Origin of the sequence: Micromonospora sp. CPCC 206171, from assembly GCF_036906755.1 — a bacterium.
GTDB lineage: Bacteria > Actinomycetota > Actinomycetes > Mycobacteriales > Micromonosporaceae > Micromonospora > Micromonospora purpureochromogenes.
The window spans coordinates 57,672-166,918 of record NZ_JBAKHT010000010.1; the positions used below are offsets into that span (position 1 = coordinate 57,672).

Annotated in this window: 120 protein-coding genes, 1 tRNA gene and 3 pseudogenes (1 of these 124 only partly in view); 72 read left to right on the forward strand and 52 right to left on the reverse strand. The window is 72.8% G+C overall.

The genetic code is table 11. The features are described 5' to 3' along the window. Window position 1: 1 nt before the first annotated feature. The 3 genes from V6U89_RS14195 to V6U89_RS14205 all read right to left on the reverse strand — a co-directional run bounded on the left by V6U89_RS14195 (window position 2) and on the right by V6U89_RS14205 (window position 3,420). Window positions 2–964, reverse strand: a complete 963-nt coding sequence (locus V6U89_RS14195; protein WP_154942333.1) for a carbohydrate ABC transporter permease — start codon at window positions 962–964, stop codon at window positions 2–4. A gap of 1 nt (window position 965) precedes the next feature. Next, on the reverse strand, window positions 966–2,009 hold the full coding sequence (locus V6U89_RS14200; protein ID WP_334571467.1) for a carbohydrate ABC transporter permease: 1,044 nt from the start codon (window positions 2,007–2,009) through the stop codon (window positions 966–968). Between the two features lie 70 nt (window positions 2,010–2,079). Next, the gene (locus tag V6U89_RS14205) at window positions 2,080–3,420 is read right to left on the reverse strand and encodes an ABC transporter substrate-binding protein (protein WP_334571469.1); all 1,341 of its coding nucleotides are present in this window, start codon (window positions 3,418–3,420) and stop codon (window positions 2,080–2,082) included. 261 nt (window positions 3,421–3,681) lie between these two features. Between V6U89_RS14205 and V6U89_RS14210 the strand changes: the two genes are divergently transcribed. Then, window positions 3,682–4,458, forward strand: coding sequence for a peptidoglycan DD-metalloendopeptidase family protein (locus tag V6U89_RS14210; protein ID WP_334571470.1), 777 nt, complete (start codon window positions 3,682–3,684; stop codon window positions 4,456–4,458). 176 nt (window positions 4,459–4,634) lie between these two features. Here the strand turns inward: V6U89_RS14210 and V6U89_RS14215 are convergent, their stop codons facing one another. The 4 genes and pseudogenes from V6U89_RS14215 to V6U89_RS14230 all read right to left on the reverse strand — a co-directional run bounded on the left by V6U89_RS14215 (window position 4,635) and on the right by V6U89_RS14230 (window position 6,501). Then, window positions 4,635–4,778, reverse strand: coding sequence for a GPGG-motif small membrane protein (locus V6U89_RS14215; RefSeq protein WP_165947907.1), 144 nt, complete (start codon window positions 4,776–4,778; stop codon window positions 4,635–4,637). Next, window positions 4,769–5,544, reverse strand: a pseudogene (locus V6U89_RS14220) (metallophosphoesterase family protein). The gene V6U89_RS14215 and the pseudogene V6U89_RS14220 overlap by 10 nt, the downstream one beginning before the upstream one ends. A gap of 13 nt (window positions 5,545–5,557) precedes the next feature. Then, window positions 5,558–5,824: a hypothetical protein gene (locus V6U89_RS14225; RefSeq protein ID WP_088960633.1), complete on the reverse strand. Its 267-nt coding sequence runs from the start codon at window positions 5,822–5,824 to the stop codon at window positions 5,558–5,560. After that, window positions 5,821–6,501, reverse strand: a complete 681-nt coding sequence (locus V6U89_RS14230) for a nucleotidyltransferase (RefSeq protein WP_334571471.1) — start codon at window positions 6,499–6,501, stop codon at window positions 5,821–5,823. The genes V6U89_RS14225 and V6U89_RS14230 overlap by 4 nt, the downstream gene beginning before the upstream one ends. An 87-nt stretch (window positions 6,502–6,588) precedes the next feature. Here V6U89_RS14230 and V6U89_RS14235 point away from each other — a divergent pair, with 87 nt between their 5' ends. Further along, window positions 6,589–7,314, forward strand: a complete 726-nt coding sequence (locus tag V6U89_RS14235; protein WP_334571472.1) for a dTMP kinase — start codon at window positions 6,589–6,591, stop codon at window positions 7,312–7,314. Here V6U89_RS14235 and V6U89_RS14240 read toward each other — a convergent pair. Then, window positions 7,299–7,991, reverse strand: coding sequence for an SDR family NAD(P)-dependent oxidoreductase (locus V6U89_RS14240; protein WP_334571473.1), 693 nt, complete (start codon window positions 7,989–7,991; stop codon window positions 7,299–7,301). The two genes, V6U89_RS14235 and V6U89_RS14240, sit on opposite strands and share 16 nt — an antisense overlap. Before the next feature lie 160 nt (window positions 7,992–8,151). Between V6U89_RS14240 and V6U89_RS14245 the strand changes: the two genes are divergently transcribed. From V6U89_RS14245 to V6U89_RS14255, 3 genes are all read left to right on the forward strand, one after another. Continuing rightward, window positions 8,152–9,066 (forward strand): MurR/RpiR family transcriptional regulator, encoded by a 915-nt coding sequence (locus V6U89_RS14245; RefSeq protein WP_334571474.1) that lies wholly within the window; start codon window positions 8,152–8,154, stop codon window positions 9,064–9,066. Further along, window positions 9,063–10,016: an N-acetylmuramic acid 6-phosphate etherase gene (gene murQ, locus V6U89_RS14250; RefSeq protein ID WP_334571475.1), complete on the forward strand. Its 954-nt coding sequence runs from the start codon at window positions 9,063–9,065 to the stop codon at window positions 10,014–10,016. Before V6U89_RS14245 ends, murQ begins: the two co-directional genes overlap by 4 nt. Before the next feature lie 464 nt (window positions 10,017–10,480). Continuing rightward, complete coding sequence (locus V6U89_RS14255; protein WP_334571477.1) at window positions 10,481–11,470, forward strand: sigma-70 family RNA polymerase sigma factor; 990 nt, start codon at window positions 10,481–10,483, stop codon at window positions 11,468–11,470. A 72-nt stretch (window positions 11,471–11,542) separates the two neighbouring features. On the opposite strand, the gene V6U89_RS14260 is transcribed toward V6U89_RS14255, so the two are convergent. Continuing rightward, window positions 11,543–12,520, reverse strand: coding sequence for a C40 family peptidase (locus V6U89_RS14260; RefSeq protein ID WP_334571478.1), 978 nt, complete (start codon window positions 12,518–12,520; stop codon window positions 11,543–11,545). 493 nt (window positions 12,521–13,013) lie between these two features. Here V6U89_RS14260 and V6U89_RS14265 point away from each other — a divergent pair, with 493 nt between their 5' ends. Continuing rightward, on the forward strand, window positions 13,014–13,541 hold the full coding sequence (locus V6U89_RS14265) for a DUF6232 family protein (RefSeq protein WP_334571479.1): 528 nt from the start codon (window positions 13,014–13,016) through the stop codon (window positions 13,539–13,541). 21 nt (window positions 13,542–13,562) lie between these two features. On the opposite strand, the gene V6U89_RS14270 is transcribed toward V6U89_RS14265, so the two are convergent. Both V6U89_RS14270 and V6U89_RS14275 read right to left on the reverse strand, forming a co-directional pair. Beyond that, a complete protein-coding gene (locus V6U89_RS14270; protein ID WP_088960642.1) occupies window positions 13,563–13,892 on the reverse strand; it encodes a DUF3817 domain-containing protein in 330 nt (109 codons plus the stop codon). 25 nt (window positions 13,893–13,917) lie between these two features. Beyond that, window positions 13,918–14,322 (reverse strand): hypothetical protein, encoded by a 405-nt coding sequence (locus V6U89_RS14275; protein WP_334571480.1) that lies wholly within the window; start codon window positions 14,320–14,322, stop codon window positions 13,918–13,920. Between the two features lie 117 nt (window positions 14,323–14,439). On the opposite strand from V6U89_RS14275, the gene V6U89_RS14280 reads away from it, so the two are divergent. The 3 genes from V6U89_RS14280 to V6U89_RS14290 are packed head-to-tail and all read left to right on the forward strand — an operon-like array spanning window position 14,440 to window position 15,653. Then, window positions 14,440–14,757, forward strand: coding sequence for a DUF6158 family protein (locus V6U89_RS14280; protein ID WP_334571482.1), 318 nt, complete (start codon window positions 14,440–14,442; stop codon window positions 14,755–14,757). Continuing rightward, window positions 14,757–15,080 carry a hypothetical protein gene (locus V6U89_RS14285; protein ID WP_334571483.1) on the forward strand — a complete coding sequence of 108 codons (324 nt, stop codon included), beginning with the start codon at window positions 14,757–14,759 and terminating at the stop codon, window positions 15,078–15,080. Before V6U89_RS14280 ends, V6U89_RS14285 begins: the two co-directional genes overlap by 1 nt. Window positions 15,081–15,110: 30 nt before the next feature. Continuing rightward, window positions 15,111–15,653 carry a DUF1360 domain-containing protein gene (locus V6U89_RS14290; RefSeq protein WP_334571485.1) on the forward strand — a complete coding sequence of 181 codons (543 nt, stop codon included), beginning with the start codon at window positions 15,111–15,113 and terminating at the stop codon, window positions 15,651–15,653. Window positions 15,654–15,718: 65 nt separating this feature from the next. Here V6U89_RS14290 and V6U89_RS14295 read toward each other — a convergent pair whose 3' ends face one another. From V6U89_RS14295 to V6U89_RS14305, 3 genes are all read right to left on the reverse strand, one after another. Then, the gene (locus tag V6U89_RS14295; RefSeq protein WP_334571486.1) at window positions 15,719–15,931 is read right to left on the reverse strand and encodes a hypothetical protein; all 213 of its coding nucleotides are present in this window, start codon (window positions 15,929–15,931) and stop codon (window positions 15,719–15,721) included. Window positions 15,932–15,977: 46 nt separating this feature from the next. Next, window positions 15,978–16,202, reverse strand: coding sequence for a hypothetical protein (locus V6U89_RS14300; protein WP_334571487.1), 225 nt, complete (start codon window positions 16,200–16,202; stop codon window positions 15,978–15,980). Window positions 16,203–16,270: 68 nt separating this feature from the next. After that, window positions 16,271–17,365, reverse strand: coding sequence for a 3-deoxy-7-phosphoheptulonate synthase (locus V6U89_RS14305; protein ID WP_334571488.1), 1,095 nt, complete (start codon window positions 17,363–17,365; stop codon window positions 16,271–16,273). Window positions 17,366–17,671: 306 nt separating this feature from the next. Here V6U89_RS14305 and V6U89_RS14310 point away from each other — a divergent pair, with 306 nt between their 5' ends. Together V6U89_RS14310 and V6U89_RS14315 are read left to right on the forward strand one after the other, a co-directional pair. Further along, complete coding sequence (locus V6U89_RS14310) at window positions 17,672–18,826, forward strand: alkaline phosphatase PhoX (RefSeq protein ID WP_334571489.1); 1,155 nt, start codon at window positions 17,672–17,674, stop codon at window positions 18,824–18,826. Window positions 18,827–18,923: 97 nt separating this feature from the next. Continuing rightward, a complete protein-coding gene (locus V6U89_RS14315; protein WP_334571490.1) occupies window positions 18,924–19,139 on the forward strand; it encodes a hypothetical protein in 216 nt (71 codons plus the stop codon). Here V6U89_RS14315 and V6U89_RS14320 read toward each other — a convergent pair. Beyond that, complete coding sequence (locus V6U89_RS14320; RefSeq protein ID WP_334571492.1) at window positions 19,106–19,849, reverse strand: phosphodiesterase; 744 nt, start codon at window positions 19,847–19,849, stop codon at window positions 19,106–19,108. The two genes, V6U89_RS14315 and V6U89_RS14320, sit on opposite strands and share 34 nt — an antisense overlap. Before the next feature lie 108 nt (window positions 19,850–19,957). Between V6U89_RS14320 and V6U89_RS14325 the strand changes: the two genes are divergently transcribed. The 6 genes from V6U89_RS14325 to V6U89_RS14350 all read left to right on the forward strand — a co-directional run bounded on the left by V6U89_RS14325 (window position 19,958) and on the right by V6U89_RS14350 (window position 25,506). Next, the gene (locus V6U89_RS14325) at window positions 19,958–21,250 is read left to right on the forward strand and encodes a M16 family metallopeptidase (protein ID WP_334571494.1); all 1,293 of its coding nucleotides are present in this window, start codon (window positions 19,958–19,960) and stop codon (window positions 21,248–21,250) included. Next, window positions 21,247–22,593, forward strand: coding sequence for a M16 family metallopeptidase (locus V6U89_RS14330; RefSeq protein WP_334571495.1), 1,347 nt, complete (start codon window positions 21,247–21,249; stop codon window positions 22,591–22,593). Before V6U89_RS14325 ends, V6U89_RS14330 begins: the two co-directional genes overlap by 4 nt. Window positions 22,594–22,666: 73 nt before the next feature. Continuing rightward, complete coding sequence (locus tag V6U89_RS14335) at window positions 22,667–23,692, forward strand: aspartate-semialdehyde dehydrogenase (protein ID WP_334571496.1); 1,026 nt, start codon at window positions 22,667–22,669, stop codon at window positions 23,690–23,692. Window positions 23,693–23,797: 105 nt separating this feature from the next. Then, a complete protein-coding gene (locus V6U89_RS14340) occupies window positions 23,798–24,238 on the forward strand; it encodes a PPOX class F420-dependent oxidoreductase (protein WP_334571497.1) in 441 nt (146 codons plus the stop codon). 97 nt (window positions 24,239–24,335) lie between these two features. Further along, complete coding sequence (locus V6U89_RS14345) at window positions 24,336–25,025, forward strand: TMEM175 family protein (protein ID WP_334571498.1); 690 nt, start codon at window positions 24,336–24,338, stop codon at window positions 25,023–25,025. A 64-nt stretch (window positions 25,026–25,089) separates the two neighbouring features. Next, complete coding sequence (locus tag V6U89_RS14350; RefSeq protein ID WP_088960657.1) at window positions 25,090–25,506, forward strand: CBS domain-containing protein; 417 nt, start codon at window positions 25,090–25,092, stop codon at window positions 25,504–25,506. A gap of 70 nt (window positions 25,507–25,576) precedes the next feature. On the opposite strand, the gene V6U89_RS14355 is transcribed toward V6U89_RS14350, so the two are convergent. Further along, window positions 25,577–26,686 (reverse strand): DNA glycosylase AlkZ-like family protein, encoded by a 1,110-nt coding sequence (locus V6U89_RS14355; RefSeq protein ID WP_334571499.1) that lies wholly within the window; start codon window positions 26,684–26,686, stop codon window positions 25,577–25,579. A gap of 146 nt (window positions 26,687–26,832) precedes the next feature. On the opposite strand from V6U89_RS14355, the gene V6U89_RS14360 reads away from it, so the two are divergent. Together V6U89_RS14360 and V6U89_RS14365 are read left to right on the forward strand one after the other, a co-directional pair. Then, window positions 26,833–27,204, forward strand: a complete 372-nt coding sequence (locus V6U89_RS14360) for an SCP2 sterol-binding domain-containing protein (protein ID WP_334571500.1) — start codon at window positions 26,833–26,835, stop codon at window positions 27,202–27,204. Further along, complete coding sequence (locus V6U89_RS14365) at window positions 27,204–29,264, forward strand: amylo-alpha-1,6-glucosidase (protein WP_334571501.1); 2,061 nt, start codon at window positions 27,204–27,206, stop codon at window positions 29,262–29,264. Before V6U89_RS14360 ends, V6U89_RS14365 begins: the two co-directional genes overlap by 1 nt. 31 nt (window positions 29,265–29,295) lie before the next feature. Here V6U89_RS14365 and V6U89_RS14370 read toward each other — a convergent pair whose 3' ends face one another. Both V6U89_RS14370 and V6U89_RS14375 read right to left on the reverse strand, forming a co-directional pair. Continuing rightward, the gene (locus V6U89_RS14370) at window positions 29,296–29,658 is read right to left on the reverse strand and encodes a VOC family protein (protein ID WP_334571502.1); all 363 of its coding nucleotides are present in this window, start codon (window positions 29,656–29,658) and stop codon (window positions 29,296–29,298) included. 52 nt (window positions 29,659–29,710) lie between these two features. Further along, window positions 29,711–30,358, reverse strand: coding sequence for an alpha/beta hydrolase (locus tag V6U89_RS14375; protein WP_334571503.1), 648 nt, complete (start codon window positions 30,356–30,358; stop codon window positions 29,711–29,713). 135 nt (window positions 30,359–30,493) lie between these two features. Here V6U89_RS14375 and V6U89_RS14380 point away from each other — a divergent pair, with 135 nt between their 5' ends. From V6U89_RS14380 to V6U89_RS14390, 3 genes are all read left to right on the forward strand, one after another. Next, window positions 30,494–31,243: a lysophospholipid acyltransferase family protein gene (locus V6U89_RS14380; protein WP_334571504.1), complete on the forward strand. Its 750-nt coding sequence runs from the start codon at window positions 30,494–30,496 to the stop codon at window positions 31,241–31,243. A 129-nt stretch (window positions 31,244–31,372) separates the two neighbouring features. After that, entirely contained in the window at window positions 31,373–31,981 is a 609-nt protein-coding gene (locus V6U89_RS14385; RefSeq protein WP_334571505.1) for an isochorismatase family protein, read from the forward strand. Window positions 31,982–31,988: 7 nt separating this feature from the next. Continuing rightward, window positions 31,989–32,936, forward strand: a complete 948-nt coding sequence (locus V6U89_RS14390) for a GlxA family transcriptional regulator (protein WP_334571507.1) — start codon at window positions 31,989–31,991, stop codon at window positions 32,934–32,936. Here the strand turns inward: V6U89_RS14390 and V6U89_RS14395 are convergent. From V6U89_RS14395 to V6U89_RS14420, 6 genes are all read right to left on the reverse strand, one after another. Continuing rightward, window positions 32,891–33,628, reverse strand: a complete 738-nt coding sequence (locus tag V6U89_RS14395) for a hypothetical protein (protein WP_334571508.1) — start codon at window positions 33,626–33,628, stop codon at window positions 32,891–32,893. The two genes, V6U89_RS14390 and V6U89_RS14395, sit on opposite strands and share 46 nt — an antisense overlap. 73 nt (window positions 33,629–33,701) lie before the next feature. Further along, window positions 33,702–34,418 carry a response regulator transcription factor gene (locus tag V6U89_RS14400; RefSeq protein WP_334571509.1) on the reverse strand — a complete coding sequence of 239 codons (717 nt, stop codon included), beginning with the start codon at window positions 34,416–34,418 and terminating at the stop codon, window positions 33,702–33,704. Beyond that, window positions 34,388–35,578 carry a hypothetical protein gene (locus tag V6U89_RS14405; protein ID WP_334571510.1) on the reverse strand — a complete coding sequence of 397 codons (1,191 nt, stop codon included), beginning with the start codon at window positions 35,576–35,578 and terminating at the stop codon, window positions 34,388–34,390. The genes V6U89_RS14400 and V6U89_RS14405 overlap by 31 nt, the downstream gene beginning before the upstream one ends. Further along, window positions 35,568–36,746 (reverse strand): sensor histidine kinase, encoded by a 1,179-nt coding sequence (locus tag V6U89_RS14410; protein WP_334571511.1) that lies wholly within the window; start codon window positions 36,744–36,746, stop codon window positions 35,568–35,570. Before V6U89_RS14410 ends, V6U89_RS14405 begins: the two co-directional genes overlap by 11 nt. A 118-nt stretch (window positions 36,747–36,864) precedes the next feature. After that, window positions 36,865–37,047: a hypothetical protein gene (locus tag V6U89_RS14415; RefSeq protein WP_334571512.1), complete on the reverse strand. Its 183-nt coding sequence runs from the start codon at window positions 37,045–37,047 to the stop codon at window positions 36,865–36,867. 238 nt (window positions 37,048–37,285) lie between these two features. Further along, window positions 37,286–37,717, reverse strand: a complete 432-nt coding sequence (locus V6U89_RS14420) for a DUF4240 domain-containing protein (protein WP_334571614.1) — start codon at window positions 37,715–37,717, stop codon at window positions 37,286–37,288. A gap of 44 nt (window positions 37,718–37,761) precedes the next feature. On the opposite strand from V6U89_RS14420, the gene V6U89_RS14425 reads away from it, so the two are divergent. Next, window positions 37,762–37,881 (forward strand): VOC family protein, encoded by a 120-nt coding sequence (locus tag V6U89_RS14425; RefSeq protein ID WP_442933923.1) that lies wholly within the window; start codon window positions 37,762–37,764, stop codon window positions 37,879–37,881. A gap of 84 nt (window positions 37,882–37,965) precedes the next feature. On the opposite strand, the gene V6U89_RS14430 is transcribed toward V6U89_RS14425, so the two are convergent. Then, complete coding sequence (locus V6U89_RS14430) at window positions 37,966–38,937, reverse strand: helix-turn-helix transcriptional regulator (RefSeq protein WP_334571513.1); 972 nt, start codon at window positions 38,935–38,937, stop codon at window positions 37,966–37,968. Window positions 38,938–39,182: 245 nt separating this feature from the next. On the opposite strand from V6U89_RS14430, the gene V6U89_RS14435 reads away from it, so the two are divergent. The 6 genes from V6U89_RS14435 to V6U89_RS14460 all read left to right on the forward strand — a co-directional run bounded on the left by V6U89_RS14435 (window position 39,183) and on the right by V6U89_RS14460 (window position 43,216). Then, on the forward strand, window positions 39,183–39,389 hold the full coding sequence (locus V6U89_RS14435; protein WP_334571515.1) for a hypothetical protein: 207 nt from the start codon (window positions 39,183–39,185) through the stop codon (window positions 39,387–39,389). Continuing rightward, window positions 39,389–39,649, forward strand: coding sequence for a hypothetical protein (locus V6U89_RS14440; RefSeq protein WP_334571516.1), 261 nt, complete (start codon window positions 39,389–39,391; stop codon window positions 39,647–39,649). Before V6U89_RS14435 ends, V6U89_RS14440 begins: the two co-directional genes overlap by 1 nt. A gap of 102 nt (window positions 39,650–39,751) precedes the next feature. Then, complete coding sequence (locus V6U89_RS14445) at window positions 39,752–41,203, forward strand: FG-GAP-like repeat-containing protein (protein ID WP_334571517.1); 1,452 nt, start codon at window positions 39,752–39,754, stop codon at window positions 41,201–41,203. A gap of 85 nt (window positions 41,204–41,288) precedes the next feature. Continuing rightward, window positions 41,289–42,185: an aminoglycoside phosphotransferase family protein gene (locus tag V6U89_RS14450; RefSeq protein ID WP_334571518.1), complete on the forward strand. Its 897-nt coding sequence runs from the start codon at window positions 41,289–41,291 to the stop codon at window positions 42,183–42,185. A gap of 126 nt (window positions 42,186–42,311) precedes the next feature. After that, window positions 42,312–42,881 carry an N-acetyltransferase gene (locus V6U89_RS14455; RefSeq protein WP_334571519.1) on the forward strand — a complete coding sequence of 190 codons (570 nt, stop codon included), beginning with the start codon at window positions 42,312–42,314 and terminating at the stop codon, window positions 42,879–42,881. Between the two features lie 53 nt (window positions 42,882–42,934). Next, on the forward strand, window positions 42,935–43,216 hold the full coding sequence (locus V6U89_RS14460) for a hypothetical protein (protein ID WP_334571521.1): 282 nt from the start codon (window positions 42,935–42,937) through the stop codon (window positions 43,214–43,216). 101 nt (window positions 43,217–43,317) lie between these two features. On the opposite strand, the gene V6U89_RS14465 is transcribed toward V6U89_RS14460, so the two are convergent. Next, window positions 43,318–43,845, reverse strand: coding sequence for a hypothetical protein (locus V6U89_RS14465; protein WP_334571522.1), 528 nt, complete (start codon window positions 43,843–43,845; stop codon window positions 43,318–43,320). 177 nt (window positions 43,846–44,022) lie between these two features. Between V6U89_RS14465 and V6U89_RS14470 the strand changes: the two genes are divergently transcribed. Further along, window positions 44,023–44,256: a GntR family transcriptional regulator gene (locus V6U89_RS14470; RefSeq protein WP_257028134.1), complete on the forward strand. Its 234-nt coding sequence runs from the start codon at window positions 44,023–44,025 to the stop codon at window positions 44,254–44,256. A gap of 234 nt (window positions 44,257–44,490) precedes the next feature. On the opposite strand, the gene V6U89_RS14475 is transcribed toward V6U89_RS14470, so the two are convergent. After that, entirely contained in the window at window positions 44,491–44,928 is a 438-nt protein-coding gene (locus V6U89_RS14475; RefSeq protein WP_334571523.1) for a DUF6228 family protein, read from the reverse strand. A gap of 415 nt (window positions 44,929–45,343) precedes the next feature. Here V6U89_RS14475 and V6U89_RS14480 point away from each other — a divergent pair, with 415 nt between their 5' ends. Then, window positions 45,344–46,021, forward strand: a complete 678-nt coding sequence (locus tag V6U89_RS14480; RefSeq protein WP_334571524.1) for a hypothetical protein — start codon at window positions 45,344–45,346, stop codon at window positions 46,019–46,021. Window positions 46,022–46,031: 10 nt separating this feature from the next. Here the strand turns inward: V6U89_RS14480 and V6U89_RS14485 are convergent, their stop codons facing one another. From V6U89_RS14485 to V6U89_RS14500, 4 genes are read right to left on the reverse strand one after another with little or no spacing between them, the layout of a single operon-like run. Further along, window positions 46,032–46,205, reverse strand: a complete 174-nt coding sequence (locus V6U89_RS14485; protein WP_334571525.1) for a hypothetical protein — start codon at window positions 46,203–46,205, stop codon at window positions 46,032–46,034. Beyond that, window positions 46,202–46,678, reverse strand: coding sequence for a 2'-5' RNA ligase family protein (locus V6U89_RS14490; RefSeq protein WP_334571526.1), 477 nt, complete (start codon window positions 46,676–46,678; stop codon window positions 46,202–46,204). The genes V6U89_RS14485 and V6U89_RS14490 overlap by 4 nt, the downstream gene beginning before the upstream one ends. Before the next feature lie 12 nt (window positions 46,679–46,690). Then, window positions 46,691–46,837 carry a hypothetical protein gene (locus tag V6U89_RS14495; RefSeq protein ID WP_334571528.1) on the reverse strand — a complete coding sequence of 49 codons (147 nt, stop codon included), beginning with the start codon at window positions 46,835–46,837 and terminating at the stop codon, window positions 46,691–46,693. After that, window positions 46,837–47,253 carry a hypothetical protein gene (locus tag V6U89_RS14500; RefSeq protein WP_334571529.1) on the reverse strand — a complete coding sequence of 139 codons (417 nt, stop codon included), beginning with the start codon at window positions 47,251–47,253 and terminating at the stop codon, window positions 46,837–46,839. The genes V6U89_RS14495 and V6U89_RS14500 overlap by 1 nt, the downstream gene beginning before the upstream one ends. 26 nt (window positions 47,254–47,279) lie before the next feature. Between V6U89_RS14500 and V6U89_RS14505 the strand changes: the two genes are divergently transcribed. Then, on the forward strand, window positions 47,280–47,948 hold the full coding sequence (locus V6U89_RS14505; protein WP_334571530.1) for a site-specific integrase: 669 nt from the start codon (window positions 47,280–47,282) through the stop codon (window positions 47,946–47,948). 83 nt (window positions 47,949–48,031) lie between these two features. Here the strand turns inward: V6U89_RS14505 and V6U89_RS14510 are convergent. Further along, window positions 48,032–48,104 (reverse strand) — tRNA-Arg (locus tag V6U89_RS14510). 149 nt (window positions 48,105–48,253) lie between these two features. Between V6U89_RS14510 and V6U89_RS14515 the strand changes: the two genes are divergently transcribed. After that, on the forward strand, window positions 48,254–48,946 hold the full coding sequence (locus V6U89_RS14515; RefSeq protein ID WP_334571531.1) for a hypothetical protein: 693 nt from the start codon (window positions 48,254–48,256) through the stop codon (window positions 48,944–48,946). Window positions 48,947–48,953: 7 nt separating this feature from the next. Here the strand turns inward: V6U89_RS14515 and V6U89_RS14520 are convergent, their stop codons facing one another. Continuing rightward, on the reverse strand, window positions 48,954–50,009 hold the full coding sequence (locus V6U89_RS14520; RefSeq protein WP_334571533.1) for an alpha/beta hydrolase: 1,056 nt from the start codon (window positions 50,007–50,009) through the stop codon (window positions 48,954–48,956). A gap of 96 nt (window positions 50,010–50,105) precedes the next feature. After that, window positions 50,106–50,534, reverse strand: coding sequence for an HPF/RaiA family ribosome-associated protein (locus V6U89_RS14525; protein WP_334571535.1), 429 nt, complete (start codon window positions 50,532–50,534; stop codon window positions 50,106–50,108). Window positions 50,535–50,885: 351 nt separating this feature from the next. Between V6U89_RS14525 and ssb the strand changes: the two genes are divergently transcribed. From ssb to V6U89_RS14540, 3 genes are all read left to right on the forward strand, one after another. Continuing rightward, complete coding sequence (ssb, locus tag V6U89_RS14530; protein WP_334571537.1) at window positions 50,886–51,626, forward strand: single-stranded DNA-binding protein; 741 nt, start codon at window positions 50,886–50,888, stop codon at window positions 51,624–51,626. 140 nt (window positions 51,627–51,766) lie between these two features. Next, window positions 51,767–52,780 (forward strand): cobalamin biosynthesis protein, encoded by a 1,014-nt coding sequence (locus V6U89_RS14535; RefSeq protein ID WP_334571538.1) that lies wholly within the window; start codon window positions 51,767–51,769, stop codon window positions 52,778–52,780. Next, window positions 52,777–54,321 (forward strand): cobyric acid synthase, encoded by a 1,545-nt coding sequence (locus tag V6U89_RS14540; RefSeq protein WP_334571540.1) that lies wholly within the window; start codon window positions 52,777–52,779, stop codon window positions 54,319–54,321. The genes V6U89_RS14535 and V6U89_RS14540 overlap by 4 nt, the downstream gene beginning before the upstream one ends. A gap of 113 nt (window positions 54,322–54,434) precedes the next feature. On the opposite strand, the gene V6U89_RS14545 is transcribed toward V6U89_RS14540, so the two are convergent. After that, window positions 54,435–54,836, reverse strand: coding sequence for a rhodanese-like domain-containing protein (locus V6U89_RS14545; RefSeq protein ID WP_154942725.1), 402 nt, complete (start codon window positions 54,834–54,836; stop codon window positions 54,435–54,437). 264 nt (window positions 54,837–55,100) lie between these two features. Here V6U89_RS14545 and V6U89_RS14550 point away from each other — a divergent pair. The 4 genes and pseudogenes from V6U89_RS14550 (at window position 55,101) to V6U89_RS14565 (ending at window position 59,141) form a co-directional block, all read left to right on the forward strand. Beyond that, window positions 55,101–55,879 (forward strand): annotated as a pseudogene (locus tag V6U89_RS14550) (uridine kinase family protein). Next, window positions 55,842–57,194: a dipeptidase gene (locus tag V6U89_RS14555; protein WP_334571616.1), complete on the forward strand. Its 1,353-nt coding sequence runs from the start codon at window positions 55,842–55,844 to the stop codon at window positions 57,192–57,194. Before V6U89_RS14550 ends, V6U89_RS14555 begins: the two are co-directional and overlap by 38 nt. Window positions 57,195–57,267: 73 nt before the next feature. After that, window positions 57,268–57,474: a hypothetical protein gene (locus V6U89_RS14560; RefSeq protein ID WP_088975693.1), complete on the forward strand. Its 207-nt coding sequence runs from the start codon at window positions 57,268–57,270 to the stop codon at window positions 57,472–57,474. A gap of 83 nt (window positions 57,475–57,557) precedes the next feature. Continuing rightward, on the forward strand, window positions 57,558–59,141 hold the full coding sequence (locus V6U89_RS14565) for an ATP-dependent DNA ligase (RefSeq protein WP_334571541.1): 1,584 nt from the start codon (window positions 57,558–57,560) through the stop codon (window positions 59,139–59,141). Between the two features lie 12 nt (window positions 59,142–59,153). On the opposite strand, the gene V6U89_RS14570 is transcribed toward V6U89_RS14565, so the two are convergent. Both V6U89_RS14570 and V6U89_RS14575 read right to left on the reverse strand, forming a co-directional pair. Then, entirely contained in the window at window positions 59,154–59,954 is an 801-nt protein-coding gene (locus tag V6U89_RS14570; protein ID WP_334571543.1) for a hypothetical protein, read from the reverse strand. Between the two features lie 87 nt (window positions 59,955–60,041). After that, window positions 60,042–60,857 carry an SURF1 family cytochrome oxidase biogenesis protein gene (locus V6U89_RS14575; RefSeq protein WP_334571544.1) on the reverse strand — a complete coding sequence of 272 codons (816 nt, stop codon included), beginning with the start codon at window positions 60,855–60,857 and terminating at the stop codon, window positions 60,042–60,044. Window positions 60,858–61,029: 172 nt separating this feature from the next. Between V6U89_RS14575 and V6U89_RS14580 the strand changes: the two genes are divergently transcribed. Continuing rightward, window positions 61,030–62,397 (forward strand): cobyrinate a,c-diamide synthase, encoded by a 1,368-nt coding sequence (locus V6U89_RS14580; RefSeq protein ID WP_334571545.1) that lies wholly within the window; start codon window positions 61,030–61,032, stop codon window positions 62,395–62,397. Continuing rightward, a complete protein-coding gene (locus tag V6U89_RS14585) occupies window positions 62,394–62,963 on the forward strand; it encodes a GNAT family N-acetyltransferase (RefSeq protein ID WP_334571546.1) in 570 nt (189 codons plus the stop codon). Before V6U89_RS14580 ends, V6U89_RS14585 begins: the two co-directional genes overlap by 4 nt. A gap of 83 nt (window positions 62,964–63,046) precedes the next feature. Here V6U89_RS14585 and V6U89_RS14590 read toward each other — a convergent pair whose 3' ends face one another. Continuing rightward, entirely contained in the window at window positions 63,047–65,179 is a 2,133-nt protein-coding gene (locus tag V6U89_RS14590; RefSeq protein ID WP_334571548.1) for a transglycosylase domain-containing protein, read from the reverse strand. Window positions 65,180–65,312: 133 nt separating this feature from the next. On the opposite strand from V6U89_RS14590, the gene cobC reads away from it, so the two are divergent. The 3 genes from cobC to cobA are packed head-to-tail and all read left to right on the forward strand — an operon-like array spanning window position 65,313 to window position 68,700. Continuing rightward, the gene (cobC, locus tag V6U89_RS14595; protein ID WP_334571549.1) at window positions 65,313–66,398 is read left to right on the forward strand and encodes an Rv2231c family pyridoxal phosphate-dependent protein CobC; all 1,086 of its coding nucleotides are present in this window, start codon (window positions 65,313–65,315) and stop codon (window positions 66,396–66,398) included. Then, window positions 66,398–67,477, forward strand: a complete 1,080-nt coding sequence (gene cobT / locus V6U89_RS14600; protein WP_334571617.1) for a nicotinate-nucleotide--dimethylbenzimidazole phosphoribosyltransferase — start codon at window positions 66,398–66,400, stop codon at window positions 67,475–67,477. The genes cobC and cobT overlap by 1 nt, the downstream gene beginning before the upstream one ends. Beyond that, the gene (gene cobA / locus V6U89_RS14605; RefSeq protein ID WP_334571551.1) at window positions 67,474–68,700 is read left to right on the forward strand and encodes a uroporphyrinogen-III C-methyltransferase; all 1,227 of its coding nucleotides are present in this window, start codon (window positions 67,474–67,476) and stop codon (window positions 68,698–68,700) included. The genes cobT and cobA overlap by 4 nt, the downstream gene beginning before the upstream one ends. Before the next feature lie 76 nt (window positions 68,701–68,776). Here cobA and otsB read toward each other — a convergent pair whose 3' ends face one another. Both otsB and V6U89_RS14615 read right to left on the reverse strand, forming a co-directional pair. Then, a complete protein-coding gene (gene otsB / locus V6U89_RS14610) occupies window positions 68,777–71,338 on the reverse strand; it encodes a trehalose-phosphatase (protein ID WP_442933926.1) in 2,562 nt (853 codons plus the stop codon). Window positions 71,339–71,376: 38 nt separating this feature from the next. Beyond that, a complete protein-coding gene (locus V6U89_RS14615) occupies window positions 71,377–72,777 on the reverse strand; it encodes an alpha,alpha-trehalose-phosphate synthase (UDP-forming) (RefSeq protein ID WP_334571554.1) in 1,401 nt (466 codons plus the stop codon). A gap of 363 nt (window positions 72,778–73,140) precedes the next feature. On the opposite strand from V6U89_RS14615, the gene ettA reads away from it, so the two are divergent. The 4 genes from ettA to V6U89_RS14635 all read left to right on the forward strand — a co-directional run bounded on the left by ettA (window position 73,141) and on the right by V6U89_RS14635 (window position 76,671). Continuing rightward, entirely contained in the window at window positions 73,141–74,817 is a 1,677-nt protein-coding gene (gene ettA, locus V6U89_RS14620) for an energy-dependent translational throttle protein EttA (protein WP_334571555.1), read from the forward strand. A gap of 2 nt (window positions 74,818–74,819) precedes the next feature. Continuing rightward, the gene (locus tag V6U89_RS14625; protein ID WP_210775988.1) at window positions 74,820–75,266 is read left to right on the forward strand and encodes an acyl-CoA thioesterase; all 447 of its coding nucleotides are present in this window, start codon (window positions 74,820–74,822) and stop codon (window positions 75,264–75,266) included. Continuing rightward, on the forward strand, window positions 75,263–75,952 hold the full coding sequence (locus tag V6U89_RS14630; protein ID WP_334571557.1) for a hypothetical protein: 690 nt from the start codon (window positions 75,263–75,265) through the stop codon (window positions 75,950–75,952). The genes V6U89_RS14625 and V6U89_RS14630 overlap by 4 nt, the downstream gene beginning before the upstream one ends. A 131-nt stretch (window positions 75,953–76,083) precedes the next feature. Further along, complete coding sequence (locus tag V6U89_RS14635; RefSeq protein ID WP_334571559.1) at window positions 76,084–76,671, forward strand: YbjN domain-containing protein; 588 nt, start codon at window positions 76,084–76,086, stop codon at window positions 76,669–76,671. Between the two features lie 46 nt (window positions 76,672–76,717). Here V6U89_RS14635 and V6U89_RS14640 read toward each other — a convergent pair whose 3' ends face one another. The 3 genes from V6U89_RS14640 to V6U89_RS14650 form a co-directional block, all read right to left on the reverse strand. Continuing rightward, window positions 76,718–77,146 carry a globin gene (locus V6U89_RS14640; RefSeq protein WP_334571560.1) on the reverse strand — a complete coding sequence of 143 codons (429 nt, stop codon included), beginning with the start codon at window positions 77,144–77,146 and terminating at the stop codon, window positions 76,718–76,720. Window positions 77,147–77,209: 63 nt separating this feature from the next. Continuing rightward, complete coding sequence (locus V6U89_RS14645) at window positions 77,210–78,598, reverse strand: MFS transporter (protein WP_334571561.1); 1,389 nt, start codon at window positions 78,596–78,598, stop codon at window positions 77,210–77,212. Window positions 78,599–78,846: 248 nt separating this feature from the next. Next, the gene (locus V6U89_RS14650; RefSeq protein ID WP_442933924.1) at window positions 78,847–80,022 is read right to left on the reverse strand and encodes a mechanosensitive ion channel family protein; all 1,176 of its coding nucleotides are present in this window, start codon (window positions 80,020–80,022) and stop codon (window positions 78,847–78,849) included. Between the two features lie 255 nt (window positions 80,023–80,277). Here V6U89_RS14650 and V6U89_RS14655 point away from each other — a divergent pair. Then, window positions 80,278–81,414, forward strand: a pseudogene (locus V6U89_RS14655) (IS701 family transposase). A gap of 354 nt (window positions 81,415–81,768) precedes the next feature. Here the strand turns inward: V6U89_RS14655 and V6U89_RS14660 are convergent. Together V6U89_RS14660 and V6U89_RS14665 are read right to left on the reverse strand one after the other, a co-directional pair. Continuing rightward, a complete protein-coding gene (locus V6U89_RS14660; protein WP_334571564.1) occupies window positions 81,769–82,614 on the reverse strand; it encodes an SMI1/KNR4 family protein in 846 nt (281 codons plus the stop codon). A gap of 105 nt (window positions 82,615–82,719) precedes the next feature. Further along, the gene (locus V6U89_RS14665; RefSeq protein ID WP_334571565.1) at window positions 82,720–83,448 is read right to left on the reverse strand and encodes a hypothetical protein; all 729 of its coding nucleotides are present in this window, start codon (window positions 83,446–83,448) and stop codon (window positions 82,720–82,722) included. Between the two features lie 617 nt (window positions 83,449–84,065). On the opposite strand from V6U89_RS14665, the gene V6U89_RS14670 reads away from it, so the two are divergent. Then, a complete protein-coding gene (locus V6U89_RS14670; protein ID WP_334571566.1) occupies window positions 84,066–84,374 on the forward strand; it encodes a zinc finger domain-containing protein in 309 nt (102 codons plus the stop codon). A gap of 219 nt (window positions 84,375–84,593) precedes the next feature. On the opposite strand, the gene V6U89_RS14675 is transcribed toward V6U89_RS14670, so the two are convergent. Next, complete coding sequence (locus tag V6U89_RS14675; protein ID WP_334571567.1) at window positions 84,594–84,977, reverse strand: ATP-binding protein; 384 nt, start codon at window positions 84,975–84,977, stop codon at window positions 84,594–84,596. Between the two features lie 1,128 nt (window positions 84,978–86,105). On the opposite strand from V6U89_RS14675, the gene V6U89_RS14680 reads away from it, so the two are divergent. Then, complete coding sequence (locus V6U89_RS14680; RefSeq protein WP_334571568.1) at window positions 86,106–86,639, forward strand: HNH endonuclease; 534 nt, start codon at window positions 86,106–86,108, stop codon at window positions 86,637–86,639. A 22-nt stretch (window positions 86,640–86,661) separates the two neighbouring features. Here V6U89_RS14680 and V6U89_RS14685 read toward each other — a convergent pair whose 3' ends face one another. From V6U89_RS14685 to V6U89_RS14695, 3 genes are all read right to left on the reverse strand, one after another. Then, window positions 86,662–87,480, reverse strand: a complete 819-nt coding sequence (locus V6U89_RS14685) for a class F sortase (RefSeq protein ID WP_334571571.1) — start codon at window positions 87,478–87,480, stop codon at window positions 86,662–86,664. Window positions 87,481–87,492: 12 nt separating this feature from the next. Next, window positions 87,493–87,969, reverse strand: a complete 477-nt coding sequence (locus V6U89_RS14690) for a hypothetical protein (RefSeq protein ID WP_334571618.1) — start codon at window positions 87,967–87,969, stop codon at window positions 87,493–87,495. A 137-nt stretch (window positions 87,970–88,106) separates the two neighbouring features. Next, window positions 88,107–88,580 carry an Lrp/AsnC family transcriptional regulator gene (locus V6U89_RS14695; RefSeq protein WP_210775998.1) on the reverse strand — a complete coding sequence of 158 codons (474 nt, stop codon included), beginning with the start codon at window positions 88,578–88,580 and terminating at the stop codon, window positions 88,107–88,109. A 146-nt stretch (window positions 88,581–88,726) separates the two neighbouring features. Here V6U89_RS14695 and V6U89_RS14700 point away from each other — a divergent pair, with 146 nt between their 5' ends. From V6U89_RS14700 to V6U89_RS14775, 16 genes are all read left to right on the forward strand, one after another. Continuing rightward, a complete protein-coding gene (locus tag V6U89_RS14700) occupies window positions 88,727–89,629 on the forward strand; it encodes a tryptophan 2,3-dioxygenase (protein ID WP_334571574.1) in 903 nt (300 codons plus the stop codon). A 14-nt stretch (window positions 89,630–89,643) separates the two neighbouring features. Further along, a complete protein-coding gene (gene kynU, locus V6U89_RS14705) occupies window positions 89,644–90,924 on the forward strand; it encodes a kynureninase (RefSeq protein WP_334571575.1) in 1,281 nt (426 codons plus the stop codon). Next, window positions 90,921–92,258, forward strand: a complete 1,338-nt coding sequence (locus V6U89_RS14710; RefSeq protein WP_334571576.1) for an FAD-dependent oxidoreductase — start codon at window positions 90,921–90,923, stop codon at window positions 92,256–92,258. Before kynU ends, V6U89_RS14710 begins: the two co-directional genes overlap by 4 nt. A gap of 20 nt (window positions 92,259–92,278) precedes the next feature. Further along, the gene (locus V6U89_RS14715) at window positions 92,279–93,760 is read left to right on the forward strand and encodes a 2-hydroxymuconic semialdehyde dehydrogenase (protein ID WP_334571619.1); all 1,482 of its coding nucleotides are present in this window, start codon (window positions 92,279–92,281) and stop codon (window positions 93,758–93,760) included. Window positions 93,761–93,777: 17 nt separating this feature from the next. Further along, a complete protein-coding gene (locus V6U89_RS14720) occupies window positions 93,778–94,575 on the forward strand; it encodes a 2-keto-4-pentenoate hydratase (protein WP_334571577.1) in 798 nt (265 codons plus the stop codon). After that, window positions 94,572–95,510: an acetaldehyde dehydrogenase (acetylating) gene (locus tag V6U89_RS14725; protein ID WP_334571578.1), complete on the forward strand. Its 939-nt coding sequence runs from the start codon at window positions 94,572–94,574 to the stop codon at window positions 95,508–95,510. Before V6U89_RS14720 ends, V6U89_RS14725 begins: the two co-directional genes overlap by 4 nt. Next, a complete protein-coding gene (gene dmpG / locus V6U89_RS14730) occupies window positions 95,507–96,601 on the forward strand; it encodes a 4-hydroxy-2-oxovalerate aldolase (RefSeq protein ID WP_334571579.1) in 1,095 nt (364 codons plus the stop codon). Before V6U89_RS14725 ends, dmpG begins: the two co-directional genes overlap by 4 nt. Then, window positions 96,598–97,371 (forward strand): 2-keto-4-pentenoate hydratase, encoded by a 774-nt coding sequence (locus V6U89_RS14735; protein ID WP_334571580.1) that lies wholly within the window; start codon window positions 96,598–96,600, stop codon window positions 97,369–97,371. The genes dmpG and V6U89_RS14735 overlap by 4 nt, the downstream gene beginning before the upstream one ends. After that, window positions 97,368–97,796: a RidA family protein gene (locus tag V6U89_RS14740; RefSeq protein WP_334571581.1), complete on the forward strand. Its 429-nt coding sequence runs from the start codon at window positions 97,368–97,370 to the stop codon at window positions 97,794–97,796. Before V6U89_RS14735 ends, V6U89_RS14740 begins: the two co-directional genes overlap by 4 nt. Next, entirely contained in the window at window positions 97,793–98,317 is a 525-nt protein-coding gene (locus V6U89_RS14745) for a 3-hydroxyanthranilate 3,4-dioxygenase (RefSeq protein ID WP_334571583.1), read from the forward strand. The genes V6U89_RS14740 and V6U89_RS14745 overlap by 4 nt, the downstream gene beginning before the upstream one ends. Further along, window positions 98,317–99,327 (forward strand): amidohydrolase family protein, encoded by a 1,011-nt coding sequence (locus V6U89_RS14750; RefSeq protein WP_334571584.1) that lies wholly within the window; start codon window positions 98,317–98,319, stop codon window positions 99,325–99,327. The genes V6U89_RS14745 and V6U89_RS14750 overlap by 1 nt, the downstream gene beginning before the upstream one ends. Before the next feature lie 28 nt (window positions 99,328–99,355). Beyond that, entirely contained in the window at window positions 99,356–99,574 is a 219-nt protein-coding gene (locus V6U89_RS14755; RefSeq protein WP_334571585.1) for a type II toxin-antitoxin system VapB family antitoxin, read from the forward strand. After that, window positions 99,571–99,996, forward strand: coding sequence for a PIN domain-containing protein (locus V6U89_RS14760; protein ID WP_334571586.1), 426 nt, complete (start codon window positions 99,571–99,573; stop codon window positions 99,994–99,996). The genes V6U89_RS14755 and V6U89_RS14760 overlap by 4 nt, the downstream gene beginning before the upstream one ends. Window positions 99,997–100,070: 74 nt before the next feature. Continuing rightward, window positions 100,071–101,534 (forward strand): amidase, encoded by a 1,464-nt coding sequence (locus tag V6U89_RS14765; protein WP_334571587.1) that lies wholly within the window; start codon window positions 100,071–100,073, stop codon window positions 101,532–101,534. A 73-nt stretch (window positions 101,535–101,607) separates the two neighbouring features. After that, a complete protein-coding gene (ctaJ, locus tag V6U89_RS14770; RefSeq protein WP_088960713.1) occupies window positions 101,608–101,892 on the forward strand; it encodes an aa3-type cytochrome oxidase subunit CtaJ in 285 nt (94 codons plus the stop codon). After that, on the forward strand, window positions 101,879–102,286 hold the full coding sequence (locus V6U89_RS14775; RefSeq protein ID WP_334571588.1) for a DUF5130 family protein: 408 nt from the start codon (window positions 101,879–101,881) through the stop codon (window positions 102,284–102,286). The genes ctaJ and V6U89_RS14775 overlap by 14 nt, the downstream gene beginning before the upstream one ends. Window positions 102,287–102,406: 120 nt before the next feature. Here V6U89_RS14775 and pepN read toward each other — a convergent pair whose 3' ends face one another. After that, entirely contained in the window at window positions 102,407–104,953 is a 2,547-nt protein-coding gene (gene pepN, locus V6U89_RS14780; RefSeq protein ID WP_334571589.1) for an aminopeptidase N, read from the reverse strand. Window positions 104,954–105,203: 250 nt separating this feature from the next. Between pepN and V6U89_RS14785 the strand changes: the two genes are divergently transcribed. From V6U89_RS14785 to V6U89_RS14800, 4 genes are all read left to right on the forward strand, one after another. After that, the gene (locus tag V6U89_RS14785; RefSeq protein WP_442933927.1) at window positions 105,204–105,803 is read left to right on the forward strand and encodes a mycothiol-dependent nitroreductase Rv2466c family protein; all 600 of its coding nucleotides are present in this window, start codon (window positions 105,204–105,206) and stop codon (window positions 105,801–105,803) included. A gap of 316 nt (window positions 105,804–106,119) precedes the next feature. Continuing rightward, on the forward strand, window positions 106,120–106,440 hold the full coding sequence (locus tag V6U89_RS14790; protein ID WP_334571591.1) for a hypothetical protein: 321 nt from the start codon (window positions 106,120–106,122) through the stop codon (window positions 106,438–106,440). A gap of 71 nt (window positions 106,441–106,511) precedes the next feature. Continuing rightward, a complete protein-coding gene (locus V6U89_RS14795) occupies window positions 106,512–107,714 on the forward strand; it encodes a DUF1015 family protein (protein ID WP_334571592.1) in 1,203 nt (400 codons plus the stop codon). A gap of 71 nt (window positions 107,715–107,785) precedes the next feature. Further along, window positions 107,786–108,253, forward strand: coding sequence for a ribose-5-phosphate isomerase (locus V6U89_RS14800; protein WP_334571593.1), 468 nt, complete (start codon window positions 107,786–107,788; stop codon window positions 108,251–108,253). Between the two features lie 73 nt (window positions 108,254–108,326). Here the strand turns inward: V6U89_RS14800 and V6U89_RS14805 are convergent, their stop codons facing one another. Next, a complete protein-coding gene (locus V6U89_RS14805) occupies window positions 108,327–108,656 on the reverse strand; it encodes a hypothetical protein (RefSeq protein ID WP_334571594.1) in 330 nt (109 codons plus the stop codon). Between the two features lie 46 nt (window positions 108,657–108,702). Beyond that, a protein-coding gene (locus V6U89_RS14810) for a GNAT family N-acetyltransferase (RefSeq protein WP_334571595.1) crosses the window boundary here: on the reverse strand, window positions 108,703–109,247 show its end. 691 nt of this gene lie beyond the right edge of the window; only the last 545 of its 1,236 coding nucleotides appear in the window; its start codon lies off the right edge, out of view — the gene reads right to left on this strand; its stop codon occupies window positions 108,703–108,705.

Consider the following 109,247-nt stretch of genomic DNA (forward strand, 5'->3'; position numbering starts at 1 on the left):
CTCAGCCCTTGACGCTGCCGGCGAGCAGGCCGCGGACGAAGTAGCGCTGCAGGGACAGGAACACGATCAGCGGTACGACGATCGAGACGAACGCGCCCGCCGTCAGCCGCTGCCACTCGTTGCCCCGGGTGCCGGCCATCTCGGCCAGCCGGACGGTCAGCGGGGCGGTCTCGTTGCCACCCCCGGCGAAGATCAGCGCGACCAGCAGGTCGTTCCAGACCCAGAGGAACTGGAAGATGCCGAAGGCCGCCAGGGCCGGGGTGATCAGCGGCAGGACGATGGTGCGGAAGATCTTGGGGTGGGTGGCCCCGTCGACCCGGGCCGCCTCCATCAGGTCCCTGGGCAGCTGCGAGATGAAGTTGTGCAGCAGGAACACCGCGAAGGGGAGCGCGAAGCAGGTGTGCGCGAACCACACCTGGGCGAACTTCTGCTCGTCCACCAGGTCCCAGGCCGGCATCAGGGTGACGCCGGCGACGGTGACGCCGGTGGAGAAGAACTTGAGCAGCGGGACCAGCGCCATCTGCAGCGGGACGATCTGCAACGCGAAGATCGCGATGTAGAGCCAGTCCCGGCCCTTGAAGTTGATCCAGGCCAGCGCGTACGCGGCGAGCGAGGCGAAGGCGAGCGGGAACAGCACCGAGGGGATGGTGATGGCCAGCGAGTTGATGAAGTAGCTGGCGAGCTGACCCGAGGAGGACGAGCTGCCGAAGAGCACCTCCTGGTAGTTCTCCAGGGTGAACTGCGGGTTGGTGAAGAACGTCCACCAGCCCGTGCTCTTGATCTCGTCCTCCGGCCGGAACGAGGACACGAAGAGGCCGAAGGTCGGGATCGTCCAGAGCAGCGCGATGACGATCGAGATCAGCGTGGCCGTACGACTGTTCAGCCGCTTGCGGACGCGTCCGGCGGTGGTGGTCTTCCCGGTGGCCTGGGTGCCGGCCGGGACCGTGGGCGTGGCGGTGCTCATCTCAGCCCTCCCGCTGCTGACGCAGGTTGCGGATCTGGTAGATCACGATCGGGACCACCAGGATGAACAGGAAGACGGCCAGCGCCGAGCCCTGCCCGTTCTGGCCGTACCGGAACGCCTGGTTGTACATCTCGTTGGCGATCACGCTGGTGTCGTAGTTGCCGTTGGTCGCGGTCCGGACGATGTCGAAGACCTTGAGGGTGGCGATCGACAGCGTCACCACCACCACGATCAGCGCGGGCCGGATGCTCGGCATGGTGATCTGCCAGAACATCTGCCAGGGGGTGACCCCGTCGAGGCGGGCGGCCTCCACGATGTCCGCCGGGATCGCCTTGATCGCGGCGGAGAGCACCACCATCGCGAAGCCGGCCTGGATCCACACCATGATCACGATCAGCAGCAGCGTGTTCAGCGGGGACTCCAGCAGCCACTGCTTCGGCTCGCCGCCGAGGCTGACCACGATCTGGTTCAGCAGGCCGATCTGCTCCTGGCCCTCGCCGCGGTAGGCGTAGACGAACTTCCAGATGATGCTGGCGCCGACGAACGAGATCGCCATCGGCAGGAAGATCAGCGACTTGGCGACCGCCTCGAACCTGGCCTTGTCGACCATCACCGCGTAGAGCAGGCCGAACGAGGTGGCCACCAGCGGGACCAGCAGCACCCAGACCAGGGTGTTGAGCAGGACCCGGACGATCGAGTCCTCGGAGAACATCCAACCGTAGTTGCGCAGGCCCACCCAGTCGTTGCTGCCGGCGTCCATGAAGGAGAGCAGCGTGGTCCGGATCGCCGGCACCACCAGCCCGATGGCGAGCAGCAGCAGCGTCGGCAGCAGGAAGAACAGGGCGAACAGCCCCTCCCGCGGCTTTCGTCGGCGGGGCAGTGGGGCCCCGCTCGCCGAGGCGGCGACCAGTTGCGCCTCCCGGCGGCGGGCGAACCAGGCGGGGACCACGTCGAGCAGCAGGAGCAGCCCGCCCACCACCACGACGAAGGCGAGCAGGCCGTACCCCAGCATGAAGAACTTGGGCTGTTCCTCCAGCCAGTCCATCGACCCTCCTTCAAGGGCTCGGTTGCGGGGGTGGCCCGGTCCGCGACGCGGACCGGGCCACCAACTCAGATCACTTCCAGCTGCCCTCGATGCCGTTGAGGACGGTCGCGGTGTCCTTGCCGTTGACCCAGTCGGTCATGCCCTTCCAGAAGGTGCCCGCGCCGACCGCGGCCGGCATCAGGTCCGAGCCGTCGAAACGGAACACGGTCTTCGGGTCCTGGAGGATGCCGACGGAGAGCTTGTCCACCGGGTTCGGCACGTTGGCCAGGTCGAGCTTCTTGTTCGCCGACAGCCAGTCGCCGATCTTGGCGCGGCTGTTGACGTACTCGCCGGAGGCCAGGTAGGTCTGCACCGCCTGGACCTCGGGACGGTCGGCGAAGCCCGCGACGAACTCGCCGGCACCCAGCACCGGCTTGCCCTTGGCCGGGTCGATGGCCGGGAAGTAGAAGGCGAAGACGTCGCCGTCCTCGGCCACCTTGGTGCCCTGCGGCCACTGGTTGGCGTAGAAGGACGCCTGGCGGTGCAGCGCGCACTTGCCGGTGGTGATCGGGACGCCCGCCTCCTGGAAGGAGGTGGTGGCGATGCTCTTCACCCCGCCGAAGCCGCCGTTGACGTACTTCTCGTTCTTGAGGATGGTGCCGGCCTTGTTCACCGCGTCAGCGACCTTCGGGTCGTTGAACGGGATGCCGTGGGTGGTCCACTGGTCGTAGACCTCCGGACCCTGGGTCCGGAGCATGACGTCCTCGATCCAGTCGGTGGCCGGCCAGCCGGTGGCGTCACCGGACTCGATGCCGGCGCACCACGGCTTGGTGCCGCTGGCCGCGATCGTGTCGCTGAGCTTGATCAGGTCGTCCCAGGTGGTCGGAACCTGCCAGCCCTTCTCCTTGAAGGTCTTCGGCGAGTACCACACGTACGACTTGACGTTGGAGCCGAGCGGAACGCCGTAGAGCTTGCCGTCGACGGTGCTGTACTTCAGCCAGTCGGGGGTGAAGTTCTGCTCGGCCAGCGCCTTGGTGTCCGCGCCGACCGTCTTGACCTTGCCCGCGTCGACGAACCGCTTGAGCAGACCCGGCTGGGGGATGAAGGCCAGGTCGGGGGCGTTGCCACCGTCGACGCGGACGCCGAGCTGGGCCTCGAACTCGCCGCTGCCCTCGTGGTCGATCGTGATGCCGGTGCAGTCCTCGAACTGCTTCCAGGACTGCTCCAGGCGGTCGGCCTCGATGTCCCGGATCGACGAGTAGATCGTGACCTTCTTGCCGTCGTGGCCCTGGTACTTCTCATATGCGGCGCACTCGGGGGAGCTCGCCTTGTCGCTCTTCTTGTCGTTGCCGGTGCCGCAGGCGGTGGCGCCGAGCGCCAGCCCCAGTACGCCGGCGATCGCGAGAGCCTGGCGTGATCTGGCAAACGCCATGCCGTTCTCCTTCCTTGCCGGCGCGTGGAGGAGTCGAAGCCGCGCCGGTCCGATGGTCGTCTCCACATGTAAGCGCTTGCATCACCTCCGGTCCAGCCCTGGCCGGACACGGCCCGGTAACAATCCCGAAACCCGCCCACCGGCTGTGGGCACGCTCCCGCGCAGTAGCCGCGACCTGCACCGCGCGCCACTTCCCATCGATGGAGGTTTCTGCCACGCTGTGCCCAGCAGATTGAAGAATCTCAACATTGGAGGTGCTGGATGCGTAGACGGTGGTGGAGTCTCGCCGCGGCCGCGCTGCTCGCCTCGGTGGCCCTGGTGGCCCCGGCGAGCCCCGCGCTGGCCGCGCCGACGTTCAAGGTGCCGTTCCCCTGCGGCCAGTCCTGGTCCGGGCAGACCCGGTCCGACCACAGCCCGGCGTACGCGATCGACTTCAACCGCACCGACGACCTCGGCGACCCGGTGGTGGCCAGCGCCCCCGGCACCGTCGACCGGGTCACCGACCTCGGCGGCACCAGCTACGGCAAGTACGTCCGGATCGACCACGGCGGCGGCTACACCACCTACTACGCCCACCTCAACGGCTTCAACGTCTCGGTCGGCCAGACCGTCGGCTACGGCAAGGTGATCGGCTGGGTGGGCAGCACCGGCGGCTCCACCGGGCCGCACCTGCACTACGAGCAGCGGCTCAACGGCAACGACATCCAGGTGCGGTTCAACGGCGCGCTGGCGCTCTACTGGGGCACCAAGAGCTACAGCAGCGACAACGCCTGCTCCGGCGGCACCGCCTCCGGCACGGTCAACACCGCCGGCGCGGACCTGACGGTGCGCTCCGGCCCCGGCACCGGCTACAGCGCGGTCGGCTCGGTCGCCGACGGCGCCACGGTGACCATCTACTGCCAGACCACCGGCACCACGGTCACCGGCACGTACGGCACCAGCTCGATCTGGGACCGGATCGGCTCCGGCCGGTTCATCTCCGACGCGTACGTCTACACCGGCTACGACGGCTGGATCCCGAACGTGCCGCGCTGTTGACGCGCGCGGACGCGTGGCGGGGCTCCGGCCGGGCCGGGGCCCCGCCACGTCGGGTCAGCCCGCCGACAGACCCCGGACGCACAGCGCCGGGGTCGTCGCTCCCGGATCTCCAGGTCTGGGAGGACGGAGATTCCGGAAGCGACGACCCCGGCGGGTCCGGTGACGCGAAACCAGCGTCAATTGAAGATGCTGACACCACCCGGGCCGACCAGCAGGCCCACCACGATGAGGACGACGCCCCACAGGATCTGCCGGCGGAACAGCGCGAGAATGCCGGCGACCACGAGTACGACTGCGAGAATCCAGAGAATCAGCTCCATGGCGGCTGAATACCCGCCTCTCCGATCCCGGAAACCTGGGAGATCATTCGAGGTGATCGCCCAGGTGGAAGATGCTGTACGCCTGCTTGATCACGGGGTGTGCGACGTTGCGGACGCGGACCCCGCCGGGGGTGGTGCCCCGCTCGGTGCCCGCGTGGGCGTGCCCGTGCAGGGCCAGTGCGGTCGGTGCCGAGTCGATCGCCTGACCCAGCTGGTACGACCCCAGGAACGGATAGATCTCCAGCGGCTCGCCGGCGAGCGTGTCCGGCACGGGGGAGTAGTGGGTGAGCGCGACCAGCAACTCGCAGTCCAGCTCCCGCAGCGCCTTGCCCAGCGCCTCGGCGCTCTCGTTGGTCGTCCGGACGAAGGCCTTCATCTCCGGCTCCCCGAAGTCGCTGGCGCACCGGCCGGCGAAGCCACCGCCGAAGCCCTTGACCCCGGCCACGCCGAGCCGGCCGGCGGCGCACTCCACCACCGTGCCCGTCCCCTCCAGCACGGTGATCCCGGCGTCCTGGAGCACCTTGACCACCTGCGGCACCTGGTCGCACTGGTGGTCGTGGTTGCCGAGCACGGTGATCACCGGTACCCCGAGCCCGCCGAACTCCCGCGCCACGCAGCGCGCCTCGGACTCGGTGCCGTGCCGGGTCAGGTCCCCGGCGAGCAGCAGCACGTCGGCGCAGTCCGGCAGCTCCTCCAGGGCCGGGCGGAACCGGCCGACCACGTCCTCGTCCACGTGCACGTCGCCGACGGCGGCGATCCGGATCATCGTCGGACCCTCCTCACGGCAGCTCCTCGACCTGGGTGGGCGCCTGCGCGCGGATCACCCCGATGTCGCTGGTGATCGGCAGGTCCGGGAAGCGCTCCGAGACCCGCCGGAGGATCTCCTCCCGCCGGTGCGGGGTCTCCACCTCGCCGTAGAGGACCAGGCCGCGTTCCCGGTGGACCACGGTGATTCCCTGCTCGGCGACGTCCGGATCCTCGGCGAGCAGCCGGTGGATCTCCGCCTCGACGTACTCGTCCGGCGGGCCGGCGCCATGCTCGGTCACGGTGTCTCCTCTCCCTCGGGGGTGCGGGCGTACGGCACGGGCATGCCGCCGTACGGCACCACGTCGAGCCGGTCCAGCAGCACCAGGAACGCCTCGGCGTACGGCGAGTGCCGCGTCTCCTTCCGTACCCGTTCCCAGTCGATCTGTTCCCGCAGCGAGCGGGCCAGCGGCAGGCCGCGGGCGAAGTCGCAGTAGTGCTGCGAGAAGCTGAGCAGCTTGTGCACCATCAGCCGGGTCGCCGACAGCACCGGCATGTGGATGGCGTCCACCGGGCGCACCACGGTGTCGGCGAAGGTCTCCTCGGTCACCGGGGTCTCGATCGGTCGGTGGATCAGGTCCACCATCCGCCCCTCGTCGTAGACCTTGACCAGCCAGTCCTCCGGGGGACGCTCGGCGGTGAAGCCCTCGGCGACCAGCGCCTCCAGCGCCCGTTCGATGTCCTCCTCGCGGAGCAGGAAGTCCACGTCGTGCTCGCTGGAGTGGCCGCCGTGCGCGTAGACGGCGAAGCTGCCGCCGAGGGCGAAGGGGATGTCGTTCTGCTTGAGCACGGCGGCGACCCGCTTGAGGGTGTGCAACAGGCTCTCGTCCCCGCGCTCGGCCATCTGGTTCTCCCGTCGTCGTGAAGGTGGACAGGCGGTCGGAAATGACGTTGCGTACCCGGCCCGCCCGCCACCCACACCTGGGCGGGGATCAGAGACTGGTCACCGGGCCACCAATCGGGCAAACCGCCGGGACGCGAGCGCCGGTCGGATAACCTTTCCAGGGTGGCCAGATCACTGCGGGCGACCGGCGGCACGGCCCGACTTCGCCGCGTCGCCCTGATCGGCATCGACGGCTCGGGCAAGACGACCCAGGCGCACCGGCTCGCCGACACGCTCACCGCGGCCGGCCGGCCCGCCACCTACCACCGCAACGCCGGCGGCCGGCGCTGGCTCGGCCGACTCGCCAACCGGCTCGGCCGCCCCGACGCGCAGCGCCTGGTGGGGCGCAACGGCGTGCTCGCCGTGGAGTCGGTGCTGCGCTGGCTGGCGATCGCCGCCGCGCTGCTGAGCTGCCTGGTGACCGGCCGCACGGCCGTGATGGACCGCTACTCCGCCTGCCAGTACGCCAGCATCCGGGCGCACGGCGGGCAGCGCTGGGAGCGGCTGGCCCGGGTCGGCTACCGACTCTTCCCGGCCCCGCAGGTCACCTTCCTGCTCACCGTGGACCCGGCGGAGGCGTACCGGCGGATCGAGCGGCGCGGCGACGACCACGAGACGATGGGCTGGCTGACCGCCGCCGACACGGCGTACCGCACCCTGCCCGAGTACCCGAGCTTCGTGCTGATCGACGCCGGCGGCGCGCCGGAGGACGTGGCGCGGCGCATCCGCGCCCACCTGGCGGCCTGGCTACCGCCCGAGGCCGGCCCGCCGGTCGTCGACGCGTCGGCTGCCGACGTGCCGGTCGCCGCGGCGATCCGGGCGCGGTCGCCCGTTCAGGCCCGCCCGTAGACCGGGACGGCCGCCCCGCTGGTCGGCGCGGAATCGTCCGAGGCGAGGAAGCGGACCACCGGGGCGATCTCGGCCGGGGTCACCCAGCGGCGGTGATCGGCGCCCGGCTGGGCGGCCCGGTTCGCCGGGGTGTCGATCACGCTGGGCAGCACCGTGTTGCAGCGGACGCCGGAGGCCCGGTACTCGACCGCCACCGCGTTGGCGAAGGCGAGCACGGCCGCCTTGGCGGTGGCGTACCCGGCCGCCCCGGGGAACGGCGCGAGCGCGGCCCGGGACGAGACGCAGACCACCGCGCCGCCGCCGGCCGCGATCAGGTGCGGTAGCGCCGCCTGGGTGACCAGGTAGGTGGGCCGCAGGTTGATCGAGAGCATCCGCTCGAACTCCTCGACCGGGGTCTCGTGCACCCGGCCGCCGCTGGCGTACCCACCGACCAGGTTGACCACCGCGCGCAGCGGCGCGGCGGGGTCGTCGGCGGCGGCCCGCACGGCCCGCTCGACGCCCGCCGGGTCCATCAGGTCCGCGGTCACCCGGACCGGCCCGGACGCCGCCGGCCCCGGCCCGGTGCCGCTCTCCCGCTGGGGTACGACCACCCGCCAGCCCGCCTGGACGAAGGCGGCGGTGACCGCCCCGCCGAGTCCGCCCGTTCCTCCGGTGACCAGCACGCTGCGATCCGCCATGCGGGACACCGTAGCGTGGGGTTCGACGGCGACGGATGGGAGCGTCATGCTGCGGTGACAAAGCATACGCTGCCGGAACGTGACGCGCGCGGGGGATACTTGTGTCGGATACGCGCGGTGATGGTTGACGGGCCACCGTTTATGAAAGTAAGTTTCATCCGTGGCGAAGAGTACGAAGATTTCTGCGAGTCACGAGCCGGGTGGGCTGATCGTCCACATCAGCGGCCTGCTCCCCTCGCTGTCGCCCGCCGAGCAGCGGGTGGCCCGGTTGGTCGTCTCCGACCCGGCTGACGCCGCGCGGCGGACCATCACCGATCTCGCCACCGCCGCGGAGACATCCGAGGCCACCGTCATCCGGTTCTGCCGGTCGGTCGGCATGGACGGTTACCCGCAGTTGCGGATCCGGCTCGCCGCCGAGGCCGCCCGCCGGGTCGAGCCGCCGGACGCCCGGGTCGTCGGTGGTGACATCCCGCCCGGCGCGGACCTGGCGCAGATCATCGCCACCATCGCGTTCAACGACGCCCGGGCCGTGGAGGAGACCGCCGAGCAGCTCGATCCGGCGGTCTGCGAGCGGGTGGTCGACACCATCGCCGCCGCCGGCCGCATCGACGTCTACGGCGCCGCCGCCAGCGGCTTCGTCGCCTCGGACTTCCAGCAGAAGCTGCACCGCATCGGCCGCACCGCCTTCTACTTCCCCGACATCCACACCGCGCTGACCTCCGCCGCGCTGCTCGGCAAGGGCGACGTCGCCGTCGGCATCTCGCACACCGGCACCACCTCGGACGTCATCGAGGTGCTGGAGCAGGCCCGGGCGCGGGGCGCCGCGACCGTCGCGCTGACCAACTTCCCCCGCTCGCCGATCACCGAGGTGGCCGACTTCGTGCTCACCACCGCGGCCCGCGAGACGACCTACCGCTCCGGCGCGATGGCCAGCCGGCTCGCCCAGCTCACCGTCGTCGACGTGCTCTTCGTCGGGGTGGCCGCGCGGAACCGGGCGCGGGCCCGCAAGGCCCTGGAGGCGACCGCCGAGGCGGTCCAGTCGCACCGGGTCGGCCCCGGGCGGAGGCGCGGGTGACCGCCGGTCGGGTGGAGCCGGACGAGGCAGCGACCGTGGTGAGCCGACCGGTGGTCCGGGTGGGCGCCCCGACGGAGCGCCGCAACCCGGACAGCGCCGACCTCGACCTGATGTCGACCCGGGACGTGCTCACCGTCATCAACGACGCCGACCGCCGGGTGCCGGCCGTCGTCGCGGCCGTCCTCGACGAGATCGCCGCGACCGTCGACCTGGCCGTCGCGGCCCTGCGCGGCGGGCACCGGGTGCACTACTTCGGCGCCGGCACCTCCGGCCGGCTCGGGGTGCTCGACGCCGCCGAGCTGGCCCCCACCTTCAACTCCCCGCGGGACTGGTTCTGCGCCCACCTGGCCGGTGGCCCGGACGCGATGTGGCGCGCCGTCGAGGACGCCGAGGACGACGAGCGGGGTGGCGCCGCCGAGGCGGCCGAGTGCGTACGACCGGGCGACCTGGTCGTCGGCCTGGCGGCCAGCGGGCGCACCCCGTACGTCCTCGGGGCGCTCGCCGCAGCCCGGGCGCAGGGTGCCGCCACGGTGCTGCTCTGTGCGAACCCGGAGGCGCAGGCCGCCTCCTCGGTCGACGTGTTCATCGGGGTGGACACGGGACCGGAGGTGGTCACCGGGTCGACCCGGATGAAGGCGGGCACCGCGCAGAAGCTGGTGCTGAACAGTTTCTCCACGGCCGTGATGGTGCGCCTCGGCCGGGTCTACTCGAATCTCATGATCGACATGGTGGCCACCAACGCGAAGCTGCGCGGCCGGATGATCTCGATCCTGATGGAGGCCACCAACTGCTCGGAGGAGATCTGCCGGAGGGCCCTGCACGAGGCCGCCGGCGATCTCAAGACCGCCCTGGTCTCGCTGGTCTCCGGGGCCGAGGTGTCCGCCGCCCGGGCAGCCCTGGCCCGCAGCGCGCACCAGGTGCGCGGCGCGCTCGCCCTGCTCGCCTCCTGACCCTCGCCGGGCCCCTCCGCCGGCCCCCCCGGTCCGCCCACGACCGGGTGAGACGTGGAACACGTCGCGGATGGGACGTCCCGCACGCCCCGGATTGTTGTCCAGGGGGCGGGGTAATCAATCCCGGAGCGGATGAACCGACCGGTACACCGGCGCGTATCTGGCAGTGACCAGGATCGCAGCCGGGCGGTGACGAGGGTCGCTGCGTCGTTGGGGTCGCAATGGTGCGATTGCCAGGGGCGGAGGTCGATTTCCCCTGATCCGCCAGCCTGTTCGTGATGCGGAGTCGGTGAGCCCCGAATGGGCGCTGACAGCAAACGTGGACTTGGCTTACAGCTGATACTCAGGCATTCGTGACACTTTCGACTCACGACATGGAATCCCCGAGACGTCTCATCTGTTGTGTAGGTGTCAGCACCGACGGGCACAGCGGAGGTTACGGGGGAGGGCCGATGGACGTGGGGATGGCAAGGAACCGGGCAACCGGCGCGAGCGAGGGGACCGTGGGCAACGTGGACAAGAACATCGGCATGCGGACCGACGAGGTCGCCGAGGAGCGCGACCTGGTCGGCGTCTACCTGCACGAGATCTCCCGGACGCCGCTGCTGGACGCCGCCAAGGAGGTCGAGCTCTCCAAGGCCATCGAGGCCGGCCTGTACGCCGAGCACCTGCTCGGCGAGGACCGCGTCCCCGAGGGCGTCGACCGGGACGACCTGGAGCGCCTGGTCGTCGAGGGCGAGCGCGCCAAGGATCTCTTCATCCGGGCCAACCTGCGGCTGGTCGTCTCGATCGCCCGCCGCTACGTCCGGTCCGGGATGCCCATGCTGGACCTGATCCAGGAGGGCAACACCGGCCTGGTCCGCGCGGTGGAGAAGTTCGACTACGAGCGCGGCTACAAGTTCTCGACGTACGCGACCTGGTGGATCCGTCAGGCCATCAGCCGGGCGATCGCCCAGCAGGAGCGGACCGTGCGACTGCCGGTGCACCTGGTCGAGGACGTCAACCGGATGCGTAACGTGGCCCGGCAGCTCACCCGTGAGCTGGGCGGCGACCCGGAGCCGGAGCAGATCGCGGCGGCCCTCGGCGTCACCGTCGAGCGGGTCAACGAGCTGGTCCGCTGGTCGCAGGACACGGTGTCGCTGGACACCCCGGTCGGCGACGACGGCGACACCAGCCTCGGCGACCTGGTCGCCGACAGCGACGCCCCGTCGCCGGAGGAGATCGTCCTCACCGGCCTGGAGCGGCAGCGGATCGAGGGTCTGCTCAACCACCTCGACGACCGGTCGGCCGGCATCATGCGGGCCCGGTACGGGCTCGAGGACGGTCGGGAGCACTCGCTCACCGAGGTCGCGTCGCGCTTCTCGCTCTCTCGGGAGCGGATCCGCCAGCTGGAGATCCAGGCCCTCGGCCGGCTCCGCGAGCTGGCCCGCTCCGAGGGGCTGCAGGCAGCCTGACCTGGTAGTAATGACGGCGAACGGCCGGCGTCCGATAGGGGGACGCCGGCCGTTCGCCGTGTTGCCGGTGGGTCAGCGGACCCGGCCGTAGCCCTGGATCGGCATGATGTCCATGTCCCGCTTGAGCACGTTGCGACCGGCGCTGGGCGCGTCGATGATCTGGCCGCCACCGACGTACATGGCCATGTGGCCGAGGCCGCTGTAGAAGACCAGGTCTCCCGGGCGCAGCTCACCGCGGCCGATGTGGGTCACCACGCCCCACTGCATCCGGGTGTTGTGCGGCAGCGACTTTCCCGCCGCCCGCCAGGCGGCCGAGGTGAGGCCGGAACAGTCGTAACCGTTGGGACCGTCGGCACCCCAGACGTACGGCTTGCCGATCGCCCCGTACGCGTAGCGCACGGCCACCCCCGCGTTGCCCGCCACGGCGGGCGCGTCGGGGGCGGCACGGGCGGCCGGCCGCGGGCTCGGCGACTCGGTGGCCCGGCCGTACGCCGCCCGGCGCAGCTCGTAGAGGCGGGCCAGGTCCTGCTCGATCTTCTTCCTGGTGTTCGCGATGCTGAGCGCCTGTGCGGCCTCCCGGGCCAGCGTCGCGTCCAGCCGGTTCTTCTCGTCGACCAACTTGCGTTGGCTGGTGGTGAAGCCGGCGATGCGGTCCTGGCGTTCCCGGGTGAGCCGGTCGATCGTGCTGAGCCGGTCGAGCAGGGAAACGGACCCGCCCGGTTCCAGCAGCGCCTGCGCGGTCCGCAGGCCACCGGTCTTGTACGCGGTGACGGCCATCTGCCCGACGTCCGCCCGGCTCCGCGCGGTCTGCTCCTCCAGCGGGCCGATCCGCGCGTGCAGCGCGGCCGCGGTCTCCTTGTTGGCCTTGATCTCCTCGTTGAGCTTGTTGTAGGACTCGACGACCCGTTCCAGCTCGGTCGAGGACTTCTCGATCCGTGCGGTCAGCTCGGTCACCGACGGCTCGGCCCGAGCCACCGACGACGGGGCGATCAGCGCGGCCGTGAGGCCGGCGACCGTGAGCGTTCGCACCAGCATCCGTAAGGACGACAAGAGCGGAAGGCTCCTCTCCAGGGGCCCTCGGGGGATGCTGACGCCCCCGACGGCACCGGCTCGGGGCCATCCGGACGGATGGCGGCCGACCGCGCCGGCCCGCCCAACGTAACCCGGGACGGGAGTGACGCGCAGGGGAAGCCGGGGCGAAAGTTGGCAAAGGGGCAGGAAAGGCGGCTGCGCAGCGTGACGTCCCGTGACGCCGCTGTGGCGCGGCGTACGGCGTGTCGCGGGTACTTCGTCGCTCTTGGCCGCTTGCGCCGGATTCGTCGTTGTGGGCGGATGTCGTGGCACGCGAGCGACGATTGCCGGACAAACCCGAAATGGAGGCCAGATGCGGGCGGCCCCGTCTCCGTCGGGCGCCGCGGAGGCGGGAATCCGACCGGCACGGCTGGCGGGCGGGCAACAGAATGGAACCCGGTGCCGGGAATCCCGCCGTGAGCAGGCACGGGGCGGTGGGAGAGCCGACGCCGCCGGCCCCTGGGAGGACGCCGTGCAGCAGGCAGACTGCTCCGCCACCCGCCCGCCGCGCTCGTCGCGCGGGACGACCCTGCTCTACGCGCGCCCGGGGATCGTGGTGACCACCGAACGGTTCACCGTCGGTCGGAACACCTTCGCCGTCGCCGACCTCACCCACCTGCGGATGGGGCGCGGGCCGCACGACCGGCTGGCCGCGCGCGCCGTCGCGGTGACCGCCACCCTGATCACCGGCGTCGGCGTGCTGCTCGGCTTCTCCGGCGGGCTGCAACGGCTCACCGCCGGGGCGTACCTGACCCTCGGGGTGGTGTTCCTGCTGCCGGTGCTGCTGGCGCTGGCCGGCGACCGCTGGCGGCCGCCGGCGTACGAGTTGTGGGGGCACTGCGGCGGCGTCGAGGTGCTGCTGTTCAGCAGCGACGACGAGCGGCAGTTCGGCCAGGTGAGCCGGGCGCTGAACCAGGCCCGGGAGCTGCACCGGTATCCCGACGCGGAGGATCCGGCCACCGCGGCCGGCTACTGGCGACCGCAGCCCCGCCGGGCCTAGCTCGCCGCCCGCACCGAACGCCTAGCGCGCGGCGACCGGCTCCGGGGCCTGCGGCTGCCGGGCGGCGAGCTCCCGGGTGACCTTGCGCTCGGCGACGAACGACACGAACGGCACCGTGCCGGCGAGCATCACCAGCAGCATCCGCTTGAGCGGCCAGTTCACCCGGCGGCCCAGGTCGAAGGTGGCGGCCAGGTACAGCATGTAGAGCCAGCCGTGCGCGGTGCCGACGACCGCCACCACGATCGGCTCGTCGAACGCGTACTTCAGCGGCATGCCGATCAGCACCAGCACAGCCAGCGCCACGCCCACGATCCAGGCGATCACGCGGTACCGGGTAAGGGCTCCGCCCACCGTCGTCCGTCCTTCCGCACCGGCCTCAGCCGGGATAGTCACCGGGTCTCGCGCCCGGATTGGCGTTCAACCATGTCAGGTAGCGGTTGTACTCGGTCAGGTCCGCGTCGTCCGGGGCGTCGACCGCGGCCGGCACCCGGGCCACCCGCACCGGGCGGCGTACCGCCGGGGCGCCCGGATCCGGCGCGGCCTCACCGACCGGCTCCGGCGCGGCGGCGGCCGAGCCGCGCAGCGTGTGCCGGATCTCACGCGACCAGACGAAGACCACGAAGCCGGCGAAGATCGGCCACTCCACGGCGTACGCCCAGCTCAGCGTGTTGCCCGAGGCCGCCCGGCTGATCTGCCACCAGCCCAGCGCCAGGAACCCGACGACCAGCACGACCATGGCCACGTGGCGGGCGATCCACGCCGGTGTCCAGAGCCGTTTCATGGCATCGAGCGTACCGGGACGGCCGGGCGTCTCCGACGCGGTGTCGTAGGAGGGTTTGGTGACACCCCGACTGGGCATCCGTCTAGCTGCCAGCCCGAACGAGCCCGAGGGGGCGACATGACCGAATCAGTACGCCAGTCCGGTGACGTCAGCCCGGAGCAGCGGATGACGGAGTGGGACGGCGACCACGCCCGCGACACGTCGGCCTCCGGCCCGCACGTCGACGCTGAGCTCGGGATCGACCCGGCGGAGCTGAGCGACGAGGACCTGATCCGGGAGCTGCAGAGCTTGCACCGCACCCGGCTGGACACGCTGCGCCACGCGGCCGACTCCGCGCTCGCCCACCACCTGCGCCGCACCGCCGAGCTGGAGACGGAGTACCTGGCCCGGCACCCCGGGCGCGAGGTGGATCCGAGCCGGCTGCGGGACGCCTGATGGGGGCGCGCGCCGAGCGCGGGATGTCCGCGCCGCCCGAGGTGGTCTTCAACACCGCGACCGACCCGGACCGGGCCTCGGCCTGGCTGCCGGAGCCGCTGCGGTCCGACGGTGGGGAGCGCCCCCAGGCCAGCGCCGACGACCTGCGGGCCCGGTGGAGCAGCGACTCCGCCCCCGGGTGGTCGGCGGAGATCCAGGTGGAGCCGGCCGACGCCGGTGGGTCCCGGGTCCGCCTCGACCTCACCGGCGGGGACAACGGCCTGGCCGACGAGGCCCTGACCAACCTCGCCCGCGAGGTGGCCGACAACCTGACCGCGGGGTGAGCGGAACGTGACAAACGACGAGGAGACGTGGTGACCCAGGGCGGCCTGAAGCAGAAGGTGGCGCGGCTGCGCCAGGCGTACGCGCCGCACGAACAGCGGCCGCTGGGCGGTTACCTGGCGGCGATGGGGACGTACGCCATGGTCACCGCGTCGCTGGCCGGCCTGGTGCGGGCGACCGGACGGCCGGTGCCGGAGCGTCCCGCCCCGGCCGACGTGGTGCTGCTCTCCATCGCCACGCACAAGCTCAGCCGGCTGCTCAGCAAGGACGCGATCACCAGCCCGCTGCGGGCCCCGTTCACCCGCTACGACCACCCGATCGGCAGCGGCGAGGTGATGGAGGAGGTCCGGGACCAGGGCAGCTCGACGCGGCACGCCATCGGCGAGCTGCTGAGCTGCCCGTTCTGCCTGGCCGTCTGGATCGCCACCGGCCTCACCGGCGGCCTGGTGCTCGCGCCCCGGCTGACCCGGCTGGTGGCCACCGCGCTGACCGCGGTCGCCGCCTCGGACTTCCTCCAGATGGGGTACGCCGTGGCCCAGCGGGCCGCCGAGGGCGGGGACCACGACGACAGGTGACCCGTACGCCGAAGGGGGCCGGCGCTGGGCCGGCCCCCTTCCGCGTCGTCCTCGCGTCGTCCCGCTCAGGTCGGGGTGGTGCCGTGGTCCTCCCCGGCCCAGCCGCGCGCGGCCTCCGGCTCACGCTCGTCGGCGTCCTCGTCGGTGATCACGTCGCGGTCGACCGCGGTGCGGTCGTGCTCGTTGGCGAAGTCCGGCTCGGGGGTGGTGTCCCGGCCCTCCGGGGGCTGGCCGAGCGCCGGCACGGACTCGTGCTCATGCCCCTCGTGGTGCGTCATGCCGTCGTCCTCTCGTCGTCCTCGTCCACCCCCGTGCGCCGCGCGCTCAGGCCACCGAACCGCCCAGCAGGTCGGCCACCTCGTCCGCCGCGTACTCGCCCTGCGGGAGCGCGGCGATCCGGGAGAGCAGCGTCGGCGGCAGTTCCGCGGCGACCGCCCGGCGGTAGATGTCCGCCTGGCTGATCCGCTCCTGGCCGTGGTAGATGTCGTCGAGCAGCTCGTCGAGCTGCCGGGTGTCGACCTCGTCGGTCACCGGTGCGTCATCGGTCACTCCGCCCAGCTACCCCCACCCGAATCGCCCAAACCCGTGCAGAGGCTGTCGGGTCTCCCGACAGCCGCTCAGGCGGGGGTGGGCAGGGCCGCCCGGCGGGCGCGGACGGCGGCGGCCAGGTGGTCCAGGACCTCGGCGGTGGTGTCCCAGCCGATGCAGGCGTCGGTGACCGAGCGCCCGTAGGTCAGCTCCCGGGTCGGGTCCAGGTCCTGGCGGCCGTCGAGCAGGAAGCTCTCCAGCATGATGCCGACGATCCCGCGCTGCCCGGCGGCGAGCTGGGCGGCCACGTCGGCGGCGACCTTCGGCTGGTTGCGGTGGTCCTTGCCGCTGTTGGCGTGGCTGGCGTCGACCACCAACCGCTCGGGCAGGCCGGCGGCCCGCAGCAGGTCCAGCGCGCCCGCCACCGACTCCGCGTCGTAGTTCGGCCGGCCGCCGCCGCCGCGCAGCACCAGGTGCCCGTCGGCGTTGCCCCGGGTGTGCATGATCGCCGGGGTGCCGGAGACGTCGATGCCGGGGAAGACGTGCGGCACGCCGGCCGCCCGGATCGCGTCCACCGCCGTGCCGATGCTGCCGTCGGGGCGGTTCTTCATGCCGATCGGCATGGACAGCCCGGAGGCGAGCTGCCGGTGCACCTGGCTCTCCACCGTCCGGGCGCCGATCGCGCCCCAGGCCACCGTGTCGGCGATGTACTGCGGGGTGATCGGGTCCAGGAACTCGCAGCCCACCGGCAGGCCGAGGCGGAGCACGTCCAGCAGCAGCGCCCGGGCGGTCCGCAGGCCGAGGTTGACGTCGCCGGAGCCGTCCAGCGCCGGGTCGTTGATCAGGCCCTTCCAGCCCACCGTGGAACGCGGCTTCTCGAAGTAGACCCGCATCACCACCAGCAGGTCGTCGGTGTGCCGGTCGGCGGCCTCGCGCAGCAGGTGGGCGTACTCCAGGGCGGCGGCCGGGTCGTGCACCGAGCAGGGGCCGACCACCACCAGCAGGCGGTCGTCGGCGCGGTCCAGCACCCGGCCGACCGCGCGTCGGCCGGCCAGCACGGCCGAGGCGAGCGGGGCGTGCAGGGGCAGGTCGTGCAGGAGCAGGGCGGGCGTGGTCAACGGCACGACGCGGTCGATCCGTTGATCGATGACGGCGTCGGTCTCCGGGGTGGTCACGGTGGGCATCCTTTCGCCGACCGTGCCCGGGGCCGGTGCCCGGGTGGAGCCGGCTGCTCGTACGCAGAAGGGCAGGAGCTTCAAGCTCCTGCCCGGCCGGCTCGAAAACGAAGGTGACGTCAGCTCATGGCGAGGTCACCGGCGTCGGAGCCGGCTGCCTAAACCATCGATACGAGCGCGTCACGTCGGCCAGCGTACCCGACCGGACGGGGAAGGCTCACCGGGGCGTCGGGAAAGCCTCGTCCGATGTTTACCTCCGTCGATGCGACCAGGGGTAACTTCATCGGCACCGCTCGCATCCTCCGGAGGTAACCGATGGACCGTCGTACCGTCCTGCGCGCCACCGCTGCCGGCGGCGCCGCCGCCTTCGCCGGCAGCCTCTGGTCCGGCGCCGCGCTCGCCGCCCCGGCCCAGCCGGGCGTCGGCCCGTACGGGCCGCTCGGCACCGCCGACGCCCGCGGCCTTCAGCTGCCCGCCGGCTTCACCAGCCGGATCGTCGCCCGGTCCCGGCAGGTCGTGGCCGGCACGTCCTACACCTGGCACGACGCCCCGGACGGCGGCGCCTGCTTCGCCACCGGCACCGGCTGGATCTACGTCTCGAACTCGGAGATCACCCCGGGCGGCGGCGCCTCGGCCATCCGGTTCAACGCCGACGGCACCATCGCCTCGGCGTACCGGATCCTCTCCGGCACCAACCAGAACTGCGCTGGCGGCGCGACCCCGTGGGGGACCTGGCTCTCCTGCGAGGAGGTCAGCCTGGGCTACGTCTACGAGACCTACCCGCAGGGCGGTACGGCCGCGGTGCGCCGGCCCGCGCTCGGCCGGTTCAAGCACGAGGCGGCGGCCGCCGATCCGGTCCGCAAGGTGATCTACCTGACCGAGGACGAGACCAGCGGCTGCTTCTACCGGTTCCGCCCCACGGTCTGGGGCGACCTCTCCGCCGGCACCCTGGAGGTGCTGGTCGCCGGCACCGCCACCAGCGGCCCGGTGAGCTGGGCGCGGGTGCCCGACCCGGACGGCTCGCCGACCGCCACCCGGCAGCAGGTCTCCGGCGCGAAGAAGTTCAACGGCGGCGAGGGCTGCTGGTACGCCGACGGCACCTGCTGGTTCACCACCAAGGGCGACAACCGGGTCTGGGCGTACGACGCGGTCAACCAGCGGATCGACCTGGCGTACGACGACTCGTTGGTGACCGGCGGCACGGCGCCGCTGACCGGGGTGGACAACATCACCGGCGCCCGCTCCGGCGACCTCTACGTCGCCGAGGACGGCGGCAACATGGAAATCGTTTTGATCACTCCGGACGCCGTTGTCACGCCTTTCCTCAGGCTTGCTGGGCAGTCCTCGTCGGAGATCACCGGCCCGGCGTTCTCCCCGGACGGCAGCCGGCTCTACTTCTCGTCCCAGCGCGGCACCTCCGGCTCCTCCTCCGGCGGGATCACCTACGAGGTGCGCGGCCCGTTCCGCTGAGCCTTCGGACCGGCCGGTCCGGCGCCGCGCGGCGCCCGACCGGCCGCGCGCGATCTTGCGGGCGTGTCGGGCGGTCCGGCGGGGTATGAGGCTCGGCATGAGCCACGAGCAGAGCGACCAGGAACGGGTGGAGTCCCGGGCCCACCTGCTGCCCGAGGAGGCGGCGGTCGGCAGCGACGACCCGCAGGCGCAGGCCGACGCGATCCTCACCGAGTCCGACATCCGGGAGGAGGACCGCAACGCCGCCCCCGACACGGTGCTGGAGCACCGCACCTCCGATCAGACCGCGACCCCGAGCGAGCCCCCCGACTGATCGACCGCCCCGCGGGCCCGGCGGGAACCGGCGTAGGTCTGCTCGCGCAACCAGGCGAGCGGGCCCACCATCCGCAGGCCCGCCGGCAGGTTCCGCACCGGGTCGAAGGCGAGCGCGGCGTCCGTCCGGGCGTCCAGTTGCCCGCCGAGGGTGACCTGGCCGAACGGCCGCCACGGCCCGACGGCGGACGCGACCGCGAGCACCAGCCGCGGCGCGTCCGCCCGGGTCGTGGCGGCCACCTCGGCCAGCGTCCGGCCCAGGTCGGGCGAGTCCGGGTCGGCCAGCGCCGCCAGCCACAGCCGCCGCGTCCCGACCCGGAACGGCGCGATCGTGCTGTACGTCCCGGCGAAGCGCCGCCGGGGCAGCGGCACGTTGCGCAGCACCGGGGCGGCCCCGCTGGAGCTGACCAGCAGGTCGAACGCCCGGGCGTCGGCCAGGTGCAGCCGGACCGCCAGCCCCAGCACGTCCGGCCAGCCGTCCGGGGTGGGCACCCCGCGGGAGAACCGCACGGTGGCGCGGTGCCGGCCCGGCTCGTCGAGGAGCGCGACACCGGTCGGCGGTCCGGGCGTACCCCAGATCATCACCTCGGCGGTGAACGAGCGGCCGGTCGGGTGCAGCAGGCGGGCTCCGCGCCAACGGGTCAGGACGGCGGCGGCCCCGGCGACGGCGACGGCCGCGCCGGCGGCGATGGACTCCGAGGGGGTGGGCATGCCCTCTGCGGTACCCCGCGCCGCCCGGTGGATGCCCGCCGCGCCGGGTGGGCTCGCCGACGGATGAGCAGTCCCCTTTCCGCCCCGGAGATCGGATAGCGTCGGGTCATGCCCGACAGCGGTTACCCCTGGCCCATCGAGACGACCCGACTGGACAACGGCCTGCGCGTGGTGGTGAGCGAGGACCGCACCGCTCCGGCGGTGGCGGTCAACCTCTGGTACGACGTGGGCTCCCGGCACGAGCCGACGGGGCAGACCGGTTTCGCCCACCTCTTCGAGCACCTGATGTTCGAGGGGTCGCTCAACGTCGCCAAGACCGAGCACATGAGGCTGATCCAGGGCTGCGGCGGCTCCCTCAACGCCACCACCAACCCGGACCGGACCAACTACTTCGAGACCGTCCCGGCCGAGCACCTGGAGCTGGCGTTCTGGCTGGAGGCCGACCGGATGGGCGGCCTGGTCCCGGCGCTCACCCAGGAGACGCTGGACAACCAGCGCGACGTGGTGAAGAACGAGCGCCGCCAGCGCTACGAGAACGTGCCGTACGGCGACGCCTGGCTGCGGCTGCTGCCGCTGCTGTATCCGCCCGGCCACCCGTACCACCACGCGACGATCGGCTCGATGGCCGACCTGAACGCCGCCGACCTGGCCACCTTCCAGGCGTTCCACACCACCTACTACGCGCCCAACAACGCGGTGCTCACCGTCGTCGGCGACGCCTCCGCCGCCGAGGTCTTCGCGCTCGCCGACAAGTACTTCGGCGCGATCCCCGCGCGCGAGGAGATCCCGGCCGCGCCGGACGGCCGGACCGTCCCGGCCACCGGCCGGGCCGCCGTCGAGACCGTCACCACCGACGTCCCCGCCCCCCGGGTGTACGTCGCGCACCGCACCCACCCCTTCGGCACCCCCGGGTACGACGTGGCCACCGTGCTCGCCGCGGTGCTCGGCAGCGGCCGGGGCAGCCGCCTCTACCAGCGCCTCGCCGACGGGGAACGGATCGCCCAGCCGGACCTGGTCGGGGCGTACGGAGTGGACCTGGCGCACGCCCCGGCGCCGCTGATCGCCACCGCCACCGCCCGCACCGGGGTGGGCGCCGAGCGGCTGGCCGCCGGGGTCGCCGAGGTGGTCGACGAGCTGGCCACCGTGCCGGTGACCCACGCCGAGCTGGACCGCGCCAAGGCGCTGCTGAGCACCGCCTGGTGGCGGCAGATGTCCACGGTGGACGGCCGGGCGGACACCCTCGGCCGGTACGCCACCCAGTTCGGCGACCCGGCCAAGGCCGCCGAACGGTTGCCGGCCTGGCTGGCGGTGACCGCCGACCAGATCGCCGAACAGGCCGCCGAGCTGCTCGGCGCCGACGACCGGGTGACCCTGACCTACCTGCCGGAGGAGACCCCATGACGCTGATCGCCGCCCGTCCCGGCGCGGGCACCCCCCGCCCGTACCGGTTCCCCGCCGTGGTCCGCCGGGAGGTCGCCGGCGGCCGGGTGGTCGCCGCGCACCTGCCCGGGCAGAACCTCGCCGTGGCGGTGCTGCTGCTCGACGCCGGGGCCGGCCGCGAGCCGGTCGGCAAGGAGGGGCTCGGCGGGGTGCTGGCCAAGGCGTTGGAGGAGGGCACCGCCCAGCGGGACGCCACCAGCTTCGCGCTCGCCGTCGAGGGGCTCGGCACCGAGCTGGTGACCGGCCTGGACTGGGACTCCTTCCAGGTCAGCGTGCAGGTCCCGGTGGACCGGTTGAGCGCGGCGGTGGAGCTGCTCGCCGAGGCGGTCCGCACGCCCCGGCTCGACCCCGACGACGTGCGCCGGGTCCGCGACGACGAGGCGACCGCGCTGCGGATGGACTGGGCCAACCCCGGCCCGCGCGCCGACGCGGCGCTGCGCGCCGACCTCTTCGGCGCCGACAACCGGTGGGGCCGCCCGATGTACGGCGACCCGGACTCGGTGGCCGCGCTGGACGTCGAGGACGTCACCGTCTTCCACTCGGAGTGGTTCCTGCGGCCCGGCACGCTGATCGTCGCCGGTGACCTGGACCGCCTCGACCTGGACGCGCTCGCCGCGGCGGCGTTCGCCGGCACCGGCGGCGGCCCGGCCGAACGCGGCGGACCGATCGAGGTGCCGCTGCACACCGGGCGGCGGATCCTCCTGGTGGACCGGCCCGGCTCGGTGCAGTCCACGCTGCGGCTCGGGCACCCGTCGCCGCACCGCGCCCACCCGGACCACGTGCCGATGACGCTCGCCGGCACGGTGCTCGGCGGGGCGTTCACCTCCCGCCTCAACCACCTGATCCGGGAGGTGCGCGGCTACACGTACGGCATCCGGGGCGACTTCGCCTCGTCCCGCCGCTTCGGCCGGTTCGCGGTCAGCTCCGGCGTGCAGAACGCGGTGACCGCGCCGGCCCTGGTGGAGGCGGTCGGGGAGATCACCCGTACCCAGGTCGGCGGGGTGACCGCCGACGAGCTGGCGGTGGCCAGCTCGTGGCGGGCCGGCCAGCTGTCGGTCGAGTTGCAGAGCCCACGGGCGATCGCGTCGGCGCTGACCACCCTGGTGGTGCACGACCTGCCGGACGACTACCACGCCCGGCTGCGCGAGGCGTTGCTCGCCGCCGACGTGGCGGAGGTCTCCGCCGCGGCCGCCGCCCACCTGCACCCGGAGTCGCTGACCCTGGTGGTGGAGGGCGACGCGGCGGTGATCCGCGACGAACTCACCGCGACCGGGCTCGGCGAGGTGACGGACGCCACGCTCTGATTTGGGGCGAATCCGGTCCGGGCGGTGGGAAAGCATTCCCGCCCGGACCGGCCGCCTGGGTAGCCTCGCGGGCATGAGGATCGGCATTGTGGGGGCCACCGGCCAGGTCGGTGGCGTGATGCGGCAGGTGCTGGCGGAGCGCGACTTCCCGGCGGAGCAGGTGCGGCTGTTCGCCTCCGCCCGGTCGGCCGGGCGCACGCTGCCCTGGCGCGACGGCGAGGTGACGGTCGAGGACGCGGCGACCGCCGACTACTCCGGGCTGGACATCGTGCTCTTCTCGGCGGGCAAGGGCACCGCCAAGGAGCTGGCCCCCCGGGTCGCCGCCGCCGGCGCCGTGGTCATCGACAACTCCTCCGCGTTCCGGATGGACCCGGAGGTGCCGCTGGTGGTGGCCGAGGTCAACCCGCACGCCGCCGCCGTCCGCCCTAAGGGCATCATCGCCAACCCGAACTGCACCACGATGGCCGCCATGCCGGTGCTGCGCCCGCTGCACGCCGAGGCGGAGCTGGTCGGCCTGGTCGTCTCGACGTACCAGGCGGTCTCCGGGGCCGGCCTGGCCGGGGTCGCCGAGCTGGACGAGCAGGTCCGCAAGGTCGCCGAGGACGCCAGCGCGCTCGCCTTCGACGGTGCCGCCGTGCAGTTCCCCACGCCGCGCTCCTTCGCCCAGCCGATCGCCTTCAACGTGCTCCCGCTCGCCGGCTCGGTCGTCGACGACGGCTCCTTCGAGACCGACGAGGAGCAGAAGCTGCGCAACGAGAGCCGCAAGATCCTGGACATCCCGGGGCTGAAGGTTTCCGGCACCTGCGTCCGGGTCCCCGTCTTCACGGGTCACTCGCTCCAGATCAACGCCCGGTTCGCCCGGCCGCTCACCCCGCAGCGGGCCCGCGAGCTGCTCGACGGCGCGCCCGGCGTGGCCCTGTCCGAGGTGCCGACCCCGCTGGAGGCCGCCGGCCAGGACCCGACGTACGTGGGCCGGATCCGCGCCGACGAGACCGTCGAGCACGGCCTGGCGCTGTTCTGCGCCAACGACAACCTGCGCAAGGGCGCCGCGCTGAACGCGGTGCAGATCGCCGAGCTGGTCGCCGCCGAACTCCGCTGAACGGCCCGATCCGGGTGCGGGCGACCTGCCGGACGGGCATATTGGTGCCTCTCAGGTGGTCGCCCGCGCGGCGTACACGCCGCCGACATCGACGCGGAGGTGCCCATGGCGGACGAACGGACCCGAGCGGCCCTGGACGATCTCATCGCCGGCCGCCGGGTGGGCGTGCTCGCCACCATCAAACGGGACGGCCGGCCACAGCTGTCCAACGTCCTCTACGCCTTCGACCGTGAGCGTGCGCTGATCCGGGTCTCGGTCACCGACGGCCGGGCCAAGACCGCCAACCTGCGCCGCGACCCGCGGGCCAGCTTCCACGTCAGCAGCGACGACGGCTGGGCGTACGCGGTGGCGGAGGCGCGGGCCGAGCTGACCCCGGTGGCGGCCGGACCGGACGATCCCACCGTCGAGGAACTGGTCGGTCTCTACCGGGCGGTGCAGGGCGAACACCCCGACTGGGACGACTTCCGCGCCGCCATGGTCGCCGAGCGGCGCCTCGTGCTGCGCCTGCACGTCGAGCGGGTCTACGGCATGCCGCCGCCCGGTTGAGCGGCTGACGCGACGGCGGTGTGGCGGCGGCCCGGCGGGTATACCGGGCTCCTGCGTAACGCCGGCGACCGCACGGCCGGCGGGAACGGGAGAGCCGATGGGCGCCGAGCGGGCACGACCCGAACCGGCCGCAGCGCAGCAGGAGGAGGCGCTGCGGTCGGACACCGCACGGGCCGTCGGGTTCAGCGACGCCGTTTTCGCGATCATCATCACGGTGCTGGTCCTGGAGCTGAACCCGCCCGAGGTGCACCCCGGCGGGATGGGGCACCTCCTGCTCGAACAGTGGCCCACCTACCTGGCGTACGTGACGTCGTACCTCTGGGTCGCGGTGGGCTGGCTCAACCACAAGGGCACCTACCACCGCATCCGCAGCACCGACCGCGGCCTGCAGTGGTGGAACCTCGGGGTGCTGTTCAGCACCGCGCTGCTGCCGTTCGCCACGGTTGTCGTCTCCCGGTCGGTGCAGGCCGGCGACCGGGCCGATGAGATGGTGGCGGTGGTGCTGTACGCGGCGGTCGGGGTGGTGCTCTCCGCCGCCTGGTTCGGGCTCTACCACTACCTCAGCCGGCACGAGGACCTGTTGCAGGAGCGCGTGCCGGCCCGGTTCTTCGCCGTCGAGCGCGGTCGGGCGGTGCTCGGCATCGGCGCGTACGCGGTGGCCGCGCTGGTCGGCTGGCTGGGCGCGGTGCCGGTGGCGCTGGTGATCTTCCTGCTGCTGCCGCCGTTCTACGCGCTGTCCAGCAACGGCTTCTACGACCTCCGGCGGCGGCTGCGCCGGCACCGGTGAGCATGCGTTACCTGCTGCGGCGTGGCGGGTAGACGGGGCCTGCCGACACCGAGAGGGGAGCACCATGACAACGGTCGGAGAGTTCATGACGACCCGGTTGGTGACGATGGACGGCAACGACACGCTCACCGCGGCGGCGCAGGAGATGCGCGACAGCGCGATCGGCGACGTGGTGGTGACCGCGGGAGACGACGTGGTCGGCATCGTCACGGATCGGGACATCACGGTCCGTGCGGTGGCCGAGAACATGGATCCGAACACCACCAGGCTCAACCAGGTCACCAGCAAGGACGTGGTGACGGTCAGCCAGTACGACGACGCCGTCGCCGCGGCCGACCTGATGCGCACCTACGCGGTACGCCGGCTGCCGGTGATCGACGACGGCAAGCTGGTCGGCCTGGTGTCGATGGGTGACCTGGCGGTCGAGCGGGAGCCGCAGTCGGTGCTGGCCGACATCAGCGCCGACGAGCCCAACAACTGACCTGTCCGCCGCGGGACGTGACGCCGGCTCCCCTCGTGGGGGGCCGGCGTCCCTCCTGCCTGCGGTGCCCTCAGGCGGACTCCACCCGGACCGTCACGGCGGCCGCCCCACGGGCCAGTCGTACCGTCTCGGCCTCCGCCTCGATCCGCTCGCCGGTCCGCCTTGACAGCCGGGTGAACGGGGTGACGGTCAGGTCGAGCCCACCCCGAGCGGACTGCCTGGCCCGCCAGCTGCCGCTGATCTCGCCGTCGACCAGCAGCGCGCCCGGGTTGCCGAGCATCCGCCACAGCTCCCGGTGGTGCGCGGGGTCGGGAACCAGGACGTCCCGGTCCCGCGCCTGCAGGAACGGGTCGCCGGTCGGCAGGAGGCGGACGCCGTCCAGCGGCTCGGCGGCGCGCAGCGCGTCGAGGCGGTCGGTGGGCAGCCATGCTCGCCGGCCGTCCACCCGCACCTCGGTCAGCTCGGCCGCCGGCCACACCGCCCGCAGCTCGGTGGCGGAGGTGCCCAGGAAGCCGGCCACGTCCGCCACGGTGGCCGGCCCGAGCAGGCGCAGATACGCCAGTACCAGGCCCGCCGTGCCCGCCGCCCGCGTGGGCAGGGCCGGCCGGTCGGCCAGCGGCGCCAGCCGGGCGCCCCGCCCGGACACCTCGAGCCGGACGCCGCCGGCCAGCCCGGCCTGCTGGAAGAGGGACCCGGAGACGTGCCGCGCCGCGCACGGCCCGCAGTCGTAGCTCAGCTCGGCGGGAATCCGCTCGGTGACCGCCCGGCTCACCGCGCCCTTGTCCATGGCGGTGGTGACCACCTCCCGGAAGGCCTGCGCGGTGCGGTGGAAGGCGACGGTGCCGAGTTTCGTCATACCGTCGCGGACCCGTCCGGCCACCCGGCGCGCGGCGTCGGCGTCGCTGAGCGGCCAGAGCGCGGCGGCCAGCCCGGTCAGCTCGGCGCGGCGGTGCAGGTGCGGCGCTCCCCGGGCGGCCCAGACCAACTCCAGGCGGTCGTCGTCGAGGTCGGCGGCACCGCGCGCGGCCAGCGCCAGCCGGGCCGAGCCGTAGGGGGTGTCCTGCACGCCCAGGTCGAGCACCGCCAGGTCCGCCGGGCGCAGCCCCGGCCGGCCGAGCTGCTGCGCAGCGGCCCGGTGAGCGAGCACCCGGCCGCGGTCGACCGTCGGCACCGTCGCCATCGGCCCTCCCGTCGTCGTCCGTCGAGCAGGCTACTGCGCCGGTACGACGCTCGCCCGGACTCACCCGATCCGGGCGAGGTTGACGGCGTGCCGGACGGGGACCCGGTCGCGTACGTCGTGATGCCGTGGATCGACGGGGGGAGTGAATGGTGGACCCGACCACGAGGTTCTTCGACGATCTCGACCGGCGGGGTTACGAGCCCCTGCTGGACAAGACCTCGGGGACGTTGCGCTTCGACCTGCACGAGGGGGCGCAGACGACGCACTGGCTGCTCCAGATCGACCGGGGCAGGCTCGAGGTGAGCCAGGAGGACCGGGAGGCGGACACGGTGATCGGCACCGATCCGGTGTTCTTCGGAGACATCGTCGCGGGCCGCGAGAACGCGATCGCCGCGGTGCTGCGGGGCGACATGACCGTCTCGGGTAACCCGCGACTGTTGCTCCAGGTGGAACGGATCTTCCCGGGTCCCGTCACCTCCACCGGCCCCCGTCACGAATTCCGCAGGGAGGCCCGCTGATGGCGCAGAGCAACATGATCCGCATCCTGGACGGCAACACCTTCGTCGTCTCCCAGGACACCGGCGACATCGAGGCGACGCCGAGCGAGCCGACCGGCCTGTTCTCCCTCGACACCCGCTTCCTGTCGAAGTGGGTGCTGACGGTCAACGGCGAGCGGCTCAACGCGCTCTCCTTCGACGACCTGCAGTACTACGAGGCGCGGTTCTTCCTGGTGCCCGGCATGGCCACGCACTACATCGACGCCAAGCTGTCGATCATCCGGGAGCGCGCCGTGGGCGCCAGCTTCCGTGAGCAGGTGACCATCCTCAACCACGACGAGAAGCCGGTGGACCTGGAGATCCGGATGGACGCCGGCTCCGACTTCGCCGACCTGTTCCAGGTCAAGGACGAGATCCTGAACAAGAAGGGCGAGATCTACACGGAGGTGGAGGCGGACCGGCTGCGGCTGGGCTACCGGCGGGGCAACTTCCGGCGGGAGACGGTGATCTCGGCGTCCCGCCCGGCCCGCTACGACAAGAACGGGTTCGCGTTCACCGTCCACCTGGAGCCCAACGAGCAGTGGGACACCAGCATCCAGGTGGACACGGCTGCGCTCGGCCCGGGCGGTCGGGACCTGCGGATGGGTGTGCGGGCGCACGGCACCGAGCGGCTCGCCCTGGAGCACGACCTCCAGGAGTGGGTGGCCAAGGCTCCCAAGGTCAACACTGAGCACCCGGAGCTGGCGTCGACCTACCGCCGTAGTCTGATCGACCTGGCGGCGCTGCGCTTTTCGCCGCTGTCGCTCGGTGGCGCGGCGCTCCCCGCGGCCGGCCTGCCCTGGTTCATGACCATGTTCGGGCGGGACAGCATCCTCACCTCCCTGCAGGTGCTGCCGTTCGCCCCCGAGCTGTCCAAGACCACGCTGCGCATCCTCGGCGCGTTGCAGGGCACCCGGTTCGACGACTTCCGGGACGAGGACCCGGGCCGGATCCTGCACGAGATGCGCTACGGCGAGACCGCCGCCTTCGAGGAGCAGCCGCACTCGCCGTACTACGGGTCGGTCGACGCCACGCCGCTCTTCGTGATCCTGCTCGACGAGTACGAGAAGTGGAGCGGGGACGTCGCGCTGGTCCGCGAGCTGGAACGGGAGTGCCGGGCCGCGCTCAAGTGGATCGACGACTACGCCGACCTGGTCGGCAGCGGCTACATCTGGTACGAGCGGCGCAACAGCGAGACCGGCCTGGAGAACCAGTGCTGGAAGGACTCCTGGGACTCGATCCAGTACCGCGACGGCACGCTGCCGCCGTTCCCCCGGGCCACCTGTGAGGTGCAGGGCTACGCGTACGACGCGAAGCTGCGCGCCGCCCGGCTGGCCCGGGAGTTCTGGGACGACCCGGGGTACGCCGACCAACTGGAGCGGGAGGCGGCGCAGCTCAAGGAGCGGTTCAACCGGGACTGGTGGGTGGAGGACGGCGAGTACTACGCCCTCGCTCTGGACCCGGAGGGGCGCCAGTGCGCCACGCTGACTTCCAACATCGGGCACCTGCTGTGGAGCGGGATCGTCGACCAGGACCGGGCCGAGAAGATCGCCCACCACCTGGTCGGTCCCCGGCTCTTCTCCGGCTGGGGGGTGCGCACCCTGGCCGAGGGCGAGGTCCGGTACAACCCGATCGGTTACCACAACGGCACCATCTGGCCCTTCGACAACTCCTTCATCGCCTGGGGCCTGCGCCGGTACGGCTTCAACGAGGAGGCCGCCACCATCGCCAGCGGCATCCTCGACGCCGCCCGGTACTTCAACGGGCGGCTGCCGGAGGCGTTCGGCGGCTATCCCCGGGAGCAGACGAAGTTCCCCGTGGAGTACCCGACGGCGTGCAGCCCGCAGGCGTGGTCCACGGGCACCCCGCTGCTGCTGCTGCGCACCATGCTCGGGCTGGAGCCGCACGAGGGGCACCTGGCGGTCGAGCCGAGGCTGCCGGTCGGCATGGGGCGGATCGAGGTGCTGGACATCCCGGGCCGGTGGGGTCGGGTGGACGCCTTCGCCCGGGGCCGGTTGGACCTGGAGAAACTCGCCGAGTGAGCCAGTTTTCGCCTGCTTCCCCGCCGCCCCCTCAGGGCCGGTGGGGGAGCAGGCAGAACTCGTTGCCCTCCGGGTCGGCGAGGACGGTCCAGCCCGGCAGCTCCCGCACCACGGTGGCGCCGGCCGCCAGCACGTCGGCCCGCTCCTCGGCGTCGCCCACCAGGTCGAGGTGGATCCGACCGGGGGCGGGCAGGTCGGGCACGGGGGAGATCCAGACATCGGGGCGGTGCCCGTGCGGGTCGCGCAGCAGCACCGACTCGCCCGGGTCCAGCGCCCGGTCGGCGAGCTTCGCCTCGTCCTCCGGCACCACCGGCAGCCCGGTGACCACGCTCCAGAAGGGCGCCAGCAGGTACGGGTCGCGGCAGTGGATCACGATGGAGTGCAGCTCCGGCATGCGTCGACGGTAGCCCCGCCGACTCCCGGCGGGCGGAGGATTTCTCCGCCGGTCAGCGGGCCGGCAGGACGGTGTCGAGGAACGCGGCGGTGACCGCCCGGATGTCCGGCCGGTCCAGGGCCGGGGCGTGGCCGCCGTGGGTGATCCAGGTGTGGGTGGCGTGGCCGGCGGCGACGAGCGCCCCGGTGAGGGCGACCGACTGCGCCACCGGTACGGCCGCGTCGCCCGTGCCGTGCACGAGCAGCACCGGCACCCGGTTGCCGAGGTGGCTGGCGACGGTCGCGTCGACGGTGGCGGGGTCCCCAGCCGCCGGCGGGTGGCCCAGCAGGTCGGCCCACGGGTCGTCGTCAGCCCGTGCCCGTCGCCACTCCTCGTCCAGCGGGTCGCTCACCGGCCAGTACGCCAGCCCCGCCGCCACGTCGTCCGGCCGGTCGATCCCGCGCAGCGCCAGGTGCAGGGCCAGGGTGCCGCCGGCCGAGTCACCGGCGACCAGCAGCGGCAGCCCGCCCGCCTCCGCGCGGGCGGCCCGCGCCGCCCGGCGTACGTCGTCGAGCTGCGCCGGCCAGTGCGCCTGGTGGGAGAAGCGGTAGGTCGCCGCCACCACCCGCATCCCGAGCCGGGCCAGGGCCACCCCGTCCTCGTCCGACCGGCCACGCCACCCGCCGCCGTGGATCCAGAGCAGCACCCCGCGTTCCGTCATCCCGCCATCCTGGGCCGCGGGCGCCGGCCGGGGCGAGCCCTTCTGCCAGCGGCAGAGCGGCGGCCCGGACCGGCGACACCGCGGCCGGTGCTTCGGGCCTACGGCTCCGTAACCTACGCGGGGTAAAGTTGGCGAATGTCGGAACTCGTGTACCCCCCTGTGATCGCCGCCGCCAAGACGATGTTCCGGGTCCTCGACCTGCGCCTGACCGTCGAGGGCAGCCACCACGTGCCGCGTACCGGCGGGGCCGTGCTGGCCAGCAACCACGTCAGCTACCTCGACTTCATCTTCTGCGGCTACGGGGCGCACGAATCCCGCCGGCTGGTCCGGTTCATGGCGAAGCACGAGGTGTTCGCGCACAAGGTCTCCGGCCCGCTGATGCGCGGCATGAAGCACATCCCGGTGGACCGCCGGGCCGGCGCCGGGTCGTACAACGCGGCGGTGGGCGCGCTGCGGCGCGGCGAGGTGGTCGGCGTCTTCCCCGAGGCGACGATCAGCCGCTCGCTCACCGTCAAGGAGCTCAAGAGCGGGGCCGCCCGGATGGCGCAGCAGGCCGGCGTGCCGCTGCTGCCGGTGGCGGTCTGGGGTACCCAGCGGCTCTGGACCAAGGGCCGGCCCAAGAACCTGACCCGCCGGCACACCCCGATCACCATCCTGCTCGGCGAGCCGATGGACCCGGCGGACTGGCCGGACACCAACGCCATGACCGTGGAGCTGAAGAGCCGGCTGTCGGCTCTGGTCGACCGCGCCCAGCGGGAGTACCCGGACAAGCCGGCCGGCCCGGAGGACGCCTGGTGGCAGCCGGCCCACCTGGGCGGCACCGCCCCCACCCTGGAGGAGGCCGCCGAGTTGGACCGGCGCGGCCGCCGCACCGCCGCCTCCTGAGGCTTGCGCCCCGGCTCCGCCCGCGGACGACGCCCCGGCTCCGGTGGGCCGGGGCGGTGACCGGATCGTTCCGCATCCGGGCATGATGGTGTCTGCCACGCCGGCAGTCACCCGGCCAGGATCTAAGCCATGAGCAGAGCAGCACTCGTCGTCATCGACGTCCAGGAGTCCTTCCGTCAGCGCCCGATCTGGGCCCACGCGTCGCAGCCCGACATCGTGCGCCAGGTCGACCGGCTGGTCGACGCCGCGCGTCGCCGGGGCGACCTGGTGGTCTGGGTCCTGCACGCCGAGCCGGGCAGCGGGACCGTCTTCGACCCGGCGCTCGGCCACGTCCGGCTGATCGCGGGGCTGGCCCCGGTGGCCGGCGAGCCCACCCTGGTCAAGACGTCCCACAACGCCTTCACCACCACCAACCTCCAGCAGATCCTCACCATGGCCGGCATCCGCGAGCTGACCGTCTGCGGCATCCGCACCGAGCAGTGCGTCGAGACCACCACCCGGGTCGGCTGCGACCTGGGCTACGAGATGACGTTCGTGACCGACGCGACCGTGACCTTCCCGACCCCGCACCGGGACCTGCCGCCGACCGCCACCGTCGAGGAGATCCTCGCCGACCCGCGCACCCTGTCCGGTGCGGAGATGACCGCCCGGACGGAGTACGCCCTCGCCGGCCGCTTCGCCACCGTCCGTACCGTCGACGAGGTGACCGGGGCGACCCCGGTCGGCGCGCGGAGCTGACCCCAAGATGGCCCGGGTCGTCTTCCTGCTGGTCCCGCAGCTGCACCTGCTGGACCTGGCCGGCCCGGCCCAGGTCTTCTCCACCGCCGCCGACAACGGGTACGACTACCGGCTGCACTACGTCGCCGAGCGGGACACCGTGCCGACCGTGCAGGGCGTACCGCTGGGGGCCGCCACCGGGTGGCCGGAGCTGGACGCGGACGACCTGGTGGTCGTACCCGGCTGGCGGCCGCGGGCGCACGGCCCGGCGGGGCCGGTCGGCCGGGACGACCTACGGCGCCTGGCCGACCACCACGCGCGCGGCGGCACGGTGGCCAGCATCTGCGCCGGCGCGTTCGCGCTCGGCCGGGCCGGCCTGCTGGACGGCCGGCGCTGCACCACCCACCACGAGGTGCAGGACGACCTGGCCCGGGTCTTCCCGGCCGCCCGGGTGGTCCGGGACCTGCTCTACGTGGTGGACGACCGGGTGGTGACCTCCGCCGGCATCGCCAGCGGCATCGACGTGGCGCTGCACCTGGTGGCCACCCGGCACGGCCCGGCCGCCGCCGCCCGGATCGCCCGCACCCTGGTGGTCTACGCCCGGCGCAACGGGCACGAGCAGCAGGCCAGCGCGATGATGCGGCACCGCTCGCACCTGTCCGACGCGGCCCACCGGGTGCAGGACCTGATCGACAGCCGGTTCTCCGAGCCGCTGCCGCTGGCCGACCTGGCCGCCGCCGGCGGGGTCGCGGAACGCACCCTGACCCGGCTGTTCCGCCAGGCCACCGGGCTCACGCCGCTCGGCTACCAGCAGCTGCTGCGGGTGGAGCGGGCCGAGCATCTGATCGGGCACGGGGCGACCGTCGAGTCCGCCGCCCGGGCCGTCGGGTTCACCGACGCCCGGATGCTGCGCCGGCTACGGGCCCGGGCTCACTCGCCGACCGCGTCCAACGCCGACGGGGTCGGCGTGCGGTAGTAGTCGTCCCGGGACAGGAACTCCACCGGCAGCGAACCGGGCAGCGTCACCCGGGCCACCCCGTCCAGCGGACCGGGCGCCGCCCGGCGGGCCAGCTCGTCGCGCTCCGGCGGGGAGAGTTCGACCAGCTCCGGGTGGCTCAGCCGGAACGTGGCCACCGACCGGCGGACCAGCCGGGCCAGCTCCGTCACCGTGTCGGCCGGACCGCCGAGGGCGAGCGCCGGCTGCTGGATGGTCCGCAGCGCGTCGCAGACCACCAGCAGCTCGCCGTCGGCCGTCGGGTCCGGGGCGGGCCCGTCGGCGGGGCCGGCGGATGGTGGCAGCTCCAGGCGGGACGGCCACTGCCAGCGGATCTGCCCGCTGACCAGGCGGGACAGCCGAAGAGCGCGCCGGTGCCGGGCATCGCCACGGCCGTCCTGCCCGGAGACCACGGACAGCTCGGCGCCGGCGCACACGTACGCCAGGCGCCGGTCGGTGACGGTGACGGTGGCCGGCGCGGGCAGCACCCACTGCCGCCGGGCGCCGGTGGGGCTGAGCAGGCAACCGGCCACCGGCGTACGCAGCCGCCGCAACACCCGCTCGCCCGGCTCGGGGACCAGCTCGTAGCGCCGGTCCAGCACCGGCCGGAGCTCGTCGTCCGGCGCGTCGAAGCGGTGCGGTGCGATGAAGAACGGGGACGCGTCCGCGCGCATCGTCACGACCTCCCGGCGATTGACCTCCTGCCGGTAAGCCTCGCCCCGCCCGCCGGGCCTGTCATGACAGCCGTTAGGGGGTCGGCCGGTCGGCCGCCGCCTGCGACCGGTAGATGCCGATCTCCTCCGGTCGGACGAGGCCGTCCTCGATCGCCCGGGCCAGCAGCGCCGCCTTCGTCGCCGCCGGCCGGCCCGCCCGGGTGTACTTGATCCGCGCCCGGTCCACGTACTGCTTGACGGTGTGCTCGCTGATCCGCATGCGACGGGCCACCGACGCCTTCGACATCGACTGGAACCAGAGCAGCAGCGCCTCTCGTTCCTTGTCGGACAGGGTCGGGCGGTCGGGGCGGGGGTCGCCGACCATCGCCCCGGCCAGCGCCGGTGGCACGTACGGGCGGTCGCTGGCGGCGGCCAGGACGGTCGCCACGCAGTGTTCCCGCCCCTCGTGCTTGGCCAGGAACGCCGCCGCCCCGGCGTCCAGTGCGGCGAGCATCGTCGCCGGGTCGCTGTGCTCGGAGTAGACCACCACCCGCCGACCGGCGGCGCTCAGCTCGGCCAGCTTGTCGATCACCATCCGCCCGTGCAGGCGCAGGTCCAGCAGGATCACGTCGGCGTCCGGGGCGTCCCGCAGCACCTGGTCCGGATCGTCCCCGGTGGCCAGGACCCGCAGCCGCGGCTCGGAGGCCAGCCACGCCCGCACCCCGTCGATCACCACCGGGTGGTCGTCCACGATGGCCACCCCGACCGGCCGGCCCCCGCTCACGTCCTGCGCCACCGGGTCTGCGTCCACCTGATCTCCCCGTCCCGCTCCTGCACGTGCTCCACCTGGCCGTCGTCCTCGACCTGGCTGGGCGGACCGGTCCCGGCGGATTCGTCCACCTCGGGGGTGACCAGGCTGACCACCACCTCGTCGGGGCCGGCGACCACGGTCAGCCGGGACCAGCGCCGCGCCTCGGCCAGCGCGGCGGTCGGCGGGTCCACCAGCCGGCGGCGGACCTCCACCGGCAGCGGCGGGGGCGTGCCGATGGCGACCAGGTCGATCGGCAGGCCGTTCCGCTCGGCCAGGTCGGCGGCGGCGCGCAGCTCGTGCAGCAGCGGGTCCGGCACGTCGTCCGACTCGGCGATCAGCCGGCGCAGCCGGGCCGCAGCGAGCACGCACCGGCGCTGCACCAGCGGGTCGGCCGGATCGGCGCGCCCGTCGGCCAGCTCGGCCAGCACCTCCTCGGCGGCGCCGCTGACCAGGGCGAGCCGGGCCTGCCGCTCCCGCCGGGCCCGCTCGGCCGCGTCCCGCTCGGCGGCCACCGCGAGGGTGGCCGTCGCCGTCGCGGCCCGTTGCCGGGCCAGGCCGGCGATCACCGCCGCGCCGGTGAAGACCGCGATGGGCAGCGACGACGTGCCGTAGACGTACATCGCGTACCGGGTCAGGTCGGCGGGGGCGGTCGCGCCGTGCCCGAGCAGCGCGGCCAGGGCGATCAGCGAGTGGGCGGCGAGCAGGGCGAGCAGCCAGGGGACCCGCCGCCCCCAGAGCACCACCACGAAGAACCAGCCGAGGGTGCCCCAGACCCAGTTGGCGGCGGTGAACAACAGCTCCCGCCCGCAGGCCGCGAAAACCGCCGCGTCCACCGTCAGCAGCACCGCGACCAGGGGCAGCGCCGGCGGGAGGCCGCCGCGCAGCAGCCGGGCGGCGGCGTACCCGCCGGTCGCGGTGACGACCAGCCAGCCGGCCGCGACCACGGCCGGCGCGGCCAGCTCGGACCACGACCCCAGCAGCGCCGGCAACCCGATCACCGTGTGCCAGACCAGCGCGATGGCGACGGCCGCGATCCGGGCGCCCCGGTCCGAGGCGCGGGCCACGTCGATCGCCGGGACGTCGTCCGGCGGCGAAAGGCTCGGCGGGGACGGATCGACCCGGGGTACGGCGACCGGGCCGGCGTCGAGGTCAGCCGACATGCGGCCATTCCAACCGGATCCGGGTGCCCTCGCCCGGGGCAGAGGTCACCTCCGCGTGCCCGCCGACCTCGGTCAGCCGCCCGCGTACCGACTCGCGCAGCCCGTACCGGTGGGCGGGGACGGTGGCCGGGTCGAAGCCGGGACCGTCGTCGACCACCTCGACCACGACGGTCTCCGCCTCGGTGGTCAGTCGCAGCGTCACGGCCGCGCCGGGCGCGTGCCGGGCGACGTTGGCCAGCGCGGCGGCGGTGGCGTCGGCGAGCGCGGTGGCGGCCGGGACCGGGGCGGCGCAGGGCGCCAGCTCAGCGGTAACCGCCAGCTCCGGGTGGGCGTCGCGCACCGCCCGCAACCGCTCGTCGACCGCGACCCGGCCGCCGACCGGCGCGGACCGCGCATCGGCGAGCCCGACGAGGGTACGCAGGTCGGCCCCGGCCCGCCGGCGCAGCGCCGGCGACCCGTCCGGCACCGCACCGAGGCCGACCATGGTGAGCGTGCCGAGGACGGTGTCGTGCAGGTCCCGGTTCTGCCGGCGCTCCGCCTCCCGGGCGGTACGGGCGATCAGCGCGTCCCGGCGCAACCCCTGGTAGTCGGCGAAGGCCCGGTCTGCCCGGCCGATCCGCCGGCGCATGACGGCGGTCATCATCGCCGTCAGGCCGGTCTGCCCGAGCAGGGTCGCCGCGTGGGCGGTGGCCTCGGCCGGGTTGCCGGCGGCGGTGGCGCCGGTGGCGTAGGCGGCGGTGAGCAGCAGCCCCGCCGGCACCGACCAGCGGGCGGCGACGGTGGCCTGCGTGTTGATCACCGTGGTGCTGGCCAGCACCGCGATCCAGCTGCCCTCACCCGGCAGCACCTCCGGCGCGACCAGGTGGGGGATGAGCAGGCACGCGGCCGTGGTGAGGGCCACGTCCCCGGTGACCAGCGCGGGGCCGATCCCGGCGCGCAGCGCGCGGACGGCGTAGACCACCGACCACGCCGTCAGCACCGCGACCGCCACGAGCAGCGCCGCGGTCGACACCGGCGGGGTGCGCACCGCCAGCGCGGTGACCGCGCCGACCAGCCCGCAGGTGAGCCGCAGCAGGGCCGGCAGGGTGGTGAAGATGAGCGTGAACGCGCCACCGGCCGGCCGGTCCAACAACGACGGCGGCGAGGTCGGAGCGGGTACGGCCGACATCGGGAGGCGTCCTTCGGGCAGCGACCCGTCCGGGTCCGCGCAGCGGTAGATCGACGACGGAGAATAGCATGGTACGTCCGTTCCGGTCACCCTCGGTGCGCGTCGTGTCGCTGACAGCTCAACCGGCTCCCACCGTCGCCACGGCGAGCAGGTGGCAGCTGACCCCGATCACCGCCGGATCGCACTCGAACGCCCGCGCACAGGCGACCGCCTCGCGGAACAGTGTGGACTCCTCGGTCGCCCCCGGGCGCTCGGGTCGGTGGCATCCGTCGATGGTGGGGGCCGGGATGCCCGGGGTCACCCGGGTTTCCGCGCCGGCCGGGCGCGTGGGTCTGTCGTCGCGCCCATGAAGGGCCGGTGTGACGTATCGGGGGAGGCCGGCGCTGAGAAGCACGGATGACCTGGACCACCGATGCCGGGCGGGGCACCCCACCCCCCTTCCCCCTCCGCCCCGCCCCGGCGTCGGTCAGGCCGCGTCGCACCGATCACCCACCCCCCAGGTCGTCGGTGCGACGCGTGCCGCACCCCCGTACGGTCGCTCAGTTCGCTGCCCAGCCGGCGGCGTTGCTGGTGGACTCCCGCGAGATGCCGGAGCCGGTCTCGGGCCACTCCCCGAAGCGTTCCTCGTGCAGGTGGCCGAAGAAGTAACACATCTCCTCGCAGTCGGCGTCCAGCACGGCCATCGCCGGGTCGGCGCGCACGGCCTCGTAGAACTCCCGACCCAGCGCGACGATCCAGCCCCGGCAGTAGAGGAATCCGTCGTCGGAGCCGTCGGTCACCTCGTGGACGTCCTCCCGGTCGATGTCGTGGAGCTTCCGCTCGACCATGCGGTCGAGGTCGGTCAGCTCCCGGCCGGACAGTTCGGCGCAGAGCCCCCGGAGACTGGCGAGGAACGGGTCGAGCCAGTCGTCGATCGCGTACGGGTCGACGTCGTCGGCCTCCGGGTCGCGGGTCGCCAGGGCCCGGCGCAGCGCCGCCGGCTCCGGGCCGAGCCGCTCCCAGGCGGCCTCGACCGGTGCCCAGAAGCGGGCTCGGGGGTCGCCTGGTCACCGACCGGAACGCCCCGACGTGGTGGGTGCTGGCCGACGCCGAGGGCAACGAAGCGTGCGTGGCCACCTGGCTGGGCCGCGACTGAACGTCGGTGGGCCGCAGCGACGGGCCCGCCCGGTCCGGCCGCCGCGATCGCTCGACGACGCCAGGAGCATCCCGGCGGTCCCCCTCACACCCAACCGCGGCTGGCTGCCTGTACGCCGGCCTGGAACCGGCTGGCCGCGCCCAGCCGCTCGGTCAGTGACGTCATCATCCGCTGCACGCTGCGCACGGAAACCGCCAGCTTGCGGGCCGCCGACTCGTCGGTGTGCCCGGCGGCGAGCAGTCGCAGCAGTTCACGTTCCTGCGGGGTGAGCCCCTGATCGTCGGCGGCCGTCCGTTCGCCGAACGGGGTCGCGCTGTGCCACACCTGCTCGAAGAGCGCGATCAGTCCGGCGATGACGCCCGGGCTGCGCAGCTCCAACGCGCCCTGCCGTGAGTTGCCGGGATCGATGGGGACCAGCGCGATCTCCCGATCGACGATGACCATGCGCATGGGCAGCGTCGGCGTGGTGCGCGACTGACCGCCCAGGCCCGCCATCAACCGGGCGTGGGCCAGCGTGGCGGGATCGTTGCGGAAGCTGTCCTGGTACACGTTCCGGATGCGGACACCGCGCTGCAAGGCCTGCTGGTTGAGCGGCGCCTCCGCCTGGATGGTGTCCGGGGCTTGCGCGCCCCCGGTGGTGAACGAGAGGCACTCGGTGCGCGCGCTGTGGGCCAGCTCGGCCAGCCGGTCCCGGACGCTCTCGATCCCGTCGAGCACCCGGCCCTCCGCCGCCTGGTGCTGGTCGTCGTGGGCGGTCGCGATGGCGGCGATGGCGGCCCTGGTCGCCTCGACCTGTCGCTGCCGGACCGCGACGTCCGCCTCCACCTTGGCCAGCAGCGCCATGAGTCCGGCCTGCGGCCGTACCACCCGCGCCTGGTCGCGCTGCGGGGCCAGCCGGATCAGCGCGAGGTCGGCCAGCACGTCCAGTGCCGCGGTCACCTGCTCCGGCGGGACGCCCAGGTGGTCGGCCAGGCCGGCGACGTTCAGGTCGGGGCGTTGCAGCATGGCGCGGTAGACCGCCTCGTGCTCCGCGGACAGCCCCAGCAGATCGAACACAGCCCCTCCCCCGAGTAGGACCCATCGACGAGCATTCTGCCCCCCGCTGATCATTTTCGTGGTCCCGACGAGCACCTGGCGGGGTTCCGCCGGGCGGGGTCACGCCAGGCCGAGCCTGGTGACAAGGCCTGGCGGGCCCGCGATGCTTTCTTCAGCGGCGGCGAGATCCACCATGAAGCCCCGCAATCCACACCAACAGCGACACGTAACACATCACGGGGGAGTAAATCGATATGTCCACATGTATGGATGTACGGCGCGACCTGATCATGATCGGTCTCCTCGCTCTCGCTCTTGCGATCGCCCTGGGAGCCGGACCGGGCACGCTGGCCGTACTCGCCGACGGGTTCGGCTGGGGCGGACCCACGCCGGACGGCCCGGCGGCCCAGGTCATGGCCGACGGGTTCGGCTGGGGTGGCCCCACGCCGGCCGGCCCGGCGGGGTGGTCCTGATGGTCGCGGCACACCTCCGGATCGCACCGCTCACCTCGACGGTCGTCCTCGACCCGGCGGTGCTGCGAGATCTCATCAACGCGCGGGCCCCGGCCGGGAGCGGCGTCGAGCACATCCGGGTCCGCGCCGGCCCGGACAGCGCCGACATCCTGGCGTTCATCGACAGCGACGACCCGGCGGCCGCCTTCGACCTCCTGCACCGCCTGGTCAGCAGCGCGATCAGGGAGTCCGAACCACTCCGTCTCTGGCGGATCGTCTAGCCGTCCGAGCCCGGACACCACCCACGTCATCCAGCAGCTGCCCGGACACGGGCGGCCGACCCACCACGTCCACAAGCCACGAACAGAGTTGAGGAGATCATCATGAACAGGTCCGGTATTCGTCGCCGGCTGGCCGTCATCGCGGCCACCGCGGGTATCGCGTTCGGGGTGGCGGTCGCTCCGCCGGCGGCCCACGCGGCTCCCACCGGCGACGGCATCGTCACCATCGCCAAGCGCGAACTGAACGACTCCAGTCGCAACCACGAGATCCCGGTCAACTGCACCTACTACGGCGGCGAGATGTTCGGCTGGCCCGCCTGCGGCGGCAGAGCGGGCTGGGGCGGGGGAGGCTCCGCGTACGCCTGGTGCGCCGGGTTCGCCAAGTACGTGTGGCGGGAGGCCGGCGTCACCACCGCCATGTCGCAGATCAACGGGTACGCCGCGTCCTTCAAGACGTACGGGCTGAACAACGGCACGTGGCACGCCCGGGGCGGTAGCTACGTCCCTCGGCCCGGCGACGCGATCACCTTCGACTGGGGCAACGACGGCGACGTCAACCACGTCGGCATCGTGAAGTCCGTGTCGGGGACCACCCTCTACACCATCGAGGGCAACACCAGCGACCGGACCGCCTCGCACACCTACTACAACTACAACAGCAACTCCCAGATCGAGGGCTTCACCACCGCCGTCGGCGTGACCGGCGGCAGCACCACCCCGACCGAGCCGGAGCGCTGGGTGGCCGACGTGACGGGTGACGGGTACCACGACCTGGTGGCCCGCAGGACGGACGGCAGCCTGTGGCTGTACTCGAACAACATCGTCCGCGACAACGGCGTCCCGTACAGCTCCGGGTCCTCGCGGCAGATCGGCAGCGGCTGGAGCGGTGCCGACCGGATCGTCAACGCCGACGTCACCGGTGACGGATACACGGACCTGCTCCTGGTGAAGTCGGACGGCAGCATGATCCTGTACCCGAACAACATCGTCCGTGACGACGGCGTCCCGTTCAGCAGCCCGGACTCCCGCGTGGTCGGCAGCGGCTGGGGCAACTTCGACCGGATCGTCGGCGCCGACGTGACCGGTGACGGCTACACCGACCTGGTGGCCCGCAAGACCGACGGCACCCTGTGGCTCTACCCGAACAACATCGAGCGCGACAACGGCATCCCGTTCAGCAGCTCCGCCGCACGGCAGATCGGCAGCGGCTGGGGCGGCTTCGACACGCTGGTCGGCGCCGACGTGACCGGTGACGGTTACACCGACCTGGTGGGCCGCAAGACCGACGGCACGCTGCTGCTCTACGCGAACAACATCGTCCGCGACAACGGCGTCCCGTTCAGCGGCTACCAGCAGATCGGCAGCGGCTGGGGCGGCTTCGACACGCTGGTCGGCGCCGACGTGACCGGTGACGGTTACACCGACCTGGTGGGCCGCAAGACCGACGGCACGCTGCTGCTCTACGCGAACAACATCGTCCGCGACAACGGCGTCCCGTTCAGCGGCTACCAGCAGATCGGCAGCGGCTGGGGTGGCTTCAACAGCATCAGCTGACGGCATCACCTGACCGCATCACCTGACGACGCGCCGCCTGGAACTAGGTTGCCGCGTTCCGTCCGGTTCGCTGAGGATGGCCGCGATGAGCGCTCTCAAGATGCACGCCGACGAGATCGAGACCGACGTCGACCTGGTCCGTCGCCTTTTGGCCGGACAGTTCCCGCACTGGGCCGGGCTGCCGATCCGTCCCGTCCCGTCGTACGGCACCGACCACGACATCTACCGACTCGGTGAGCACCTCGTCGTCCGGCTACCGCGGATCGGCTGGGCCACCAGGCAGGCGGCACAGGAGGCGGAGTGGCTGCCGAAGCTCGCCCCGCACCTGCCGCTCGCCCTGCCCGTGCCGGTGGCGATGGGACGCCCCGCCGAGGGCTATCCCTTCGACTGGTCGGTGTGCGAGTGGCTGCCGGGCGAGAACGCGAACGGCACCATCGACGACCTGGACCGGGCGGCGGTCGATCTCGCCGCGTTCGTGGCCGCGCTGCGCCGGATCGACACCACCGGCGCCTTCCCGCGCCTTCCCGGCCAGCGGGGCGCACCCCTCGCGGAGCTCGACGAGGGCGTCCGGCGGGCGGTCGCGCGGCTCGGCGACCGGATCGACGGTACGGCGACCCTGCGGTCGTGGCAGGAGTCGCTCGACGCCCCGGCGTGGGACGCCCCGGAGGTCTGGGTGCACGGCGATCTGCTGCCGGGCAACCTGCTCGTCGTCGACGGCCGGCTGTCCGCGGTCATCGACTTCGGCGGCCTCAACGTCGGTGATCCCGCCTGCGACCTGCAACCGGCGTGGAACGTGTTCGCCGGCGCCAGCCGCGAGCGGTTCCGCGCCGAACTCGACGTCGACGACGCGTCCTGGCTGCGGGGGCGTGGCTGGGCGCTGTACCAGGCCGTGCTGGCCCTGCCCTACTACTGGGCGACCAACCCCGGCATCGTCCGGCAGGCCACGCACGCCCTGGCGCAGGTCCTCGGCGACCGGCGCTGACCTCCCGGTCCGCCCTGTTGACACCTGCCTGGCCGGCACGGCCTCCACCGGCGGGCAGCCGTAATCCGGGTCCGATCGGCTGTGCGGCCGGCTGTGATCGAGCAGCCTGCGATACGGTCGGACGCTGTGACCGCGCCTGAGATCACCGTCGCCACCGCGGAAGACCGTGGACGCGTCATCGCCTCGCTGGTCGCCGCCTTCACCAAGGACCCCGTCCTCCGGTACCTGTTTCCCGACGAGGCGACCTACCCGCAGTACGCCGCCGCCTTCTTCGGGCACCTCTTCGACAAGCGGGTCCGCAAGGAAACGATCTGGACGATCGAGCGCGGAGCGTCGGTCGCGATCTGGGAGCCTCCCGCGATGCAGAGCGAGTGGCCGGACGACGACCTCGTCGCCCAACTGCCCGCCGACGCACTGGCCCGCGTCCACGCCTACGACGAGGCCGTGCATGCGGCACTGCCGGCCGCTCCCTACTGGTACCTCGGTGTCCTGGGTACCCACCCGCAGAACGTCGGCCGCCGGTGGGGCCACGCCGTCATGCGAGCCGGACTGCTCCGCGCCGCCGCTGACGACCTGCCGGCGATCCTGGAGACCAGCAACCCCGACAACGTCGAGGTGTACGGCCGCGCCGGCTGGGAGGTGGTCCGCGCCTTCACGGAGCCGCTGCCCACCTGGATCATGCGGCATCCGGGGTAGGTGTCAACCCGCCGGCTTGTCGCTCCCGGCGGGTGGCGGAGGAAGGAGCAGGCATGTCAACGGAACCGGAGCCCGGCCTCGCGCCCGAGCACACGAGACCCCGTTATGCCGAGGCTGATCCGATCGTGATGACGGTCGACGGGCAGGACTTCCGCATCCGTCAGCGTGCTGAGAAGCCCGGCGAGTACGACTTCGACTGGCTCAGCGGGCCGCACGAATACGGCTTCGGGATCACCAGAGCTGACGGCTACGCGATGACGCTGCCTGAGATGGAGGAGGCCATCCGGAACTTCCTCGCTGAGATCGACCCCGCCACCGGATACCTGAAGGAGTAGTTGAGCGGGCGTAACCTCGCCCGCTAGCTCTCGGGGGCTATGTGTAGCAACGGGCCGCCCATCAGCAAGGTAGGCGGCCCGTTCTGCTGTGCGTGTGTGGACTACACCCAACGCCTGCCGCTGGGGCCTGCCTGGGCCATGCCGAGCAGGTGGGCCAGCCGGTACCGCAGTACGCGCGCCTGCCCGATCGACAGAACGAGGCTGACTGCGGCGCTGCCTTCCACGCTGGTCAGCTTCACCATCGGCTCGGCGGCCGGGTGCAGAGCCTGGACGAGGGCCACGCCAACGATGAACGCCTCCGGCCGGTTGGTGTCCACGTGCCGGGCGCGGGAGCGATGCTGGCCTCGGCGCTGGCAGTCGTCCCGGTCGCACCAGCGCGGGTGGCCCTGGTCGGCCGGCTCGGCAAGGGTGCCAGTGGCGTAGACGTGCACGTAGCCGCAGGGCCGATCCACGTCGGGTGCCAGGCCGGCCGGATGGGCGTCCAGCCCGGCGCGGGCGATTACGGCGGTGGCGTGGGTGGTGTGCGCGGGGCAGGTGTACGCGCAGGCGTCCAGGGAGTCGGCGGTGTACAGCTCGATGCGGACCGTCGCGGGCTCTCCGCAGGTGGGCAGGCTGGGTAGGGTGCTCACGGGTCGCCTCCTAGCTAGGCGATCAAGGCCCTCGATCAGCGGCGCAATCGCTGGTCGGGGGCCGCCTCTGTTCTGGCCACGACAAACGTACAGTCCACGTACGTCTAGTGACTAGACGTCTAGAGGCTGGACAACCCCGAACACGTACAGATCATGTGCGTGCCTACGCTCTCGCCCATGACCAGCCCGCTGTCCAATGTGCCGCTCTACCGGCAGTTGGCAGATCTGCTTGCCAAGCAGATCGAAGAGGGCAAGCTCCTTCCCGGGCAGCCGTTGCCGAGCGAACTGCACCTGCAGCAGACCTACGGCGTTGCCCGGGGCACCGTGCGGATGGCCATGCGCGAGCTGCGCGACAGGGGTCTGGTCGTCACCGTTCACGCGCGGGGCACCTTCGTCGCCGAGCAGGGCTGACCACGGCTGACGCGGATGCACCCCGGTGTACCCGGCTCTGTCGAAGATCAGCCCTGATCAGCGTTTCCGCTGGTGACAGTGGTGCGCCCGGCAGGATTCGAACCTGCGGCCTTGGGATTAGAAGAAGATCGCGGATGGCTGGTCAGGTGACTTCACACCTGGTCCGCCGGTCCGTCGTTGTCGGCTAGCGTCGGTATCAGCGGGCGGACTTGGCTGTACGGATGGCTGTACGGGTCACCTCGCCAGTCCCTCGAAGTGGGCACGAAGATCGGCAACGAGCGAGGTCATCTGTTCTCCCGCCTCGACGGTGATGAAGACTCGGGCGAGCCATCCGTCGGGTGAGTAGGAGTCCTGGTGAAGGGTGCCGCCTAGAGAGACGTGCCCCTTGCCGTCGTGGCGGGCGGTGACCCGCATGGTGGCGTCCAATGATCGCCAACTACGTTCACCCTCCCAGCCGCGCCAGTCGTCGGCCAGCTGCTCGAAGAAGATGACGAGGTCCGGCTCTTGGGCGTGAGTCGGCCATGCAAGCTCTACTCCGCGTCGAGCGGTGAGTCCTTGATCATGCAGCTCTACCTGCATCACGGCGACGTACCCGTCACCCCACGGGTCTTCTGGTGGATGAAGCACCCACGTGCTCTCTGCGGGTGGATAGCCGATGATCAGTGGGTTCATGATGCCGCATTATGGCTGGCGGATCTCCTCGTCGGGCAGTCGCCAGACCGTCCGGGGAGCCTGGTAGCCCTTTGGGTGCCCGACGAGGTGATCCGCCCCCGGCCGATCTCTGAGGAGGGCCGGGGTTCGGGGCGGAGCCGCGAGGTCTTCGAGGTCTTGTCGTCCGTCAGCGTGGCCGGCCCGGCCGATGCCGGCCGGAGGTCGCCAGCAGGCCGGGGCCGGGCCGGCGCGGCCCGCTTTGCGGGCCGCTCTTGATCCTAAAGAGGTCAATTCGGCAACCGGTCGTCCAATCTTCGCTCGCCGAGAAGACTGCCAGCTCAGGTCTGGGCCGCGCGGCCGGTCACCCAACTCTCCAGGCATGACCCCGTCCTACAGTGGGTCTTGGTGTAGCCCTTCGTCGATGTACGCTCGGGTGGTGGGTAGAGCAAGCCGAAGGAAGCACGAGAAGCGTCAGATACAGCTGCAGCGTCCCGAAATTGAACGCGCCCTCGAAGAGCATCTAGGCTTTTTGTTTCGGTCGGCACTTTCATACGACGAAGGCTATGAGGACGAGGCGAAGCGGCTTGCCGTTAGCTTGAGAGCCATTCTGCACAACACGGCTCAATCCCACAGTCTTTTAGCGCAACTGGATTTAGGGAGCAAGCTTTTCACCGATACGGCCGCTCATATCGATCCTCGGAATCTCGGAAATACGCCCGGGCTCGTCATCATGGAGATGATCGTAGGAGTCGGGGTGACCTATGTGGCTCCGCTAGGGATGCTTTCTCCCTCTCGGATCCACCCGCCGGCCCCCTTCCAGGCCTGGTGGGATTCTCCGGTCATGAAGATCGGGGAACACCTTTGGTCTAGAAAGCAGCTTGTCCTAGCGCTGGCAAATAAAGATGGTGGTGCGCACGTAGACCCTTCGCTCGACGAGGACTACTACGCCTTATCTCGGCGAAATCTCTTGGGCGTCACCTATGTGGACGCGTCGGGGGCGCAGGAGGCGCAAGGTAACCCGGCTGCGGCTGCTGTTCGCCAGATCGCTTACGAGGTTCTTGGCACCTTCGAACGAGAGCAGCCGAACACCATGCCAAAGAATGCGAAGGCATGACGCGCCCCTGTCAGCCGAGCGGGAATCGAGCGACAACCTCCCACTCGTACATGCGCCGGTCGCGGTGCATCTCGATCAGGTCGATGTGGCTGATCCGAACGGCGGCACGATCCGGCTCAATGACCTCGACGGCGCGGATGTACGGCGCTGCCGGCCCATCTGCCGTCAGGTAGGCGACGCTCACGTGTGCCGGTACCGGCCGTGATCCTCGGGGACCTGGTCCTTACCGGCGACTCGTTCAATGACCGTCCGGGTAGCTGCTCGTAGTCTCTGAACGGCCTCAGCGGGTATCGCCGGCATGACGATGGCTTCGTCCGCGACGACGATCTCACCGAACTCGACGTCGACGGCAGGCAGTTGGGCGAGTTGCTCGCCCGCTTCCTTGGTGATCGCGGCCAACGTCTCGTCCGTGGTCTCGTCGGTGAACCCGATGCCCTGCATGGTCAGGTGCAGCCACTGGTCTGGAATGAGGGTCACGGGCGGGGCGACAGCCAATGCCGATCGGTATGAATCAGCAAGGCGGTACAAGTCCGGCTGGTCTTCAAAGGTGACGTGGAAGGCGTAGAAGCGCCGGCCGACACGCCAGCCGGGCCGCCACCACCAGTGGTCGCGGACCTGGGCGGCGTGCTGGCCGGGAGCAAGGTCAGCGAATGACACGGCTTTCTCCTGTCAGACCTCAGACGGCGCTTCCGGCTCGATTGCCTTTGGCTCTACCTCGTACTCGTCGATGACCATGATCCGGTCGGCAGGCCACACGGACTCTGACACTTCCAGGATCGTGCCGTCTTCGGCTCGGGCGACGTGGATGACGTGCATTACTGGGGCACCCATGGGCAGGGTGAGGGCCGCTGCTTCATCCGTGGTTGGAGCCGGGCAACCCACTGGTCGCGGACGGTGGTGTAGCGCTTGCCGCTCAGGTCCTCGATGCAGAGGAACAGGCCCTTGGGGACCACGGTGGGCTCTTCGAGGAAGGTGCCACCGGCAATCTCCACAGGCATGTAGCTGGCACCGATCTCCTCGGGCCTCCCGGTCTCTCGGTCGAAGAGGTGCCGACGCCGAACAACTGCCTCGGTACCGGGCTCGACCGCCATCACCTCGGCGATATGCGCGGGTACTGGCGCACGTCCGGCGAACACGATCTCGTGCCGGAGGTGAGCGGTGAGCAGCTGCTGGTCCTTGCGCGCTCGCCCGTAACGATCACGGGAGCGACGTTGGTCTGATCCGGAACTCACTCGGTGATGCTGAGCGGGAGGAACTGGTGCACCGCAATGCGGCGAAGTCGGTGCGTCCACCGGCCATGCGTCAGGTCGAGCGTCGCGCCCTGGGCGTGGAAGAGGCCAAGCGGCTGCTCGATGCACTGCGGGGTCACCGTCTGGAAGCGCTGTACGTCTGCGCGCTGACGGTGGGACTCCGACGCGGAGAACTGCTCGGGCTCGCCTGGGCGGACATCGATTTCGACGCGGGCACCCTGACCGTTCGGCAAACCGTCCAGCGCGCGGAGGGCCGGTTGCAGATCGTCGCCCCGAAGACGGAGCGGTCTCGGCGGACGGTGCCTGTGCCGGCGCAGACTCTCGCACTCTTCCGCGCCCATCGCCGCAAGCAAGCCGCGGACTCACTGGCGGCGGGGGAGCGGTGGCAGGATCACGGCCTGGTCTTTCAGTCCAGGGTCGGGACGCCGAGGGACCCGGACCACATAGACCGGACTTGGCACAAGATCCGGGCTGCGGCCGACCTCGACTGGCTGCGCCTGCACGACCTGCGCCATGCCTGCGCCACGTTCCTGCTCGTCTCGGGGGCCTCGCCGCGAACGGTGATGAAGGTGCTCGGGCACAGCCAGATCGGGTTGACGATGAACACCTACGCCCACGTTCTGCCGGAGATCGAGCGGGCCGCCGTCGACCAGGCCGCGAAGCACCTCTTCGGCTGACTTGGCTGTACGGATGGCTGTACGGGGGCCGTGGTGATCGTCTCGACCGGGAGCGGGAAGCCGCTGACCTGCGGTGACGTGGGTGCGCCCGGCAGGATTCGAACCTGCGGCCTTGGGATTAGAAGTCCCCTGCTCTATCCGCTGAGCTACGGGCGCGCGGCGTGCGTGTCGCGCCAAGAGGGTACCGCCGCACCCCCGGGCCGCGGGGGAACGGGTGCCCGCTGCGGCGCGGTGATCAGCGTCGCACGCCGCCGCGCGTCCGGTCATCCGGGTTCCGGCCGGGCGCGCCCCGTACCCTCGGTTTCGTGCTGCTGGAACCGGACGCCGAGAACGAGGTCGCCTACGAGCTGTGCCAGCTCCTGGGGCGCGCGATCCTGCCGGTCCGCCCGGCCGGGCCGGCCGACGACGGGCCTGCCGGCACCGCGTTCTTCTTTGCGCACGCGACGGGGGAGTACCTGCTCACCGCCGACATCCTGACCCGGGTCGAGGCCGGCGAGGTCGGGCTGCGGCCGAGCGTCACCGAGCCGACCGGGGCGGCCCCCGACGCGCTGGTCCTGCCGCACTTCGCCGACCGGTGGGGGCACCTGCCCGATCTCGGGGTGGCGGCGCTGCCCACCGCCGGGCTGCACGAGCGGGCGGCCGGGCAGGGCTGGCGCTGGCGTACCCAACCGGTGCCGGACGCGGTGGCGGCCGGCGCGGACGACGTCGCCCGGATCGGCGCGGAGCCGATCACCGCGATCGTGCTGGCGCTGGGTGTCCGCGACGACGGGTCGCGGCCGCTGGAGGTCGCGGTCGAGCGGGCCGTCCGCGCGGGCGACGGCCTGCGGATCACCGGCGAGCTGCCCGCCGGGTACGTCGGCGCGCCCGTCTTCGGCGTGCAGGCCGACCCGGCGGGGGAGGTCGGGCTGCGCTGCCTGGGCCTGGTGCTGCCCGGCGAGGGCGGCCATCCGGTGGCCGGCTTCGACCGGATCACCGCCGAGCTGCCGACCGGCGGCTGAGCCCCGGTCAGCCGGCCTGCGGCGCTCCCGCCGGTGCGGTGTCGGCGACCGGCTCCCGGCTGCTGGGGACCGTGGTCGCGCCGGACTCCGTCGCGACGGGGCCGGCGTTCGTCGGGCCCGCGCCGAGGAACGCCTCGGCCCACCGCCCGACCTCGGCGAAGACCTTCTCGCGTACGGCGGGGCCGGAGAGCGTCAGGTCGTGCAGGCCGCCGTCGAAGCGGGCCAGGGTGACGTGGTGGCCGAGCCGGGGCGCCCAGCGCACCATGTGCTCGACGTCCAGGACGGCATCGGCCAGGGCCGCGTTGTCGTGCCACTTGGTGCCCTTGAAGCTGCGGGTCGAGCAGGCCAGCAGCACGGGCACCGGGATCTCCAGCCCGGCGCGCAGCTGCCGCTGGGCGGTGCGGATGGCGTTGATCCAGCCGGCCCGGACGGGGAACCCGGCGAGCGGCTTCCAGGCCAGGTCGTACGTCCACTCGCCGCGGTGCTCGGCGTGCAGGCTCTCGCCGTACACGGTGCCCAGGCCGAAGGGGAGGATGCGCTGCGGCGCGCGGCGGCCCAGCCGGGAGACGGCGGCCGCGAGGGGTCGACGGATGACCCAGGGGGCGTTGATGTCGAAGAACGGGCTGTTCAGGAAGAGCCCGTCGACCAGACCGGCGTCGCGTCGGGCGTGCGCCCAGAGCGAGAGGATCAGGCCGCCGGTGGAGTGGCCCATGGCGAGCAGGGTGTCGTGCCCGTCGTCCTCGCGGATGATCTTCGCGGCGGCGTCCAGCTCAGGGAAGTAGTCGCCGAGGTCGCGGCAGAAGTTCGGGGTCTGGTGCGACAGCAGGCTGCGACCGTACTTGCGCAGGTCGAGCGCGTAGAAGTCCCAGCCGCGCTCGGCGAAGAAGTCGGCGACGTGGGTCTGGAAGAAGTAGTCGACGAAGCCGTGCACGTACAGCACGGCCCGCCCGGTCGGGCGCTCGGCACGCCGCCGGACCAGGGTGGCGACCACCGGTCCCTCGTTGTCGGTGCCCAGGTCGATCGTCTGCCGCTCGTACGGCGGCCCCAGCACGTCCGGTTCCACGATGGCGACGGTACGCCCGGAAGCTACCGGGCGGTAGCCCCCCGCTACCGTCCCCGCCCGATCGCACCGGTCGGGCGGGGACGGCAGCGGCGTGGCTCAAGCCGTCTCGGCGTCGGCCCGCTCCAGGTCGGCGTCGGTGTCGGCGTCGGCCACCTGGTCGCGGCCGGGCTGACCGATCTCCCGGATGTGCTTGTTGTGCCGGGGCTCCTGCTTCGTCTTGGCGTCGTTCAGCCGCCGGCGCAGGTCGTCGCGGGCGTCGTGGAGCGCCGCGCGGAGGTCCTCCTCGCCGGAGGTGGTGACGATCTTCTGCCGACCGGCGATCCAGCACTCCAGCGTGACCTTCTGCCCGCGCGCCTCGCGGTCCTTGACCGACACCTCCAGCTCGGTGGCGTCGGCGTGGAACGCGGCCAGCCGCGCGTCCAGGGTCGCGAAGTGTTCCACGATCCAGTTCCGGTCGCCCTGGGAGAAGCCGGCGCCGACGCGCAGGCACTCGGCAACGGTCGCCGGGTTGCTCACCGCGCTCATCGCCGCACCTCCCGCTCGGTGCGGACGGGGCCGGTGGTACGCGAGCTGAGAATCATCGTCACTGACCTTTCTCATCGAACCTCGTGCCGTGCTGGCTCTCGGTTGATCAAATCCATACCCAGACGGAGTCGATCCCACGCCGGGTGACCCCGCCGTCCGATCCTGGTCACACCCGGTACGGCCCCCAGAGCCGCTCGGCCCTAGCAGACCGGCCCTTGATCAGGTTCTTGTCCACAGGCGGTCTGGTTGTCCACAGGCGGGTCCGGTCCGCTCCCGGCGCGGCGCCGACCCGGCCAGGCTCGGCACCGAGTCGACTCGCCACGGCAGGCCCTGGACCCCTGGGAGGGGACGATGTTCGATACCTACGTAACAATTGTCGGTAATGTCCTGACGGCACCCGAGTGGCGCCGTACCACGCAGAGCAAGACCCTGGTCGCCAACTTCAAGGTCGCCTCGACCGCCCGCCGGCTCGACCGGGACAGCGGCCGGTGGGTGGACGGCAACAGCCTCCGCGTCCGGGTCAACTGCTGGCGCAAGCTGGCCGAAGGGGTGGCGGCCTCGGTGATGGTCGGCGACCCGGTGGTGGTGGCCGGCCGCCTCTACACCCGCGACTGGACCGACGACGCGGGCAACCACCGCACCCTCTACGAGCTGGAGGCGGTCGCCGTCGGGCACGACCTGTCCCGCGGGCGGGGCCGGTTCCTGCGCAACAAGCCGACCATGGCCACCAGCACCGTCGAGGACGCCGAGGCGGCCGGCCGGGTACAGGGCGAGCCGACCGAGCCGGTGCCGCACGAGCAGGCGCCGGCCGCGCCGGACGACCGGCCGTTCGACGAGGACTTCGAGTTCTCCGGCTTCGCCGTGCCCCGCGCCGGCCACGAACCGCCCGGTACCGGGTTCGACGAGCGGACCGACCCGTTCGACGAGGAGGGCGACGAAACGCCGGCGTCCGGCGACGAGCTGGCTCCGGTGCCGGGGGACGGCGAACAGAGCGCCGGGGAGGGCGAGCTGGACGCCGTACCGGAGGAGACCGCCGTCGCGCCGGCCGGGCGGGGTCGGCGCGGGCGCGGCCGGGTGCCGGTGCCGGCCTGACCAGGCGGGCCGGAGCCGGTGAGCCGCGCAGGGGTGGCGCCGCTGCGGCCCGACCGGGCGTACGGGCGGGGGCGGGGTGGCGACGGCGGCGTCGGTCACCCCGCCGTACGGCTAGGCTGGCCGGCCGGAGGTGGTGCGAGGTGCGTCAGGCGACCGCCGTGGCGAACGCGGCAGGGCTGGTGGCGGGGTATGCCCTGGACTCCCTGCTCGGCGACCCGCGTCGCTGGCACCCGGTGGCCGGCTACGGCCGTGCGGCCGGTGTCCTCGAACGGCGGGTCTACCGCCCCGACCGGGCCGCCGGCGCCGTCTTCACCACGCTCGCCGTCGGCGCGCCGGTGCTGCTCGGCGCCGCCGCCACCGTGGCGACCCGGCGGCACCCGGTGCTGCGGGGTCTGCTCGTGGCCGCGGGCACCTGGACGGTGCTGGGCGGGCGCACCCTGCGCCACGAGGCCGGCGTGATGGGGTCCGCCCTGCGCGGCGGCGACCTGCCGGCGGCCCGGCGCCGCCTGGGCCACCTCTGCGGGCGGGACCCGTCCGCGCTCGACGAGTCCGAGCTGGCCCGGGCCACCGTCGAGTCGGTCGCCGAGAACACCTCCGACGCGGTGGTCGCCCCACTGCTCTGGGGAGCGGTTGCCGGGCTGCCCGGCCTGCTCGGCTACCGCGCGGCCAACACGCTCGACGCCATGGTCGGCCACCGCTCGCCCCGCTACGCCCGCTTCGGCACCCCGTCCGCCCGCCTCGACGACGTGCTCAACCTGGTGCCGGCGCGGCTGACCGGGCTGCTCACCGTCGCCCTCGCCCCGACCGCACACGGCGACCGGGCCCGCGCCTGGCACGTCTGGCGCCGTGACCGCGACGACCACCCCAGCCCCAACGCCGGCCAGTGCGAGGCGGCGATGGCCGGTGCCCTCGGCGTCCGGCTCGGCGGGCGCAACGTGTACTTCGGTCGCTCCGAGGTGCGGCCGTTCCTCGGCGACGGCCCCCGCCCCGAGGCGCGGCACCTCCGGCGGGCCGCCCGGATCTCCGGCGCCGTCGGGCTGGCCGCGCTCGGGATCGCGGCCGCCTGGCCACTGACGGGCGGGCGGTTGGTGGCGGCGGTGGGCCGGCGGGGGCTGCGCGGCCTGGGCGCCGGCGGCCGGGGGAGTGGACGGTGAGCGGCGGGCTGCTGGTCGCCGGCACCACCTCCGACGCCGGCAAGAGCGTGCTCACCGCCGGCATCTGCCGCTGGCTGCACCGCCAGGGGGTCGCGGTGGCCCCGTTCAAGGCGCAGAACATGTCCAACAACTCCGCCGTTGTCGTCGGCCCCGATGGCCGCGGCGGGGAGATCGGCCGCGCCCAGGCGATGCAGGCCGCCGCCTGCGGGCTCGCCCCCGACCTGCGGTTCAATCCGGTGCTGCTCAAGCCCGGCAGCGACCTGGCCAGCCAGGTGGTGCTGCTCGGCGAGGCCGTCGACACCGTCACCGCCGGCAACTTCCGCGAGCTGCGGCCGAAGCTCGCCGAGACCGCGTACGCGGCCCTGGCCGAGCTGCGCGAGGCGTACGACGTGGTGATCTGCGAGGGCGCCGGTAGCCCGGCCGAGATCAACCTGCGGGCCGGCGACTACGTCAACATGGGGCTGGCCCGGCACGCCGGCCTGCCCACCATCGTCGTCGGCGACATCGACCGGGGCGGGGTGTTCGCCTCGATGTTCGGCACCGTCGCCCTGCTCGACCCGGCCGACCAGGCGCTGGTCGCCGGCTTCGTGATCAACAAGTTCCGGGGCGACCTGGGGCTGCTCCAGCCGGGGCTCGACATGCTGCGCGGGGTCACCGGTCGCCCGACGTACGGGGTGCTGCCCTGGCACCTCGACCTCTGGCTCGACGCCGAGGACTCGCTCGCGTACGGGCGGGTGCTCGGCCGGCCCGCCGCGCCCCGCGGCACCGACTGGCTGGACGTCGCCGTGGTCCGGCTGCCCCGGATCAGCAACGCCACCGACGTGGAGGCGCTCGCCACCGAGCCGGGCGTGCGGGTTCGACTGACCGTCGAGCCCGCCGAACTGGCCGCCGCCGACCTGATCGTTCTGCCCGGCTCCAAGTCCACCGTCGCCGACCTGGCCTGGCTGCGCGAGACCGGCCTCGCCGACGCCGTCACCGCGCACGCCGCCGCCGGCCGGCCGCTGCTCGGCATCTGCGGCGGCTTCCAGATGCTCGGCCGGGCCATCCACGATGCGGTGGAGAGCCGCCGGGGCAGCGTCCCCGGGCTGGGCCTGCTCCCCGTCGAGATCACCTTCGACCCGCGCAAGACCGTCCGGCAGGCGGTGGGCACCGCCGCCGCTGGCGTCCCGGTGCGCGGCTACGAGATCCACCACGGGTACGTCTCGACCGCCGACCCGGGCCTGCCCCCGCTGCTGACGTACGCCGACGGCGACGGTGAGGGCGCGCGCCTCGGCGCGGTGTACGGCACCCACTGGCACGGCGCGTTCGAGTCCGACGAGTTCCGCCGCCGGTTCCTCACCGAGGTGGCCCGGACTGCCGGTCGGCACGGTTTCCAGGTGGCGCCGGACACCGCCTTCGCCGCCGCCCGGGAGCGCTCGCTCGACCTGCTCGGGGACCTGGTGGAGGAACACCTCGACACCGATGCGCTGTGGCGGCTGGTCGAGACCGGCGCGCCGGCCGACCTGCCGTTCATCCCGCCCGGGGCCCCGCCGGCGATCTGACCGGCCGGGCCGCCCCCTGATCGACACCGGTTACGGGAAGTGGTGGTGTCCCGTTCGCTGGGATACCGCAACCTCGCCGCCATCGCTGAGCGGGCCCGGCTGGCGCGGCCCGGTCACGGGCGGATGTCGGCGGGCTCGTCGGAGAACGGCAGTCCCGCCTCCCGCCACGCCTGCACCCCGCCGATCATGTCGGTCGCGTTGCGCAGCCCCAGCGCCTGCAGGCTCGCCGCGGCGAGGCTGGAGGCGTAGCCCTGCCGGCACACCACGACGATCTCCCGGTCGTATCCGGTCGCCTCGGGGATGCGCCACTCGCTCGCCGGGTCCAGCCGCCACTCCAGCACCGTCCGGTCGATGACGACCGCGCCGGGCAGCTCGCCCTGCTCGCGGCGCTGCGACTCGGTACGGGTGTCGACCAGCAGGGCGCCGGCCCGCACCGCCTCGACCGTCTCCTGCGGACTCAGCCGGCGCAGCCCGGCACGGGCCTGTTCCAGCAGGGCGTCCACGCCCGGACTCATCACGTCATGCAGCACATCCAGATCATGCCGGTCACCCGGAGGGACCGCCGGGCGAAACGGCCGGGCTGAAGACGGAACCAGGCTCACGGGGGACAACACCGCGATTACCCGGCGCGACCAGGGCGGACGGCCACCGGGCCGGGGGTCCGTGCGGCTCCCGGCGGCGCTAGCGTCGGCCGGGTGAGGGGAGAGCGGGAGGACGTCGGCGAGGTGCCCGGGCGGGTGAGGGGAGAGCGGGAGGACGTCGGTGAGGTGCCCGGCCGGGTGACGGGGGACCGGGAGGACGTCGGTGAGGAGCCCGGCCGGCCGCGGGTGGCGGTGGTCGAGGCGTACGCGGCGCTGGCTCGCCGGGTGCTGGCCCGGCCGGCGCGGTTGGGGCGTACCCGACTGGTGGCAGTCGACGGGCCGAGCGGCGCGGGCAAGAGCGTGTTCGCCGCGCGCCTCGCGGACGCCCTCGCCGCGCTGCCCGGCGGCGAGCGGCCACCGGTGGTGCACACCGACGACCTGCTCGACGGGTGGGACGACCAGTTCACCTTCTGGTCCCGGCTGGAGGAGCGGGTGCTGGCGCCGCTGCGGGCCGGGCGGGAAGGGGCGTACCAGCGCTACAGCTGGGTGCGGCGGGGCTTCCTGCCCCGGGCGGTGCCGGTGCCGGTCGCGCCGGTGCTGGTGGTGGAGGGGGTGAGCGCGGCGCGGGCGACGATCCGCCCCGAGCTGAGCCTCGCGGTTTTCGTCACCGCCCCGGCGCCGCTGCGCCGGGCCCGGGCGCTGGACCGCGACGGCCCGCAGATCCTGCCGGAGCTGCGCCGCTGGCACGCCGGGGAACGCGCGCACTTCGCCGCCGATAGCACCGCCGCGCACGCGGACCTGGTGGTCGACGGCGCGCCGGCGCTGCCGCACGACGCCGCGCGCTACCTCGTGCGCCACCCCGCGAGCTGTGGCGACGCGGCCTCGCGAGGTGCGCCGAGGTAAGGGCGGAATACGATGCCGGTCATGACCACACCGATCATGTCCGAGTCCGAGGTGCGGGCCGCCGTCGAGCGTGAACTGCCCGGTGTCCGTGCCGACCTGGAACGACTCGTCCGCATCCCCGGCATCGCCTTCGAGGGCTTCGACCACTCGCACGTGGAGCGTTCCGCCGAGGCCGTCGCGGAGCTGCTGCGCGGCTGCGGCCTCGACACCCGGATCGTCCGCTCCGGCGGCCAGCCGGCGGTGATCGGGACGAAGCCGGCGCCGCCCGGGGCGCCCACCGTCCTGCTGTACGCCCACCACGACGTGCAGCCGGTCGGCGACCTGTCGCTCTGGGAGTCCGACCCGTTCGAGCCGGTCGAGCGGGACGGCCGCCTCTACGGCCGGGGCGCCGCCGACGACAAGGCCGGCATCATGGCGCACGTCGCGGCGCTGCGCGCCTTCGGCGACCAGCTTCCGGTCGGCGTGGTCCTCTTCATCGAAGGCGAGGAGGAGTACGGCTCCGACTCCCTGGAGCGGCTGCTCGCCGAGCACCGCCAAGAGATCGCCTCCGACGTGATCGTGATCGCCGACTCCACCAACTGGGACGTCGGCGTGCCGGCGCTGACCACCTCGCTGCGCGGCATCGTCAACTGCTTCGTCGAGGTGCGCACCCTCGACCACGCGGTGCACAGCGGCATGTTCGGCGGTGCGGTGCCGGACGCGCTGACCGCGCTGGTCCGGCTGCTGGCAACCCTGCACGACGACGCGGGTGACGTCGCCGTGGAGGGGCTGGTCGGCCGGGAGGGCGCCACCGTCGACTACCCCGCGGACCGGTTCCGCACCGAGGCCGGCCTGGTCGCGGGCGCCTCCCTCTTCGGGACGGGCCGGATCACCGACCGGCTCTGGACCAAGCCGGCGCTCGCCGTCCTCGGCATCGACGCCCCGGCCACCGGCGAGGCGCCGAACGCGCTGGTGCCGTCGGCCAAGGCCAAGCTGAGCGTACGGCTGGCGCCGGGCGACGACCGGACGCGCGCGTACGACCTGCTTCGTACCCACCTGGAGAAGCACGCTCCGTGGGGCGCCCAGGTGACGGTCACCTTCGAGCACGACGGGGACCCCTGCGTCATCGACGCCACCGGGCCGATGTTCGACGCGGCGCGTTCGGCGTTCCGGGTTGCCTGGGACGGCACCGACCCGGTGGACATCGGCGTCGGCGGCTCCATCCCGTTCATCGCCACCTTCCAGGAGATGTTCCCGCAGGCCGCGGTCCTGGTCACCGGCGTGGAGGACCCGCACGCGCGGGCGCACGGCCCGAACGAGAGCCTGCACCTGGGCGAGTTCGCCCGGGTCTGCCTGGCCGAGGCGCTGCTGCTGGCCCGGGTCGCCGAGGTGGGGCACAGCTCCAGGTGACGGAACCGTAACTTCGGGGCCGATGTCGGAGTTTGCGGTGTGTCGGGCGCAGGGCTGTTATAGCCTTTCGAACATGCGTACGAACGACGTGATGGCGCGGCTCGAAGCCGCCGTGAGTGCACTGGGGGACGTCGACGTCTCCGCGTGGCCCGAGGACACGCTCAAGGAACAGCTCGGCGAGCTCTCGGCCGCGCTGGTCGCCCTCGACGGCGTCCTGTCCCGGGTCGCCGACGAGGTGCGGGCCCGGGGCCTGCGCATCGAGGAGCCCGTCTCCGCCTAAGTGGCTGTCCCGCGCCGCCCATCAGGACGGCCCGGGCACGGCAATGCCCGGGTGGTGTCGGGGGTGGCTGGCAGGATGAGGCCGTGCGGTTCCTCGACCTGGCAGCCACCTCCGCGGCGGTCGGCGCCACCAGCAGCCGGCGGGCCAAGGTGGAGCTGCTCGCCGCCGCGCTGCGGGCGCTCGACCCGATCGAGGTGCCGGCCGGCTCCGGCTACCTCGCCGGGGAGCTGCGCCAGCGGCAGACCGGCGTCGGCTGGGCCGCCCTGCGCGACCTGCCGGCACCGGCCGCCGAGCCGTCCCTGACCGTGGCCGCCGTGGACGCGGCAATCGACCGGATCGCGGCGGTCAGCGGCCCCGGCTCGCAGGCCCGCCGGCGGGAGCTGCTGGGCGCTCTCTTCGCCGCCGCGACCGCCGACGAGCAGCGACTGCTGGTCGGGCTGTTCAGCGGGGAGCTGCGCCAGGGTGCCCAGGCGGGGCTGCTCGCCGACGCCATCGCCCGGGCCGCCGAGGTGCCGGTCGCGGCCGTCCGCCGGGCCCTGCTGCTCGCGGGCGACCTGCGCGCGGTGGCGGTCGCCGCGCTCTCCGGGGGCGCCGCCGCGCTGGCCGAGTTCGGGCTCCAGGTCGGCCGACCGCTCGCCCCGATGCTGGCGCAGAGCGCCCCGTCGGTCGACGCGGCGCTCGACGCCACCGGCGTACCGGCGGTGGTGGACGTCAAGCTCGACGGCATCCGGATCCAGGTGCACCGCTCCGGCGACGACATCGCTGTCTTCACCCGCAGCCTCGAGGAGTGCACCACCCGGGTTCCGGAGGTGGTCGCCGCCGTGCGCGCGCTCCCCGCCCGCGAGCTGGTGCTCGACGGCGAGGCCATCGGGCTGGACGCCACCGGCCGTCCGCTGCCGTTCCAGCAGACCTCCAGTCGGGCCGCCCGCCGCACCACGCCGAGCACCACCGGTGGCGCTCCGGTCGCCCCGGCGGTGCTCGCCGCCGCCGAGACGACCGGCCAGACGGTGCTGACGCCGTACTTCTTCGACCTGCTGCACCTCGACGGCGAGGATCTGATCGACCGGCCCGGCCGGGAGCGGTGGGCGGCGCTGGCCGGCGCCGTCGACGAGTCGCTGCTGGTCGGCCGGATGGAGGTGGACGACGCCGAGCGGGCCGCCGTGGCCTTCGCCGCCGCCGTCGACGCCGGCCAGGAGGGCGTCGTGGTGAAGGCGCCGGACGCGCCCTACGACGCGGGCCGGCGCGGCGCGGCCTGGGTGAAGGTCAAGCCCCGGCACACCCTCGACCTGGTGGTGCTGGCGGTGGAGTGGGGCAGCGGCCGACGGCAGGGCTGGCTCTCCAACCTGCACCTCGGTGCGCGGGATCCGCGCACCGGCGACTTCGTGATGCTCGGCAAGACGTTCAAGGGCCTCACCGACGAGCTGCTGCGCTGGCAGACCGAGCGGTTCCTGTCGCTGGCGGTCGAGCGCGGCGACTGGGTCGTCCGGGTCCGCCCCGAGCAGGTGGTCGAGATCGCCTTCGACGGGGTGCAGACCAGTTCCCGCTACCCGGGCGGGATGGCGCTGCGCTTCGCCCGGGTGGTGCGCTACCGCGAGGACAAGTCCGCCGCCGAGGCGGACACCATCGACATGGTCCGGGCGATCCACGCCGGGCGGGCCGGCGGCTGACCCGCCCCGGGATCAGAACGTCGACAGCGACCGGGCGTAGTTCACCTGGTTGTTGATGTGCTGCACCTGGCCCTGGTCCAGCACCGGGATCCGGGCCACATATTGGTGCGCGCCGTTGACGACCGTCACCTGGACCGTGCCGTGGTGGCGGGTCTCCTTGATCAGCAGGAAGAGCAGGCTGAAGAAGGTCAGGCAGAAGAAGCCCACGATGGCGCAGACCAGCGCCCAGGTGGCGATCTTCTCCTCCTTCTGCCAGAAGTCCGTCACCTGCCAGGAGGCGCCGGCCAGCGGCAGCACCCCGGCCGGCGTCCGGATCACCGGCGGGCTGACCACGATTTCGCCGATCTGCACCGCCACCACGTCCGGTCGGGCCGGCGGGTAACCGGCGGGCAGCAGCGCCGGCGCGGGCACCGGCGGATGCGGCCCCGGTCGGGCCGGCGGCGCGGAGAACTGGGCCGGCACCGGGAACGGCGGCGACGGGAGGTGGGCCGGCGGCGCGGAGAACTGGGCCGTCGCGGGCGGCGCGGAGTACGCCACGGGCAGCTGCGCGGTCGGCGGCGACTGCGGGGGTACGTGTCCGACCGGTCCCGCCGGCGGCATGCCGTACGGCGCGGTCGGGGCGCCGGGGTGCGGTGCGGCGGGGTGCGGTGCGGGGAACTGCGCGGTGGGTGCGGTGTGCGGTGCCGGCGGCGCGGAGAACGGCGCGGTGTCCGAGGGCGGCGTGGCGCTCCACGGGTCGTAGGCCGGGTACGCCGCCGTCGCCGGCTCCGACGGGGCGGCGGTGGGATCAGGGGTCGCCGGCTCGTTGATCACGGGCCGGACACTACAACGTCCTCTGCTGTCCCGTGGCCCGCCCGACTGTCCGGTTTCATCCCGCCGAGGAGACCGGCGGTCGCGCCGTCAGGCCGGAGTGGCCGGTTCCGCTGCCCGGTCGACCGGACCCTTCGGCGCGTCCAGCCCCGCCGCCCGCCGGGCCTCCCGACGGGCGACCCAGCCGTAGCCGAAGAGCGACATCGCGGCGAAGAGCCACCACTGGATCACGTAGCCGAAGTTCTGCCAGTTGTTGGCGTGCCCGATCGGCACCGCGCGGAAGGCCGGGTCGTTCGCCGGGGTCTGCTCGTCCAGCAGCAGGTACGCCCCGTGCACCGGGTACGGCAGCTCGCGGGCGATCTTGTCCACGGTGACCCGGCGGGTCTCCAGCCGGCCGTCGCGCCGGTCCACGCCGGCCCCGCCGGACTCGGTGGGGTGCACCCGGCCCACCACCGTCACCTCGCCGGTGGGCAGGGCGGGCACCTGCGGCATGGCCATCGCGCCGCCCGGTGCGGGCGGGACCCAGCCCCGGTCGACCAGTACGGCCGTGCCGTCGGTCAGCACCAGCGGGGCGAGCACCTCGAATCCGACCTTGCTGTCGACGGTCCGGCCACGGATCAGGACCACGTTCGCGGCGTCGTACCGGCCGGTGGCGGTGACCCGGCTCCACTCGACCTGCTCGGCGGGGGCCGGGCCGACCGAGCCCGCCCCGCCGGTGGGTGCGGGCAGCGCGTCGCGCAGCGGCGCGGCGGTGCCCCGGCTGCCGGCGTCGATGCGCTCGTTGACCGCCGTGCGCTGCTCGTAGCGGTCCAGCTGCCAGTTGCCGAGCAGCACCATCACCGCGGCGGCGACCAGGGTCAGCGCGAAGACGCCCAGCCAGCGTGGGGTCAGGAGGAACCGGTACACGCCACGAGGCTACCCGTATGACCGGGGCCACCGACCGCGACGGCTCGGTGCCCCGACCGGTCGGCGGCCGCCGCCTGTCGGTCTGGGCGGGTATGGTCACGCGAGCGGATCTCCGGTCGGAGATCTTCCCGGTCGTCCGCTTGCCACCACCCGTCGCCCGCGAGGAGTCGAGATGACCGCCGTGCCGCGCCTCGTGCTCAGCGCGCCGTCCTCCGGACACGGCACCAACGCGCTGGCCATCGGGCTGCTCGCCGCCCTCGCCGAACGGGGCCTGGACGTCGCCGGCTTCAAGGTCGGCCCGGACCACGTCGACGCCGCGTACCTCGGCCTCGCCGCCGGTCGACCCGGCCGCAACCTCGACGCGAGGCTGGTCGGCGCGGACCGGCTCGGCCCGCTCTTCGCGCACGGCGCGGCCGGTGCCGAGCTGGCCGTGGTGCAGGGCACCATGGGCCTGTACGACTCGGTCGCCGGGCGCCCCGAGGCGGAGTCCACGGCGGCCGTGGCCACCGCCCTGCGCAGCCCGGTCGTGCTGGTGGTGGACGTGGCGGCGATGGGGCAGTCGGTGGCCGCCCTGGTGCACGGCTTCCGCTCCTACGACGACCAGCTCTGGCTCGGCGGGGTGATCCTCACCCAGGTCGCGTCCCCGCGCCACGAGGCGATGCTGCGCCAGGCCCTCGACGACGTCGACGTCCCCGTCTACGGCGCGCTGCGCCGCCACGAGCTGCCCCCGGTGCTGCCCGCCCGGCGGCACGGCGTGCTGCCGGTGATCGGCGGCGATGCCGAGGCGGCCCGCGCGGTGCGCCGCCTCGGTGAGGCGGTGGCCGGCACCGTCGAGCTGGACCGGCTGCTGGCGCTGGCCCGCTCCGCGCCCGCGCTGCCGGTCGAGCCGTGGTCGCCGTCGCCGGCCGCCCCGGTCGAGGGCCGCCCGCTGGTCGCGCTGGCCGGTGGGCCGGGCGGCAGCTACAGCTACGCCGAGACGGCCGAGCTGCTGCGCGCGGCGGGCGCCGAGGTGGTCACCGTCGACCCGCTGCGCGACGAGGCGCTACCCGCCGGCACCCGGGCGCTGGTGGTCGGCGCCGGCCTGCCCGAGTCGTCCGCCGCCGAACTCTCCGCCAACCGCCGGCTCTGCATCGCCGTGGCCGAACTGGCCCGCACCGGCCGCCCGGTGCTCGCCGAGGGGGCGGGCCTGCTCTGGCTGTCCCGCGAGCTGGACGGCCGGCCGATGTGCGGGGTGCTGGACGCGATCGGCGCCAGCCGCGACGGCCTGGTCGTCGGCTACCGCGAGGCGACCGCCCGCACCGCCAGCGTGGTCGCCGAGGCCGGGGCGGCCGTGGTCGGCCACAAGCAGCACGGCGCGGTGCTCACGCCCCGCGCCGGTGAGCGCCCGGCGTGGAGCTGGGAGGGCGGCGCTCCCGAGGGTTTCGTCTGGCGGGGCGTGCACGCCTCGCAGTTGGGCCTGCACTGGGCGGCCGACCCGGCCATCGCGACCCGACTGGTGTCGGCGGCCGGGATTGCCGAGGGCGTCGGAGCGCCGGCGTGATCGGGCAGGTGGCCGTCCGCCGCTTCCCGACGCTGACCGTCTCCACCCCGCGTACGGAGGTGCGCCAGCTGGGGGCGGCGGACGCCGGCGCGGTCGACGAGGTGTTCGCTGACCGGCAGACCCAGCGCTGGCTGCCGCTGGCCGACGCCAACGGGCAGATCGACGGGTCGGCCTGGTGCACGGACCTGGCCCGGCAGCGGCGTGACAGCGGCGACGGCGACCACTACGCGGTGGTGCGCCGGGAGGACGCCCGGGTGGTCGGCTGCCTGTGGACCCGGCGCACGGACTGGGGCGCCCGGCTCACCGAGGTGTCGTACGCCCTCGCCCCGCACGCCCGTGGGTTCGGGCTGGCCGCCGAGGCGGTGGACGCGCTGGCCATCGCGCTGATCCTGGAGCACGGCTTCCAGCGGGTCGAGCTGCGGGTGGCTCCGGGCAACGTGGCGTCGCGCCGGGTCGCGGAGAAGGCCGGCTTCAGCTACGAGGGCCTGCTGCGCAACGCCGGTTTCGTCCGGGGCGCCCGGGTCGACCTGGAACTCTGGTCCCTGGTCGCCGCCGACCTGCACTGACCGCCCGCGGACAGAAGCGCTGCGCCAGGAACCGCACCGTTCCTGACGCAGCGCTCCCGGTCATCCGGGCGGGCGGGCCGGTCTCACCCCACGATGCGGTCCGACGGTGGGGTGAACTGGCGGGGGGCCGTGCCCTTGAGGCCGTCGCGCAGCGTCTGGGCGACCGCGACGACGGGGACCTGGGACTGGCCGTCACCCACCGCGTTGAACGGGTTGTCGGGGTCGGCGATGAAGCTCGCCGCCGCCAGTTCGGGCGTGTAGGCGACGAACCAGGCCGACCGGGTGCTGTCCGTGGTACCGGTCTTGCCGGCCACCGGGCGGCCCACCGTGCCCCGGACGCTGTCCGCCGTCGACCAGCCCCCGCAGCTCCCCTTCGCCGGGGTGTCCCCGGTCGGGCAGCGGGCGGCGTCGGTGGCGGCCCGGGCCGCGTCCGCGCTCACCACCTGCCGGCAGCGCGGCTTGGCCACCTCCCGCTGGATGCCGGACGCTGTCCGGTACGTCGCCGGTGTGCCGTCCCGGTTGGTGATCGACATGACCGGCATCGCCTCGCAGTACCGGCCGTCGGCGGCGATCGCGGCGTACGCGTTGGCCAGCTCCAGCGGGGTGGCGTCGGAGACGCCCAGGGTGAACGCGCCCCACTTCTTGGCCTTGGCCGGGGAGGCGTGGTCCCGGTCCACGTCGGTGCGCCAGCGCAGCCCGAGCTGCTCGGCGAGCCGTACCCCCTTGTCCGCGCCGATCTGCTCCTCCAGTTGCACGAAGTAGGTGTTCACCGACTTGCCGAAGCCGGACCACATGGTCTGCCGGCCGGTCATCGCCCCGCTGGCGTTGGACGGGGCCCAGCCGTCGTAGACCCTCGACTGGTACCGGTACGGCGAGTTGTACTCGGTGGACAGCGGCATCCCGGCGTCCAGCGCGGCGAGCATCGGGAACATCTTGAACGTCGATCCGGCCTGGTAGCCGGGGAGGCTGCCGCCGCCGAGCAGGGGCGCCACCGTGTTCGGGTAGTTCGCCTTGACGGTGGGGCCGGCCTCCGGGTTGGAGCTGGACGGGTTCTCGGTGAGGTCCAGCGAGTACGTCCGGTTCACCGCCATCGCCTTCACCCGGCCGGTGCCCGGTTCGGCCACGACGATGCCGTTGGCGAAGGGGCTGCCGACGCCGTCCTTGGCGCCGACGTTCTTCTCCGCCGCCGACTGGATCTTCGGGTCGAGGCTGAGCACGATCCGGTAGCCGCCCCGGCGCAGCTTGTCCATCCGCTCCAGCCGGTTCTCGCCGAACGCGGACTGCGCGCTCCACCAGTTCTTGACGTAGTCGCAGGCGAAGCCCCAGCTCTGGTACTTGCTGGGCAGTGAGGTGCAGTCGTTGGCCGGGGTCGTCACCCGGGTCCGGATGGGCTCCGATCGGGCCGCCGCCGCGGCGTCCGGGGAGAGGTAACCGAGCTGGGCCATCCGGTCGAGCACGTAGTTGCGCCGGCCGGTGGCGTCCTTCTGGTCCGAGGTGATCGGGTCGTACTCGGAGGGGGACTTGACCAGCCCGGCGAGGGTGGCCGCCTCGACCGGGGTGAGGGTGGCCGGGGTCTTGGAGAAGAAGATCTGCGCGGCGGCGTAGATGCCGTACGCCCGGTGGCCGAAGTACGCCGAGTTGAGGTAGCGCTCCAGGATCTCCTCCTTGGTCAGCTCCTTCTCGATGTCCAGGGCCATCCGCATCTCCTTGACCTTGCGCAGGCTGGTCTGCTGGGTGGCCTCCTGGACCTCCTTCGGCGTCTTGGCGCTGTCCCGCAGCGCCATCCGGACGTACTGCATGGTCAGGGTGGAGGCGCCCTGGGAGACGCCGCTGGATCGGGCGTTGGCCACGAAGGCGCGGGCGACGCCCTTCGGGTCGACGCCGTGGTGCTGGTAGAAGCGGTTGTCCTCGGCGGCGACGATCGCCTGCTGGATGTTCGGCGACATGTCCGACAGCTTCGTGTACTGCCGGTACTCCTCGTAGAACATGGTCAGGATCGTCTTGCCGTCCGGGGCGTAGAGGTACGAGGTCTCGGCCGGCAGCGCGGTGCGCAGGATGCTCGTCTTCTGCTCCACGGCGTGCGCGGTGGCCTTGGCGCCGAGGCCGGTGAACGCGGCCAACGGGTAGGCCACGGCGGCGACGACGATGCCGGCGATGAGCCCGGCGCGGAGAAGCGGAACGGTACGACCAGCGGCAGCAAGGGGTCGGTTGCTCACAGGGTCAAGTTATGACATTTCCGATTCGGAAATGAGAAGAATTCATAAACGGGCGAGACTGTCGCCGAGCGGTGACGCGACCCACGTTGGGATCCGCTGTCCCGTACGGCGGCTTCCCGGCAGGATCACGGACATGCATGGTCAGCTGATCGAGGTGCCGTCGGGCACCGGGAACGAACCGGACCTGGGGCACCACGGGGACGCCGAGGCAACCCCGGGCCTGGTCGACCTGGCCGTCAATGTCCGCCGGGACACCATGCCGGACTGGCTGGCCGACCCGCTGACCGCCTCGCTGGCCGAGTTGGCCGCGTACCCGGACCCGGGGCCGGCCCGGGCGGCCGTCGCCGCCCGGCACGGGCGTCCCCCGGCGGAGGTGCTGCTCACCGCCGGCGCCGCCGAGGGCTTCGTGCTGCTGGCCCGCGCGCTGGCCGGGGTGCGCCGGCCGGTGGTGGTGCACCCGCAGTTCACCGAGCCGGAGGCCGCGCTGCGCGCCGCCGGGCACCAGGTGGAACGGCTGCTGCTCGACCCGGCCGACGGCTTCCGCCTCGATCCGGCGCGGGTGCCCGCCGACGCCGACCTGGTCATGATCGGCAACCCGACCAACCCCACCTCGGTGCTGCACCCCGCCGCCGACCTGGCCGCTCTGGCCCGTCCGGGCCGGGTGCTGGTCGTCGACGAGGCGTTCGCCGACACCACCGGAGCCCCCGGCGTGGCCGGCGAGCCGGAGTCGCTGGCGGGCCGGCGTGACCTGCCCGGCCTGGTGGTGGTGCGCAGCCTCACCAAGACCTGGGGGCTGGCCGGCCTGCGGATCGGCTACCTGCTCGGCGAGGCCGCGCTGCTGGACCGGCTGGCCGCCGTCCAGCCGCTCTGGGCCGTCTCCACCCCGGCGCTGGCCGCCGCCACCGCCTGCGCGTCGCCCACCGCCGTCGCGGCCGAGCGCGAGATCGCCGCGCGACTCGCCGCCGACCGCGACCACCTGGTCGCCCGCCTGTCGGCCCTGCCCGGGGTACGCGTCGCGGGCCGCCCGGCCAGCGCCTTCGTCCTGCTGCACCTGGCCGGCGCCGACCGGGTGCGGGAATCCCTGCGCGAGCGCGGCTGGGCCGTGCGACGCGGGGACACCTTCCCCGGTCTGGGGCCGGACTGGCTGCGGGTGGCGGTCCGCGACCCGGCGACCACCGACGCGTTCACCGAGGTACTCGCCGAGATCCTGGAGGCATGATGCTGGAGACCACCATCGCGGCGATCGGGCCGCTCGACGAGCCGGCGATGGCCGCCGCGCGCGACCTCCAGGCCCGGCTGACCAAGCCCGCCGGTTCCCTCGGCGCCCTGGAGGAACTCTCCGTACGCCTCGCCGGGCTGGCCGGCGCCTGCCCGCCACCGCTGCCCGAGCCGGCGGCGGTGGCGATCTTCGCCGGTGACCACGGCGTGCACGCCCAGGGGGTGACCCCCTGGCCGCAGGAGGTCACCGCCCAGATGATCGCCAACTTCCTGGCCGGCGGCGCGGTGGTCAACGCGTTCGCCCGCCAGGCCGGCGCCTCGGTCACCGTGGTCGACGTCGGCGTGGCCACCCCGCTCCCGGTCGACCCGGACGCCACCGACGACCCGGCGGCCGGACCCCGCCTGGTCGCCGCGAACGTCCGCCGGGGCACCCGGGACATGACCGTCACCGCGGCGCTCACCCGCGACGAGGCCCGCGCGGCGCTGGAGACCGGCATCCGGATCGCGGGCGACCTGGTCGACGCCGGAGCGGGCATCCTGCTCACCGGCGACATGGGCATCGGCAACACCACCCCGTCGGCGGCGCTGATCGCCGCGCTCACCGGCACCGACCCGGCCGAGGCCACCGGGCGCGGCACCGGGGTGGACGACGAGACGTACCGGCGCAAGGTCGGCGTGGTGCGGAGCGCCCTGGACCGGCACCGGCCCGACCCGGCCGACCCGCTCGGCGTGCTGGCCGCCGTCGGCGGCCTGGAGCACGCGGCGCTGGCCGGCCTGATCCTCGGCGCCGCCGCCCGCCGCGTCCCGGTGCTGCTGGACGGGGTCATCGCGGCCAGCGCCGCGCTGGTCGCGGCGGCCCTGGCCCCGAACGCGGTCGGCGCGATGGTCGCCGGGCACCGCTCCGCCGAGCCGGGGGCCACCGTGGCGCTGCGCCACCTCGGCCTGGACCCGCTGATCGACCTCGGCCTGCGCCTCGGTGAGGGCACCGGCGCGCTGCTGGCGCTGCTGGTGGTCACCGGCGCGGTCCGGGTGCTGCACGAGGTCGCCACCTTCGACTCGGCGGGGGTCTCCGAGAAGTGATCGCGAACCCCTACCCCCTCGGCCTGCGGCTCGCCGGCCGGCGGGTGGTCGTGGTGGGCGGGGGAGCGGTGGCCACCCGGCGGGTGCCCGCGCTGCTGGACGCCGGGGCGGACGTCTTCCTCGTCTCGCCGGAGCTGACCCCCGCGCTGCAGGCCCACGTCGACGCCGGGCGGCTGCACTGGGCGCCGCGCCGGTTCGTCCCGGCCGACCTGGACGGCGCCTGGCTGGTCCAGGTCGCCGTCGACGACCCGCTCGCCGCCGCGTCGGTCAGCGCCGCCGCCGCCGAACGCCGGATCTTCTGCGTACGCGCCGACGACCGCTCCGCGGCCACCGCGTGGACGCCGGCGGTGACCCGGCACGGCCCGGTCACCGTGGCGGTGTTCGGCGGTGGCGACCCGCGTCGCGCGATGAGCGTCCGGGACGCGGTGCGCGACCTGCTGAACGTGCGCACCGGTCTGGCCGCCGCCGGGCGGGTCACGACGCCGGGCGCGGCCGCACCCGGTCGGGTGGCGCTGGTGGGTGCCGGACCGGGCGATCCGGAGCTGATCACCGTCAAGGGCTGGCGGCTGCTCACCGAGGCCGACGTGGTGGTCGCCGACCGGCTGGTGCCCGGGCTGCTCCTGGACGAGCTGCGTCCCGACGTCGAGCTGGTGGACGCCTCCAAGATCCCGTACGGCCCGTCCCGCGCCCAGGAGGAGATCAACCGGATCCTGGTGGACCGGGCCCTGGCCGGGAAGGTCGTGGTCCGGCTCAAGGGCGGCGACCCGTACGTCTTCGGCCGGGGCGGCGAGGAGCTGCTGGCCTGTGCCGAGGCGGGCGTACCGGTGACCGTCGTGCCGGGCGTGACCAGCGCGATCGCCGTGCCGGCGGTGGCCGGCGTCCCGGTCACCCACCGGGCGGTGGCGCACGAGTTCACCGTCGTCTCCGGGCACGTCGCGCCGGACTCGCCGGACTCGCTGGTGCGCTGGCCGGCCCTGGCCGGGCTGCGCGGCACCCTGGTCGTCCTGATGGGACTGAAGAACCTCGCCGCGATCACCGCGACGCTCACCGCGCACGGCAAGGACCCGGCCACCCCGGTCGCCGTGATCCAGGAGGGCACCACCGGCGCCCAGCGGACGCTGCGCTCGACGCTCGGCGCGGTGGCGGCGGACGTGGTGGCAGCAGGCCTGCGGCCGCCCGCCATCGTGGTGATCGGCGACGTGGTGGGCACGCTCGACATCTGACCGCTCCCGGGGCGGGCCGCGACGTGCGACGGCGGCCGGAGAGGTGTCTCTCCGGCCGCCGTCGTCGCTGGTCAGGTCACTGCTTGAGCATGTTGTCCAGCAGCAGCGCGCAGCGGATCAGGCCGAGGTGGCTGTAGGCCTGCGGGTGGTTGCCCAGGCCGCGCTCGGCGAGCGGGTCGTACTGCTCGGGGAGCAGCCCGGTCGGGCCCGCCGTGTCGATCATCTGCATGAACAGCTCCTCGGCGTCGGTGCGGCGGCCGGTGCGCAGGTACGCCTCGATCAGCCACGCCGTGCAGATGTGGAAGCCGCCCTCCCGGCCGGGCAGGCCGTCGTCCCAGTGGTACCGGTAGACGACCGGCCCGCTGCGCAGGTCCGCCTCGATCCGGAGCACGGTGGAGAGGAAGCGCGGGTCGTCGCCCGGCAGCAGCCCGGACAGGCCGATCCAGAGCGAGGAGGCGTCCATGTCCTCGTCGCCGTACGCGACGCTGTACGCCTCGACCGCCTCGTGCCAGCCGTTCTCCAGCACGTTGGCGCCGATCCGGTCGCGCAGCTCCACCCACTCCGGCCGGTCCTCGCCGCCGTGCTGGCGCACGATGTGCAGCGCGCGGTCGACGGTCATCCAGCACATCACCTTGGAGAAGATGTGGTGCCGTGGGGGGAGGCGGGCCTCCCAGATGCCGTGGTCGGGCTCGTGCCAGCGGCGGCGGACCGCCTCGACCATGTTCTCCAGCACCCGCCACTCGTCCTCGCGGACCGAGCCCCGGGCGTCGGCCACGGCGGCGATCAGGTCCGCGATCGGGCCGAAGACGTCCAGCTGGAGCTGGTGGTTGGCGAGGTTGCCCACCCGGACCGGCCGGGAGCCGGCGTACCCGGGGAGGGTGTCGATGACCGCCTCGGCGCCCAGCTCGTAGCCGTCGATGGTGTAGAGCGGGTGCAGCCGCTCCGGGTGGCCGCCGGTGCGCTCGATGCAGCCGTCCACCCAGCGCAGCAGCGCCTCGGCCTCCTCGAGGGAACCCAGGTCGACCAGCGCGCGGGCGGTCAGTGCCGCGTCACGCAGCCAGCAGTAGCGGTAGTCCCAGTTGCGGACCCCGCCCAGCTCCTCCGGCAGCGAGGTGGTCGCCGCGGCCAGGATCGAGCCGGTCGCCTCGTGGCAGAGGCCGCGCAGCGTGAGCGCGCTGCGGGCGACCAGGTCGCGGGCGGTGGTGGGCAGCCGCAGCGAGGCCACCCAGTCCTTCCACGGCTGCTCGGCCCTGGCCTGCCGCTCGTGGATCGGGACGACGTGGTGCTCCAGGCTGTGCGTGCCGAAGCGCAGCTCCAGCACGACCTGGCCGCCGGCGGCGGAGAGGTCGACCATCGCCTCCGCGCTCTCGTTCACTCCGTCGCTTCTGACCTCCCAGGTCACACCCGGGGCGTAGAGCGCGGCCGGCTCGTTGGAGCCGAGCACCAGCAGGCCGTCGTCGAGCGGTTGGAGCTGGACGGCGACCTGGCCGAACTCCGGGCGCGGGGCGAAGTCGATGCGGGCCTTGCCGGAGCCGGTCAGCACCCGGACCAGGGTCGAGTCGCCGGTGATGATCGCCGAGCCGTCGGGGGTGGTCTCCCGGGCCGGCAGGTCGAGCCAGTCGGTGACCGTCAGGCCCGACCAGCGGGTCTCCACGGTCATGGTGCCGCTGCGGTAGCGCTGCCCCAGCGGGATGCCGCCGCGCTCCGGGACGATGCTGAAGTGACCGGCCGGGCTGCCGCCGACCAGGTCGGCGAAGATCGCCGCCGAGTCCGGCTTCGGGTGGCAGAGCCAGCTGACCTTGGCCTCGGGCGTGAGCAGGGCGACCGTCCGGCCGTTGGAGAGCATCGAGTGCCGCTCGATCGGGACGGCCCGCTCGCCGAAGAGCCAGTGCCGCCGGGTCTCCAGCAGCAGCCCGAGCGCCCGAGCCGCCTCGATCGGCTCGGCGACCCGGTAGCCGGCCTGGGTGTCACCCGGGCCGATCTTGATGCCGACGTCCGGGCCGTGCAGGTTGCCGAAGGCGTTCTCGTCGGTGACGTCGTCGCCGATGAAGAGCACGGCGCTGGCCGAGAGCTGGGTGCGCAGCTGGTCGACCGCGGTGCCCTTGTGGGTGGCGACCACCGACAGCTCGATGACCTCCTTGCCCTGGGTGACCGTGACGTCGTCCCACGTCGCCGGGCCGTTGCGGACCGCCTCGATGGCGGCCGCCGCGATCTGCGGGTCGACCCCACGCGTGTGCACGGCGACGCTGGCCGGCTTGCGCTCCAGCCGTACGCCCGGGTGGGCCGCGGCGATCTCGCGCAGCGCGTCGCGCAGCCGGGTGCGGACGGCGATCAGCTCGGGAGTGAGCCGCTCGACGAAGCCGATGTCGAACTCGGAGCCGTGGCTGCCGACCAGGTGGACCTCGCTGGGCAGCCGGGAGAGCGCGGCCAGGTCGCGCAGCGCCCGACCGGAGACCACCGCGACGGTGGTCTGCGGCAGCGCGGCGAGCGCCCGGACCGCGGCGACCGACTCCGGCAGCGGCACGGCCTTGCTCGGGTCCTCGACGATCGGCGCGAGCGTGCCGTCGTAGTCGCAGGCGACCAGGAGCTGGGGGACCCGGGCGATCCGCCCGATGGCCGCGCGCAGCTCGGGGTCCATCGTCCCCGCGGGCGGGGTCACGATGTCGGTGGGGACGTTCACGCGGCCTCCACCCCGGACGTGCCGAGCTCGGTGAGGAACGATTTCGCCCAGTGCCCCACGTCGTGGGTGCGCAGATGACGTTGCATGATCCGCATGCGTCGACGGGCCTCCGGCTTCTCCACGTGTACGGCCCGCAGCAGGGCGTCCTTGACCGCGTCCGGGTCGTGCGGGTTGCACAGGAATGCCTGGCGCAGCTCGGTGGCCGCGCCGGCGAACTCGCTGAGCACGAGCGCGCCGCCCTGGTCGGCGCGCGATGCCACGTACTCCTTGGCCACCAGATTCATTCCGTCTCGCAGGGGGGTAACCATCATCACGTCGGCCGCGACGTACATCGCGGCCAGTTCGGAGCGACTGTACGACTGATGCAGATAATGCACCGCCGGCACACCCACCCGTCCGAATTCGCCATTAATCCGACCAACCTCGCGCTCCACCTTGACGCGAAGTGCCTGGTAGTGCTCCACCCGCTCGCGGCTGGGCGTCGCGACCTGCACCATAACCGCATCCGGCACTGTCAGCTTTCCGTCAGCGAGGAGTTCCCGGAAGGCCTTCAGGCGAAGTTCGATGCCCTTGGTGTAGTCGAGCCGGTCGACGCCCAGGATGATCGTCTTCGGGTTGCCCAGCTCCTCGCGGATCTGCTTGGCCCGGGCCTGGATAGCCGCGTCGGCGGCCATCCGCTCCATCTCCTGGGTGTCGATCGAGATGGGGAAGGCGCCGGCCTTCACCTGCCGGCCGTCCACCTGGATCATCTGCCCCTCGTAGCGCAGGCCGAGCAGGTGCCGGGCCAGCCGGACGAAGTTCTGCGCGGCCAGCCGCTGCTGGAACCCGACCAGGTCGGCGCCGAGCAGCCCGCGCAGGATCTCGGTGCGGAACGGCATCTGCATGAACAGCTCGATCGGCGGGAACGGGATGTGCAGGAAGAAGCCGATCCGCAGGTCCGGCCGCAGCTCGCGGAGCATCGCCGGGACCAGTTGGAGCTGGTAGTCCTGGATCCAGACCGTGGCGCCCTCGGCCGCCACGTCCGCCGCGGCCTCCGCGAACCGGGCGTTGACCAGGCGGTACGCCTCGCGCCACCGGCGCTTGTACGCCGGGGTCTCGACCGCGTCGTGGTAGAGCGGCCAGATGGTGGCGTTGGACTGGCCCTCGTAGTAGCGCTCCAGCTCCTCGGCGCTCAGCGGCACCGGGTGCAGCCGGATGCCCTCCAGGTCGAACGGCTCCGGAGCCGCGCCGGTACCGCCGGCCCAGCCGACCCAGGTGCCCTGGTGCTCGGCGAGGACGGGGTGCAGGGCCGTCACCAGCCCGCCCGGGCTGCGTCGCCACTGCCGTCCCTCGGGTGTGCTCACCTCGTCGACCGGCAATCGGTTCGCCACCACGACAAAGGAGCTACGGACGGTCACGATCGGCCACCTCCGGGTACTGACGGGTCCACCGCGATGAGAGTCTGAGCCTAGCTGCGGCGTCTGGTGCCCCGTGCCGGAGTCACCTACCCGTCCCACGCCCGCTGAACCGTACCCGTGATCATGGCGACAGCCTCGGGCGGAGGGCGGCGATCGGGCGGTCCTCGGGCTCGCCGGAAAGCCCGGGGGAGCGAGCCGCGGCGTACTGCTCGGGCGGGGTGATGTGGGCGCGGCGCGCCGTACCTGTCAGGATTGACAACGGCGTGCGCGCGGCCGGCTCCCGGCCGGCGGCGGCGGGCGGCGGACGCAGCCCGTGCCGTGCCCGCCAATCGGCGACAGCAACCGACGGAGGTAGCCCGCACCGTGGCCCAGTTCATCTACGTCCTGGAAAAGGCGCGCAAGGCGCACGGCGACAAGGTCGTGCTCGACAACGTGACGCTGAACTTCCTGCCGGGGGCCAAGATCGGTGTGGTCGGCCCGAACGGCGCCGGTAAGTCCAGCCTTCTCAAGATCATGGCAGGCTGGGACCGGCCGAGCAACGGCGAGGCCCGGCTGATGCCCGGCTACACCGTCGGCATGCTCGCCCAGGAGCCCCCGCTCAACGACAGCAAGACCGTCCTCGGCAACGTCGAGGAGGCGGTGGCCGAGACCAAGGCCAAGCTGGAGCGGTTCAACTCCATCGCCGAGCAGATGGCCACGGACTACTCCGACGAGCTGATGGAGGAGATGGGCAAGCTCCAGGAGGAGCTGGACCACGCCGACGCCTGGGACATCGACTCCAAGCTCGAACTGGCCATGGACGCGCTGCGCTGCCCGCCGCCGGACGCCGACGTCACCCAGCTCTCCGGTGGTGAGCGCCGCCGGGTCGCGCTGTGCAAGCTGCTGCTGGAGGCCCCCGACCTGCTGCTGCTCGACGAGCCCACCAACCACCTGGACGCGGAGAGCGTGCAGTGGCTGGAGCAGCACCTGGCCAAGTACGCCGGCACCGTCATCGCGATCACCCACGACCGGTACTTCCTGGACAACGTGGCCAACTGGATCCTCGAGCTGGACCGCGGTCGGGCCTACCCGTACGAGGGCAACTACTCCACCTACCTGGAGAAGAAGGCCGCCCGCCTGGCCGTCGAGGGCCGCCGCGACGCCAAGATGAAGAAGCGCCTCTCCGATGAGCTGGAGTGGGTCCGCTCCAACGCCAAGGCGCGGCAGACCAAGTCCAAGGCCCGACTCGACCGGTACGACGAGATGGCCGCCGAGGCGGAGAAGACCCGGAAGCTGGACTTCGAGGAGATCCAGATCCCGCCGGGCCCGCGCCTGGGCAGCACGGTCATCGAGGCGAACGACCTGAGCAAGGGCTTCGGCGACCGGCTGCTGATCGACAACCTGTCGTTCTCACTGCCGCGCAACGGCATCGTCGGCATCATCGGCCCGAACGGTGTCGGCAAGACCACCCTGTTCAAGACCATCGTCGGGCTGGAGCAGCCGACCGGTGGCGAGGTCCGGGTCGGCCCCACCGTCTCGCTCTCCTACGTCGACCAGGCCCGGCAGGGCCTCGACGGCGACAAGACCGTCTGGGAGGTCGTCTCCGACGGGCTGGACCACCTCATGGTGGGCAAGGTCGAGATGCCGTCGCGGGCGTACATCGCCGCGTTCGGCTTCAAGGGGCCGGACCAGCAGAAGCCGACCAAGGTGCTCTCCGGCGGCGAGCGGAACCGGCTCAACCTGGCGCTGACCCTGAAGATCGGCGGCAATGTCATCCTGCTCGACGAGCCGACCAACGACCTGGACGTGGAAACCCTCTCCAGCCTGGAGAACGCGCTGCTGGAGTTCCCTGGCTGCGCCGTGGTCATCTCCCACGACCGGATGTTCCTGGACCGGGTCGCCACGCACATCCTGGCCTGGGAGGGCGACGACGAGAACCCGTCCAAGTGGTTCTGGTTCGAGGGCAACTTCGACGCGTACGAGAAGAACAAGGTCGACCGGCTCGGTGCCGAGGCGGCCCGCCCGCACCGGGTGACCTACCGCAAGCTCACCCGCGACTGAGCATGGCGGACCGCTTCGTCTACGACTGCACGCTGCGCTGGTCCGACCTGGACGCGTACGGGCACGTCAACAACTCGCGCTTCCTCACCCTCTACGAGGAGGCGCGGGTGGCGTTGATGTTCGCCGGCGGCCGGGCGTGGGGGGTGGGCTCGTTCGCCGACGGAGTGGTCATCCGCCGGCACGAGGTCGACTACCTGCGCCCGGTCGACTACGCGCTGGGCCGGGCCACGGCGGAGGCCGCCCCGACCGTCCGGATCGAACTCTGGGTGGAGGAGATCCGCGCCTCCCGGTTCACCGTCGCCTACGAGCTGTACGACGGCGACGTGCTGGCCAGCACCGCCCGGTCGGTGCTGGTGCCGTTCGATTTGGTGGCCAAGCGGCCCCGCCGGATCACCGAGGACGAGCGGGCCTTCCTGCTGGCGTACGCCCCCTCGGGCGGGGCGGCGTGAGTGGCGCGCGCGTCGTGACGCCGGGGCACGGGCTGGACGGGGTTCCCGACGCGGGGGCCTTCCTGGCCCGGCTGGTCCGCTTCGACCCGGCCACCGTGGTCCGGCTCCGCCCGGTCGACGGGGCCGGGCGTACGGCGCTCTGGGCCCGGCTGCCCTGGGACGTGCTGGTGGTCCGGACGGTGGCCGGCGCCGGCCCGGGTGACGTCACGGTCGCCGCCGCCGACCTGCTGGCCGAGCTGGAGTCCGCCGGCGGGGCGCTGCCGCGCCGGCGGGACGACCAGTGGCGCTGGCCGCTGCCGCCGGCGGCGAGCCGCCGGGTGGAGGCGGTGCCCGCCGGCGAGCTGCGGCGGATCGCCGAGGCGGCGGCGGGCACCCTGCGCACCGCGGCCACCGAGGGCGTGGGCGGCCGGGCGGTGGGCCAGCGGGTGCTGCGCGACGCGCTGCTCGACCATGTGGCGGTGGTCATCACCCCGGACGAGCCGCCGGGCGAACCGGTCGAGGTGACCCAGCGCCTGGTCCAGGGTGTGGTCCGGATGGGGTTCCTCGGGCCCGTCGACGCCCCCAGCGAGGTCCAGGTACGCGTCGCGGGCCGCTGGATCGGTCTGGTGGGACCGTTCGGAGCGGCATGGTCGCGCAAGGTTTCGGAGCTCGCCATCCGACCGGTGAAGGATCATCCGAACGGATGACCCGTGGTCATTCTTCTGGCCTGGGGCTGTCGTTGGGGGGGTGCTTCAACCCGGCTGTCCGGGTACCGTCCATCCTCGGATCCAACGCACCGTAGGCGTCCGGATCCGCTGGGGAGTGAGGTGCGCGAGCGATGCCGTGGTGGTCATGGCGCCCTGGTCCCGCCGCTGGCGGCGGCGACCCGGAAACTCGAACCGGGATCACAGTGGACAGCACCGTCCGGGTCGGACCACCGTCCCCCCGGCAGCCGGGGGACGACTGCAAGGCCGCCGACCGGCCGGTGATCACGGACATGCCGGTCAGTGTGGAGCCGGTCACCCTGCGCCGGGTCTGTGAGGCCCTCGACCTGCTCGACGTGCGGTATCTGGCCGACGGCGACGGGAACCTGCTGGCCATGTGGGAGCGGCACGCGGTGCTGGTCACCCTGGAGGGCCCCGAGGACGAGATCCTGGTGATGCGGGCCCGTCCACACGCGACGGTCCCGCCGGACTGGGCGGACCGGGCCTACCGGGTGGTCAACGAGTGGAACCACACCCGCCGGTTCTGCAAGGCGTACATCGGCGACCCCACCGAGCGGGGCCAGCTGCCGATCTACGCCGAGTTGCAGGTGCCGCTGGGTGCGGGCACCCACGACGCGCTCCTGGTCGAGATGCTCGACTGCGGGGCGGCCGTGGCGACCACCTTCGTGGACTGGCTGCACGACGAGGGCGCCCTGCTCTGAGCCCGACGGGCGGGGCCGGCGCCGGCCGGTCGCGACCGCCGGGCCGTCAGGCGTCCCCGGCCGGCTCCTCCATCACGTTGACCATGAAGTACGCGGCGCGCTCCAGGTAGTCCCAGAGCGCCTTGGCGACCTCCGGCGGCAGGTCCAGCCGGTCGACCGCCCGCCGCATGTGGTGCAGCCAGGCGTCCCGCTCGGCCGCGCCGATCCGGAACGGCGCGTGCCGCATCCGCAGCCGCGGGTGCCCCCGCTGCGCCGAGTAGGTGTTGGGGCCACCCCAGTACTGCATGAGGAACAGCGTCAGCCGGTCGGCGGCCGGCCCGAGGTCCTCCTCCGGGTACATCGGGCGCAGCAGCGGGTCGGTGGCGACGCCGAGATAGAACTCGTCGACCAGCTTGCGGAAGGTGGGCTCGCCGCCGACCGCTTCGAAGAGGGTCGTCGGCGCACCGGGCCGGTCGGACTCAGCTGCGGAATTCACCGTTCCATCCTGCCAGGTGCCCCGGCGCACCGGCCGCCGCGTACCGGCCGGCAGGGCTGCCGATCACGTCACAGCATGGCTGCGCCGGCCCCCGGAGTGGCCGTCCGTCGCCCGTCCGGCGCGCGGCCGGCCACCGGGCCCGTGCGCGCCGTCCCGGGCGGCGGCGTCGTCCCGGTTGGCCCGGTCGGCCGCCGCGACCGCCGCGTCGATGGTCTCGCCGTCCGGCCAGCGCAGGGCCGTCACCAGCATCAGCACCACGCCGGCGGCGCTCCACAGGCCGACCACCAGCGGGATGGAGAAGTGGTCGGCGAGCAGCCCGGTGACCAGCACCGAGGAGCCCTGGATCACCTGCATGCCGGTGGCCATCACGCCGAAGGCGCGGGCCCGGTAGCCGTTGGGCAGGGCGCGGACGAAGAGCCCGTTGGCGGTCGGCAGCAGGCCGGCGGCGGCGAAGCCGCAGGCGGCCGCGAGCAGGGCCACCACCACCGGTGGCGGGTCGAGGAGGGTGGGCACCAGGACCAGCGGGGCGATCACCGCCAGCGGCCGCATCAGGGCGAGCCGGCGGGCCGGCGCGACCGCCCGCCCCACCACCAGCCCGCCCAGGATGAACCCGACCGGGTTGGCGGCCATGATGACGGCCTGCGCGACGCCGCTGTCCAGCCCGTCGCCGGAGCGCTCGCCGGCCCAGGCCGCCGCCAGCCCCTCGGGGACGATCGAGAAGAGCATGGCGCTGAAGACCAGCACGGCGATGGCCCGCAGGACCGGGGTGCCGAAGACGATCTGGAAGCCCTGCCCCGTCTCGCGCAACAGGTGGCTGCGGTGCGCGGCGGTCATCGCCGGGTCCCGGTCCCGGACGCCGAAGCGGGTCAGCACGGCGGACCCGGCGAAGGTGGCCGCGTTGATCAGCAGCGCGAGGGCCGGATTCACCGCGGCCAACGCGGCACCGAGGAGGTATCCGACCACCTGGGCCGCCTGGCCCGCGCTGGCGTTCAGCGACAGGCCGAGGACCAGCCGGTCCCCGGTGAGGATGGCCGGCATGAGCGCGGACCGGGCGGCCTGGCTGGGCGGGTTGGCGAGCGTGGTGGCGAAGAGCAGGGCCAGGATCACCCACACCGGCACGCCCGGCACGGCGATCAGCGCCATCAGCGCCATCCGGATCAGGTCGCAGACGACCATGACCTGCCGGTAGCGGTAGCGCTCGGCGAGCGCGGCGAGCAGCGGCCCGCCGACCAGCCAGGGCAGGTAGCTGACCGCGAACGCGGCGGCGGAGAGGGCGATCGACTCGCTCTGCCGGTAGACCAGGACGGTGACCGCGGCCTTGGCCACGTAGTCGCCCACCCAGGAGAACACGGTGGCCACGAAGATCGCCCGGTACTCGGACTGGCCGAACACCTCCCGGAATGTGGCCGGCCCGTCCGGAGAGGGTCGCTCGTCGGACACCGTCGCCTCCATCGTGCCCCGCGTACGGCCACTCGTGACGGCCTGACGGGGACCCCGTCGTCAGATCTACGGATCAGCGAGGACATGATCACGCTCCGGCGGGAGCGCGTGCACCGGATTCTGCCCGATCGTCTGACAACTGGCTAGGGCGAACGGATTGGTCGTCGCATCTCCGACTGAACGAACGGACGATACCCGAGGGGCCGCACGGTCCGCGACCCCCAGATTTCGGACTCCGGATCCCGTTCTGCCCGGCAGGGTCAGGTGGCGCCACCCTGACCGGTGCCCGGGGTGCCCACCGTCCCGGGCGCCCCGGCCGGGCCGATCCCACCGGTCTGCGGCAGCCCCGGGTAGAGCCGGGCGGCCGCCATCTTCGCGGTGATGCCGGAGTTCTCCAGCGCCTCGGCCAGCCGGCGACGCAGCTCCCGGCCCACCGCGAACTGCCCGTCCGCGGTCGTCTTGACCACCGTCCGGATCACCGCGCCGTCCACGGTCATCTGCTCGACGCCCAGCACCTCGGGCGCCTCGACGATCTCCGGGGCCAGCTCCGGGTCCAGCGCGACCGAGGCCGCCGCCGTACGCAGCACAGCGGTCGCCTCCTCGGTGCCGGCGAAGCCGATCGGCAGGTCCACCACCACCAGGGCCCAGCCCTGGCTCTTGTTGCCCACCCGGATGATCTCGCCGTTGCGGATGTACCAGAGCACCCCGCGACCGTCGCGGACGGTGGTCACCCGCAGCCCCACCGACTCCACCACACCGGTCGCCTCACCCAGGTCGACCGTGTCACCGACGCCGTACTGGTCCTCGATGAGCATGAACAGACCCGCGATCAGGTCCTTGACCAGGCTCTGCGCGCCGAAGCCCAGCGCGACGCCGGCGATGCCCGCGCTGGCCAGCAGCGGAGCCAGGTCGAAGCTGAACTCCTTGAGCACCATCAGCAGCGCGATGCCGAAGACGAACGCGGTCACCAGGCTGCGCAGCACCGAGCCGATCGCCTCGGCGCGCTGGCGGCGCCGCTCGGGGATGAACTCGGTGGGATCGAGCGTGGCCGACGGGATGCGCTCGCGCAGCGGCCGGAGCATGGTCGGCACCGCGCCGACGGTGGTGGTCCGGACCAGCCGGTTGATCGTCCGGTGCAACGCCCAGCGGGCGGCGAACGCCAGCAGCAGGATCAGCGCGACCCGCAGCGGCTTGAGCAGGATCCAGTAGCTGCCCTCGGCGAACCAGACCGAGCCGGTCACGTCCAGGACGCCCTTGCACCAGGTGTCCTGGACGCATTCGGCCGAGGGTGTGGGGTCGGGGGTCGGGGCGGCGACGGGGAAGGTCAGGCTGCTGGCACTCACCCTGCCTTCGTACCGCAACACCGTCGGCGGCCCGCCGCCGACCCACCGTCGGTCGCTCCTTGCCGCCGGGACGGCGGCCCGCGAACCGGACATCTTCACACGCGCCGAAAAAGCTTCACGAGGGAGCCCGGATTAGTACGTGGAATCCCTGATAGAAGGGCGTAGAGCGGTATTTAGCTGGGAAAACGCCTAGACAAGATCATCGGGCACAAGCAGGGCACAACCTAGCGGGGATGTTGGTCGGGCGAGCTACCCGGCTGGTCGGTGGCGGTGGGGCGGAGGATCTTGCCGACTAGTACTGCAACGCAGTAGGCGAATCGAGTTCGACTCGCGTTCGTTGGTCTGCCTGTGACGGATGTTGATGTTGGCCGGTGGCATGCGGAGTTGGACCGGTTGCACGCGCGGATCGGGCCTCGATTTCGTCGGTCGGAGCCGCGGCGGCGGGTGCGGCAGTACCTGTGGGGGCTGGTGTCGGGCCTGGGGCGCAAGAACGGCTGGACCTTGGCGGAGCAGGCCGGGGATGTGTCGCCGGACGGGATGTAGCGGTTGTTGCGGTGGGCAGACTGGGACGTCGAGGCGGTCCGTGACGATGTGCGGGACTACGTGGTCGAGCACCTCGGCGATCCGGCCGGTGTACTGATCGTCGACGACGCGGGCTTCCTGAAGAAGGGCACGCGGTCGGCCGGGGTGCAACGGCAGTACTCCGGCACCGCAGGACGGACCGAGAACTGCCAGGTCGGGGTGTTCCTCGCCTACCGCTCGCCGAAGGGCCACGCGTTGATCGACCGGCAGCTCTACCTTCCGACGTCGTGGACCGATGACCGAGACCGGTGCCGGGCCGCCGGGATCCCGGACGAGGCCGAGTTCTCCACGAAGGTGCAGATGGCCCGCACCATGCTCGCCCGTGCCCTCGATAGCGGGGTGCCGGTCGGGTGGGTGGCCATGGACGAGGCCTACGGGCAGTCGAAGTCGCTGCGGCTGTGGTTGGAACACCGGGATGTGGCTTATGTGGTCGCGACCCGCCGCAACGACGACATGATCACCACCACGATGGGCATCGCCCGCGCCGACCAACTCATCGCCGCTCTGCCTGCCCGAGCGTGGTGCCGGCTGTCCGCCGGCGCCGGCGCCCACGGACCCCGCGAGTACTGGTGGGCGCGGGTGCCCGTGCGCATCGGCTGGCAGCCCGGTCGCGGGCACTGGCTGCTGGCCCGGCGCAGCATCACCACCGGCGAGATCGCCTACTACGTCTGCTACGGGCCCCGCCGCACCCGCCTGGTCGACCTGGCCCGCATCGCCGGCGCCCGCTGGGCGATCGAGGAGTGCTTCCAGCAGGCCAAGAACGAAGCCGGCCTAGACGAATACCAGGTCCGTGACTGGCGAGCCTGGTACGCCCACATCACCCTGTCCATGGCCGCCCACGCCTGGCTGTCCGTGGCCCGATCCCTTACCACAAAAGGGGATCCAGCACCGGCGACGACATGATGATCGGCTACACGGTACCGGAGATCCGAAGACTGCTCACCGCACTCGTAGTGCGATCAACTCACTCACCAGAGGGCGTCTGGGCCTGGTCACGATGGCGCCGACGACGCCAACACCAAGCACGGACCTGCCACTACCGACGACGCGGCTACCCCTGCCCAACTGCCGTTGCAGTACTAGCTGGTGTCTGACCCTCCGTGCCCTGTGTCTGCCCCTGCTGTCGGGCTCCACTTGACGCGTGACGGCTTCCCGCATGATCGGTCGTCGCTGTTACACGGAGTTACTACTTGACCGGGCGGGACTCGACGGTCCGTCAGAGGCACACGGTCACCGGCATGTGCGTGTCTTGAAGGGTCAGGAGCCAATCCAGGTTGGTGTGCCGTTGTGGGTGGTTGTCGCTAGAACAGTGCAGCCCATCTCCTGTGCGACGGCGGTGATGACGGCGCGGGCCGTGGCAGCGTCGTCCGGTGGGAACCCGACGCGGATCTGGTGGCCGTACGCGGTTTCGTAGGTCACTAGCCAGTCGCGGTCGACGGCCTTGAAGTGGTCCTGGCGCCCGTGTTCGCTCGTGAAGTTGCCGCGGTCCGCCGTGGGGGTGAGGGCAGTGCGGAGGACCCGCAGGCGTTCTTCGTACGGGCGGTCGCTGTCGGACAAGCGCACGTAGACGTGGTCACGTTCGCGGGCGGCGTCGAACCAGGGGATGGCGTGTGTCTTACCGAGGCCTGGGATGGGGCGACGCCCAGGCAGGTGACCGTAGAGCAGGTCGACCGCGCCGGCGTCGTACCGCTCGCAGTGATCGCCGAAGTCGAAAACGACGACCGGCCATGTGTCCGGAGCACCCTGGGTCAGCCAGCACAACATCACGCCGTTCCCGGTAACGGCCCATTGGAGCAGGCCGCCGGGCTCTGGGTACAGCGGGTAGGGAAACGCTTCCGGAAAGTCGCTGCGGAAATCCCGATACCCGTCGAGGGGTTCGCCGGCCTGCCACACCAGGTCGACGTATGGCCAGGTCGCTCCGGCGAAGGGCGTGAACAGGGTGACGTCACCGAACTGGCCCAGGCCGTAGGTGAAGACCAGCGAACGGTAGTCGGTGGGCAGGGTGAAGCCGAGCTTTGCCTCCGCTGCTGCCCAATCGCCCTGCGCATGGACCGGCGCTGACGGCGGCGGGACAAGCTCAGCCAAGTCATCGATGGTTGCCACGGATGATCAGCCTAGCGTCGAAGCGCTGGCCGCCTGGACTCTCGCGTTACCCCTATCCGCCCCGCCCACGCTCACAACGGGTAGCTAACGAGCCAGAGCGTCGTGTCACCGGTCGGGCAACTCGGCGAGAAGCCGTTGGTACTCGTCCTGGCTGCCGATCGCGACCCGGTGTTCCGGGTGACAGACGTAGTGCCGGATTGCAGCGGCGAGAAACCCAGCGTCGATGTTGTCGGTGCGCAGGGCCTTCCGGCTCCACGGAATACCGCGTCGCCGCACCAGCTGGGGTTCCGCGATCGCCATTCGGAGCCGCGAGGGGCGGTCGACACCTGGGGGGATCTGAGCGGCCGGTAGGGCCTCCCACGGCACAGTGAGTGAGCCGAGAGCCCAACGCTGCCGTATCCCGTAAGGATGGAGCTGTACCCCGTAACCCCGCCACGCCTCAACCAGCAACAGCGCGATCAGCACAAACCAGGGGATATTGGCAACCACGTCGAACGTCGACACAATGCCTGCCCTGGTCGAACGCACCACTGCGCCGATGCTGGCCGATGCAGGCGCGAGGAAGCCCAGAGCAATGAACACCTTCCACGCTGGCGCGGGTGTGGCGAAGGCCGGAATCTGCGGCTGCACGACGAAGTAGGCCGGACGGATCCCCATAGTGATGAGCGCCAGGACCAGGACCGCCAAGGTAAGGAAGAGCAGCGGGAAGAACAGGCGCTGCCCCAAGGTAGGCACGAACCCAACAGCCGCGACGTTCACGCCCGCCACCAGTAGACCAAGCATCAAGACGACGCGCCGGTGCTGCACCATGGCATCCGAAACCTTGCCGATCATGGCCGTGACCATACGAGCCGGCGGCTGTAGGACTGGTTAGCCGATCGGTCGACGCTGAACAACGAAGCGTCGATCATGTCAAGCATCTGGTGGGACGCAGGTGTAAAGCATCAGCCGGGACACGACAACAGGTCGGTGATCGGTGATCGGCGTCTGTGAGGACTTTCTGTACGAGATCAAGTGCGGCCGGCGCTGCCGGCCGCTCGCGCCGCCGAACCTGGGCCGGGCCGAAAGCCCGCCGCCGCGCCTCTGGCCTTCGGCCGCCAGCGCGTCGGTGCTAGCCCGCCGGCGGCGCGACATACGACGAAGCCCCGGACCGCCATTGCTGCTGGCAGATCCGGGGCTTTGGTGTTGAGGGTTGCGACCAGGGCGTGCCTCCGGCGGGGCGCTCGGGCACTCCGGGATGGTGGCGCCATCCCGACAACCTCCGTCCGGGCGGAGCCGAGCGGGCAGGGCCTGCCCGGTCAAGGTCGTTCAGACAGTGGTGTGCTCCACCTTGACCGGGCAGGCCCCACCCACTCCACGGAGTGCGGACGAAGGCCGACGGGATGGCTTAGGGCCAGAGAGCCGAGAGCCGCCGCAAGGTTTGTCTGGCCCGTCAGCGGGGAGAAGCGCCCGTGGAGTACCAGAGACTGAGCCCCGAGCAGGCCGCCGCCCAGTTCTGGGACGGCATGCGCTGTGTGGCCAACGTCGCAACCACCACGGGCAACAAGAATCTGTTTCAGGCGATCCAAGTGGTGGGTCAGGCGGCCATGGCTGTCGGGATCCCGATACCGGATACCGGGGAGTTCGTGCGGTGCCCCACGTGCGACGCGATGCCCGGCCAGCGTTGTATCAACGTGCCGGGCCAACCGCTGCCGGATCATCTTCATCCGGAGCGGACCGAGCGTGCGCGGAGGCTCCGAGAGGAGATCGGCAAGCCATAGCCCACAAGATCATTAATGGCCGCGAAACCGAGGGCGGCCAAGGTCGACTGGCCCGAGGGACCCGCTCAACTCGGCACAGCGGCGAAGCACGGCACCTGACGACATCAAACCGAACCACGGTGACCACCATCGGAGGGAGCCTCGCGTGCCGTGGGGGTGCTGAGGCGCTCCAGATGGTTGGCGCAATGCCGACAGCCCTACTTCCCGATGCGGTGGCAGTCAACCCCGGTATGGTGTCAGCTCTACCCAAACCTGTTTGCCGCCCTGATGGTGGCGCACGCCCCACCGCGCCGACAGAGCCTCGATCACGGCCAGCCCGCGCCCCCCGCTCTCGTCCGGGATGCGTTCGCGGGGCACGACGGACGAGCCGTCGGCCACGGACAGGAGGACCCGCCCGTCGTGGGCTTCTGCGGCGAGGGAGAGGCAGCCGCCGCCGTGGCGCACCGCATTCGTGACCAGCTCGCTGACGATCAGCGCCACTTGCTCGAGCCAGACCTCGTCGCGGAATCCCCAGCCGACCAGAACAGCAATGAGGGTTCGGCGCGCCGTAGCGGGCGCATGAACACCAGGGGGAAGGTCAAGCTGGGCGGTCAACGGGCTCATGGCCGGAGGTCCTGTTTCAGTGGCGGGACGGACGGCCGAGTCACCCTACCCGGTTGAGCCAGCCAGGAAACCCGCAGCTCAGGTCAACACCAGCAAGCGCGTCGAGCAGGCCGGAAGGCCAGCGATCACCAGGGTTGCATCGACCCAATCTTGCGACCACATCGATCTCCGGTCGCCCACCTTCCGGACGATGGTCAGGAACCGATTCGGGGTCACTGGGCCAGCACGGTTACCAAGGTGGCGACGAACCCGACCAGAAGGATGGACCCAGCGAACACCACGAATGGCCACCACTCGCGGGGGCGCTCGCCTTGCTGCGGGAGAGGCTGCGTTGGCTGGTTCCAGGCCGGAGGTGCTAGCGCGACCTGGCGGCGGGCCGGCCACACCTGCGACGGAGTGCGGTCAGTCGACTCAGCGGTCATGGATGGCCTCCGACGGCTCACATTGCTCGGGGTTGGGACCGGGCGGGGCTGCGGGGGGGTCGGCCGTGGCCCCGCCCGGTCATGAAGGCCGCGCACCCGACCTTTCACTATTGACGGGCGTTGCCCTGTCGCCGGGCGTTACATCCCTACCTGCCCGGTTTCGACAGCCTGACACTCCCAAGGTGGCCGGGGCGGATGTGGTGACCTTGGGGAAGGGTGCGCCGCCCCGGCCGGGGACCGGCTCGGCAACGCCGGTCTCCACTGAAGGCGACGCCACGGCAGATCCCGTTACAGCCGGTCCGAATGTCGGGAACCGGGAGGGAAGCCGGAGGTAAGCAAGCCACGAAGACCAGTCGTATCGAGCGGTTGCGGTGGCGGATTCCTGGCCGGCTACAACCGTCGACACAGCGGCAGTCCTAGCCGGAACAAGATCATCGGGCACAGATCCGGCACAACTGAGGCCGACAAGGGCTGTCAACCGCTGTCAGGCAACGGAAGAGTTCGCCCAGGCCAGGACGGCGATCCGCCCGGATGCGGATGATCCTCACACCAGTTGAGGGATTAGTACGTGCAATCCCGGGTCTTATCAGGGACGATGGGCGCAACGGACGTCGGTGATCCCGCCGGCGTCGGTCGTGGTTCCCCGCTGCGCGGGGCGCGGCCGGCGTGGCCAGCGGTGGGCAGCTGGACCGGGAGGGTGAGCACGATGCCTGACATACGACCCACGGTGGGCTCCGGCGCGCTGGTTCTCAACGCCACCTACGAGCCGCTGTGTGTCGTGTCGGTGCGTCGCGCCGCCATCCTCGTGCTCTCCGCCAAGGCGATCTGCGTCGCCGACGGCGACGGCGTCCTGCACAGCGCCCGCGACGCCCTCCCGGTGCCCTCCGTGGTCCGGCTGACCCGCTTCGTCCGGGTGCCCTACCGCACCCACGTGGGGCTGTCCCGGCGCGCGATCTTCGCCCGGGACGGCTGGCGCTGCGCCTACTGCCGGGGGCCTGCGGAGACCATCGACCACGTCTTCCCGCGCAGCCGGGGTGGCCGGCACGCCTGGGAGAACGTGGTCGCCGCCTGTGCCCGGTGCAACCACACCAAGGGCGACAAGACCCCGGCCGAGCTGGGCTGGCGGCTGCACTCCCTGCCCGCCGCCCCCAAGGGCACCGCCTGGCGGGTGCTGGGTCACCGGGCACCCGACCCGCGCTGGGCGGACTGGCTCGACCTGCGCGAGCCCGAGGCCGCCTGAGCGGGGCGCCGGCTCCGCCGCGTCACCGGTCGCGCGCCTTCACCAGCGAGGCGTAGACCACCACGTTGTCGGCGTAGCCGGTCTCGCCGCCCACCCACCGGCCGCCGCAGGTGATCAGTCGCAGGTTCGGGCGGCTGAAGTCGCCGAACACCTCGTCCACCGGCAGGTCCTCCTTGCCGTAGCGCTGCACCTGGTTCACCTCGAAGACCGCCACCTTCCGGTCCTCGCGGGTCACCTCGACCGTGTCGCCGTCGCGCAGGTCCCGCAGCCCGTGGAAGACCGCCGGGCCGGTGGTGGTGTCGACGTGCCCGACGATCACCGCCGGGCCGTACTGGCCGGGGGCGGGTCCCTGGTCGTACCAGCCGGCCTCCTGGGCGCGGGCGGCGTCGGGCACCCCGATGCTGCCGTCCGGGGCGATCCCGACGTGGTGCACCGGGGCCCGCACGTCGATCCGGGAGATCGAGATCAGGGTCGGTGGGCTGCCCGGGAGCACCGGGAACCTCTTCGGCGGCGGGCGCAGGCCGGCGATGAACCGGTCCGGCAGCACGCTGAGGCCGGTCACCTGTTCGACGCCGAGCATCGCGACGATCAGCGCCATCAGGGTGGCGATCACCATGAACGCGGCGCCCGGCCCCCGGCTCCGGTAGCCGCCGTAGCGGGCCGGCCGCGCCGCCGGCCGTACCGGACGGGCGTGGGCGACCGGGTCGGTCGTGGTCACGCTGGCGGTGAAGGCCTGGCCGGCCACCCGGCGGAAGCGGCCGGCCGCACGGGCCGCCAGCCGGGCCGCGGCGCGGACCCGGTCCCGACCCGACCGCGGGGTGCGTCTGCGTGTGCGGGTCATGGCGACGTGGGGTCAGGAGTTCGTCCCGGCCCGCCGGCGGCTCCCGCCGAACATCCCGAGCCCGGCCACCACGGTCACCACGGCCAGGCCGCCGACCAGCAGTAGCGAACCCGCGCCCCGGCCGTCGGCGGTGCCGCCGCCCCCGGTCGCCGGGCCCTTGGTCGGCTGGGCCATGTTCAGCACGGTCAGGGTGGTCGACGCGGTGTTGCCGTTGGCGCACCGCAGGTCGACCGGGTAGTCGCCCGGCTGCTTGTTGCCCGGGATGGTGACCGCCCCGGTCAGGAAGCCGTTGTCCGGCCGCAGGACCACCCGGCCGAAGGCGTCCGACTGCACGGTGGCCTGCTGGTTGTTGGCGTTGTCGCAACTGGCCCGGATGCTGACCCGGGTGCCGGCCTGCGCGGTGTTCGGCGTGACCTCGACGAAGGTGTTCTCCCCGGCCCGGGCCGGTGTGGCCGTCGCCAGGACGAACGCCGCGACCAGGGCGAACATCGCCAGGACGGCGGAAAAGGCACGATGGTACGCGCTGAGCCCCCGCATGATTCTCCCCTCCCGGCCAGGTGCGCCGGAATCCTGCGACGGGTGTCCGGGCCTGCATTCCCGCTCGCCGTGGGGCAAACCCGCCCGGGTCAGCGGCGGCGGGTGCCCGGCGCCCCGGCCGGCGGGTTCGGCAGCGGGGTGACCGGGTGCCAGTCCAGCGGGGTGGAGAGCACCATCGTGCTGGACGGCTGGCCGTACGGGGCGAGTCGGTCGATGACCGCCTCGAACTCGGTGATCGAGCCGGCGGCGACCTTGAGCATGCTGCACGCGTCCCCGGTGATCCGGTGGATCTCCCGGATCTCCGGCCAGCCGGCGACGTCCGGGTCGTGCAGGATGCAGCGCGAGCCGTAGCAGGACATCCGGATCAGCGCGACCACGCCGCGACCCGCCCGGGTCAGGTCCACGTGGGCGTGGTAGCCGGTGATCACGCCGGACTCCTCCAGCCGGCGCACCCGCTCGGCCACCGCCGGCGGGGACAGGTGCACCCGTCGGGACAGCTCGCTGTACGACAGCCGCGCGTCGGTCTGCAGCTCACGCAGCAGGGCCCAGTCCATCTCGTCCACGCGTGGACCTTACCTTCCGCAGGTCGAGCGGCAGAAGAGCCTTCCGCTCAGAAGGTGAAACCCTGGATCGCCGTCGAATCGGCATTCCATACGCCGTTGTGACCAGGGCATCATGTCGTCACCCGGCTCACGGAGGAGACGACAAGGTGGATCAGACGGATCTGCGGGCGCCCACCCGGACCGCCGCGGTGCGCCCGGTCACGCCGCAGCAGCGCACCGCGCGGGCGGCCCGCAACGGCGGCGAACCCACGCTGGAGTTCGCCGACCGGGTGCCGTACGACGCGTACGTGCACGCCAGCACCCTGCACACCCTGCAGCAGCCGCTCAGCACCGACCCCGGCGAGATGTCCTTCCTGATGGTCAGCCAGATCATGGAGCTGTACTTCGGGCTGACCTGCCACGAGCTGCGCCAGGCCCAGCGGGACCTGCGCGCCGACCGGGTGTGGGAGGCGCTGGCGCCGCTGCGCCGGGCCGCGCTGCACCTGGAGGGGCTCAACGCCGCCTGGCGCGGGCTGCGCTGGATGACCCCGGCGGACTTCAACCGGTTCCGCAACCTGCTCGGCGAGGGCTCCGGCTTCCAGTCCGCCATGTACCGGCAGCTGGAGTTCCTGCTCGGCCTGCGCGACCCGGCGTTGATCCGGCCGTTCCGCCGCCACGAAGAGGTCTACGACGAGCTGCGCGCCGCGCTCGACGTGCCGAGCCTCTGGGACGACGTGATCGCCCTGCTCGCCCGGCACGGCCACGACCTCCCCGCCGACCTGCTGGAGCGGGACGTCACCGTCGAGCACCGGCCGCACCCGTCGGTCGAGGCGGCCTGGGTCGAGATCTACGACGACGGCGGGCCGCAGAACCACCTCCGCCTGCTCGGCGAGGCGCTGACCGAGGTGGCCGAGCAGTTCGGCGACTGGCGGTGGAACCACGTCAAGGCCGTGCAGCGCACCATGGGCGCGAAGGTCGGCAGCGGCGGCTCGGCCGGACTGGCCTGGCTGCAACGCAGCATGGCCCGGGTGGTCTTCCCGGAGCTGTGGTCGGCCCGGACGGCGATGTGAGCGGGGGGCGGGACATGACCACCTCGGAGCAGGAGGCGCACCGCCTCGACGCCGCCGACCCCGGGCACCGGCACCTCTTCCACGTGCCGCCCGCCGACGGCGGACGCTACCCGCAGACCGCGTACCTGGCCGGCAACTCGCTCGGGCTGCAGCCCCGGGCTACCCGCGCGGAACTCCTCGCCGACCTGGACGCCTGGAGCCGGCTCGGGGTCGAGGGGCACCTGGAGGCGGAGCGGCCGTGGCTGCCGTACCACGAGCTGTTGACGGCGCCCGCCGCGCGACTGGTCGGCGCCCGGCCCGCGGAGACCGTGGTGATGAACTCCCTCACCGTCAACCTGCACCTGCTGATGGTGAGCTTCTACCGGCCCGCCGGGGAGCGGACCCGGATCGTCATCGAGGACAGCGCCTTCCCCTCGGACAGCTACGCGGTGCGCAGCCAGGCCCGCTTCCACGGTCTGGACCCGGACGCCACCGTGGTCCGGCTGACGCCGCGCGCCGGCGAGGACACCCTGCGCACCGAGGACGTGAGCGACTACCTGGCCGCCGAGGGCGACCGGGTGGCGCTGGTGCTGCTCGGCGGGGTCAACTACCTCACCGGCGAGCTGATGGACATCCCGGCGATCACCGCCGCCGGCCGGGCGGCCGGCGCGATCGTCGGCTGGGACCTGGCCCACGCCGCCGGCAACGTGCCGCTGGCGCTGCACGACTGGGACGTCGACTTCGCCGCCTGGTGCTCCTACAAGTACCTCAACTCCGGGCCCGGCGCGCTGGGCGGGGTCTTCGTCCACGAGCGGCACCTGGGCGATGACCGACTGCCCCGCTTCGAGGGCTGGTGGAGCACCGAGGCGGCCACCCGGTTCGAGATGACCCCGGTCTCCCGGCCGCCGGCCACCGTGGAGGCCTGGCAGATCTCCAACCCGCCGATCTTCGCGATGGGCCCGGTGCGTACCTCGCTGGAGCTCTTCGACCGCGTCGGCATGCCGGCCCTGCGGGAGCGCAGCGTCCGGCTCACCGGCTACCTGGAACGGCTGCTCGACGAGGTGACGTCCGGCCGGCCGCTGACCGTGGTCACCCCGCGCGATCCGGCCCGGCGGGGCTGCCAGCTCTCGGTGCGCATCGGCGCCGGCAGCGCCGCCGAGCTGACCAAGCGGCTGCGGCACGAGCACGGCGTGGTCGCCGACGCCCGGGAGCCGGACATCGTCCGGTTCGCCCCGGTGCCGCTCTACTCCACGTACCACGACTGCTGGCGGGTCGCCGACGCGCTGGCGGCGACCGTCCCCGAGGTGCATCCATGAGTGCGGAACGCGACGAGATCGCGGTGGTGGGTGCCGGGCTCGCCGGCTGCCTGCTGGCCTGCTACCTGGCCCGACGCGGCTACCCGGTGGCCCTCTACGAGCGGCGGCCGGACCCGCGGACCGGGCGGGTGGAGCGCGGCCGGTCGATCAACCTGGCGCTCTCCGAGCGCGGCCTGGACGCGCTGCGCCGCATCGGCCTGGCCGAGCAGGTGATGGCGGACGCCCTGCCGATGCGCGGCCGGATGATCCACCCGGTCGCCGGCGAGCCGCAGTTCCAGTCGTACAGCGGCTCCGGGGACCGGGCGATCAACTCGATCAGCCGGGGCGCGCTGAACAACGCCCTGCTCAACGCCGCCGCCGCGCTGCCCGGGGTGCGGCTCGCCTTCGACCACCGGCTGGTCGGCCTCGATCCGGCCAGCGGCGAGATGACCTTCGAGACCCCGCAGGGCAAGGTCGCTGCCACCGCGTCGGTCGTCCTCGGCGCCGACGGCGCCGGCTCCGCCGTGCGTGGGCAACTGCTCGGGTACGGGGTGCTGACCGAGAGCCTGGACTTCCTCGACTACGGCTACAAGGAACTCACCATCCCGCCGCTCGGCGGCGACTTCGCCCTCGACCCGTCGGCGCTGCACATCTGGCCGCGCGGCACCTCCATGATGATCGCGCTGCCCAACCCGGACCGCTCGTTCACCTGCACGCTCTTCTGGCCCACCCACGGCACCGCCAGCTTCGCCTCGCTGGGCAGCCCGGCGGCGATCGAGCGGCACTTCGCCACCCACTACCCGGACCTGATCCCGCTCGCGCCCAACCTGGTCGACGACTACCAGCACAACCCGGTCGGGGTGCTGGGCACGGTCCGCTGCGCGCCCTGGCAGGTCGCCGGGAAGGTGGCGCTGCTCGGCGACGCGGCGCACGCCATCGTGCCGTTCTACGGCCAGGGCGCCAACTGCGCCATGGAGGACGTCGTCGAACTGGACCGCTGCCTGGACGAGTGCGACGACGACTGGTCCGCCGCGCTGCCGCTCTACCAGCGGCGCCGGCAGGACAACGCCGAGGCGATCGCCCGGATGGCGCTGGCCAACTTCGTGGAGATGCGGGACAAGGTCGCCTCGCCGGTGTTCCAGACCCGCAAGCGGGTCGAGCACGCCCTGGAACGGGCGCTGCCCGGCCGGTACGTTTCGCAGTACGAACTGGTCTCCTTCTCCACCACCCCGTACGCGCAGGTGCGCCGCCGGGTGCGCCGCCAGTACGCGGTGGTGGGGGCGGTGGCCGCGGGCGGGCTGGCGTTGCTGGTCGGCGCGGTGGGTGCGGCGATCGGCCGGGGGAGGCGCGGATGACGCTCTGGGACGCGCGGCTCATGGCCGGCAGCGCGCCGGACGGGCCGGGGTTGCTGCGCCACTTCGTCGGCGGCGAGTTCGTCGACGCGGGGCCGCGCTTCACCAAGCGCAGCCCGGTGACCGGCGAGCCGGTCTTCGAGGTGGTCGAGGCGTCGAAGTCCACGGTGGACGACGCGGTGGCCGCCGCCCGGGCGGCGCTGCGCGGGCCGTGGGGCCGGATGGGGGAGCGGGAGCGCGCCGAGGTGCTGCGCCGGGTCGCCGACGAGCTGGAGCGCCGCTTCGACGACCTGGTCACCGCCGAGGTCGCCGACACCGGCAAGGCCATCTCGCAGGCCCGCACCCTCGACATTCCGCGCGGCGCGGCGAACTTCCGGGCCTTCGCCGAGATCGTGGCGACCGCCCCGACCGAGTCGTTCACCACGGTCACCCCGACCGGCGGCCGGGCGCTGAACTACGCCGTCCGCAAGCCGGTCGGCGTGGTCGCCGTGATCGTGCCGTGGAACCTGCCGCTGCTGCTGCTCACCTGGAAGGTGGCCCCGGCGCTGGCCTGCGGCAACGCCGTGGTGGTCAAGCCCAGCGAGGAGACGCCCGCCTCGGCGACGCTGCTGGCCGAGGTGATGGCCGCCGCCGGCGTGCCGGACGGGGTGTTCAACCTGGTGCACGGCTTCGGCCCGGACTCGGCCGGTGAGTTCCTCACCCGGCACCCGGGGGTCGACGCGATCACCTTCACCGGCGAGTCGGCCACCGGCGGCGCTATCATGCGGGCCGCCGCGGACGGCGTGAAGGCCGTCTCGTTCGAGCTGGGCGGCAAGAACGCCGGGCTGGTCTTCGCCGACGCCGACCTGGACGCGGCGGTGGCCGGCTCGGTGCGCTCCAGTTTCACCAACGGCGGGCAGGTCTGCCTCTGCACCGAGCGGATCTACGTGCAGCGCCCGGTCTTCGAGGAGTTCACCGCCCGGCTGGCCAAGCGGGCCGGGGAGCTGGCGTACGGGTGGCCGGCCGACGAGGCCACCGCGAACATGCCGTTGATCTCGCACGGCCACCGGGACAAGGTGCTCGGCCACTACGCGCTGGCCCGGACCGAGGGCGCCGAGGTGCTCACCGGGGGCGGCGTGCCGCGCTTCGGCGACGGCCGCGACGGCGGGGCGTACGTGCAGCCGACCGTGCTGACCGGGCTCGGCCCGCGGGCGCGGACCAACACCGTGGAGATCTTCGGCCCGGTCGTGCACGTGGCCCCGTTCGACGACGAGGACGAGGCGTACGCGCTGGCCAACGGCACCGAGTACGGCCTGGCGGCGACGGTCTGGACCCGGGACGTGGGCCGGGCGCACCGGGCCGGCGCCCGGCTGGACGCCGGCATCGTCTGGGTGAACACCTGGTTCCTGCGCGACCTGCGCACCCCGTTCGGCGGCGTGAAGGCCTCCGGCATCGGCCGGGAGGGTGGCGCGCACTCGCTGGACTTCTACTCCGAACTGACCAACGTCTGCGTGGACCTGTCGTGAGCGGGCGAGGAGCCGGCGTGAGAGCTGACATCGAAGCGGCGAACCGGGAGTTGGCCGAGGCCCGCACCAGCGGGAAGCCCTGCCCACCGCTGCGCGGGCGGCTGCTGCCGGAGGGCGACGTCGAGTCGGCGTACCGGGTGCAGCAGTTGCAGGCGCGGGCGTGGCAGGGCCGGGGCGAGCGCCGGGTGGGCGCGAAGATCGGGCTGACCTCCCGGGCGGTGCAGGAGAACTTCGGCGTCTTCCAGCCGGACTTCGGGGTGCTGACCGACGCGATGGCGGTCGGCGACGGCGTCGAGGTGCCGATCGAGCGCCTGCTCCAGCCCCGGGTGGAGGCGGAGATCGCCTTCGTGCTCGGCGCGGACCTGACCGACGAGCGGGTCACCACCGTGGACCTGCTCCGGGCGGTCGACCACGTGCTCCCGGCCATCGAGATCGTCGACTCGCGGATCGCCGGCTGGGACATCTCCATCGTGGACACCGTTGCCGACAACGCCTCCAGCGGGATGTTCGTGCTCGGCACCACACCCCGCCGGCTCGCCGACGTGGACCTGCGGCTGTGCGGCATGGTGCTGGAGCACGCCGGTGAGCCGGTCTCGGTGGGCGCCGGGGCGGCCTGCCTCGGCAATCCGTTGCACGCGCTGGAGTGGCTGGTCCGGACGATGGCCCGGGCCGGGGACCCGCTGCGCGCGGGCGACGTGGTGCTCTCCGGGGCGCTCGGCCCGATGGTGCCGGTCACCCCGGGCGCCGCGTACGAGGCCCGGATCTCCGGGCTCGGTTCGGTGCGGACCTGTTTCACGAAGGAGGCCGGGGCATGACCACGGGTGTGGCGGTGATCGGATCCGGCAACATCGGCACCGATCTGATGATCAAGGTGTTGCGGCTCAGCGACAGCCTCCGGATGGTGGCGATGGCCGGCATCGACCCGGAGTCCGACGGCCTGGCCCGGGCGCGGCGGCTCGGCGTGGCCACCACCGCCGACGGCGTGGACGGGCTCGTCGCCCTGCCCGAGTTCGCCGACGTGGAGCTGGTCTTCGACGCCACCTCGGCCGGCGCGCACCGGCACAACGACGCCGTGCTGCGGGCGCACGGCCGTACGGTGGTCGACCTGACCCCGGCGGCCATCGGCCCGTACGTGGTGCCCCCGGTCAACCTGGACGAGCACCTGCACGAGAGCAACGTCAACATGGTCACCTGCGGTGGGCAGGCCACCGTGCCGATCGTCGCCGCCGTCGGCCGGGTCACCCGGGTCGCGTACGCGGAGATCGTCGCGTCGATCGCCTCGAAGTCGGCCGGACCGGGCACCCGGGCCAACATCGACGAGTTCACCGAGACCACCGCCCGGGCGATCGAGGTGGTCGGCGGCGCGGAACGCGGCAAGGCGATCATCGTGCTCAACCCGGCCGACCCGCCGCTGCTGATGCGCGACACCGTCTACTGCCTCTGCCCGGACCCCGACGCCGACCGGGCCGCCATCGCCGCCTCGGTGGCCGACATGGTGGCCACCGTCCAGGAGTACGTCCCCGGCTACCGGCTCAAGCAGGACGTGCAGTTCGACCGGGTCGACACCTACTTGCCGTCGCTCGGGCGGCACCTGACCGGCTGGCAGGTCTCGGTCTTCCTGGAGGTCTCCGGGGCCGGGCACTACCTGCCGGCGTACGCCGGGAACCTGGACATCATGACCTCGGCCGCGCTGCGTACCGCGGAGCGGCTGGTGGCCCGCCGCGCGAGCAGCACGGAGGTGGCGGCATGACCGACCTGTACATCCAGGACGTGACGCTGCGCGACGGCATGCACGCCATCGCCCACCGCTACACCGTCGACCAGGTGCGCACCATCGCCGCCGCGCTGGACGCCGCCGGAGTGGCCGCCATCGAGGTGGCGCACGGCGACGGGCTGGCCGGCTCCAGCGTCAACTACGGCCACGGCGCGGCCAGCGACGCCGACTGGATCTCCGCCGCCGCCGAGGTGCTGACCACCGCGAAGCTGACCACCCTGCTGCTGCCCGGGATCGGCACCATCGCCGACCTGAAGGCGGCGAAGGCGCTCGGGGTGACCAGCGTCCGGATCGCCACCCACTGCACCGAGGCGGACATCTCCGCCCAGCACATCTCCTGGGCCCGGGAGAACGGCATGGACGTCGCCGGGTTCCTGATGATGTCGCACATGAACGACCCGGCCGGGCTGGCCGCCCAGGCCAGGCTGATGGAGTCGTACGGGGCGCACTGCGTCTACGTCACCGACTCCGGCGGCCGGCTGCTGATGTCCGACGTGGCGCAGCGGGTCGACGCGTACCGGCAGGTGCTCCGGCCGGAGACGCAAATCGGCATCCACGCCCACCACAACCTGTCGCTCGGGGTGGCCAACAGCGTGCTCGCCGTCGAGCACGGCCGGATCGCCGGTGACGGGCCGGCCGGCCCGGACGCCCCGCACGGCCGTACGGTCCGGGTGGACGCATCGCTGGCCGGGATGGGCGCCGGGGCCGGCAACGCCCCGCTGGAGGTCTTCGTCGCGGTCGCCGAGCTGCACGGCTGGAAGCACGGCTGCGACGTCTTCGCACTGATGGACGCGGCCGACGACATCGTCCGGCCGCTGCAGGACCGCCCGGTCCAGGTCGACCGGGAGACGCTCTCCCTCGGGTACGCCGGGGTCTACTCCAGCTTCCTGCGGCATGCCGAGCGGGCCTCGGCGAAGTACGGCGTGGACGTCCGCTCGATCCTGGTCGAGCTGGGCCGGCGGCGGATGGTCGGCGGCCAGGAGGACATGATCGTGGACGTGGCGCTGGACCTGGCCGGCCGTGACGAGCAGTTGACCGGCCGCGAGGAGCAGGGGGAGGCCGCATGATCGGGGTGGACGTCGCGGGGATCGCCGAGCGGCTGGGCGTGGCCGCGGACTCGGCCACCGCGATCCCGCAGCTGGCCGCCGAGACCGGCCTGGACGTCGCCGCCGCGTACGCGGTGCAGACCGCGCTGCTGCAGCGCCGGCTGGACCGGGGTGAGCGGCTGGTCGGGCTCAAGATGGGGCTGACCAGCAAGGCGAAGATGGCCCAGGTCGGCGTGGACGAGGTGATCTGGGGCCGGCTCACCGACGTGATGCGGGTCCCCGACGGCGGCACGGTCGACGTGGCCGACTTCATCCACCCACGGGTCGAGCCGGAGGTCGCGTTCCTGCTGGACCGGCTCCCCGACCCGGGCGAGCCGGTCGGCGCCTTCGCCGACGCCGTCCGCGCGGTCGCCCCGGCGATCGAGCTGATCGACTCCCGCTACGCGAACTTCACCTTCTCCCTGCCGGACGTGGTCGCCGACAACACCTCGGCGGCGGCATTCGTGGTCGGGCCGTGGTCGCCGGTGCCCGACGGGCTGGACAACCTGGGCGTGCTGCTGGAGATCGACGGGCGGGTGGCGCAGGTCGGCTCGACGGCGGCGATCCTCGGCGACCCGCGCCGGGCGCTGGACGAGGGCATCCGGTTGGCCGGCCGGCACGGGGTGCGGCTGCACTCCGGGTGGGTCTTCCTCGCCGGCGCCGCCACCGCTGCGGTGCCGCTGCGTCCCGGTGCCCACGTGCGGGCCGTGGTGGAGAAGCTCGGCACCGCCTCGCTCCGGGCCGCGTCGTGACCGGGTCGGCGCGCGTGGTCAGCGGCAAGGCGGTGCCGCGGGGGGCGTTTCCGCACGTCAAGGTGGCGGGCGGGTTCGTCTTCGTCTCGGGTACGTCGTCGCGGCGGCCGGACAACACCTTCGCCGGCGTGTCGGTGGACGAGTTCGGCACCACGGACCTCGACATCCGGGTGCAGACCCGGGCGGTCATCGAGAACATCCGTGATCTGCTGCGGTCGGTCGGTGCGGACCTGTCCGACCTCGTCCAGGTGACCTCGTACCTGGTCAACATGAACGATTTCGGTGGTTACAACGAGGTGTGGGCGGAGTTCTTCGACGCGTCCGGGCCGACCCGGACGACCGTTGCCGTGCACCAGTTGCCGCACCCGCACCTGCTGATCGAGATCCAGGCCGTCGCCCTGCTTCCCCAAGGAGGTCAGTCGTGAGTGAGATCGCCGAGCCGTTCAGCTTCCCGGGCTGGATCGCGGAGAACCAGCACCTGCTGAAGCCGCCGGTGGGCAACAAGGAGATGTTCCCGGGCGGGGACGACTTCATCGTGATGGTGGTGGGCGGGCCCAACCAGCGCACCGACTTCCACGTCGACCCGTACGAGGAGTTCTTCTACCAGGTCAAGGGCAACATGCACATCAACCTGATGACGCCCGAGGGGCCGCGTACGGTGCACGTGCGCGAGGGTCAGATGTGGATGCTGCCGCGCAACACCCCGCACTCGCCGCAGCGTCCCGAGCCCGGCTCGATCGGCGTGGTGGTGGAGCGGGTCCGCGAGGAGGGCACGCTGGAGAAGTTCCAGTGGTACTGCCCCGAGTGCGGGCACAAGGTGCACGAGGTGGAGTTGCAGGTACGCGACATCGCCGCCGACCTGCCCCCGGTCTTCCAGGCGTTCTACGCCGACGAGTCCGCGCGCACCTGCGACAAGTGCGGCACGCTGCACCCGGGCAAGGGCTGATGCGTCCACCGGTCGTCGACGTGCACACGCACGTCGTACCGAAGGGGTGGCCGGACCTCGCCGCGGCGTGCGGCGGGTCCGGCTGGCCCTGGTTGCGGGTGGACTCCGAGCGCGCCGCCATGATCATGGTGGGGGAGACCGAGTTCCGTCCGGTCGGCGCGGAGTGCTGGGACGCGCCGACCCGGCTGGCCGACATGGCCACCGACGGCGTCGACGTGCAGGTGGTCTCTCCGACGCCGGTCTTCTTCTCCTACGACCGCCCCGCCGACCAGGCGGTGAAGGTCGCCCGGATCTTCAACGACCTCACCCTGGAGGTCACCGCCGCCGGTGGGGACCGGCTGGTGCCGTTCTGCCAGGTGCCGTTGCAGGACCCGGACGCGGCCTGCGCCGAGCTGGACCGCTGCCTGGCGGCCGGGCACGTCGGCGTGGAGATCGGCAACCACGTCGGCGACCGCGACCTCGACGACGCCGGCATCGTGCAGTTCCTGACCCACTGCGCCCAGGTGAGCGCGCCGGTCTTCGTGCACCCCTGGGACATGCCGGGCGGTCCCCGGCTGGACCGGTGGATGGCCCGCTGGCTCACCGGCATGCCCGCCGAGACGCACCTGTCGGTGCTGGCGCTCATCCTCGGCGGGGTCTTCGACCGGGTGCCGGAGACGCTGCGGATCTGCTTCGCGCACGGCGGCGGCAGCTTCCCGTTCTGGCTGGGCCGCGCCGACAACGCCTGGCACCGCCGTGGCGACCTGGTACGCGGCGCCTCGACCGCCCCGCCCAGCTCCTACGCCGACCGGTTCAGCGTCGACTCGGTGGTGTTCGCCCAGGCCGCGCTGCGGCTGCTGGTGGACACCATGGGCGCGGACCGGGTGCTGGTGGGCAGCGACTACCCGTACCCGCTGGGGGAGCGGCCGGTCGGGCGGGTGGTCCACGAGGCCGACTTCCTCACCGGGGAGCAGCGCGACAAGCTGCTCGGCGGCAACGCGCTACGCTTCCTCGGCCGGCCGGGTATATAAACATTGCATGGCGTTATATAGTCTTCTCGTGAAGACTGTTATCGACCTCGATGATGACCTGCTCGAACGCGCGCGGCGTGAGCTGGGCACCAAGAGTAAGAAGGACACGATCCACGCGGCGCTGCGGTTGGTGGCGGAACGCAGTGAGCGGCTGGAGGCCGTACGCGAACTGCTGTCCGTCGACCGCGACTGGACCGGGATCCTGAACGACGACAAGACACCACGCGGCCAGCAGGATGCCGCGTGACTCCGAGCGGCCTCTATCTGATCGACACGTCGGCCTGGGCCCGGATGCGTCTGCCGGTGGTCCAGAAGCGACTCGCGGCGATCCTCGAGGAGGGCCTCGCGGCAACATGCCTTCCGCTGGATCTCGAGGACGGCCGCAGCGCGCGGGACTTCCGCGACGCCATGACCATCCGTGCCCGGCGCGCGCAACTCATGGTGGACCTGCCGGTCACCGCTGCGGTCTGCACGCGAGCCCGTGACCTGCAGTTGGCGCTGACCGCCCGAGGTCACCACCGTGCCGCCAGCCCGGTTGACGTGACCGTCGCCGCCACGGCCGCCGAATACTCTGCGACCGTTCTGCACTATGACCGTGACTTCGACCTCCTGAGCGAGGTCGGTGGCCCACAGTCTGAGTGGGTCGCCCCGGCGGGCACCCTCTCCTGACGCCACGTCGGCACGGATCTGCGTCCCGGTCGTGTCGGCGAGCCAACCGGCCGCCGAGCGGGCAGGATGGCGGCATGGCCGAGCCGCACGACCTGACCGCGCTGGAGCAGGCCGCCGCCGTCGCGCGGGGCGAGCTCTCCAGCGTCGATCTGGTCACGCACCACCTGCACCGGGTGGACGCGCTCGGCGACACCGTCGGCGCGTTCGTCACCGTCACGCCCGAACGCGCCCTCGCCGCCGCCCGGGCCGCCGACGCGGTGCCGGTCGCGGGGCGCGGGCCGCTGCACGGCGTACCGACCGCGATCAAGGACCTGACCCTCACCGCCGGGGTGCGCACCACCTTCGGCTCGGCGGCGTTCGCCGGCTTCGTCCCGCCGGTGGACGCCGACGTGGTCCGGCTGATGGCCGCCGCCGGGCTGGTCAGCCTCGGCAAGACCACCACCTCCGAGCTGGGCTGCTCGCTCTACTCGGAGGGGCTGGTGGCGCCGCCGGCCCGCAACCCGTGGGACCTGGCGTACACCGCCGGCGGCTCCAGCGGCGGCGCGGCGGCCGCGGTGGCCACCGGCCTGGTCCCGGTCGCCCAGGGCTCCGACGGCGGCGGGTCGCTGCGCATCCCGGCCGCCCTCTGCGGCCTGGTCGGCTACAAGCCGAGCCGCGGCCTGGTCTCCGGTGGCCCGCTCGGCTTCGGCGCGTTCGGCCTGCCCACCAACGGCCCGCTCGGGCGTACGGTCGCCGACGTCGCCGCGCTGCTCGACGCGATGGCGGTGCCGGTGCCCGGCGAGCCGTACCTGCCGCCGCCGCGACCCGACGGCGGCTACCTCGGCGTCGCCCGCCGGGCCGCCCCGGGCCGCCTGCGGATCGGCCGCTTCGACGCCCCGATGCTCGCCGACGAGCCGGTCCACCCCGACTGCGTCGCCGCGGTGGACCGGGCCGCCGCGCTGCTCACCGCCGCCGGCCACGAGGTGGTCGAGGTCGACCGGCCGCTCGGCCCCGCGGTGTGGCCGCTCTTCGAGAGCCTCTGGTACGTGCTGGCGCTGGCCCCGGTGCCGCCGGAGCGGGAGTCCGAACTGCTGCCGCTGACCCGGTTCCTCCGCGCCCGGGGCGCGGCCGTCGGCGCCGGCGCGCTGATGGCCACCCTCGGCGAGATTCAGGCCCAGGTACGCCTCGGCGCCCGCCGCACCGCCGACTGCGACCTGCTGCTCTGCCCCACCCTGGCCGCACCCCAGGCGCCGGTCGGCTGGTTCACCGCCGCCGCCGACCCGGCGACCGATTTCGACCTGCAGCGCCGGTTCTCGCCGTACTGCGCGGTGTTCAACGTGACGGGAGATCCGTCCGTCTCGCTACCGCTCGGGCGTACCGCGACCGAGCTGCCCGTCGGGGTGCTGCTGACCGGTCGCTACGGCGACGACGCCCGACTGATCGCCACGGCAGCGCAACTGGAACACTGCAGTGGCGGATGGGATCGGCACCCCGCAATCTGGCGGGGCGTCGACTCCGCTAACGTGAATGGCAGCGGAGTCGGGCGGTCGGCGCCATGATCGTCCACCCGACCCGGATGCTCTGGTCGCTATCTTCCGCCTGGGGGCGTTGGGATTGTCTGTCACTGAGACGTTGCTGATCTTCGTCGGCATCCCGGCGGCGGTGATGCTGGTGATCGTCGGTCTGGTGTTCGCCAGCAATCGCCGTGGTGGCGGCGGGTCCAAGCGCTACCGGCCGGGCCGTCGCTTCGACTTCACCCCGGTCTGGTTCCTGGGTCGCCCGGAGCAGCTGGCCGACTCGGCCGGCACCGCCCTGTCCGCGGGCGCGCAGGCGCCGGCGCTGACCAGCCACAAGCTCGAGCAGGCCGGCATCGAAGCGCCGGCCGGTGGAACCGGAGGCGCAAGTGACCGTTGGTGACATGCAGACCGGGACGGGTAACCCGCCCGACGTGCTGGACGGGCCGTTCTCGACCCGCCAGCTGCTGCGCATCGACGAGGCGCTCCGCCTGGCCGACCAGGGCACCGGCCTGGTCTTCTCGGTCTACGTGGGCGGCCTCGACGAGCCGGTCCGCGAGCACGCCGAGCGCCTGCACCGCCAGCTCGCCGAGCCCGACCGGTCCGTCCTGATCGCGGTGTCGCCCAACCAGCGTCAGCTGGAGGTGGTCACCGGTCGGCACGCCCGCAAGCGCATCCCCGACACGTACGCCCGGCTCGCCGCGCTGTCGATGGTGGCGGCGTTCGGCGGCGGCGACCTGGCCGGTGGCATCATCAACGGCCTCGACCAGCTCGCCAGCCACGCCGGCAGGGCCTGAGCACCCGCACGTACGACGAAGCCCGGCCCGCGTCACGCGGGCCGGGCTTCGTGCTTCCGACAACGGGGCGGGGCCGGCGTGGGCTCTCGCCCACGCCGGCCCCGGACCGGGTACTCCTGGTCAGGCGCTCTGGGCGTCCTTGGCGCGGGCCCTGAGCGAGCGGACCACCCCGTCGCGGCCCTCGGCGACCAGCCGGCGCAGCGGCGCCGGGTGCCCGTCCTGCGCCAGCCAGGCGTCGGTGGCCGCCACCGTCTCCTCCGCGACCAGGTACGCCGGGTAGGCGAGCTGGACGAACTCCTGCGCCGGCTCGCTGTCCCGCTGCGCCCAGACCTGCGCCACGCTGGCGAAGTACTTCTCCCGGTACGGCGCGGTGAGCTCCACCTGCGCCGGGTGGGTGAAGCCCTGCAGCAGCGCGCGGTTGCGCCAGTTCGGCAGCGACTGCGGGCCGGTCAGCTCGGCCCAGACCGCCGCCTTGTTCTCGGCGGTCGGCACCAGCGCGTGCGCGTACGCGGCCTCCCGCTCGCCACTGGCCGTCCGGTCGGCGGCCAGCTCGGCCTCGACCTCGGCGGCGCCGGCCGCCCCGTTGGCCACCAGCGACTGGAGGACCGTCCAGCGCAGCTCGGTGTCGATGGTCAGCCCGGCCGGTACGCCGTTGCCGTCCAGCCAGCCGCGCAGGGTCGCCAGGTCCTCTGCGGAGCGGGCCGCCGAGGCGTACGCGCGGGCCCAGGCGAGCTGGAAGCCGCTGCCCGGCTCGGCGGCGGACAGCGCCGTCCTCGCGGTACGGGCCAGCTCCGCCCAGCCGGTCGGCGCCCAGGCCGGGTCGGCGTAGACGGTGAGCGTGGTGCTCGCCTGGCGCAGGGTGGCGGTGACCAGGTTGATGTCGGTCTCGGCGGGGAGCCCGGCCAGCACCAGCGCCACGTAGTCGCGGGCGGCGAGCTCGGCGTCGCGGGTCATGTCCCAGGCGGCCGTCCAGCACAGGGCCCGGGCCAGCGAGGACTCCAGCCCGGCGATGTGCTGCACCACGGTGGCCATCGACCGCTCGTCCAGCCGCAGCTTGGTGTACGTCAGGTCGTCGTCGTTGAGCAGCAGCACGTCGGCGGCCCGCGTGCCGGGCAGCGCGGAGAGCTCGGTCTGCTCGCCGGTCACGTCGACCTCGATCCGCTCCCGGCGGACCAGCCGGCCGTCGGCGAGGTCGTAGAGGCCCACGCCGATGCGGTGGGTACGCAGCGTCGGGTGCCCCGCCGGCGCCTCCTGGCGGACCAGCACCCGCTGGTACGTCCCGTCGTCGCCGATGGTCACCTCGGGGCGCAGCGTGTTGACCTGGGCGGTCTCCAGCCACTGCGCGGCGAACTTGCGCAGCTCCCGGCCGGAGGCGGTCTCCAGCTCGGAGAGCAGGTCGTCGAAGGTGGCGTTGCCCCAGGCGTGCTTGCCGAAGTACGCCCGCAGGCCGGCCACGAACGGCTCCTCGCCGACGTACGCGACGAGCTGCTTGAGCACGCTCGCGCCCTTGGCGTAGGTGATGCCGTCGAAGTTGACCTCGACCGCCTCCAGGTCCGGCATCTCGCAGTACACCGGGTGGGTGGAGGAGAGCTGGTCCTGCCGGTATCCCCAGTTCTTCCGGATCGACAGGAAGGTCGTCCAGGCCTCGGAGAACCGGGTGGCGTGGGTGTTGCACCAGTGGCTGGCCCACTCGGCGAACGACTCGTTGAGCCACAGGTCGTTCCACCAGCGCATGGTGACGAGGTCACCGAACCACATGTGCGCCAGCTCGTGCAGGATCGTGTTGGCCCGCTGCTCGTACTCGAAGTCGGTGACCTGGGAGCGGAACAGGTAGTGCGACTCGGCGTGCGTGACGCAGCCGAAGTTCTCCATCGCGCCGGCGTTGAAGTCCGGCACCCAGAGCTGGTCGTACTTGGGCAGCGGGTAGCGCACCCCGAACTGCTCGTGGAAGAAGTCGAAGCCCTGCTTGGTGATCAGGAACAGGTCGTCGGAGTCCAGGTGCGGCGCCATCGAGGCCCGGCAGAAGACCCCCAGGTCGATGCCGTCGTGGCTGTCCCGCACCTCGTGGTACGGCCCGGCGCAGAGCGCGGTGATGTAGGTGCTCATCCGGGCCGACTCCACGAAGTGGACGGTCTTGAGCGCCTCGCCGGCCGGCTCCTCGCGCTCCACCGGCATGTTGGACACCACGCGCCAGTGGTCGGGGACGGTGGCGTGCCAGGTGTAGACGCTCTTCAGGTCGGGCTGGTCGAAGCAGGCGAAGACCCGCTGCGCGTCGGCCGTCTCGAACTGGCTGTAGAGGTAGGTCTCGCCGTCGACCGGGTCCACCGTGCGGTGCAGGCCCTGCCCGCTGTTGGAGTACGCGAAGTCGGCGTCCACGACGAGGGTGTTCTCCGCGGCCAGCCCGGACAGCGCCAGGCCCTTCTCGGCCGACCAGCCGGAGAGGTCGACCGGCGCGCCGTTGAGCGTCGCCGACCGCACCGACTCGGCGGCGGTCTCGATGAAGGTGCCGGCACCCGGCTCGGCGCAGCGGAACCGGACCTCGGTCACCGACCGGAACGTGCGGCCCTCGGCCTGCACGGCGGTCGACAGGTCCAGGCTGATGTCGTACCCGGTCACCTCCAGCAGGCGGGCCCGCTCGGTGGCCTCCACCTGGGTCAGGTTGCGCACTCCCGGCACTTTTCGTCTCCATCCCACTCTCGCCGCCTCGCGGCTGCGCCAGCCCGGTCGGCCGCTCGTGACGGCCGGCCCGGACCGAGTCTTCCATGCACCGACGCCCCGCGGTGGTCGAGGTCACGCTCTCATTCCGCTACCAGCCGATGCCCTGCGGGGTGAGGATCGAGGCAGCGGCGCCGGGGGCTGCCCGGTGCGTCACCAGTCGTGAAGGGACCTCACCGTGACCGATCGTGTCACCGTCGACATGTGGTTCGACCCCCTGTGCCCCTGGGCGTGGATCGCCTCCCGCTGGCTGCTGGAGGTCGAGAAGGTCCGGGACGTGGACATCCGCTTCCACGTGATGAGCCTCTCGGTGCTCAACGAGGGTCGGGACCTGCCCGAGGAGTACCAGGAGCTGATGAACAAGGGCTGGGGCCCGGTACGCGTCTGCGTGGCCGTCGAGCAGCAGCACGGACAGGAGACGCTGGCGAAGCTCTACACCGCCATGGGCACCCGGATCCACCTCGGTAAGGAGCAGCTCGGCCCGGAGCTGTTCAAGGCCGCCCTCACCGACGTCGGCCTGGACCCGGCGCTGGCCGGCGTCGCCGACACTGCCGAGTACGACGAGGCGCTGCGGGCCAGCCACGAGGCCGGGATGCGGCCTGTCGGCACCGACGTCGGCACCCCGGTCATCCACGCGCCGGGCCCGGACGGCCGCCAGGTGGCCTTCTTCGGCCCGGTGATCACGCCGGCCCCGAAGGGCGAGGCCGCCGGACGGCTCTGGGACGGCGTCCTGCTGGTCGCCGGCACCCCGGGCTTCTACGAACTCAAGCGCTCCCGCGAGCTCGGCCCGATCTTCGACTGAACGGGGGCCGTCGCCCCAGGCCGAGCGCGTCCGGTCCGGGGCGACGACCCGGCCCGGGGGAGAGGACGGTGTGACAGCGTCCGCGCACCGGGTTCGCCCCTCGAGCGGACCCGCTGACCGCGCCGGGCCGCGTCCGACTCCGACGCCCGTCCACCTCGGCGGCGGCGTTCGTGGTCGGGCCGTGGTCGCCGGCGGCCGGCCCCGGGCCATCGCCGACTCCGACGCCGCGTCACCCTCCCGGGCACGGTGTCGTTTTTCCGGTTGTCCAGCGCAGCGGCCGCAGCGGCCGCACCCGGCCGACCCGGAGGCTTTCCCGATGGCCAAGCACCGCCGTCCGTCCGCTGACGACCCGTCGACGGGGCAGGAGGTGGCCGACCCCACCACGTACTGGTCGGTCGACGACTGCCACTGGCCGGCGGTCAGCCCCGAGCTTCCCGTCGAGATGGTCGACCTGCTCGCCCCGCCGATCGTGGTCGGCGTCGCCCGCGTCCCGGTCACCTGCCGGGCCACCCCACCGGGCGCCCCGTCCGCTCGGCCGACCGGCCCGGGTGGCTCCGCGCCCGCGCGCGGTGGCGCGTCCGTCCCCGCCCAGACCGGACGGCACCGCCGCGTCAAGGAGCCGGCCGAGCGGGGATGACCGGTTCATCTGGTGGACCGGGCGCGGGGTCCGCGTCATCGGGGCGGCCGGCGCCGGTAGCGTCAACTCCCATGACGGTCGTGCATCCGATCGCCCGGGCCTGGATCACCACTGGCGGCACCGGCGCGCAGAACTACGACGAGTTCGCCGACGACGCGGAGATCACCGCGATCATCGAGGCGAACCCGCACAGTGCCCTCGGCATCGAGATGCCCCACCGGGCGCCGGAGAGCCTCGGCAAGTCCTTCCTCGACGCGCTCGGCGACGCGGTGGCCCGCCTCGCCGAGGCCAAGGCCGACGGCAGCTACACCCCGGCCGAGCAGGTCGTGGTGCTCTACCGGATCAGCGCCCCGGGCGAGGAGTCGGCGTACGGGCTCTTCGCCATGGTGGACACCGACCAGATCTCCACCAGCGCCGACGAGCCCGGCCTGGTCATCCGCAACGAGGACGTCTTCATCGCCAAGGTGCGCGAGCGGGTGGCCCTCGCCGAGGCGCTGGGGCACCTGCTCTCACCCGTACTCCTGCTCCAGACCGGGCGGGGCGACGAGCTGCACGCCGCCCTCGCGGCGGCGACCGAGTCCGCCGGCGCCCCCGCCGCGACCGACACCGACCAGGCCGGCCGTACGCACGCCATCTGGCTGCTCGGCCCCGGCCCGCAGCAGGACGAGCTGACCGCGCTGGCCGGCGGCGGCGAGCTGGTGGTCGCCGACGGCAACCACCGCAGCCTGGCCGCGCAGACCGGCGGGCTGCCCCGCTTCCTGTCGGTGGTCACCACCCCGGCGTCGGTCGCCATCCAGCCCTACAACCGGCTGGTCAGCGAGCTGACCACCACTCCAGGCGAGCTGCTCGACCGGCTGCGCGCCGCCGGCGCCACGATCACCCCGATCGACGGCCCGGTCGAGGTCCCGCCGGCCGGCGGCACCGTCCACCTCCGGCTCCCCGGCCAGGGGTACGCGGTCACGCTGCCGCACGACGAGGGTGCCGCCCGGCTGGAGAACCTGGACCACGCGCTGGTCGAGCGGCTGCTGCTGCGCGACGCGCTCGGCCTCGACCCGGGCGACAAGCGGATCACCTACGTCGGCGGCGACTACCCGGCGAGCTGGCTCACCGGCGAGGTCGACGCCGGCCGGGCCGAGCTGGCGATCCTCATCGCCCCGGTGACCGTGGACGACTTCGTCGCGGTGAACCTGGCCCGGGAGAAGATGCCCCGCAAGAGCACCTGGTTCACCCCGAAGGCGCGCGGCGGCCTGGTCGTCGCCGAGCTGCCCCGGTGACGCTGTGACGAATCCGCCCCGGTACGCCGCCCGCGCGACGTGCCGGGGCGGGGCCTGACAGACTGCGCGGTATGCGCGTCTACCTGGGATCCGACCACGCCGGTTTCGAGTTGAAGGTGCACCTGGCCAACCACCTGGCCAAGCAGGGCTACGAGCTGGTGGACGTCGGGCCGCACGCCTTCGACCCGGACGACGACTACCCGGCCTTCTGCCTGCACACCGGTGACCGGGTGGTCAACGACCTGGGCAGCCTCGGGGTGGTCATCGGCGGCTCCGGCAACGGCGAGCAGATCGCCGCCAACAAGATCGCCGGTGTCCGGGCAGCACTGGCCTGGAACGTCGAGACCGCCCAGCTCGGCCGGGAGCACAACGACGCCAACGTGGTGGCCGTCGGCGCCCGCCAGCACACCCTGGACGAGGCGACCGCCATCGTCGAGGCGTTCCTCACCACGCCCTTCTCGGGCAACCCGCGGCACTCCCGCCGGATCGCCCAGATGGCCGAGTACGAGCGCACCCGCCAGCTCCCCGAACTGCCCTGACCGTCGGCTGACCCCCGGCCCCACCGGGCCGGGTCCGCGTCCGAGGCCGGCCCGTGCGGGCCGGCCCCTGCCGTCACCGGCCGGAGCGGGGCAGGTCCTCGCGGGGCACCCAGTTGCGGCGGACGATCACCAGCCGGGCCTCCGCCTCGGCCAGGTCCGCGTCGGTCGGCCGGGCGGCGTCCCGGGCCCGCAGCGCCGCGCCGACCCCCACCTGGGAGGAACCGGAACCGACCAGCCCCCGCAGGCCCCGCTCGCTCTCCTCGGCTCCGCCGCCGCGCCGCGTCCGGGGCGCGGGCGTGCCGTCGTGCACCTCAGCTGTGGCCGCCGCCGGACCGCCGCCGTCCTCGGCCACCCCGTCCGGCTGGTGCCGCAGCCGGCGTCTCCGTCGCTCCGCATCCGCCATCAGCCGACCGTACCGCCCGCACCGGCTCCGGTGGCCCCGCCGGCGCTCAGAAGACCTCCATCGCCCCCGCGGCACGGTGCCAGCCGAAGGCCGGGCCGACGGCGGCGAGCGCGCCGGGACGCAGCTCGCGGAGCCGACCCGTGGCGGCCAGCGCGGCCGGCGCCACGCCGCCGAGGTACAACTCGCCGAGGCCGCGTACGTCACACGCCAGCTCCCCGGGATCGTCGGTGCGGACGCACACCGCGCCGGTGGGACCGCCGCTGAGCCGCCAGCGCCCGGTGTTCTCCGGCAGCAGCTCGTCGGTGACCTCGATCACCACGTCGACGGCGGTCGGGTACCGGCGGGCAGCCAGCGCGGCCGGGACGTCCACCACCCGCACCCAGAGCGCGTCGACCAGCTGGGCGCCGAGCCGGCGGGGTTCGTCCACCAGGCGCAGCAGCGGCTCGTCCACGGCGACCCGGCCGCAGGAGAGCTGCCGGGTCAGGTCGATCGAGAAGAGCGTCCGCCACAGCGCCAGGTACGCCTCGGGTTCGGCCGCGACCACCTCGTCCACCCGTACCTGCCCGCGCGGCCCGCGCTGGTCCCACTCCT

What these genes read in the sequence shown, in the direction of transcription:
- V6U89_RS14335 (WP_334571496.1), top strand. Translation starts at nt 22,667, where the DNA reads ATGAGGATCGGCATTGTGGGGGCCACCGGCCAGGTCGGTGGCGTGATG.
- V6U89_RS14750 (WP_334571584.1), top strand. Translation starts at nt 98,317, where the DNA reads ATGCGTCCACCGGTCGTCGACGTGCACACGCACGTCGTACCGAAGGGG.
- V6U89_RS14210 (WP_334571470.1), top strand. Translation starts at nt 3,682, where the DNA reads ATGCGTAGACGGTGGTGGAGTCTCGCCGCGGCCGCGCTGCTCGCCTCG.
- V6U89_RS14790 (WP_334571591.1), top strand. Translation starts at nt 106,120, where the DNA reads ATGGCCAAGCACCGCCGTCCGTCCGCTGACGACCCGTCGACGGGGCAG.
- V6U89_RS14200 (WP_334571467.1), bottom strand. Translation starts at nt 2,009, where the DNA reads ATGGACTGGCTGGAGGAACAGCCCAAGTTCTTCATGCTGGGGTACGGC.
- V6U89_RS14240 (WP_334571473.1), bottom strand. Translation starts at nt 7,991, where the DNA reads ATGGCGGATCGCAGCGTGCTGGTCACCGGAGGAACGGGCGGACTCGGC.
- V6U89_RS14735 (WP_334571580.1), top strand. Translation starts at nt 96,598, where the DNA reads ATGATCGGGGTGGACGTCGCGGGGATCGCCGAGCGGCTGGGCGTGGCC.
- V6U89_RS14280 (WP_334571482.1), top strand. Translation starts at nt 14,440, where the DNA reads ATGACCGAATCAGTACGCCAGTCCGGTGACGTCAGCCCGGAGCAGCGG.
- V6U89_RS14285 (WP_334571483.1), top strand. Translation starts at nt 14,757, where the DNA reads ATGGGGGCGCGCGCCGAGCGCGGGATGTCCGCGCCGCCCGAGGTGGTC.
- V6U89_RS14380 (WP_334571504.1), top strand. Translation starts at nt 30,494, where the DNA reads ATGTCGGAACTCGTGTACCCCCCTGTGATCGCCGCCGCCAAGACGATG.
- V6U89_RS14650 (WP_442933924.1), bottom strand. Translation starts at nt 80,022, where the DNA reads ATGTCCGGTTCGCGGGCCGCCGTCCCGGCGGCAAGGAGCGACCGACGG.
- V6U89_RS14450 (WP_334571518.1), top strand. Translation starts at nt 41,289, where the DNA reads ATGAGCGCTCTCAAGATGCACGCCGACGAGATCGAGACCGACGTCGAC.
- V6U89_RS14350 (WP_088960657.1), top strand. Translation starts at nt 25,090, where the DNA reads ATGACAACGGTCGGAGAGTTCATGACGACCCGGTTGGTGACGATGGAC.
- kynU (WP_334571575.1), top strand. Translation starts at nt 89,644, where the DNA reads ATGACCACCTCGGAGCAGGAGGCGCACCGCCTCGACGCCGCCGACCCC.
- dmpG (WP_334571579.1), top strand. Translation starts at nt 95,507, where the DNA reads ATGACCGACCTGTACATCCAGGACGTGACGCTGCGCGACGGCATGCAC.
- cobT (WP_334571617.1), top strand. Translation starts at nt 66,398, where the DNA reads ATGCTGGAGACCACCATCGCGGCGATCGGGCCGCTCGACGAGCCGGCG.
- V6U89_RS14330 (WP_334571495.1), top strand. Translation starts at nt 21,247, where the DNA reads ATGACGCTGATCGCCGCCCGTCCCGGCGCGGGCACCCCCCGCCCGTAC.
- V6U89_RS14395 (WP_334571508.1), bottom strand. Translation starts at nt 33,628, where the DNA reads ATGCGCGCGGACGCGTCCCCGTTCTTCATCGCACCGCACCGCTTCGAC.
- V6U89_RS14680 (WP_334571568.1), top strand. Translation starts at nt 86,106, where the DNA reads ATGCCTGACATACGACCCACGGTGGGCTCCGGCGCGCTGGTTCTCAAC.
- V6U89_RS14560 (WP_088975693.1), top strand. Translation starts at nt 57,268, where the DNA reads ATGCGTACGAACGACGTGATGGCGCGGCTCGAAGCCGCCGTGAGTGCA.
- V6U89_RS14580 (WP_334571545.1), top strand. Translation starts at nt 61,030, where the DNA reads ATGACCGCCGTGCCGCGCCTCGTGCTCAGCGCGCCGTCCTCCGGACAC.
- V6U89_RS14710 (WP_334571576.1), top strand. Translation starts at nt 90,921, where the DNA reads ATGAGTGCGGAACGCGACGAGATCGCGGTGGTGGGTGCCGGGCTCGCC.
- ssb (WP_334571537.1), top strand. Translation starts at nt 50,886, where the DNA reads ATGTTCGATACCTACGTAACAATTGTCGGTAATGTCCTGACGGCACCC.
- V6U89_RS14275 (WP_334571480.1), bottom strand. Translation starts at nt 14,322, where the DNA reads ATGAAACGGCTCTGGACACCGGCGTGGATCGCCCGCCACGTGGCCATG.
- V6U89_RS14375 (WP_334571503.1), bottom strand. Translation starts at nt 30,358, where the DNA reads ATGACGGAACGCGGGGTGCTGCTCTGGATCCACGGCGGCGGGTGGCGT.
- V6U89_RS14385 (WP_334571505.1), top strand. Translation starts at nt 31,373, where the DNA reads ATGAGCAGAGCAGCACTCGTCGTCATCGACGTCCAGGAGTCCTTCCGT.
- V6U89_RS14470 (WP_257028134.1), top strand. Translation starts at nt 44,023, where the DNA reads ATGACCAGCCCGCTGTCCAATGTGCCGCTCTACCGGCAGTTGGCAGAT.
- V6U89_RS14320 (WP_334571492.1), bottom strand. Translation starts at nt 19,849, where the DNA reads ATGCCCACCCCCTCGGAGTCCATCGCCGCCGGCGCGGCCGTCGCCGTC.
- V6U89_RS14445 (WP_334571517.1), top strand. Translation starts at nt 39,752, where the DNA reads ATGAACAGGTCCGGTATTCGTCGCCGGCTGGCCGTCATCGCGGCCACC.
- V6U89_RS14665 (WP_334571565.1), bottom strand. Translation starts at nt 83,448, where the DNA reads ATGATCGGCAAGGTTTCGGATGCCATGGTGCAGCACCGGCGCGTCGTC.
- V6U89_RS14460 (WP_334571521.1), top strand. Translation starts at nt 42,935, where the DNA reads ATGTCAACGGAACCGGAGCCCGGCCTCGCGCCCGAGCACACGAGACCC.
- V6U89_RS14685 (WP_334571571.1), bottom strand. Translation starts at nt 87,480, where the DNA reads ATGACCCGCACACGCAGACGCACCCCGCGGTCGGGTCGGGACCGGGTC.
- V6U89_RS14525 (WP_334571535.1), bottom strand. Translation starts at nt 50,534, where the DNA reads ATGAGCGCGGTGAGCAACCCGGCGACCGTTGCCGAGTGCCTGCGCGTC.
- V6U89_RS14475 (WP_334571523.1), bottom strand. Translation starts at nt 44,928, where the DNA reads ATGAACCCACTGATCATCGGCTATCCACCCGCAGAGAGCACGTGGGTG.
- V6U89_RS14340 (WP_334571497.1), top strand. Translation starts at nt 23,798, where the DNA reads ATGGCGGACGAACGGACCCGAGCGGCCCTGGACGATCTCATCGCCGGC.
- V6U89_RS14785 (WP_442933927.1), top strand. Translation starts at nt 105,204, where the DNA reads ATGTGGTTCGACCCCCTGTGCCCCTGGGCGTGGATCGCCTCCCGCTGG.
- V6U89_RS14345 (WP_334571498.1), top strand. Translation starts at nt 24,336, where the DNA reads ATGGGCGCCGAGCGGGCACGACCCGAACCGGCCGCAGCGCAGCAGGAG.
- V6U89_RS14255 (WP_334571477.1), top strand. Translation starts at nt 10,481, where the DNA reads ATGGCAAGGAACCGGGCAACCGGCGCGAGCGAGGGGACCGTGGGCAAC.
- V6U89_RS14635 (WP_334571559.1), top strand. Translation starts at nt 76,084, where the DNA reads ATGCCGTGGTGGTCATGGCGCCCTGGTCCCGCCGCTGGCGGCGGCGAC.
- V6U89_RS14690 (WP_334571618.1), bottom strand. Translation starts at nt 87,969, where the DNA reads ATGTTCGCCCTGGTCGCGGCGTTCGTCCTGGCGACGGCCACACCGGCC.
- cobC (WP_334571549.1), top strand. Translation starts at nt 65,313, where the DNA reads ATGCATGGTCAGCTGATCGAGGTGCCGTCGGGCACCGGGAACGAACCG.
- V6U89_RS14495 (WP_334571528.1), bottom strand. Translation starts at nt 46,837, where the DNA reads ATGCACGTCATCCACGTCGCCCGAGCCGAAGACGGCACGATCCTGGAA.
- V6U89_RS14295 (WP_334571486.1), bottom strand. Translation starts at nt 15,931, where the DNA reads ATGACGCACCACGAGGGGCATGAGCACGAGTCCGTGCCGGCGCTCGGC.
- V6U89_RS14405 (WP_334571510.1), bottom strand. Translation starts at nt 35,578, where the DNA reads ATGTCGGCTGACCTCGACGCCGGCCCGGTCGCCGTACCCCGGGTCGAT.
- V6U89_RS14370 (WP_334571502.1), bottom strand. Translation starts at nt 29,658, where the DNA reads ATGCCGGAGCTGCACTCCATCGTGATCCACTGCCGCGACCCGTACCTG.
- V6U89_RS14410 (WP_334571511.1), bottom strand. Translation starts at nt 36,746, where the DNA reads ATGTCGGCCGTACCCGCTCCGACCTCGCCGCCGTCGTTGTTGGACCGG.
- otsB (WP_442933926.1), bottom strand. Translation starts at nt 71,338, where the DNA reads ATGGACCCCGAGCTGCGCGCGGCCATCGGGCGGATCGCCCGGGTCCCC.
- V6U89_RS14390 (WP_334571507.1), top strand. Translation starts at nt 31,989, where the DNA reads ATGGCCCGGGTCGTCTTCCTGCTGGTCCCGCAGCTGCACCTGCTGGAC.
- V6U89_RS14645 (WP_334571561.1), bottom strand. Translation starts at nt 78,598, where the DNA reads ATGGAGGCGACGGTGTCCGACGAGCGACCCTCTCCGGACGGGCCGGCC.
- V6U89_RS14715 (WP_334571619.1), top strand. Translation starts at nt 92,279, where the DNA reads ATGGCCGGCAGCGCGCCGGACGGGCCGGGGTTGCTGCGCCACTTCGTC.
- V6U89_RS14625 (WP_210775988.1), top strand. Translation starts at nt 74,820, where the DNA reads ATGGCGGACCGCTTCGTCTACGACTGCACGCTGCGCTGGTCCGACCTG.
- V6U89_RS14360 (WP_334571500.1), top strand. Translation starts at nt 26,833, where the DNA reads ATGGTGGACCCGACCACGAGGTTCTTCGACGATCTCGACCGGCGGGGT.
- V6U89_RS14325 (WP_334571494.1), top strand. Translation starts at nt 19,958, where the DNA reads ATGCCCGACAGCGGTTACCCCTGGCCCATCGAGACGACCCGACTGGAC.
- V6U89_RS14795 (WP_334571592.1), top strand. Translation starts at nt 106,512, where the DNA reads ATGACGGTCGTGCATCCGATCGCCCGGGCCTGGATCACCACTGGCGGC.
- V6U89_RS14310 (WP_334571489.1), top strand. Translation starts at nt 17,672, where the DNA reads ATGGACCGTCGTACCGTCCTGCGCGCCACCGCTGCCGGCGGCGCCGCC.
- V6U89_RS14195 (WP_154942333.1), bottom strand. Translation starts at nt 964, where the DNA reads ATGAGCACCGCCACGCCCACGGTCCCGGCCGGCACCCAGGCCACCGGG.
- V6U89_RS14435 (WP_334571515.1), top strand. Translation starts at nt 39,183, where the DNA reads ATGGATGTACGGCGCGACCTGATCATGATCGGTCTCCTCGCTCTCGCT.
- V6U89_RS14315 (WP_334571490.1), top strand. Translation starts at nt 18,924, where the DNA reads ATGAGCCACGAGCAGAGCGACCAGGAACGGGTGGAGTCCCGGGCCCAC.
- V6U89_RS14545 (WP_154942725.1), bottom strand. Translation starts at nt 54,836, where the DNA reads ATGAGTCCGGGCGTGGACGCCCTGCTGGAACAGGCCCGTGCCGGGCTG.
- V6U89_RS14440 (WP_334571516.1), top strand. Translation starts at nt 39,389, where the DNA reads ATGGTCGCGGCACACCTCCGGATCGCACCGCTCACCTCGACGGTCGTC.
- V6U89_RS14800 (WP_334571593.1), top strand. Translation starts at nt 107,786, where the DNA reads ATGCGCGTCTACCTGGGATCCGACCACGCCGGTTTCGAGTTGAAGGTG.
- V6U89_RS14205 (WP_334571469.1), bottom strand. Translation starts at nt 3,420, where the DNA reads ATGGCGTTTGCCAGATCACGCCAGGCTCTCGCGATCGCCGGCGTACTG.
- V6U89_RS14365 (WP_334571501.1), top strand. Translation starts at nt 27,204, where the DNA reads ATGGCGCAGAGCAACATGATCCGCATCCTGGACGGCAACACCTTCGTC.
- V6U89_RS14765 (WP_334571587.1), top strand. Translation starts at nt 100,071, where the DNA reads ATGGCCGAGCCGCACGACCTGACCGCGCTGGAGCAGGCCGCCGCCGTC.
- V6U89_RS14355 (WP_334571499.1), bottom strand. Translation starts at nt 26,686, where the DNA reads ATGGCGACGGTGCCGACGGTCGACCGCGGCCGGGTGCTCGCTCACCGG.
- V6U89_RS14805 (WP_334571594.1), bottom strand. Translation starts at nt 108,656, where the DNA reads ATGGCGGATGCGGAGCGACGGAGACGCCGGCTGCGGCACCAGCCGGAC.
- V6U89_RS14215 (WP_165947907.1), bottom strand. Translation starts at nt 4,778, where the DNA reads ATGGAGCTGATTCTCTGGATTCTCGCAGTCGTACTCGTGGTCGCCGGC.
- V6U89_RS14675 (WP_334571567.1), bottom strand. Translation starts at nt 84,977, where the DNA reads ATGAGCCCGTTGACCGCCCAGCTTGACCTTCCCCCTGGTGTTCATGCG.
- V6U89_RS14725 (WP_334571578.1), top strand. Translation starts at nt 94,572, where the DNA reads ATGACCACGGGTGTGGCGGTGATCGGATCCGGCAACATCGGCACCGAT.
- V6U89_RS14305 (WP_334571488.1), bottom strand. Translation starts at nt 17,365, where the DNA reads ATGCCCACCGTGACCACCCCGGAGACCGACGCCGTCATCGATCAACGG.
- V6U89_RS14555 (WP_334571616.1), top strand. Translation starts at nt 55,842, where the DNA reads ATGTCCGAGTCCGAGGTGCGGGCCGCCGTCGAGCGTGAACTGCCCGGT.